Here is an 85,584-nt window from a genome sequence, read left to right as displayed (position 1 = left end):
GTGGGGATGGTCGGGGTGGCCGGGGTCGGGGTGGCCGGGGTCGGGGTGGCCGGGGTCGGGGTGGTTCATCCGTGGGTGGTTCCTTCCACCAGTTTCAGCAGGGCGGCCAGGTCGTCGGGCCGGGTGTCGGGGTTGAGCAGGGTGGTCTTGAGCCAGAGCCGGTCGTCGAGGCGGGCGCGGCCCAGGACGGCGCGGCCCTCGGTCAGCAGCCTGCGGCGTACGGCGGCGACGGCGTCGTCGGTGGCGTCGGCGGGCCGGAACAGGACGGTGCTGATGACGGGCCGGTCGTAGAGCTCGAAGCCGGGGTGGTCGTGCACGAGGTCGGCGAACTCGCTTGCGCGGGCGCAGACGTGGTCGACCAGGGCGCCGAGGCCGGTGCGGCCGAGGGTCTTGAGGGTGACGGCGGTCTTGAGGATGTCGGCGCGGCGGGTGGTGCGCAGCGAGCGGCCGAGGAGGTCGGGGAGGCCGGAGGCGGTGTCGTCGTCGGCGTTGAGGTAGTCGGCGTGCTGGTGCAGTACGTCGAGGTCGCGGGGGTGGCGGACGGCGAGGAGTCCGGCGGCGATGGGCTGCCAGCCGAGTTTGTGCAGGTCCAGGGTGACGGTGTGGGCGGCTTCGAGGCCGGTGAGTTTGGCGCGGTGGCGGTCGCTGAACAGGAGGCCGCCGCCGTGGGCGGCGTCGATGTGCAGGCGGGCGCCGTGGGCGGCGCACAGGCCGGCGATCTCGGGGAGGGGGTCGATGAGGCCGGCGTCGGTGGTGCCCGCGGTGGCGGCGACCAGGAGGGAGCCGCGGGGTCCGGCGACGTCGGTGAGGGCGCGGTGCAGGGCGGCGAGGTCGAGGGTGCCGGAGGGGGCGGGGACGACGACGGGTTCGGGCAGGCCGAGCAGCCAGGCGGCGCGGGGCAGGGAGTGGTGGGCGTTGGCGCCGTGGACGAGGCGGATGCCGCCGTGCGACTCGCGGGCCAGCAGCAGGGCGAGGTGGTTGGACTCGGTGCCGCCGGTGGTGACGACGGCGTCGGCGAGGCCGGCGCGGTGGGCGAGTTCGCGGGTGACGAGGGCTTCGAGTTCGGAGGCGGCGGGGGCCTGGTCCCAGGAGTCGAGGGAGGGGTTGAGGACGGTGGCGGCGAGGTCGGCGGCGGCGGCCACGGCGAGCGGCGGGCAGTGCAGGTGGGCGGCGCACAGCGGGTCGGCGGGGTCGGCGGCGCCTTCGGCGAGGGCGTGGACGAGGGTGCGCAGGGCCTGGGGGTCGCCGTGTTCGGGCAGGATCTCGCCGAGGGCGTCGCGCAGTCGGGCGGCGACGGCTTCGGGTCCGCCGGCGGGCAGCGGTCCGCCGCGGGCGCGCCGGCCGGTGTCGAGGGCGCCGAGCACGGTGTCGAGCAACGGCCGCAGGGCGCCGGGGCCTTCGGGGCCGGAGGCGAGGGCCCGTGGGGTGGGCGGGGGCGGAGTGCTCATGGGCTGTCCTCCGGGGCGCGGGGGCAGGGATGTCCAGCTTGGCCGCCTTGGGGGCGACGCGCCCGGAAAGCCCGGTGATCGAAACTCGAAAGGGGGTACTTCCTTGCGGGTGAGAGGTGTTGGGGTCCGGCGGAGGGCCGGGCTGGCGTCGGGTGGATGGATGACACTGTGCTGATCGACGTGCCCGGTGAGCGGGTGGTGGTGCGGGCGCCGGATCCTCGGGACGAGGGGGCGCTGCTGACCCTGTTCGAGGAGTGCGAGGACTGGTTCGTGGCGGCGACGGGACTGCCGTCGGGACCGGGCGATGTGCAGAGCCTGTTCTACGCGCTGCCCGAGGGGGCGGAGCCGGACGCCAAGTCGCTGTGGGTGGTGGAGCGGGACGGGGTGGTGACGGGGCTGGTGGACGCGGTGCGCGACCATCCCGCGCCGGGCTCGGTGGCGGTGGGGCTGTTCCTGCTGGCGCCGTGGGCGCGGGGCCGCGGGCTGGGCCGGGCGGTGGCCGAGGCGCTGCTGGCTCGCGCGGAGGGGGTGACGCGGGTGACGGCGACCGTGCCGCGCGGCTGGCGGCCCGGGGAGCGGTTCGCCGAGCGGCTGGGCTTCACGCTGCGGGAGGCGCCGGCCGCGCGGCCGGACGAGCGGCGGGCGGAACACCGCGCAGCGGTCCTGCTGCGGGCCGAGTTGCGGCTCGGCCCGCGCGAGTGAGGCGGCGCGGCGGGCGCTGGTACGGCGGTCGCGGTGCGGCGGGCGCGGTTCAGGCCCGGAAGTCGGCCCGGTGGTCCTCGGCCCAGCGGGCGAAGGTGCGGGCCGGGGCGCCGGTGACCTGCTCCACCGTGCCGGTGATCTCCGGGGGCGTGTCGACGGCGGTGCGGAAGGTGTTCAGCAGGCTCTCCAGCATGCCCGGCGGCACGTGCGGGAAGAGTTCGGGGCCGGCCTGCTCGGGCGGTAGCTCCACGAAGGTCAGTTCGCGGCCGAGGGCGCGGCCGATCGCGGCGGTCTGCTCGGCGTTGGTGGTGGCCCGCGGTCCGCTGAGGCGGTGCACGGCGCCTTCGTGACCGGGGTCGAGGAGGGCGCGTTCGGCCACGGCGGCGATGTCGTCCTCGTGGATGGGGGCGGTCCGGGCGTCGGCGAAGACGCCGCGGACGGTGTCCCCGGCGCGGATCTGCGGCGCCCACTGGAGGGCGTTGGCGGCGAAGGCGCCCGGCCGCAGGAAGGTCCACTCCAGTCCGCTGTCGCGGATCGCCCGTTCCACGGTGGCGTGCATGACGTGGATGGGGTGGGTCTCGTCGGCGCCCTCGGCGACGATCGCGGAGGAGAGCAGGACGACGTGCCGTACGCCGGCCTCGCGGGCCGCCCGCAGCAGGCGGTCCGGCCGCTCCCCCGCGGCCTGCGCGTACAGGAACACTCCGGTCGCCCCCGTGAACAGGGCGGCGGGGTCGTCCGGCTGGAAGCGGACGACCTCCGCCGGCGCGGGCAGGCCGGCCCGCAGCGGGTCGCGGGTCAGGGCGCGCACGGGCCGGCCGGCGGCGACGAGCCGGTCGACGAGGGCGCGGCCTACGTTGCCGGTGGCGCCGGTGACTACGAACACGGTTTCCTCCGTGGCTCGGGCTGATCGTCCTCCGTACGTTCCGAGCCTAGGACGGTCCGGCGGCCCGGCGCAGCGTGGCCGGGGAGCGGCCGGGGCTACGCCTCCCGTACCCGCAGTGCCCGTGCCAGGTCGTCGAGCTGGTCGACGAGGGTACGGCGCAGGGCCGGGACCGGGTCGCCGTCGCGCAGGCAGGTCTCGCCGAGGCTCAGGTGCGCGGCGTCGACGGCGTGGGCGGGGAAGGCCAGGCGGCCGGCGGCGCGGGCGATGGCGGGGCCGCGGCGGGCGGCGACGGCGAGCACGTCCGTGTAGTAGCGCGGCACGTACTCCCGTACCAGCTCGGCCTGTTCGGGCTGCCAGAAGCCCTGGGCGGTGGCGGTGAACAGGTAGTTGGACAGCTCGTCGCCGGTGAACATGGCCGCCCAGGCGGCGCGCTTGGCCTCGGGGTCGGGCAGGGCGGCGCGGCAGCGGGCGGCGCCCTCCTGGCCGCCGGCGGAGGGGTCGCGCTCCAGTTCGGCGACGATGGCCGCTTCGTCGGTGGCGCCGAGGACGGCGAGCCGGGCCAGGACGCGCCAGCGCAGTTCGGGGTCGAGTTCGGGGCCGCCGGGGACCATGCCGTCGGCGAGCCAGGCGGCGATGGCCTCGGGGTGGGCGGCGGCGTCCACGAACTGGCGGACCGCGATCAGCCGCAGGCCGGGGTGGTCGCCGTCCTCCGTGCGGCGCAGCAGGTCGCGGGCGAGGGCGGTGAGCGTGGTGAGGGCGGCGGGGCGGTCGTCGGGGTGCAGGTAGCGGTCGGTGATCTGCGGGCCGGCGAAGGCGAGGACGCCCTCGACGAGGGCGAGGTCGGTCTCCTCGGGCAGGTGGGCGGCGGCGGTGGCCAGGTAGTCGGCGGGGGCGAGGGCGCCGTCGCGGACCATGTCGCGCAGGGTGTTCCAGACGACGGCGCGGGTGAGCGCGTCGGGGATGCCCGACAGGCCGCGCAGGGCGGTCTGCAGGGAGGTCTCGTCCAGGCGGATCTTGGCGTAGGTGAGGTCGAGGTCGTTGGGCACGACGAGGGCGGGGCGGATGCCCGGGCGGGGGGCGGGGGCGCCGTCGTGGGGCACGTCGGTGTCGTAGCGTTCCCGCAGGGTGAGGGTGCGGCCGTCGGAGAGGTCGCGGTCGTAGACGCCGACGGTGACGCGGTGCGGGCGGGCGCCGTCGCGGTTGAGGGCGCAGGTCCACTGGCCGGGGCGGGCGTCGGTGGCCGCGGTGAGGGTGTCGACGCCGGTGGTGCGCAGCCATGCCTCGGCCCAGGCGGGTACGTCGCGGTCGGTGGCGGAGGCGAGGGAGTCGAGGAAGTCGGCGAGGGCGGCGTTGCCGAACCGGTAGCGCTCGAAGTGGGTGTTGATGCCGGCGAGGAAGTCCTTCTCGCCGAGCCAGGCGACCAGTTGGCGCAGGGCGGAGGCGCCCTTGGCGTAGGAGATGCCGTCGAAGTTGAGCAGGGCGGCGGCGGTGTCGTCGACCGCTTCGGGGGCGACGGGGTGGGTGGAGGGGCGCTGGTCGGCGTCGTAGCCCCAGGCCTTGCGGGAGACGCCGAACTCGGTCCAGGCGCCGGTGAAGCGGGTGGCCTCGGCGGTGATCCGGTAGCCCATGTACTCGGCGAAGGACTCGTTCAGCCAGATGTCGTCCCACCACCTGAGGGTGACGAGGTCGCCGAACCACATGTGGGCCATCTCGTGGGCGATGACGACGGCTCGGGTCTGGCGTTCGGTGTCGGTGACGGCGGAGCGGTAGACGAACTCGTCGCGGAAGGTGACCAGGCCGGGGTTCTCCATGGCGCCGGCGTTGAACTCGGGGACGAAGGCCTGGTCGTAGGAGTCGAAGGGGTAGGGCTCGGTGAACTTCTCGTGGTAGCGGTCGAAGCAGGCGCGGGTGAGGTCGAGGATCTCGTCGGCGTCGGCGTCGAGGTGGGGGGCCAGCGAGCGGCGGCAGTGGATGCCGAAGGGCAGGCCGCGGTGCTCGGTGCGCACGGAGTGCCAGGGGCCGGCGGCGACGGCGACGAGGTAGGTGGAGATGCGGGGGGTGGTGGCGGCGCGCCAGACGCCGTCGCCGGTGTGCTCGGTGATGCCGTTGGCCAGGACGGTCCAGTCCTCGGGGGCCTTGACGGTGAGGTCGAAGACGGCTTTGAGGTCGGGCTGGTCGAAGGCGGGGAAGACGCGCTGGACGTCGTCGAGGAAGAGCTGGGTGTAGACGTAGGTCTCGCCGTCGGCGGGGTCGGTGAAGCGGTGCATGCCCTCGCCGGTGCGGGAGTAGCGCATGCGGGCGTCGACGCGCAGTTCGTGTTCGCCGGGTGCGAGGTTCTTCAGGGGCAGCCGGTTCTCGTCGAGGGCGGCGGGGTCGAGGGGCTGTCCGTCGAGGGTGGCGGAGCGCAGTTCGGCGGGCTTCAGCTCGACGAAGGTGTCCGCCGTGTCCTGGTCCGCGCCGGCCCGTACGGTGAACCGGATGGCGGTGCGGGACGCGAAGGTGTCGTCGCCGCCGGTCAGGTCGAGGTCGACGGTGTAGCGGTGGACGTCGAGGAGCTGGGCACGGGTCTGCGCTTCGTCGCGCGTCAGTACGGACATGCGTGCCATGCTGCCTGATGCCCCCGGCGGGGCACGAGGGGGTTCGGCGGCGGGACCGGAGCCCGGCGGCCGCCCCCGCGCACCGCTCGGGGCGCACGCCCTCCGGGGCGCTCCCGTCCGCGCACCCTGGCGGGGGTGTGCGTCAGCCCGCCGGGGGCGGCTCCTGGGCGGAGCCGTCGGCGATGCGCTCGTGGTGGCGGATCACCTCGGCGATGATGAAGTTGAGGAATTTCTCGGCGAAGGCCGGGTCGAGCTTGGCGTCCTCGGCGAGGGCGCGCAGCCGGGCGATCTGGCGGGCCTCGCGGGCGGGGTCGGCGGGCGGCAGCTGGTGGGCGGCCTTGAGGTGCCCGACCTGCTGGGTGGCCTTGAACCGTTCGGCGAGCATGTGGACGACGGCCGCGTCGATGTTGTCGATGCTGTCGCGCAGCCGGGCGAGTTGCGCGCGGACGGCGGCGTCGACGTCACCGGTGCCGGTGTTGCTGGTGGTCATGGTGGGCAACTCTACGGGGGCGCGGGACGGGTTCGATCATGTCCGGCGGCGGGGCGGACGCCTATGGTGGGAAGGGGCCAGGGCGTCTTTGGGGGTGTGGACGTGGCGGACGACGGACCGGTCGAGCGCGGTTACCCGCATCTGGAGACGGTGCGCGCGGCGATCACGGCGCTCTACCGGCGGCTGTCGTACGTCGGCGTGCGGACGTTCGCGGCCGGCGTGGCCCCGGTGGACGTGGCGTTCTGCGACGCCGACGACCTGCATCTGGGCGCGCAGCGGGTGGCGCGGGAGCTGGTGCGGCACTACGGGCTGCCGGACGCCCGGCTGATCGTCGGCTTCCGGGAGATGCGGCACGCGGCGAACGTGGAGCTGACGGCGGGCCCCGAGTACTTCGTGGAGCTGAACGACCGCTTCCGCACCCACCGGCGGGACATCGGCGCGGCCCTCGCACACGAGGTGACGCACGTGTATCTGCACCGCCTCGACCTGTCCTTCCCGGGCACCCGGGACAACGAGATCCTCACCGACACGACGGCGGCGTACCTGGGCGCGGGCTGGCTGCTGCTGGACGCGTTCCGGCAGGACGGCGTCTCCTCGCAGAAGCTCGGCTATCTCACCCCGGAGGAGTTCGGCTATGTGCTGGCCAAGCGGGCGCTGGTCTTCGACGAGGATCCTTCGGTCTGGTTCACCAGTCCGCAGGGCTACGAGGCGTACGCCGAGGGGATGGACCGCGCCCGCCGGGACGCGCGGCAGCCGCCGCTGACGGCGGCGGGCTGGGCGGGCCGCCGCCGCTACGCCCGCGACCGCCGGCACGCCCAGGAGCACGGCCACGACCGGAGTCCGACGCCGACGGCCCCGTACTCCTTCACGGCCGCCGGCCCGGAGCCGCTGCGGGTGTCGTTCCCGTGCCCGACCTGCCATCAGCGGATCAGGGTGCCGGTGCGCGGCAGGGTACGGGCCCGCTGCGGACTGTGCCGGACGGTCCTGGAGTGCGACACGTGATCGCGGCGGGCGGCAGGGTGCGGACATGCGTCGGCGCCTGCCCGGGTGTCCGGTCGGGGACGGTGGGCAAGCGCCAACTCGGGGGGTCTGGGGGCAAGCCCCCAGATGACCCGCCCGTACGCCTTTGTACGGGACGTTCTGTGCCGTCAGACCATCAGTGAGCGGTCCGTCGGGCGGATGGGGGCCGGCAGGTCGCTGGCGCCCGTCAGGTAGCGGTCGGCGCCGCGGGCGGCGGAGCGGCCCTCGGCGATCGCCCACACGATGAGCGACTGGCCGCGGCCGGCGTCGCCGGCGACGAACACGCCGGGCACGTTGGTCTGGAACTCGGCGTCCCGGGCGATGTTACCGCGTTCGTCGAGGTCCAGGCCGAACTGCTCGACCAGGCCGTTGGCGCGGTCGGTGCCGGTGAAGCCCATGGCGAGGGTGACGAGCTGGGCGGGGATCTTGCGCTCGGTGCCCGGCTTCGGCGTGAGCTTGCCGTCGACGAACTCGATCTCGCTCATGTGCAGCCACTGCACGTTGCCGTCCGCATCGCCCTCGAAGTGGGTGGTGGAGACGGAGTAGACCCGCTCGCCGCCCTCCTCGTGCGCGGAGGTGACCTTGTAGAGCATGGGGAAGGTCGGCCACGGCTGGGAGAGCGGGTGACGGTCCTCGCCCGGCCGGGGCATGATCTCCAGCTGGGTCACCGAGGCCGCGCCCTGGCGGTGGGCGGTGCCCACGCAGTCCGCGCCGGTGTCGCCGCCGCCGATGACGACGACGTGCTTGCCCTCGGCCGAGATCGGCGGGCTGACGAAGTCGCCCTCCTGGACCTTGTTGGCCAGCGGCAGGTACTCCATCGCCTGGTACACGCCGGTGAGTTCGCGGCCGGGCACCGGCAGGTCGCGGGCGGTGGTGGCGCCGGCGGCGATGACGACGGCGTCGTAGCGCTTCTTCAGGTCGCCGGCCTTGATGTCGCGGCCGACCTCGACGCCGGTGCGGAACCGGGTGCCCTCCGCGCGCATCTGCTCGATACGGCGGTTGATGTGCCGCTTCTCCATCTTGAACTCGGGGATGCCGTAGCGCAGCAGGCCGCCGACGCGGTCGGCGCGCTCGTAGACGGCGACGGTGTGGCCGGCCCGGGTGAGCTGCTGGGCGGCGGCCAGGCCCGCGGGGCCCGAGCCGATGACGGCGACGGTCTTGCCGGACAGCCGCTCGGGGATCTGCGGGGCGACGTCACCGGTCTCCCACGCCTTGTCGATGATGGAGACCTCGACGTTCTTGATGGTGACCGGCTGCTGGTTGATGCCGAGCACGCACGCCGACTCGCAGGGGGCCGGGCACAGCCGCCCGGTGAACTCCGGGAAGTTGTTGGTGGCGTGCAGCCGCTCCTGGGCGGCGGCCCAGTCCTCGCGGTAGGCGTAGTCGTTCCACTCGGGGATGAGGTTTCCGAGCGGGCAGCCGTTGTGGCAGAACGGGATGCCGCAGTCCATGCACCGGCTGGCCTGCTTGCTGATGATGGGCAGCAGCGAGCCGGGGACGTAGACCTCGTTCCAGTCCTTGACGCGCTCGGGGACGGGGCGGGTCCTGGCGACCTCGCGGCCGTGGTTGAGGAAGCCCTTCGGGTCAGCCATGGGTCGCCGCCTCCATCATCTTCTCGGTGATCTCGGTCTCGGAGAGACCGGCTCGCTCGGCGGCGTCCTTGGCGGCGAGCACTGCCTTGTACGTGCTGGGGATGATCTTGCTGAAGCGGGCGGCGGCGGTGTCCCAGTCGGCCAGCAGCTTCTGGGCGACGGTGGAGCCGGTCTCCTCCTGGTGGCGGCGCACCACCTCGTGCAGCCACCGCTCGTCGGTCTCGTCCAGCGCTTCGACGGCGTCGAGGTTGCCGGCGTTGACGTGGTCGCGGTCCAGGTCGATGACGTAGGCGATGCCGCCGGACATGCCGGCCGCGAAGTTGCGGCCGGTCTCGCCGAGGACGACCGCGTGGCCGCCGGTCATGTACTCGCAGCCGTGGTCGCCCACGCCCTCGGAGACGACGGTGGCGCCGGAGTTGCGGACGCAGAACCGCTCGCCGGTGCGGCCGCGCAGGAACAGCTCGCCGCCGGTGGCGCCGTAGGCGATGGTGTTGCCGGCGATGGTCGAGTACTCGGCGAGGTGGTCGGCGCCGCGGTCGGGGCGGACGACGATCCGGCCGCCGGACAGGCCCTTGCCGACGTAGTCGTTGGCGTCGCCCTCCAGGCGCAGCGTCACGCCGTGCGGCACGAAGGCGCCGAAGGACTGGCCGGCGGAGCCGGTGAAGGTGATGTCGATGGTGTCGTCGGGCAGGCCGGCGCCGCCGAACTTCTTGGTCACCTCGTGGCCGAGCATGGTGCCGACGGTGCGGTTGATGTTGCGGATGGCGATCTGGGCGCGCACCGGCTGGGCGTCGGTGGCCAGGTCGGCGGAGAGGGCGTCGGCGGCGAGCTTGATCAGCTCGTTGTCGAGCGCCTTCTCCAGGCCGTGGTCCTGGGCGACGATCCGGTGGCGGACCGCGCCCTCGGGCAGGTCGGGGACGTGGAACAGCGGTTGCAGGTCCAGGCCCTGCGCCTTCCAGTGGTCGACGGCGCGGGTGACGTCGAGGGCCTCGGCGTGGCCGACGGCCTCCTCGATGGAGCGGAAGCCCAGCTCGGCGAGGATCTCGCGGACCTCTTCGGCGATGAAGGTGAAGAAGTTGACGACGTGCTCGGCCTGGCCGGCGTAGCGCTCGCGCAGCACCGGGTTCTGGGTGGCGATGCCGACCGGGCAGGTGTCCAGGTGGCACACGCGCATCATGACGCAGCCGGAGACGACGAGCGGGGCGGTGGCGAAGCCGAACTCCTCGGCGCCCAGCAGCGCGGCGATGACGACGTCGCGGCCGGTCTTGAGCTGGCCGTCGGTCTGCACGACGATGCGGTCGCGCAGGCCGTTGAGCAGCAGCGTCTGCTGGGTCTCGGCGAGGCCCAGTTCCCAGGGGCCGCCCGCGTGCTTGAGGGAGGTCAGCGGGGAGGCGCCGGTGCCGCCGTCGTGGCCGGAGATGAGCACGACGTCCGCGTGGGCCTTGGACACGCCGGCCGCGACCGTGCCGACGCCGACCTCGGAGACCAGCTTCACGTGGATGCGGGCGGCCGGGTTGGCGTTCTTGAGGTCGTGGATCAGCTGGGCCAGGTCCTCGATGGAGTAGATGTCGTGGTGCGGCGGCGGGGAGATGAGGCCGACGCCGGGGGTGGAGTGCCGGGTCCTGGCGACCCACGGGTACACCTTGTGGCCGGGCAGCTGGCCGCCCTCGCCGGGCTTGGCGCCCTGGGCCATCTTGATCTGGATGTCGTCGGCGTTGACGAGGTACTCGCTGGTGACGCCGAAGCGGCCGGAGGCGACCTGCTTGATGGCGGAGCGCCGGGCCGGGTCGTAGAGGCGGTCCGGGTCCTCGCCGCCCTCGCCGGTGTTGGACTTGCCGCCCAGCTGGTTCATGGCGATGGCGAGGGTCTCGTGCGCCTCCTTGGAGATGGAGCCGTACGACATGGCGCCGGTGGAGAAGCGCTTGACGATCTCGGAGACCGGCTCGACCTCGTCCACCGGGATCGGCGTCCGCCCGGAGGTGAAGCCGAACAGGCCGCGCAGCGTCATCAGGCGCTCGGACTGCTCGTTCACCCGGGAGGTGTACTGCTTGAAGATGTCGTAACGGCCGGAGCGCGTGGAGTGCTGGAGGCGGAAGACCGTCTCCGGGTCGAACAGGTGCGGTTCGCCCTCGCGGCGCCACTGGTACTCGCCGCCGATCTCCAGCGCGCGGTGCGCGGGGGCGATGCCGGAGGCGGGGTAGGCCTTGGCGTGGCGGGCGGCGACCTCCTTGGCGACGACGTCGATGCCGACGCCGCCGATCTTGGTGGCGGTGCCGTTGAAGTACTTCTCCACGAAGGCGTCGTCCAGGCCGACGGCCTCGAAGACCTGGGCGCCGCGGTAGGAGGCGACGGTGGAGATGCCCATCTTGGACATGACCTTCAGGACGCCCTTGCCGAGGGCGTAGATCAGGTTGCGGATGGCCTGCTCGGTCTCGATGCCGGGCAGGAAGGTGCCGGCGCGGACCAGGTCCTCGACGGACTCCATCGCCAGGTACGGGTTGACGGCGGCGGCGCCGTAGCCGATGAGCAGGGCGACGTGGTGGACCTCGCGGACGTCGCCGGCCTCGACCAGCAGGCCCACGTGGGTGCGCTGCTTGGTGCGGATGAGGTGGTGGTGGACGGCGGCGGTGAGCAGCAGCGAGGGGATCGGCGCGTGCTCGGCGTCGGAGTGCCGGTCGGACAGGACGATCAGGCGGGCGCCGTTGCCGATGGCGGCGTCGGCCTCGGCGCAGATCTCGTCGATGCGGGCGGCGAGCGCGTCGCCGCCGCCGGAGACCCGGTACAGGCCGGAGAGGGTGGCGGCCTTGAAGCCGGGCATGTCGCCGTCGGCGTTGATGTGGATGAGCTTGGCCAGCTCGTCGTTGTCGATGACCGGGAAGGGCAGGACGACGGAGCGGCAGGAGGCCGCGGTGGGCTCCAGCAGGTTGCCCTGCGGGCCGAGCGAGCTGCGCAGGGAGGTGACCAGTTCCTCGCGGATGGCGTCCAGCGGCGGGTTGGTGACCTGGGCGAACAGCTGGGTGAAGTAGTCGAAGAGCAGGCGGGGGCGCTCGGAGAGGGCGGCGATGGGCGAGTCGGTGCCCATGGAGCCGATCGGTTCGGCGCCTGCCTTGGCCATCGGGGCGAGCAGGACGCGCAGCTCCTCCTCGGTGTAGCCGAAGGTCTGCTGGCGGCGGGTGACCGAGGCGTGGGTGTGGACGATGTGCTCGCGCTCGGGCAGGTCGCCGAGCTCGATCTCGCCGGCCTCCAGCCACTCGGCGTAGGGCTGCTCGGCGGCGAGGGACGCCTTGATCTCGTCGTCCTCGATGATGCGGTGCTCGGCGGTGTCGACGAGGAACATCCGGCCGGGCTGGAGGCGGCCCTTGCGCACGACGCGGGCGGGGTCGATGTCCAGGACGCCGACCTCGGAGCCGAGGACGACGAGGCCCTCGTCGGTGACCCAGTAGCGGCCCGGGCGCAGGCCGTTGCGGTCGAGGACGGCGCCGACCTGGGTGCCGTCGGTGAAGGTGACGCAGGCCGGGCCGTCCCAGGGCTCCATCATCGTGGAGTGGTACTCGTAGAAGGCGCGGCGGGCCGGGTCCATGGAGGCGTGGTTCTCCCAGGCCTCCGGGATCATCATCAGCACCGAGTGCGGCAGCGAGCGGCCGCCGAGGTGGAGCAGTTCGAGGACCTCGTCGAAGGAGGCGGAGTCGGAGGCGTCCGGGGTGCAGATCGGGAAGATCCGCTCCAGGCCGTCCGTGCTGCCGCTGTCCGCGCTGCCGCTGTCCGCGCGGCCGGCGGAGCCGAACAGCTCGGAGGCGAGCTGCGACTCGCGGGCCACCATCCAGTTGCGGTTGCCCTTGACGGTGTTGATCTCGCCGTTGTGGGCGACGAACCGGTAGGGGTGGGCGAGCGGCCAGCTCGGGAAGGTGTTGGTGGAGAAGCGGGAGTGGACGAGTGCGATGGCCGAGGCGAAGCGGCGGTCGGACAGGTCCGGGAAGAACGGCTCCAGCTGGCCGGTGGTGAGCATGCCCTTGTAGACGAGGGTGCGGGCGGACAGCGAGGGGAAGTAGACGCCCGCCTCGCGCTCGGCGCGCTTGCGCAGCACGAACGCCCGCCGGTCCAGGGCGATGCCCTCGCTCGTGTGGTCGGTGACGAACAGCTGGCGGAAGGCCGGCATGGTGGAGCGGGCGGTGGCGCCGAGGAGTTCGGGGGCGACCGGGACCTCGCGCCAGCCGAGGACGGTGAGGCCCTCCTCGGCGGCGATCGTCTCGATGCGCGAGACGGCGTCCTCGGTGTCCTCGGTGGGCAGGAAGGCGATGCCGACCGCGTAACCGCCGGCGGCGGGCAGGTCGAATCCGGCCACCTCGCGCAGGAACGCGTCGGGCACCTGGGAGAGGATGCCCGCGCCGTCGCCGGAGTCGGGCTCCGAGCCGGTGGCGCCGCGGTGTTCGAGGTTGCGCAGCACGGTGAGGGCCTGCTCGACCAGCGCGTGGCTCGCCTCGCCGGTGAGGGTGGCCACGAAGCCGACGCCGCAGGCGTCGTGCTCGTTGCGGGGGTCGTACATACCCTGCGCAGCAGGGCGAGCATCCATGAAGGACCAGTGCTGGCCGTTCGTGGAGTGCTGGGACGGCTGGCGCGGCGTACGCATCGGCTCTCCCGTCGTCGTCATCTGGCATGTTCTGGTGCCGAGGGACGACGTTGGCCCTCTGCGGAGTGCGAAATTTCGTGCAGGTTACATGATGGGGCGGTTCTCGGGAACCGGATACCGCGTTCCATCATGCGGACACCGAAGGGGGTCGGCGGCGGGTGTTCCGCTGCCGGCGGCGGTGGTTTCGAGGGGTGGGCCGGTGACGAGGGGATCGGTCGGATCGGGGTCCGTCGGGGCCCGGTGGCGGGGTGGGCGGCGTGCTCGCCCGCGTCCGCGAGGGTGCGCGTCAGGCGTCGTTGCCCGCAGTGCTTACGGCTCATGCCCGGTGGCGCGTCGCTCGAAACCAGCCGGTAACGGGTACTTATACGGTCCGACGCATAGGTACCAGTCGCATCATCCTACGGCCGTTCCGAACAGGCTGCCCAGGGCGTACGTCACACCGGCGGCGGCGCCACCCAGGACAAGCTGCCGCAAACCGCTGTACCACCAGGTGCGCGCGGTCACCTTGGCCACCACCGCGCCACAGGCGAACAGCCCGATCAGGGCGAGCAGCACGGCCGGCCACAGCACGGTGGCGCCCAGCAGCCAGGGCAGCACCGGCAGCAGGGCGCCCAGCGCGAACGAGCCGAACGAGGACACCGCGGCCACCAGCGGGGAGGGCAGGTCGCCCGGGTCGACGCCCAGCTCCTCGCGGGCGTGGATCTCCAGGGCCTGCTCCGGGTCCCGGGACAGCTGCCGGGCCACCTCGCGGGCCAGGTGCGGCTCGACGCCGCGGGCCGCGTAGAGGGCGGCCAGCTCGTTCTCCTCGTCCTGCGGGTGCTTGCACAGCTCGCGCCGCTCGACGGCCAGCTCGGCCTCGACCAGCTCACGCTGGGAGGCGACGGAGGTGTACTCGCCGGCGGCCATGGAGAAGGCGCCGGCGGCCAGGCCGGCGAGTCCGGTCAGGACGATGGTGTGCTGACTGACGGCGCCGCCCGCGACACCAGTCATCAGGGCGAGGTTGGAGACCAGGCCGTCCATCGCGCCGAAGACCGCCGGGCGCAGCCAGCCGCCGTTCACATCGCGGTGCGTGTGGTTGTCGCGGTGCGCCTCGTGGAGCGGTGCTTCGGTGTCGAGGATGGCCACGGGTTCCCCCAGAGTACTTAGGCAAGGCTTGCTTTTGGACTGGTTCTACTTTTCGACAACACTCAATCTACGTCCGGAATTCCGTGCCCGCCAGCAAGGAAAGGCTGGGCTAACCTGCGCTTTTACCCCGTGGCGCTCATCCGAGTCCAGATGCGCACAGATGTCGTACGGGTGACGCTGCGGTCCGCGAGGCTGCGTCGGCCGCTCCACCGGGGACACCTTCCGGCAAGGGGCTGCGCGCCCGCCCGCCGGCGCCCCGGGAAGGAGGCCCGCGATGGCACCTAGCAGTGGCGCCCCCGCGCTCCGCCTCCGCGACCGGGCGCGCGGCGCGCTGCTCGGCCTCGCCGTGGGGGACGCCCTCGGGGCGCCCGCCGAGAACCTGCTGCCCTCCGAGATCCGCGCCCGCTGGGGCCGCATCACCGGCTACGTCGCCGAGCGCCCGGCCGGCACCGACGACACCGAGTACGCCCTCTTCTCCGGCCTGCTGCTGGCCCGGCACGGCTCCGCCCTCACCCCGGCCCATGTGGAGGCCGCCTGGCACGAGCACATCGCCGACCGCGCCGAGGGCCCCTTCCGCGGCGCCGGCTTCAGCGAGCGGGGCACCCTGGAGAACCTCCGCCGGGGCCTGGCCGCGCCCGTCTCCGCCCAGCACCGGCACGCCTGGAGCGACGGCCTGGCCATGCGGGCGGCGCCCTTCGGGGTGTTCGCCGCCGGGCGCCCCGCCGAGGCGGCCCGGCTGGTGGCCGTCGACGGCTCGGTCAGCCACGAGGGCGAGGGCATCCACGGCGGGCGGGCGGTGGCCGCCGGGGTCGCCGCGGCCATGGCGGGCGCCGCGCCGGTCGCGGTCGTGGCCGCCGCGCTCGCCGTCGTCCCCGACGACTCCTGGACCGCCCGCTCCCTGCGCCGGGCCACGGCCGCCGCCCACCGCGGCGAACGCGCGGTGCGCTCCGCCGTCGTCATCGGCGGCTACCCCTGGACCGACCTGGCCCCGGAGGCGGTCGCCCTGGCCTTCGGCGCGTACGCCGCCGCCGACGGCGACTTCCGCGCCGCCGTCCTGACCGCGGTGAACATGGGCCGCGACGCCGACACCACGGCCGCGGTCGCCGGCGCTCTGGCCGGCGCGACCCGCGGCGTCGCCGCGATCCCCGGGGAGTGGGCGGCCGCCATCGGCCCGGCCCGGGGCAGCTGCCTGCCCTCGATGGCCGGACAGCACGTGCTGGACGTGGCGGACCTGCTGGTCGACGCGGCCGAGACCGCCGCCCGTCGCCCCGCGCCCGAGCCCCGCCCGAAGGCCGTACGACCCACCTCCGACGCCCTGCGACCCGTCCCCGACGCCGTAGTACTGCCCACCCCCGACGACGTACGGCCCGTACCCGACGCCGTACTGCCCACCTCCGACGCCCTACCGCTCGTCTCCGACTCCGTACTGCCCGCCTCCGACGCCCTACGGCCCGGCCCCGACGACGTACGACCTGCGCCCGACGCCCTACGAACCGGCCCCGACGACGCACGGCCCGGCCCCGACGCCGTACGGCCCGTCCCTGACTCCGTACTGCCCACCCCCGACGCCGTACGACCTGCACCAGACGCCGTGCGCCCCACCCCCGACGCCGTGCGACCCGTACCCGACGTCCCACGGCCCGACGTTCCCGACGACTACGTCCTCACCGCCGACACCGACGCCGCCGAGGGCGAGGCGGGCGCGTGAGCGGGCCGCGGCGGATCGAGGGGCTGCTGCTGGGGCTGGCCGCCGGGGACGCCGCCGGCTGGCCGGCCGCCCGGCACCGGGCCGCGCGGATGCCCGAGTGGACCCGGCGCCTCACCCGCGAGCTGGACACCTTCGCCGAGCGGAACGCGACCACCACGCTGCCCGTCCCCACCGCGCTCAACCAGCCGCCCGGACCGCTGCGCCTGGGCCCCTCCGACGACGCCGAGTGGGCGGCGTTCGCCGCCGAGGCCGTCCTGCGGGCCGGCGACGACGACGTGCTCGGCGACCTCAGCCGGGAGCGCCGGATACGGGCCGCCATCGACCTCACCTGGAACACGGTGGCCGCCGAGGTCGCCGCGGCGGCCGACCGCGCCCCCGAGATCGAGTCCGCGGTGCTGCCGCTGCGCGCCCGCATCTCCGTGCGGGCTGGCCTCGGCAACCTCGCCACCGGACTGCGCCCGCCCGCCACCGGCCACGACAACCCGCACTACTTCGACGACGCGGCCTGCGTCCGGTCCTGCGTGCTGGCCGTCGCGCACCCGGGCGATCCGCGCCGCGCCGCCGAACTGGCCGAGTTCGACGCCCGCTACACCCAGGACGGCGACGGCGTGCACGGCGCCCGGGCGATGGCGGCGGCGCTCGCGCTCGCCCTGACCGGGGCCGAGGTCGAGCACTGCGTCACCGCCGCGCTGGCCGAACTGCCCGAGCCGACCGAGATCGGCCGCAACGCCCGGCACGCCCTCGCCCTCGCCCGCACCGGCGAGAGCGCGTTCGCGCTGGTCCCGCTGCTGGAGCACCAGATCGTCGACCACGTCTACAGCTACGGCGTCGCTGCCGCCGAGACCGTCCCGGTCGCCCTCGCCCTGGCGGTGGCGGCCGGCGGCCGGATCGCGGAGGCGCTGCCCGCCGCCGCCTGCCTGTCCCGCCTCGCCGACTCCGCCCCCGCCCTGACCGGCGCGCTGACCGGCGCGGTGGGCGGCGGCGCGGCCGTCCCGGCCTCCTGGCGGGAAGCCTGCCGCACCCTGTCCGGCTGCGTGCTGCCCCGGCTCACCGGCACCGACCTGGTGGAACTCGCCGGACTCCTGGAAGCCGCGCGACCGGCCCCACCGGGAGGATGATTCGGGCATGACGCCCCAAAAAGACTCGGGCAGGACGCCCCGAGAAGGAGAAGACCGGCGGGAGGACGACCCCGCCGCGGGCCCGCGCGGTCCCTCGCTGGAGGAACGGATCACCGCGGCACTGGTCGGCGCGGCCGTCGGCGACGCGCTCGGCGGACCCGTCGAGGGCTACTCCCCCGACCAGATCCTCCAGCGCCACGGCGGCCGCGTGCACGGCGTCGTCGGCCCCTGGAGCGGCGACGACTGGCGCACCGCCCGCCCGATCGCGCCGTACCACAAGGGCGACGGGCACGTCACCGACGACACCCTGATGACCCACGCGCTGGTCCGCGTGTACGCGCGGGTCCGCGACCACCTCGACGCCTACGCGGTCGCCGACCACCTGGTCCCCGACCTGATGACGCACCCGCGCTGGATCCCCGAGCTGGAGGCGGAGGCGCTGCCGCTGCACCGGATCTTCCTGGCGGAGAAGTGGCTGGTGGCCCGGCTGCACTACGGCCACGTGGACCCGCGCGAGGCCGGCGTCGGCAACATCGTCAACTGCGGCGCCGCGATGTACACGGCCCCCGTCGGCCTGGTCAACGCGGCCGACCCGCGGGCCGCCTACGCCGAGGCGCTGGACGTCGCGGGCGCCCACCAGTCGTCCTACGGGCGGGAGGCGGCGGGCGTGCTGGCGGCCGCGGTGGCCGCGGCCTGCACGCCGGGTGCCACCCCCGACTCGGTCGTGGCGGAGTGCCTGGCGCTGGCGAAGGACGGCACCCGCGCGGCCATCGAAGCGGTCTGCGACGTGGCCCGCGACCACACCCACTTCGAGTCGGCGCTCGGCCCGCTGCGGGCGGCCGTCGCCCCCTACGACACGGTCGGCCCCGACTACCGCGCCCCCTCGCTGGGCGCCCGCCGCCCGTCCCGGCTGCACGCGATCGAGGAACTGCCCGTCGCGCTCGGCATGCTGACGGTGGCGCGCGGCGACTTCCGGCACGCGGTGCTCGGCGCGGTGAACTACGGCCGCGACTGCGACTCCATCGCGACCATGGCCGGGGCGCTGGCGGGCGCGCTCGGCTCGCCGGCGCCCGAGGAGTGGGCGAAGACGGTGGCCGAGGCCAGCCGTCTCGACCTGTGGGAGCCGGCCCGCACCCTGGCCGCGGTGGCCCGGGAGGTCTTCGAGAAGGACGTACGACGCCGGCGCGCCCACGAGCGGGCGTTCGCCGGGATGGGAGGGTCGCGATGCTCCGACTGACCTGGGTCCAGCCGGAGGACCTGCTCGGCCACGAACTGCGCCAGGCGGCGCAGGACGGGCGGGAGCCGAAGGCGGTGGCCGCGCGGTGGCGGGCGGCCGGCGGCCCCGAGGCGCCGGCCCGGGCGGGCGCCTCGCCCGAGCCGTCCTCCCGCTATCTGCGCCTGCTCGCGGAGGACCTGCTGGACGAACTCGCCGAACTGCCCAGCAGTCTGGCGGAGGCCGAGCCGACGGAGCTGGCCGCGATCAAGGCGCTGTGCCCCGACTGGCCGGCGAGGCCCGCCGCTTCGGGCGCCGCTTCCACCGCCGCGCCGGACGTGGAGCGGCTGGAGGCCGCCTGGGTGGGGCGGGCCGCGGGGTGCCTGCTGGGCAAGCCGGTGGAGAAGCTCCCCCTGGACGGCATCCGCCAGCTCGCCCGCGCCGCCGGCAACTGGCCGCTGACCACCTGGTTCACCGCCCGGGGCGTCCCCGACGACCTGACCGCCCGCCACCCCTGGAACCGCCGCTCGGCGGCCACCTCGCTCGCCGAGAACATCGACGGCATGCCCGAGGACGACGACCTCGACTACCCGCTGCTCAACCTGCTCCTCCTCCAGCGCCACGGCAAGGACTTCAGCACCGCCGACGTGGCCCGGCTCTGGCTGGACGAACTCCCCGCCGGCCGCGCCTTCACCGCCGAGCGCGTCGCCTACCGCAACCTCCTGCTCGGCATCGAACCGCCGCGCACCGCCCGCCACCGCAATCCGTTCCGGGAGTGGATCGGCGCCCTGATCCGCGCCGACGTGCACGGCTGGACCCACCCGGGCGACCCGGCGGCGGCCGCCGAGCAGGCGCACCGGGACGCCGTCCTCACCCACACCGCGAACGGCGTGCACGCGGCCATGTTCGCCGCCGCCGTCATCGCCGCCGCGGCCGGCGGCGCCCACGACGTGCACGCCTGTCTGGCCGTCGGGCTGACCGTCGTGCCGCCCGGCTCCCGGCTCGCCCGCGCGGTCCGGCACGCCGTCGAACTGGCCGCCGTCCACGAGGACTTCGACACGGTCGTGGACGAGCTGCACGCCACGTACTCCGCCGCCTACCACTGGGTGCACGCCGTGCCCAACACCGCGCTGATCGCCGCCGCGCTCACCCACGCGGACGGCGACTTCTCCGCCTCGGTCTGCCGGGCGGTGTCCGGCGGCTGGGACACCGACTCCAACGGCGCCACCGCCGGTTCCGTCGCCGCGGCGCTGGCCGGCTCCCCGGCCGCGCTGCCCGAGCGCTGGACGGCCCCACTGAAGAACCGGCTGGCCACCTCCGTCGGCGACTTCGACGGCATCGGCTTCGACGCCCTGGCCCGCCTCACCCACCGGGAGGCGGCCCGCCGATGACACCGCCACCCCACGACCCGGGCACTCCCCAAGATCCGGGCACTCCCCACGCCCCGGGCGTCCGCTCCGACGATCCGGGCGCCGCCCCGCCCCTGACCGGTCTGCGCGTGCTCGATCTCGCCACCCTGTTCGCCGGGCCGATCGCCGCCATGATGCTCGGCGACTTCGGCGCCGAGGTGATCAAGGTGGAGCATCCCGCCAAGCCCGACCCGTCCCGCGGCCACGGCCCCGCCAAGAACGGCGTCGGCCTGTGGTGGAAGCTGCTGGGCCGCAACAAGCGCACCGTCACCCTGGACCTGTCCAAGCCGGGCGGCCGCGCCACCCTGCTGCGACTGGCCGCCACCGCGGACGTGATCGTGGAGAACTTCCGCCCCGGCACCCTGGAGCGGTGGGAGCTGGGCTGGCCGGAACTGTCGGCGGTCAACCCGCGCCTGGTGCTGGCCCGGGTCACCGGCTTCGGGCAGTTCGGCCCGTACGCGTCCCGGCCCGGCTTCGGCACCCTGGCCGAGGCGATGAGCGGCTTCGCCGCGATCACCGGCGAGCCGGACGCGCCGCCCACGCTCCCGCCGTTCGGGCTCGCCGACTCCATCGCCGGCCTGGCCACGGCGTACGCGGTGCTGACCGCGCTCGCGGCCCGGGAGCGCACCGGCACGGGGCAGATCGTCGACATGGCGATCATCGAGCCGATCCTGACCGTCCTCGGCCCGCAGCCCCTCTGGTACGACCAGCTCGGCTACGTCCAGCCGCGCACCGGCAACCGCACCCAGAACAACGCCCCGCGCAACACCTACCGCACCTCGGACGGCACCTGGGTCGCCGTCTCCACCTCGGCCCAGTCGGTGGCCGAACGGGTGCTGCGCCTGGTGGGCCGCCCGGAGCTGATCGACGAGCCGTGGTTCGCGACCGGGGCGCAGCGGGCCGCCCACGCGGACGTGCTGGACGAGGCGGTCGGCGGCTGGATCGCCCGGCATACCCGCACCGAGGTGATGGCCGCCTTCGAGAAGGCGGAGGCGGCGATCGCCCCGATCCAGGACGTCCGCGACGTGGTGGCCGACCCGCAGTACCAGGCCCTCGGCACCCTGACCACCCTGTACGACCCGGAGCTGGGGCGGCTGCGGATGCAGAACGTCCTGTTCCGGCTGTCGGCCACCCCCGGCGCGATCCGCTGGGCGGGCCGGCCGCACGGCGCGGACACGGACACGGTGCTGACCGAGCTGGGGCTCACGCCGAAGGAGCTGGCCGCGCTGCGCGCGGAGGGCGCCCTGTGACGCCCACCGCGCCGTTCCCGCTGACCTGGCTGTACGCGCCCGGCGACCGTCCGCACGTGGTCGCCAAGGCGCTGGCCTCGGGCGCCGACGTGGTGGTGATCGACCTGGAGGACGCGGTCGCCCCGGACCGCAAGGAGTACGCCCGCGCCGCCACGGCCGAGCTGCTGGCCGAGCCGCCGCCCGTCCCGGTCCATGTGCGCGTCAACGCGCTCGACGGCCCGCTGGCGTCGGCGGATCTCGCGGCGGTCGCCCCCCGGCCGGGTCTGGCCGGCCTGCGCCTGCCGAAGGTGACCTCGGCGGAGCAGGTGGTACGGGTCGCCCGGCAGACCGGGGCGGCGGGCCACTCGCCCCCCACCGGCCCCTGCCCGCGGCGGCCCGGGTCCGCGCGGGACCACGACGCGCAGGCCGTTGCCCAGGGAGACGACCCGGACCTCCCGCAGGACGGCGACGCGCGCCTTCCGCGGCTGGGCGGCACGAGCGCGCCGCCGGGCGACGGCTCCGCTCCCCCGCTCTACGCCCTCCTCGAGACCGCTCTCGCCATCGAGCACGCCTTCGCCATCGCCTCCGCGCACCCGGCGCTGCGGGGCGTCTCGATCGGGGAGGCGGATCTGCGGGCCGACCTCGGGGTGCGGCGGGACACCGGCCTGGACTGGTGCCGCGCCCGGGTCGTCGTCGCCGCGCGCGCGGCCGGTCTCGCCCCGCCCACCCAGTCCGTGCACCCGGACATCCGGGACCTGGAGGGGCTGGCGGCCTCCTGCGCCCGCGGGCGCTCCCTGGGGTTCCTCGGCCGCGCGGCCATCCACCCCCGCCAGCTGCCGATCATCGAACGCGCCTATCTGCCGACCGACCGCGAACTGGAGGAGGCCGAGACGATCATCAAGGCGGCCACCACGGACCGGGGCGCCCAGGCGCTCAGCGACGGCCGGTTCATCGACGCGGCGGTGGTCGCGGCGGCCCAGCGCACCCTGGCGCTGGCCCGCAGGTGCTGACCGCGCCCCGGGCACGGCCGCCGCACACGACGAGGGCGCCCCCGGACTTCCGGGGGCGCCCTCGGTGCCTACGATCCTGCGGCCTTCGTCAGCCCTGCTTGGCCGTCCCGGCACCGTCCTTGAGACCGACGCCGTCCTTCGGGTCGGCGTCCTGCGCGTCGCTGCTCTCGGTCCCGGCGCCCTCCGCGTCGGGGCGCGCCCCGTCGGGGTTCTTGGCGTCGGCGGCCGACGCCGGTGAGACGTCGGCCCCGGCGGCGCCGTCCGCCTCGCCGGCCCCGGCGTCCGCCCCGGCCCCGGTCCCGGTCGGCTCGCCGGCGGCGGCCGCGCCCGGCTCCACCTCGGCCTCCCGGCCCGGCCGCTTCTTCGACGACACCCAGATGTAGGCCACCGCGAGCAGGAAGACGAGCAGCGCGGTCCAGTCGTTCAGCCGCAGGCCGAGGATGTGGTGGGCGTCGTCCACCCGCATGTACTCGATCCAGCCGCGGCCCACGCAGTAGGCGGCGACGTAGAGCGCGAACGCCCGGCCGTGGCCCAGCTTGAAGCGGCGGTCGGCCCAGATGACCAGCAGCGCGACACCCACGCACCACAGCGACTCGTACAGGAACGTCGGGTGGTAGTACCCGGGCACCCGGCCGTCCGTCGAGGAGGTGATGTGCAGCGCCCACGGAACGTGCGTCTCCCGGCCGTACAGCTCCTGGTTGAACCAGTTGCCCCAGCGGCCGATCGCCTGGGCGAAGGCGATGCCCGGCGCGACGGCGTCGGCGTAGGCGGGCATCGGGACGCCCCGGCGCCGCGCGCCGATCCACGCGCCGAGCGCACCGAGCGCGATCGCGCCCCAGATGCCGAGGCCGCCCTGCCACACCTTGAAGGCGTCCACCCAGTCACGGCCGTCGCCGAAGTACAGCTCGTAGTCCGTGATCACGTGGTAGAGGCGGCCGCCGACCAGGCCGAACGGCACCGCCCAGACGGCGATGTCGGCGACCGTGCCGGCCCGTCCGCCCCGGGCGATCCAGCGCTTGTTGCCGAGCCAGACGGCGACGAAGACGCCGATGATGATGCAGAACGCGTAGCCGCGCAGCGGAATGGGTCCGAGGTACACCACTCCGTGCGACGGGCTGGGAATGTAGGCAAGTTCCATGGCAGGGTCGACGCTACCGCAGCCGGAGCGGGCCCACGGCGGGCAACCCGGCTACGGGTCCATAACAGGAGCATTCCGCACCCGTCCGCCGCCCGCCTCCCGGCCTGGTCACAGCCGGTCCGCCGCGCGTCCTCCGCCCGCCGCCGGCGCCGTGCCCGCCGCTCGTCGCCCGGTTCATCGCTTGTTCGCCGCCTCCACCGTCTGCTTCAGCTTGGCCGGGGTCATCGAGCGGTCCTCGATGATGTTCTTCCCGTCCAGCAGGACGGTCGGGGTGCCCGAGTAGTGGCCCGCCTGGAACGCCTTGTTGGACTTCTCCACCCAGCTGTCGTGCACGCCGTCCTTGACGCACTTCTGGAAGGCGGGCGTGTCCAGGCCGTTCACCTTGCCGGCCAGCTTGATCAGCTTGCCGTTGTCGGCGAAGGAGTCGTCGGTCTCCTCGGGCTGGTTGTCGTACAGCACGTCGTGGTAGGCGGGGAACTTGCCGGCGTCCTGCGCGCAGGCCGCCGCGTTGGCCGCGCGCAGCGAGCCGGTGCCGCCGAGGTTGCCGTCGATCAGCCGGACCAGGTGGTACTCGGTCTTGAGCCGGCCGGCGGCGGTCAGCTCGTGGAGCGTGGGGCGGTAGGCCGCCTCGAAGGCCTTGCAGGCCGGGCAGCGGAAGTCCTCCCACACGGTGAGCGTCGACTTGGCGCCGTCCGCGCCGACCGGGATGGCCAGGCCGTCCTTGCCCAGCGCGCCGGAGGGCGCCGCGACCGGTCCGGAGCCGCCGCCGCTCTTGCCGGCGTTCGCGGCGACCACGCCGATCACCGTGGCCAGGCCCAGCACACAGACCACGCCGGCGGCCACGATCAGCGTGCGCCGCCGCCGCTCCGAGGCCTTCTGCTTCTCCCGCTCGACCGCCAGCCGCTGCCGGGCGGTGCGCTTTGCGTCATGGTTCTTCTCGCTCACACCAGCAGAACGAACCGGGGAGGCGCATTGCGCCTCCCCGGTCCCAGGTCCACCCCTTCGGGTGATGCGATCTTGCGCTACGCCTGTCCGCTCCTGCCACGGACCCCGCGCGCCAGCTCGCCGGCGAGGGTGCGGACGGCCTCGACGCCGGCCGCGTGGTCGGGCGCGTCCAGCATCCGCTTGACGAACGCCGAGCCGACGATCACCCCGTCGGCGAAGCCGGCGACCTCCGCGGCCTGGGCCGGGTTGGAGACGCCGAGGCCGACGCAGACGGGCAGCTCCGCACCGGTGGCGCGGGTGCGCCGCACCAGGTCCTGGGCCTGCTCGCCGACCGATTCGCGGGTGCCGGTGACGCCCATCAGGGAGGCGGCGTAGACGAAGCCGGAGCCGGCCGCGGTGATCTCGGCCAGCCGGGCGTCCCTGCTGCTCGGGGCGACGACGAAGACGGTCGCCAGACCGTGCTTGTCGGCGTGCTCGCGCCACAGCGCGGACTCCTGCACCGGCAGGTCGGGCAGGATGCAGCCGGCGCCGCCCGCGTCGGCCAGCTCGGCGGTGAACCGCTCGACGCCGTAGCGGTCGATCGGGTTCCAGTAGGTCATGACGAGGACCGGCTTGCCGGTGGCCTCGTGGGCCTCGCGCACCGTCCGCATGACGTCGGCGATCCGGACGCCGCCGCGCAGGGCGATGTCGTCGGCGGTCTGGATGACCGGGCCGTCCAGGACCGGGTCGCTGTGCGGCAGGCCCACCTCGACGACGTCGGCGCCGCCGTCGAAGACGGCCTTGATCGCCTCGATGCCGCCGTCCACGGTCGGGAAGCCGGCCGGGAGGTAGGCGATGAGCGCGGAGCGGTCCTCGGCCCGGGCGGCGGCGAGGGTGTCGGTCAGCAGCTGGATGTTCCCGCTCACTTGGCGTCTCCCTCGATCTCGGCGGTGGCGGTCTCGTCGGCGGCGACCTCGGCGTCGGTGTCGTACAGGCCGAAGTAGCGGGCGGCGGTGTCCATGTCCTTGTCGCCGCGGCCGGAGAGGTTGACGACGATCAGTCCGTCCGGGCCCAGCTCCTTGCCGACGTCCAGGGCGCCGGCCAGGGCGTGGGCGCTCTCGATCGCCGGGATGATGCCCTCGGTGCGCGAGAGCAGGCGCAGCGCCCGCATGGCCGCGTCGTCGGTGACCGCGCGGTACTCGCCGCGGCCGGAGTCCTTGAGGTAGGCGTGCTCGGGGCCGATGCCCGGGTAGTCCAGGCCCGCCGAGATGGAGTACGGCTCGGTGATCTGGCCCTCGTCGTCCTGGAGGACGTAGGAGCGCGAGCCGTGCAGGATGCCGGGCTCGCCGGCGGTCAGGGTGGCCGCGTGCTCGCCGCTCTCCACGCCGTGCCCCGCGGGTTCGCAGCCGATCAGGCGGACGTCCGCGTCGGGGATGAAGGCGTGGAAGAGGCCGATGGCGTTGGAGCCGCCGCCGACGCAGGCGACCGCGGCGTCGGGCAGCCGGCCCGCCCGCTCCAGGAGCTGGCGGCGGGCCTCGACGCCGATCACCCGGTGGAAGTCGCGGACCATGGCCGGGAAGGGGTGGGGCCCCGCGACGGTGCCGAACAGGTAGTGGGTGCGGTCGACGTTGGCGACCCAGTCGCGGAACGCCTCGTTGATGGCGTCCTTCAGGGTGCGGCTGCCGGACTTCACGGCCACGACCTCGGCGCCGAGCATGCGCATCCGGGCGACGTTGAGGGCCTGCCGCTGGGTGTCGATCTCGCCCATGTAGATCGTGCAGTCCAGGCCGAACAGGGCGCAGGCGGTGGCGGTGGCGACGCCGTGCTGGCCGGCGCCGGTCTCGGCGATCACCCGGGTCTTGCCCATGCGCTTGGTGAGCAGCGCCTGGCCGAGCACGTTGTTGATCTTGTGCGAGCCGGTGTGGTTGAGGTCCTCGCGCTTGAGGAAGACGCGGGCGCCGCCGGCATGCTCGGCGAAGCGGGGCACCTCGGTCAGGGCGCTGGGACGGCCGGTGTAGTGGACGAGCAGGTCGTCCAGCTCGCGGGCGAACTCGGGGTCGGCCTTGGCCTTGTCGTACTCGACGGCGACCTCGTCCACGGCGGCGACCAGGGCCTCCGGGATGAACTTGCCGCCGTACGCCCCGAAGTAGCCTGCGGGGCTGGGCACCTGACCCTCCGGGTCGGGGTGGAAGTAGTTGCTGGGCATGCCAGTACCTCACGGTGAGTGCGTGTGAAAAGACACTGTTCGCCGTGGGGGCGGGGGGTCGGCCGTCGGCCGCGCGCCGTCAGCGGCCGGTCACGACCCCGCGGCCGAGCCGCGGGTCCGGGCACCGCCCCGCGCCCCTGTCGGGGCGCTGCCATCGGCGACCGTTCACCTGCCCGGGCTCGTCGCCGATGACGTACCTCACCCGGCGGCCGTGGACCCTGCGGGCCGGCGCGCGGCAGCCGCGGGGACGGCAGCCGCGCGCGAGGCGGGCGTACCGGTCCACGGGGGTCATGGTGAGCGTCATCGGGGACAAGCCTACCGGCAGGTCAGCCGCGGCCGTGCCGCAGCGCGGGGTGGGTGCCGGCCGCCACCAGGTCGGCGACCGCCGTCCGGGGGTCGCGGCCGGTGACCAGGGACTCGCCGACCAGGACCGCGTCGGCGCCGGCGTTGGCGTAGGCGATCAGGTCGTGCGGGCCGCGGACGCCGGACTCGGCGATCTTGACGAGGTGGTCCGGGATCTCCGGCGCGACGCGCTCGAAGGTGTCGCGGTCGACCTCCAGCGTCTTGAGGTTGCGCGCGTTGATTCCGATGACCTTGGCGCCCGCGTCCACCGCGCGCTCCACCTCGTCCTCGTCGTGCACCTCGACCAGCGGGGTGAGGCCGATGGACACCGCGCGTTCGATCAGCGACTCCAGGGCCGGCTGGTCGAGCGCGGCGACGATCAGCAGGGCGAGGTCGGCGCCGTAGGCCCGGGCCTCCCACAGCTGGTACGACGTGACGATGAAGTCCTTGCGCAGGACGGGGATGTCCACGCGGGCGCGGACCGCCTCCAGGTCGGCGAGCGAGCCGCCGAAGCGGCGCTGCTCGGTCAGCACCGAGATGACGGAGGCGCCTCCCGCCTCGTAGTCCGCGGCGAGGCCGGCCGGGTCGGCGATCGCGGCCAGCGCGCCCTTGGACGGGCTGGAGCGCTTGACCTCGCAGATCACCTTGACGCCGTCGCCGCGCAGCGCGGCCAGACCGTCCTTGGCGGCCGGAGCCTTCGCCGCGCGCTCCTTGAGCTCTTCGAGGCTGACGCGCGCCTGCCGCTCCGAAAGGTCGGCACGGACTCCGTCGATGATCTCGTCGAGCACACTCACGCGAGCGGCCCCCTTCCAGACGGTGGGATGTTCCAGCGGGTCGAACGGCCCCCGGCGTCCGCTTGGCGGTGAAACGGGCGGAACCGGCGGTCACTGCGATGGTATCCGCAGGAGGGCGTCGGCCCCGCATCCGGTGGAGCGCGGTCCCACGACCTGGACAGGGGCCGGCCCGGTCACCGGACGGCGGCTGCCCGGGTCAGGGATGGAGCGGGGCGCCGAGGGGCAGGTTGCGCACGACGGTGAAGGCCGCGAACAGGGCGAGCGCGCTCCACAGGTGCGCCGGCCGCGGATCCAGGCGCAGGCGCCGGCCGCGCGCCGCCTGGATCGCCCACGCGGTCCACACCGCGGCGAAGAGCAGGTAGCCGGCGACGGCCAGGGCGTTGTCGTGGAGGGCCGCGGCGAGGTCGCCGTGGACGACGGCGTGCGCGCTGCGCAGTCCGCCGCAGCCGGGGCAGTAGAGGCCGGCGTAGCGCAGCAGGGGGCAGGCCGGGTAGTGGCCGGGTTCGTTCGGGTCCACCGCGCCGACGTAGGCGAAGGCGGCGGCGACGGCGGTCAGCACCCCGGCGGGGACGGCGAGCCGTCGCGGGACGGACTCCGGTCCCGGCGGCGCCACTCGGCTCTCGGCGTTCACGCCTGGCATTCTGCCCGGCGCGGCGGGCGGGCGCGCGCCGGGGGCGGCCGGCCGGTCCGCGCGCGAGGGGCGACTGCGGGCCGCCCCTCCCGCGCGTTCCGTACGGGTCCGCCGTACGGGTGTCAGCTCTTGGCGCCGGCCGGCTCGCCCTGGCCCGCGATCTGGTGGACGGGGTGCTCGTTCTTCTGGCCGAGGCCCATCATGCGCATGATGGCGCCGACGACACCGCCGAGCAGCACCACGCCCATGCCGGCCCAGAAGCCGACCGGCTGGGCGGCCACCATGAAGGCGCCAGCGGCGCAGAAACCGATGAAGGCGATGATGACACCGGTCCAGGCGGCCGGGGTGTGACCGTGGCTGCTGCCCGCCATGACTTGCTCCTCGTTGCTTGTACGTGTCTGAGCCGGACGCTCGCGACCATTGTCCCGTACCCGTGCACGCGAGGTGATCGGGGGTGGCTCCTCGCGCACGTGTCGCGGCCGGCCGGCGCGCCGGGGCCGGGCGCCCGGGTCAGGCCGGTCCAGTGCCGGTGGGGTCCTCGCCGCGGTCGAGGGCCTTCCACAGGTCCTCGGGCCGGTCGGGGTCGACGGGGCGGGCCGCGCGGGGCCGGGGCGCGCCGGAGCGTTCGTAGCGGCCGGACATGGTGGGCCACAGCCGGCCGAAGCGCAGGGCGAGCAGTCCGGCCAGCAGGATCAGCGCGCCGCCGGCCGCGGCGACGTAGGGCCAGCCGGTGTGGCCGATCGCGGCGGCGGTCGCGGCGGTGTCGCCGGAGACCTGGGCGGCCCGGGCGTCCAGGGCGCCGTTGTCGGAGGCGCCGGAGACGGCCGCCGCGACGGTGCCGGCGCCGGAGAGCGCGAGCAGGGCGGATACCAGCAGGCGGCCGGAGCGGCGGACGGCGAAGACGGCGACGAGCGCGGCCAGGCCCACCACGGCGAGCGCCGCGGGCACGCCCGTCACGTCGCTGCCCTTGACGGTCAGCGGGAAGGCGCCGCCGGCCACCGTCGCGGTGCCCTCCGCCCAGCGCTGCCGGGACGCGAGCAGCGCCACGGCCACGCCGAGCGCGCCGCACAGCAGGGCGACGGCGAGGCTGCGGCGGCCGGACCGGGCGGGGGCGGCGGCTTCGGTACGGGGGTGAGGTACGGCAGTCACGTACTCCACTATCGCGTGCACCCGGGGCGGACCGTCACCCGGGGCTCGTCACGGGTACGTGAGATACGCCCCACCTCCCCCGTCCCACCTCTCCTAGCGGGCCAGCCGGTTGGCGGTGTGCACCGCCCTGAGCACGGCGGCGGCCTTGTTGCGGCATTCGGTGTCCTCGGCCACCGGGTCGGAGTCGGCGACGACGCCGGCGCCCGCCTGGACGTGGGCGGTGCCGTCGCGCAGCACGGCGGTGCGGATGGCGATGGCGGTGTCGGAGTCGCCGGCGAAGTCGAGGTAGCCGACGCAGCCGCCGTACAGGCCGCGCCGGGAGGGTTCGAGTTCGTCGATGATCTGCAGGGCGCGCGGCTTGGGCGCGCCGGACAGGGTGCCGGCCGGGAAGCAGGCGGTGAGCACGTCGAAGGCGGTGCGGTCCGGGGCGACCCGGCCGGTCACCGTCGAGACGATGTGCATGACGTGCGAGTAGCGCTCGATGGACATGAAGTCGACGACCTCCACGGAGCCCGGTTCGCAGACCCGGCCCAGGTCGTTGCGGCCGAGGTCGACGAGCATCAGGTGCTCGGCGCGTTCCTTGGGGTCGGCGAGGAGTTCGTCGGCGAGGGCCTGGTCCTGCTGGGGGGTGGCGCCGCGCGGGCGGGTGCCGGCGATGGGGTGGACCATGGCCCGGCCGTCCTCGACCTTGACCAGGGCCTCGGGCGAGGAGCCGACGACGTCGAAGCCGTCCAGGCGCAGCAGGTACATGTACGGCGAGGGGTTGGTGGCCCGCAGTACCCGGTAGACGTCCAGGGCGCTGGCGGTGCACGGCGTCTCGAAGCGCTGCGAGGGGACGACCTGGAAGGCCTCGCCGGCGCGGATGCGCTCCTTGACGTCCTCGACGGCGGCCCGGAAGTCGGCGCCGCCCCACCGGGCGGTGTACTCGGGCAGCGCGGAGGGCGGCAGGGCGGCGGGCGGCTGGGGCACCGCCCGGGACAGGTCGGCCTCCATCGCGTCGAGGCGGGCGACGGCGTCGGCGTACGCCTCGTCGACGCCGGTGTCGAGGTCGTTGTGGTTGATCGCGTTGGCGATCAGCAGCACGGTGCCGTCCCAGTGGTCGAGGACGGCGAGGTCGCTGGTGAGCAGCATGGTCAGCTCGGGCAGCCGGAGGTCGTCGCGCTCGCCGGGGCCGATCTTCTCCAGGCGGCGCACGATGTCGTAGCCGAGGTAGCCGACCATGCCGCCGGTGAAGGGCGGCAGGCCCAGGTCCTGGGCGAGGTCGCGGGGGGTGTGCAGCGCCTCGACGGTGGCTCGCAGGGCGGCCAGCGGGTCGCCCTCGACGGGGACGCCGACCGGCGGGGCGCCCTGCCAGTGGGCGCGGCCGTCCTTCTCGGTGAGGGTGGCGGAGCTGCGGACGCCGACGAAGGAGTAGCGGGACCAGGTGCGGCCGTTCTCCGCGGACTCCAGCAGGAAGGTGCCGGTGCGCTCGGCGGCGAGCTTGCGGTAGAGGGCGACGGGGGTGTCGCCGTCGGCGAGGAGCTTGCGGGTGACCGGGATGACGCGGCGGTCGGCGGCCAGCTTGCGGAACGTCTCGAGGTCCATGGCGGCCGACCCTACTGATCCGCGGCGGCCGCGGCGGAGCCGGTGCCGTCGTGCGGGAGCGCGGGGGCGCCGTCCTTGAGGAGGACGTCGGCGTCGAAGCAGGTGCGCTCGCCGGTGTGGCAGGCGGCGCCGACCTGGTCGACCTTGACCAGCAGGGTGTCCGCGTCGCAGTCCAGGGCGACGGAGCGCACGTGCTGGACGTGGCCGGAGGTGTCGCCCTTGACCCAGTACTCGCGGCGGCTGCGCGACCAGTAGGTGCAGCGGCCGGTGGTCAGGGTGCGGTGCAGCGCCTCGTCGTCCATCCAGCCCAGCATCAGCACCTCTCCGGTGTCGAACTGCTGGGCGATCGCGGGCAGGAGTCCGTCGGCGCCGCGCTTGAGCCGCGCGGCGATCTCGGGGTCGAGGCTGCTGGGCCGGGGGGTACCGGGCGTGCTGGTCATGGGTGCCATTGTGCCGCGCGGCCGGGGTGGCCGGGGGCCGCCGTCCACTCTGTGGGCGGGGCGGCCGGCGGCGGGCGCCGGCCTGGGGCGGTGGTCCGGGGGACGGGTGGGCGGACGGGGCGGGCGGTCGTAGGCTGACTCCATGTCGACCTTTGCCAAGCGTGAACGGCTCCTGCTCGCCGACCTCTTGGAGACCGCCGGTCCGGAGGCGCCGACCCTGTGCGAGGGGTGGCTCGCCCGTGACCTGGCCGCGCACGTGGTGGTGCGCGAGCGGCGTCCCGACGCGGCCGGGGGCGCGCTGATCAAGCCGCTGGCCGGGCGGTTGCAGAAGGTGCAGGACGAGTACGCCGCCAAGCCGTACGAGGAACTGATCCAGCTGATCCGCACCGGTCCGCCGCGGTTCTCGCCCTTCCAGCTCAAGCAGGTCGACGAGGCGGCCAACACCGTCGAGTTCTACGTCCACGCCGAGGACGTGCGGCGGGCGCAGCCGGGCTGGTCGCCGCGCGAGCTGGACCCGGTCTTCCAGGAGACGCTGTGGTCGCGTCTGGAGCGCACGGCCCGGCTGCTGGGCCGGGGCGTTCCGACCGGCCTGGTGCTGCGCCGCCCCAACGGCCAGACAGCGGTGGCGCACCGGGGCGCCCCGGTGGTGACGGCGACCGGCGAGCCGGCGGAGCTGCTGATGTTCGCCTTCGGCCGGCAGGGCGCGGCCCGGGTGGATCTGGAGGGCGAGCCGGCCGCGATCGAGCAGGTGTCGGGCTCCAAGCGGCTGGGCTTCTGAACGGGGCCCGTTCGCCGGCTCCGCCCCGGAACCCCCGGCGGGGCCGGCCCGGGCGCCTGGCGCGTACGGCCCGAGCACTCGGCGCGTACGGCCCGGGAGTCCGGCGCGTACGGAAGTCCGGCAGGCTCAGCTCGCGCGCCCGGGGTGTTCAGTTCGGGAGTTCTGCGCGGCGCAGGGCCGGGGCGGCCAGGGCTACGACGCCGCCGAGGGCGCAGACCGTCGCGCTCACGATGAAGACCGGTCCGGTGCCGTAGGCCCCGATCGCGGCGGCGGACAGCGGCATGCCGAGGGGGGCCAGGCCCAGGCTGACCAGGCCGGACACGGCGGTGACCCGTCCGAGGTAGGCCGGTTCGGCCTGAGTCTGGAGCAGCGCGCCGCACAGGGTGCCGCTGAGCCCCGCGAGGAGGCCGACGAGCAGGGCCACGCCGACGGCCGCGGTGACGCCCGGCGCGTAGGCGAGGGCGCCGATGGCCGCGGAGCCCGCGAAGATCGTGTACGCGGTCAGCCGGCCGGCGTGCGGGAGCCGGCCGCGTACGGCCAGCAGCAGGGAGGCGGCGCCGGCCCCGGTGCCGAAGCCGGCCAGCACCCAGCCCATGCCGGCGGCGCCCCAGCCGCGCTCGTCGGCGAGCAGGGTGAGGCCGACGTTGAGCGGGCCGGCGAAGCCGAGGTCGCCGAGGGCGATGGCGAGCATCAGCGGGAACAGCACCCGGTGCCCGCGGATGTAACGCAGTCCGGCCGCCAGGTCCTGCCGGGCGGTGGCGCCGCCGGCGCGCGCGGTCTCGTCCGGCGGCAGCCGCCGCACCCGCACCGAGGTGAGCAGCGGCACGGAGACGGCGATCAGCAGGCCGGCGATCCCGAAGGCGGCCGCCGCGCCGCCGGCCGCGATCGCGAGGCCGCCGAGCGGGGCGCCGACGACGCTCGCGCAGCGGACCGCGAGGCCGCGCATCCCGTGCACCCGGGCGAGCTGGTCGCGGCCGGTCACGCGGGCCGGGAGGGCGCCGACCGCGGGCATGAACACCGCGTCCACGACGCCGAAGAACAGGGCGAGGACGGTGAGCGGCCACAGGCCCGGGCCGGTGTGCCACAGCAGGGCCGCCACCGCGAGGACGGCGGCGCAGCGCACGGCGTCGCTGCCGATGACGACCCGGCGCGGTCCGAACCGGTCGGCGATCACTCCCCCGCCGAGCATCAGCAGCGCCCTGGGCAGCGCGCTCACCGCGGTGACGACGCCGGCCTGCGCGGGCGTGCCCGTCTGGACGGCCGCCCAGGACAGCGCGAGGTAGTAGACGTTGTCGCCGATCATCGACGCGAGGTAGGCGGTCAGCCAGCGCAGGACGTTGCCGTCGCGGTGGGCGGGGCGTTCGACGGGCGGGGCGGCGGCAGGGGTCACGGGCAGGACGGTCACGACGGCGGCCTCTCTCGGACGCGGGATCAGACGCGGATCAGACGCGGATCAGACGCGGATCAGACGCGGATCAGACGCGGATCAGACGTGGATCAGACGCGGAACGGGAACGCGTACACGTGCAGCGCGACGTGCTCGCGCCCTTCCGTGTCGCCGGCCGCCTCACGGGCGCGGCCGGCTTCGTCGTACTTCCTCAGCAGGTCGAGCAGGTCCTGCTGGAAGGCGGCCAGCTCGGAGGCCGTCAGCCGGGTCAGCGACTCGCTGTCGTGGGCGGCCTCGTTCCACTCGGGGCCCCAGTGGGCGCGCTCGTCGAGGTAGGCGCGGTACATGTCGGCGCGCTGCGCCATGAAGAGCCGGGAGGCGGCCAGGTGCGCCGCCACCTTCTCCGGCGCGTCCCGGAAGTCCTCGCCGCGGACGGAGACGCCGTCGGAGGCGGGCTGCCACCAGCGTTCGCGGGCGTCCTCGCTGCGCGGCTCGGCCGCCTCGATCAGACCGTGCTCGGCGAGCTTGCGCAGGTGGTAGCTGACCAGGGACACGGCCTCGTCCACCTTCTCGGCCAACTGGGAGGCGGTGGCGGTGCCGGCCACGAACAGCAGCCGGTACAGCTTCATCCGCAGCGGGTGAGCGAGCGCCTTGAGCGTGCCCACGTCGGTGACCTCGCGCTTCTTTCCTGACATGCCTGAACCGTAGACGCGAAAGAAAAACTGCGCAAGGTAATTTGCGCAACTTTCCTTTCTCTTCTGCGGAAGAGGAAGCCCCGGTCACCCGTGAGGGGCGGCCGGGGCGTGCTCCGCGCGGAGTGCGGGGGCTGTGGGGTCAGCGCACGGGGTGGCCCGCCGCGCGCAGGGTCTCCTTGACCTCACCGATGCGCAGGTCGCCGAAGTGGAAGACCGAGGCGGCCAGCACCGCGTCCGCGCCCGCGCCGACGGCCGGCGCGAAGTGGTCGAGGCGGCCGGCGCCGCCGGAGGCGATGACCGGGACGGTGACGTGCTCGCGCACGGCGGCGATCATCTCCAGGTCGTAGCCGTCCTTGGTGCCGTCCGCGTCCATGGAGTTGAGCAGGATCTCGCCCGCGCCCAGCTCGGCCGCGCGGTGCGCCCACTCCACCGCGTCGATCCCGGTGCCCTCGCGGCCGCCGTGGGTGGTCACCTCGAAGGAGCCGGACCCGGTGCGGCGCGCGTCGACGGACAGCACCAGCACCTGGCGGCCGAAGCGCTCGGCGATCTCCCGGATCAGGTCCGGGCGGGCGATCGCGGCGGTGTTGACGCCCACCTTGTCGGCGCCCGCCCGCAGCAGCTTGTCGACGTCCTCGGCGGTGCGCACGCCGCCGCCGACGGTGAGCGGGATGAACACCTGCTCGGCGGTGCGGCGCACCACGTCGTACGTCGTCTCGCGGTTGCCGGAGGAGGCGGTGATGTCCAGGAACGTCAGCTCGTCGGCGCCCTCGGCGTCGTACACCTTGGCCATCTCGACGGGGTCGCCCGCGTCGCGCAGGTTCTGGAAGTTGACGCCCTTGACGACCCGGCCGCCGTCCACGTCCAGGCAGGGGATGACTCGGACCGCCAGGGTCATGTGCTCTCGGCTCCTCTGAATGCCTCTAGTTCCACTTCGACCAGGATCCGCGGGTCGACGAAGCCCTCCACGACCAGCAGGGTCGCCACCGGACGCACGGAACCGAACAGCTCCTGGTGGGCCCGGCCCACCTCGTCGACGTCACGGGAGTGCGACAGGTACATCCTGGTCCGCACCACCGACTCGGGGCCGAGACCGAACGCGGCGATCGCCTCCAGCGCGCCGGCGAAGGCCACCTTCGCCTGTTCGTAGGGGTCGCCCTCGCCGTACAGCACGCTGCCCTTGAAGGACGTCGTGCCGCCGACCAGCACCCGGTCGCCGGCCGCGACGGCGCGCGCGAATCCGAAACTGTCCTCCCACGGACTTCCGCTCCGCACCCGCCGTACGGCTTCGGACGTCATGACGCCGTGTCCCTTGTCACGATGCAGCCTCCAGGGCCTCTTCGAGCGTGAACGCCTTCGCGTACAGGGCCTTCCCGACGATGGCGCCCTCGACACCGAGCGGCACGAGGTCGGCGATGGCCCGCAGGTCGGCGAGCGAGGAGACGCCGCCGGAGGCGACGACCGGGCGGTCGGTGGCCGCGCAGACGTTCTTCAGCAGCTCCAGGTTGGGGCCCTGGAGGGTGCCGTCCTTGGCGATGTCGGTGACGACGTAGCGGGCGCAGCCCTCCTTGTCCAGGCGCTCCAGCGTCTCGTAGAGGTCGCCGCCGTCGCGGGTCCAGCCGCGGCCGCGCAGCGTGGTGCCGCGCACGTCCAGGCCGACGGCGATCTTGTCGCCGTGCTCGGCGATGACCTTGGCGACCCACTCGGGGGTCTCCAGGGCGGCGGTGCCGAGGTTGACGCGGGTGCAGCCGGTGGCCAGGGCCGCGGCGAGGGTGTCGTCGTCGCGGATGCCGCCGGACAGCTCGACCTTGATGTCCATGGCGCCGGCGACCTCGGCGATCAGGGCGCGGTTGTCGCCGGTGCCGAACGCGGCGTCCAGGTCGACCAGGTGCAGCCACTCGGCCCCGGAGCGCTGCCAGGCCAGGGCCGCCTCCAGGGGGGAGCCGTAGGAGGTCTCGGTCCCGGACTCGCCGTGCACCAGGCGGACGGCCTGACCGTCGCGCACATCGACGGCGGGGAGGAGTTCGAGCTTCGAAGCCATCACAGGGTTCCGATCCAGTTGGTCAGCAGCTGCGCTCCGGCGTCGCCGGACTTCTCGGGGTGGAACTGGGTGGCCCACAGGGCGCCGTTCTCCACGGCGGCCACGAAGGGCTTGCCGTGGGTGGCCCAGGTGACCTTGGGGGCGAGCATCGCCGGGTTGTGCGACTCCAGCCGCCAGTCCTGGACGGCGTAGGAGTGCACGAAGTAGAAGCGGGCGTCGGAGTCGAGGCCGGCGAACAGCTGCGAGTCGGCGGGCGCCTCCACCGTGTTCCAGCCCATGTGGGGCACCACGTCGGCCTCCAGCGGGGCGACCGTGCCGGGCCACTCGTCCAGGCCCTCGGCCTCCACGCCGTGCTCGATGCCGCGGGCGAACAGGATCTGCATGCCGACGCAGATGCCCATGACCGGGCGGCCGCCGGCAAGCCGGCGGTCCACGATCCAGTCGCCGCGGGCCTCCTTGAGGCCGCGCATGCAGGCGGCGAACGCGCCGACGCCGGGCACGAGCAGCCCGTCGGCGTTCATCGCCCGGTCGAAGTCACGGGTGATCTCGACCTCGGCGCCGGCCCGGGCCAGCGCGCGCTCGGCGGAGCGGACGTTGCCGAAGCCGTAGTCGAAGACGACCACCTTGCGGGGCGACGCGCTCAATTCCACACCTCCAGCCGCATCACACCCGCCACCAGGCACATCGCGGCGGCGATGGACAGCAGCACGATCAGGCTGCGCGGCATCTCCTGCTTGACGAAGGAGATGATGCCGCCGACCAGGAACAGGCCGACGACGATCAGGATGGTCGACAGGCCGGTCACAGGGCGCCCTTCGTGGAGGGGAGGATGCCGGCCGCGCGCGGGTCGCGCTCGCTGGCGTAGCGCAGCGCCCGGGCGAGCGCCTTGAACTGGCACTCCACGATGTGGTGCGCGTTGCGCCCGTAGGGCACGTGGACGTGCAGGGCGACCTGGGCCTGGGCGACGAAGGACTCCAGGATGTGCCGGGTCATCGTGGTGTCGTACTCGCCGATCATCGGCGCCATCTTCTCGGGCTCGGTGTGCACGAGGTAGGGGCGGCCGGAGAGGTCGACGGTGACCTGGGCGAGGGACTCGTCCAGCGGGACCGTGCAGTTGCCGAAGCGGTAGATGCCCACCTTGTCGCCGAGCGCCTGCTTGAAGGCGGCGCCGAGCGCGAGGGCGGTGTCCTCGATGGTGTGGTGGGAGTCGATGTGCAGGTCGCCGTCGGTCTTGACGGTCAGGTCGAACAGCCCGTGCCGGCCGAGCTGGTCGAGCATGTGGTCGTAGAAGCCGACGCCGGTGGCGATGTCGGTCTTGCCGGTGCCGTCGAGGTCGATCTCGACCAGGACCGAGGTCTCCTTGGTGGTGCGCTCCACGCGCCCGACGCGGCTCATGCGTCCAACTCCTTCTGCAACTCTCGTACCGCGTCCAGGAACGCGTCGTTCTCCTCGGGGGTGCCGGCGGACACCCGCAGCCAGCCCGGTACGCCGTTGTCCCGGACCAGGACGCCCCGGTCGAGGATCTTCCGCCAGGCCTGGTGGGAGTCGGCGAACCGGCCGAACTGCACGAAGTTGGCGTCGGACTCGACCACGTCGTAGCCGGTGGCGCGCAGTTCGGCGACCAGCCGGTCCCGTTCGGCCTTCAGCTGCTCGACGTAGCCGAGCAGGGTGTCGGTGTGCTCCAGGGCGGCCAGGGCGGTCGCCTGGGTGATCGCCGAGAGGTGGTAGGGCAGCCGGACCAGCTGGACCGCGTCCACGACCGCGGGGTGCGCGGCGAGGTAGCCCAGGCGCAGTCCGGCCGCGCCGAACGCCTTCGACATGGTGCGCGAGATCACCAGGTGCGGGCGGCCCGCCAGCAGCGGCAGCAGCGAGGCGCCGTGGCTGAACTCGATGTAGGCCTCGTCCACGACCACCATGGACGGCTTCGCCGCCTGGGCCGCGTCGTACAGCGCGAGGACCGTCTCGGGCGGGACCGCGGTGCCGGTGGGGTTGTTGGGGGTGGTGACGAAGACGACGTCCGGCCGGTGCTCGGCGATCGCCTTCTGGGCGGCGGCGAGGTCGATGGTGAAGTCCTCGCCGCGCGGGCCGGAGATCCAGCGGGTGCCGGTGCCGCGGGCGATGAGCGCGTGCATCGAGTACGACGGCTCGAAGCCGATCGCGGTGCGGCCGGGCCCGCCGAAGGTCTGGAGCAGTTGCTGGATGACCTCGTTGGAGCCGTTGGCGGCCCACACGTTCTCGACGCCGAGGCGGTGGTGGCCGGTCTTCGTCAGGTACGCGGCCAGCCCGGTGCGCAGTTCGACCGCGTCCCGGTCGGGGTAGCGGTTGAGGTCGCGGGCGGCCGCGCGGACCCGCTCCGCGATCCGCTCGACGAGCGGTTCGGGCAGCGGGTAGGGGTTCTCGTTGGTGTTCAGCCGTACGGGGACGTCCAACTGGGGCGCTCCGTAGGGGGACTTGCCGCGCAGCTCGTCCCGTACGGGGAGATCGTCGATTCCGAAGCTCACTTGCTCTCCGGTTCCTTCCACCCACGCGACATCTGTTCGTTCCCAACAAAACGCGCCTTGATCGCCGCGCCGTGCGCGGGCAGGTCCTCCGCCTCGGCCAGCGTCACCACGTGGTGGGCGACCTCGGCGAGGGCGTCGCGCGTGTAGTCGACGATGTGGATGCCGCGCAGGAAGGACTGCACGGACAGTCCCGAGGAGTGGCAGGCGCAGCCGCCGGTCGGCAGGACGTGGTTGGAGCCGGCCGCGTAGTCGCCGAGCGAGACGGGCGCCCAGGGGCCGATGAAGATCGCGCCGGCGTTGCGCACCCGGTCGGCGACGGCGGCGGCGTCGGCGGTCTGGATCTCCAGGTGCTCGGCGCCGTAGGCGTCGACCACCCGCAGGCCCTCCTCCAGGCCGTCCACCAGGACGATCGCGGACTGCCGGCCCGCGAGCGCCGGGCGGATCCGGTCCTCGACGTGCTTGGTGGCCGCGACCTGCGGCGCCAGCTCCTTCTCCACCGCGTCCGCCAGCTCGACGGAGTCGGTGACCAGGACGGCGGCGGCCAGCGGGTCGTGCTCGGCCTGGCTGATCAGGTCGGAGGCGACGTGCACCGGGTCGGCGGTGTCGTCGGCGAGGACGGCGATCTCGGTCGGGCCGGCCTCGGCGTCGATGCCGATCTTGCCGGTGAAGTAGCGCTTGGCGGCGGCGACCCAGATGTTGCCGGGGCCGGTGACCATGTTGGCGGGCGGGCAGGACTCGGTGCCGTGGGCGAACATCGCCACGGCGGTGGCGCCGCCGGCGGCGTAGACCTCGTCCACGCCGAGCAGGGCGCAGGCGGCCAGGATCGTCGGGTGCGGCAGGCCGCCGAACTCGGCCTGGGCCGGGGAGGCGAGCGCGATGGACTCGACGCCGGCCTCCTGGGCGGGCACGACGTTCATGACCACGGAGGACGGGTAGACCGAGCGGCCGCCCGGCGCGTAGAGCCCGACGCGTTCGACGGGCACCCACTTCTCGGTGACCGAGCCGCCGGGGACGACCTGGGTGGTGTGCGCGCTCCGGCGCTGCGCGCGGTGGACCAGGCGGGCCCGGCGGATGGACTCCTCCAGCGCGGCGCGCACGGCGGGGTCGAGCCGCTCCAGCGCGTCCTTGATCGCCTCGACCGGGACCCGGACCGATTCCAGCCGTACGCCGTCGAACTTCTCGGCGAAGTCGATCAGTGCCGCGTCACCGCGATGATGCACGGCCTCGCAGATCGGCCGCACCTTCTCCAGGGCGGCCTGAACGTCGAAGTCGGCTCGGGGCAGCAGGTCACGCAGGGCGGGTCCCTCGGGAAGGGCGTCGCCGCGCAGATCGATTCGGGAGATCACGGTTCCAATTCTCTCAGACCGCGCGCGGACGCCGTTCGCCCGTATCAATGGCTGATACGGAACGTCCGTCACTCGGGTGTCGTCCCGTGACGGTGGCCTATATCAGATGCCTGCCCGTCGCGTCCGGCACTTTCGAGTGATCGTCGGAAGATCTTCTTCACGCTGTGCGTTCGAATCGTCACACACCGGGCATGACCGGTTGTACGAACCCACAGAACTCACGAGTAGCCGGGGAAGAAGGGGAGATCCGTGACCGAGGTGACCGGCCGCCGGGCCGGAGACCTGCCGGACGACCTGACCGACGTCGAGGCCGGGATGTGGCAGGCCTTCCGCAACGGCACTGTGTACGACCTGCGCGCCGGGGACGCGGCCGTGGACGATCCGCACGGCGACGCCCCCTGGGGAGCGGAGCGCTCGGTGCGGGCGCGAGTGGTGTGCTGGCTGCTGCTGGACGGGCCGCCCGCGCTCGCCGGGCGGGTGTCGTCGCTGAAGCTGACCGGACTGCGGATCACCGGCCCGTTCGATCTGGCCGGCGGCACGGTGGTGCCGTTCGTGGAGATGAAGGGCTGCCGGTTCGAGGAGGAGGTGCTGCTGCCGGAGGCCCGCTTCACGACCCTGCGGATGGTGGACTGCTCGGTGCCGCGCCTGGAGGCGGCCCGGGTGCAGACCGAGGGCGACCTGCACCTGCCGCGCTGCCGGTTCCTGCGCGGGATGCGGCTGACCGACGCGCAGATCGGCACGGACCTGCTGCTCAACGAGGCGATCGTGCACCGGGACCGGGCCGGCCGCTCGCTGGCCGCCGACGGGCTGGCCGTCGGCCAGGACCTCCAGGCCGAGCTGCTCCAGGCGTACGGCGAGGTGAGCCTGCGCAGCGCGAAGATCGGCGTGTCGCTGAGCCTGCGCGGCGCGAAGCTGTCCGGCCCCTACACCCGGTACGCGCTCAACGCGCCCCAGCTGACCGTCGAGCGCACCCTGTACCTGACCCCGGCCGGGCTCGGCAACCCGCTGATGAGCGGGGTGACCCCCGCGCGCGGCACCCGCATCCAGGACTTCGAGTGCCAGGGCGGGGTGCGGCTGGACGACGGGCGGTTCGGCGACGCGGTCGACCTGGAGCGGGCGCGCTTCGCCCTCGGCGACGACCAGGAGCTGTCGCTGCGCCGGGTGCAGGCGCCCGAGCTGCGCTTCCTCGGGCAGCGGCCGGGGCGCGGGAAGGTGGTGCTGTCCGGGGCGAAGGTCGAGACGCTGGTCGACCGCGCGGACAGCTGGCCCGGCCCCGGCCGGCTGCACATGAGCGGCTTCACCTACGAGAACCTGGTGCCGCAGGGCCCGTTCCCGCTGGCCGAGCGGCTCGCGTGGGTGTCGGCGGCGACCGCCGAGTTCAACCCGGAGCCGTACGAGCGGCTGGCGGCGGTGCTGAAGGGCTGCGGTGAGGACGAGGACGCCCGCGAGGTGCTCCTGGCCAAGCACCGCCGCCGCCGCGAGACGCTGCCGCCGGCCTCCAAGCTGTGGGGCTACCTCCAGGACGTCACGGTGGCCTACGGGTACCGGCCCGGCCGGGCGGCGGTGTGGATGGCGGTGCTGTGGGGCGCCGGTTCGCTCGCCTTCGCGCACGCGGGGCACCCGCCGGCCGCCTCCGCCGACCACCCGCACTGGAACCCGGCCCTGTACGCCCTGGACCTGCTGCTGCCGGTCGTCGACTTCGGCCAGGCCAGCCAGTGGCAGCTGAGCGGCGGCTGGCAGTGGCTCGCGGCGGCGCTGGTGCTGCTGGGCTGGGTGCTGGCCACGACGGTGGCGGCGGGGGCCACCCGGCTGCTGCGGAGGAGCTGAGACGCGGCCGACGGCGGCGCTGAGGCGCGGCTGACGGCTGGAGCCCAGGTGCGGCCGAGGCACGGCTGACGGCGGCGCTGAGGCGCGGCCGACGGCGGAGCGCGGGTCCGGCCGCGGCGCGGTTCCGGGTGCGGGGGCGGGTCGGTGGCGTGAGAACATAGTTGAAACCTCACCTTTTTACCGGACCTTGACCTGTCGGCGTACAACTTTCACCGGCTTGCCCACACCCTCTGGCGCCGTCGCCACCTGCGCACTTTCAATGGTCGACACCATGGCTCTGCTGCCCCCCTTCATCCGCCCCACCCGGATGACACGAAGCGCCCGGCGCCCCGTCGCCGTCCTCGCCGCCGACGGGCTGCCCGCCGACGACGAGGTGCTCCTCGACGTCCCCGACGACCGTCTCGGACCGGCGCTGGTCGCGGCCGCCCAGGGCGCCTACGGTCCCGCCGCCGTCCTGCTCGCCGCCACCCGCGAGCGGGCCGAGTGGGACGACCGCGACCGGTACGCGCTGCGGCTGGCCGCCTTCGCCCGCTCGCGCCCCGACTGGCTGCGCGACTGGCGCGCCGCCGCCCCGCACGACCCGGACGCGCTGCTGGTCGCCGCCCAGCTCGCCGTGGACCGCGCCTGGCCCTCGCCGGGCCGGGCCGAGCTGCTGCGCGAGGTCAGCCCGCTGATCACCGCCGCCGCTCGCGCCGACGGCCGGGACCCGGTGCCCTGGCGGGTCGCGCTGGACCACGCGCGCGGCAGCCGCGCCGGGCACACCTACTTCGGCGAGCTGTGGGAGGCCGCGGTCCGCCGCGACCCGCACCACTACGGCTGCCACGTGGCCGCCCTGCGCTACCTGGCCTCGTCCTGGCACGGCTCGCACCGCGAGTGCTTCGACTTCGCCGACCTCGCCGCGCAGGACGCCCCGGCCGGCTCGCCGGTGCAGGCGCTGCCGGCCCGCGCCGCCCTCGCCTGTCTGGCCGGCGACGGCGCCGGGGTGGAGCGGGCCCGGCTGGACGCGGCGGCGGACCGGGCGATCGCGCTGTCGGACCTGCTCCCGGCGGACCGGCCCTGGCCGGCGGCGGAGATCCGCAACCTGCTGGCGTACCTGCTGATCCGGCTCGGCCGCCGTGAGGAGGCGCTCGGGCAGTTCGCCCTGATCGGCCCCTACGCCACCTCCTTCCCCTGGGACCGGGTGTCCGACGACGCGCTGGGCCGGTTCCTCGAACTGCGCGCCGAGGTCCGCTCGGCGCACGGCGCGAAACCGGACGGCGGCCCGGAAAACGGGCGCGGCCGACGCGCCCGCGCCCGCGACCATTAGGCTTCTGGGCCGTGACCACCGTCCGGCTTCCCCTGTTCCCGCTGAACTCCGTGCTGTTCCCGGGGCTGGTGCTCCCGTTGAACGTCTTCGAGGAGCGCTACCGCGCGATGATGCGCGCCCTGCTGAAGACCCCGGAGGACGAACCGCGCCGGTTCGCCGTCGTGGCGATCCGCGACGGCCACGAGGTGGCCCCGAGCGCCCCGGGCCTGCCCGACGCGACGGCGGTGACCGACACCGGCCCCGCCGCCGGGTTCGGCGCCGCCCCGGTCCGGGCGTTCCACGGGGTGGGCTGCGTGGCGGACGCGGCGACCGTACGGGAGCGGGCCGACGGCACCTTCGAGGTGCTGGCGACCGGCACGACCCGGGTGCGGCTGCTGTCGGTGGACGCCTCGGGGCCGTATCTGACGGCGGAGCTGGAGGAGCTGCCCGACGAGTCCGGCGACGAGGCGGGCGCGCTGGCCGAGGGGGTGCTGCGGTCCTTCCGGCAGTACCAGAAGCGGCTGGCGGGCGCGCGGGAGCGGTCGCTGGCCACCGGAGCGGAGCTGCCCGACGAGCCGAACGTGGTGTCGTACCTGGTGGCGGCGGCGATGGTGCTGGACACGCCGACCAAGCAGCGGCTGCTCCAGGCGCCGGACACCGCCTCGCGGCTGCGTGACGAGCTGCGGCTGCTGCGGGCGGAGACGGCGATCATCCGCAATCTGCCGTCGCTGCCGTCGCCCGAGCTGACGCGCGCCCCCACCAGCCTGAACTGACGTACGAACGCGGAGGGAAGCCGGGCCGCCCATGGCGAAGAAGGCGAAGAAGCAGCAGCAGTCCGCGGGGACGCCGGCGACGGTGGCCCTGACCGCGGCGGGCGTGGACTTCACCGTCCACGCCTACGACCACGACCCCTCCCACCCCTCCTACGGCGAGGAGGCGGCCGAGGCGATGGGCGTCTCCCCGGACCGGGTGTTCAAGACCCTGGTCGCGGACGTGGACGGGAGCCTGACGGTGGCCGTGGTCCCGGTGGCGGGGTCGCTGGACCTGAAGGCGCTGGCGTCGGCGGTCGGCGGCAAGCGGGCGGCGATGGCGGACCCGGCGCTCGCCGAGCGCACCACCGGCTACGTCCGGGGCGGCATCTCCCCGCTGGGCCAGCGCAAGCGGCTCCGCACGGTCCTGGACGCCTCGGCCACGGGTCATCCCACGATCTGCGTCTCGGCCGGCCGCCGCGGCCTGGAGGTCGAGCTGTCCCCCGCTGACCTGGCCGCCCTGACCCACGCCACCCTGGCCCCCATCGGCCGGAGCTGACCCACCGCTACGTGCGCGGTGCGTGGTCGTAGCCGTACGGGTCCGGGTCGCGGGGGCCGAAGAGGGCGGTGAGGCCGAGGTGGATCACCAGGGCCGCCAGCGGCCACGCCAGCAGCGCGCCCTTCGCGCCCAGCTTCATCGGGGCGGAGAAGGTCACGCCCTTGCCCACCGCCTTGGCGTGCGCGATCACGTCGTGCTCGGGGCCGAGCCACAGCCCGAGCCGCCACGCCAGCAGCGACCCGAGCAGCCCGCCCACGCACAGCGCCACCACCAGCGGCACTCCCCCGCGCCTGCGCGGCAGGAAGACGGCGACCGCGCTCAGCGCGCCGAGGGCCAGCGCGAGCAGAGTGAACGTTCCGTCCACGCCGATCGCCTGCTCGCCCTCGGAGTCCTTGAGGTAGACCACCCAGCTGTTGTCCGACACCTCGCCGACCAGCGGCACCCTGGGCGCCAGCCAGAGCCACAGCAGCCCCAGCAGCACCCCGCCGAGCGCCACGGCCACCGTGATCACGGCGGCCTCCCGCAGCTCGGTCCGTATCCCGGGGCCGTCCTGCCCGTACGGCGATCCCGTCGCCCCGCCGCCCGCCACCGGCGCCTGCCAGTCGGGGCCCGGCGCGGCCTGGGCGCCGGGCGCCTCGGGCGCCTCGGGCGCGTGGTCCGCGGGCTCCGGCTGCGGCTGCGGGGTCTGCGCCGACTCGCCGGGCCGGGAGGGGTGGGACGGCCGCCCGTGCGGCGGCGGAGGTGGAGTCAACGGAGAGGTCACCCTGCCATCGTGCCAGTTGGCTCCGGAGGCCGCGTCACCGGACGGCCGCCCGGCGGTAGGCCCAGGTGGCCACGGCCAGCGAGATCACGCCCACCCCGGCGCACACGGCCATGTCCACGGCGACGTACGCCCAGTCGGGCCGCTCGGCGAAGGTCCGCGCGTACGCCTCCACGCCGTACGTCGACGGCAGCAGGTCCCGGGCCAGCCGTACGACCCCCGGCATCCGGTCCGGCGGCAGGACGCCCAGCAGCAGCGCCGCCGACATCCCCAACTGGCCCAGCAAGGTGGCCAGTTCCGGGCGCGGCGCGAGCAGCCCGCAGGCGGCCCCGAGACCGGAGAGCGCGGCCCCCGCGAGCGGGATCACCGCCACCAGCACCCACAGGTTGCCCAGCGGCAGCCCGAACAGCACGCAGCCGAGGACGGCGGTGACGAGCGTGCCCGGCACCGTGAAGGAGGCGTAGGCGGCCGCCGCGCCCAGCACCACGGCCGCCGGCGGCACGGGCAGCGTCGCGTAGTGGTCGAGGCCGCCGCTGAAGCGCAGCTGGCCGAAGTACTGCGAGAGCAGGTTGAGCGCGACGTAGGCGACGACGACGATCGAGGCGCCGGCCACCACGAAGTGCGCCTCGCCGCCGCCGCTGACCACGCCCCGCATCATGATCATGATGCCGACGGACTGGAAGGTCGCCACGAACAGCAGCGGGATCCGCGCCACCCGCGCCCGGGACAGCTGGGCCCGGTAGACGGCCGCCAGCGACGGCCACAGCCGCGCCCGCGGCCCCAGCTCGGCGGCCGCCGTCCGTCCGGCGCCGCCGCGCGGTCCGGTCACCGTGGGGGCCGGCGCCTCGGCGGCCGGCACGTCGGCGGGTACGACACTCACGTCGAACTGCTCCTCTTCCCCGCGTCCCACGTGACGCAGTCCGGCACGGCTCACGCCTTCACCAGCCCCTGCCGGGCGGCGCCGCCCAGCGCGAGGTACACGTCCTCCAGGCTGGGCGTGGCGAGGGTGAAGTCGTCCAGGGCGGTGAAGGCGGCCCCGCCGGTCACCGTCGCCACGGCGGCGCGGGCCTCCTCGGGCGCCAGGCGCAGCGTCCAGCGGCGCCCGGACTCCACCGCGCGCTCGCGCAGCGCGGCGACCTCCGGCACCTCCAGCGGCGCCCGCTCCCGCCACACCAGCTCGACCCGCACCTCGCCGGAGACCCGCTCCTTGAGGCCGGCCGGGGTGTCGCAGGCGATGACCCGGCCGCCGTCCAGGACGGCGACCCGGTCGAGGACCGTCTCGGCCTCGATGACGTTGTGGGTGACCAGCAGGACGGTCGTGCCGCGTTCGGCGCGCCGCCGGTCGACGGCGCCCCACACCGCCCGCCGGGCCACCGGGTCCATGCCGGTGGTGGGTTCGTCCAGCACCAGCAGCGGCCGTTCGCCGACCAGCGCGGCGGCGAAGCAGGCGAGCCGCCGCTGGCCGCCGGACAGCTTCTTCAGCGCGCGGCCGGCGAGCGCGGTCAGGCCCAGCTCCTCCAGGACGGCGTCCCGTTCGGCGCGGGCCCGGGCGGCGGGCAGGCCGCGCAGCCGTCCGGTGGTCTCGGCGGCCAGCGAGACGGTCAGCTCGTCCAGGGCCCCGGACTCCTGGCCGAGGTAGGCCAGCAGGCGGGCGGCGCGCTCGGGGTGCGCCACGATGTCGTGGCCGAGGATCTCGACGGCGCCCCGGTCGGGGCGCATCAGGCCGGTGAGCTGCCGTACGAGGGTGGACTTGCCGGCGCCGTTCGGGCCGAGCAGGCCGAAGATCTCGCCGCGCCGGACGTCGAGCGCGACGTCGTCGCTGGCGCGCACCTCGGGTGTGCCGGGCGCGCCGCGCCGGCCGCGGGCGGCGGGGTAGGTCTTGGTCAGTCCGCGCACCGCGCACACGACGTCGTCTCCGGGCCGAAGTGCCTGTGCCACGCGCGTACTCACAAGGGACGAGGGTACGGGGTCGGTGCGCTTTACTCGTCCTTGGGGCGTCCGCTCCTGGTTCTTCCCGGCCCGGCCGGTCGGCCGGGCCGTCGCCCACCTGGTGCTCAGTCGCCCGCCGGGGCGTGTTCGACGCCGGTGCGCACGTCGATCTCGCGCCAGAAGCCGGCCCGGATGGCGTAGCGGTCGTTCTCGTCGATCTGGTCGTCCTTGTGGGCGAGGAGGCCGAAGCGGGCGGCGTAGCGCAGCAGCTCGCCGTCGACGCGGTGCGGGACCCGCGGGTACATCGAGGACAGCTTCTCCAGGTGGCCCTGGTCGCCGAGCCGCTCCACCCAGCGCCGGGCGAACACCTGTCCCACTTCGTACGGGTCGCCGCCGACGGTCGTGATGTCCTCCTCCCGGTCGGCCCACCGCTGCTCGGCGCTGGTCAGCTGGGCGAGGGTGGGCATGGCGGCGGCCTCGGCGGGTTCGGCGGCCGTGCCGGGCCGTTCCACCCAGCCGCGGTCGGAGGACCAGCGCAGGGTGGCCGAGGGCGGGTGCGGCGGCGCGGACGCCGGGGCGCCCGGGGCGCGCAGGGCGGCGAGGTCCTTGGGCGTGGGCACGCCCTTGGCGGCCGGCAGCCGCTCCCCGGCGCCGTCCCGGGGGCCCGCGCCGTCGGCCGCCGGGTGCGGCCGCTCGCCGGCCGGGCGCTCCCCGGCCGACGAGAGCGAGGACTCGGGCAGCGGCGCGGAGAGGATGGCCGCGATCTCGGGGCGGGGCACGGGCGGCGGCGCGCAGATCCCGCCGTACTCCTTGGCGCGGACCGCCTTGGTGATCCAGGCGCGGTCCAGCACCCGGCGTTCGTCGGCCTCGGCGACCAGGTCCTCGGACTGGTTGTAGTCGCCGTCGGCGGCCTGCACGGCCCACAGGTGGACGGCGACGCCGTGCTCCTTGGCGGCCATCATGCCGGGCAGCAGGTCGCCGTCGCCGGTGACGAGGACGACGTCGGAGCAGGCGCGGTTGCGGGCGAGTTCGGTGAGTTCGGCGTGCATGGCCGCGTCCACGCCCTTCTGCGCCCAGCGTCCGTCGCTGCGGGTCAGCGCGCCGAGGCGGACGGTGACGCGGGGCATCACCCGCAGTCTGCGGTGCTCGGGCTGCGGTACGCGGTCGGGGGCGCCGTCGAACCAGTAGATGCGCAGCAGCGGCCGGCCGGTGTCGGACTCGGCCTGTTCGCGCAGTCGCTGGACGAGCGCGGCATGGTCGACGGTGATCCGGGAACGCGAGGGTTCCCCGGCGAGGAGGCTGGCGGCGGCGCCCAGCAGGTACCCGGCGTCCACCAGGACGATGCAGCGGTCCACGCGATCCACCCTCTTTCCGGGGAGGTTGTTTCGGGTTTTGTTGCTCGGGGTTTCGCTTCGGGCTTGTTTCGAGTCTGCCCGACCGCGCCGGGGTTAACGGCCCGAACTCGATCTTCGGCGTGGCGTTTCCGGGTCCGACGGCCCGATGACCCTTGTCACATACGGTAATTATCCGACATGCGTTCATTGTCGGCGTGTGTGAGTCTGGTCGCGGCCCTGGCCCCTAGATCCCCCGCAGGAGGTTGATCACCATGGCCAAGAACCGCAAGCAGGACCGCAGCCGGCAGAAGACGTCCGTGGCCGCGAACGGCCCTCGGGACACGGAGCACTCCGTGACGGAGCCGCAGCCCGAGCACCACGCGCCGCAGCTGAGTCCCACCGACGTGGCCCGCAAGGGACGTCAGAAGCGCTTCGGCCACAACTGATGTGAGGTGCGCGGGCCGTTGAGCGTGCTCTGAGCCCCGGTACCGAGAGGGGGCGTACCCGATGCGCACGGGTACGCCCCCTCCTTTTCGCTCCCGGTCTCAGCCGGCCAGGCAGGACGGGCCGAGGAGCACCTTCAGATCGCCGAAGAGGGCGGGGTCGGGCTTCACCCGGTGCCGGTCGAGACGCAGCACCGTCGTCCTGGTCGGGCCCTGGAGCTTGATGCGGACCTCGCTCTCGCCCCGGTGGTGGGTGAGGATCTCGCCGAGGCGGCTGATCATCGGCGGGGTGACGCGGGTGGCCGGGATGGTGAGGACCACGGGGGCGTTCGCGCCGGCGTGGGACAGGTCGGGGACCTGGAGTTCCATGGCGACCAGCCGCGGCACGTCCTCGCGCTTGTCGAGCCGGCCCTTGACGAACACCACGGCGTCCTCGACGAGTTGGGTGGACACCAGCTGGTAGGTCGCCGGGAAGAACATGCACTCGATGGAGCCGGCCAGGTCCTCGACGGTGGCGATCGCCCAGGCGTTGCCCTGCTTGGTCATCTTGCGCTGGAGGCCCGAGATGATGCCGCCGATGGTGACGACCGCGCCGTCGGCGTGCTCGCCGCCGGTGAGCTGGGAGATGCCGGCGTCGGCCTTGTCGGCGAGCACGTTCTCCAGGCCGAAGAGGGGGTGGTCGGAGACGTAGAGGCCGAGCATCTCCCGTTCCTGGGCGAGCAGGTAGGTCTTGTCCCACTCGTCCGGGGAGAACTCCACGTCGAGTCCGAAGCCGGGCTCGCCGCTGGTCTCCTCGCCCATCCCGCCGAAGAGGTCGAACTGGCCCTCGGCCTCCTTGCGCTTGACCGCGACCACGGTGTCGATCATCGGTTCGTACTGCGCGGTGAGGCCCTTGCGGGTGTGGCCCATGGTGTCGAAGGCGCCGGCCTTGATCAGCGACTCGGTGGTGCGCTTGTTGCAGACCACGGCCTCGACCTTGTCGAGGTAGTCGGGGAAGGAGGAGTACTTCCCCTTGGCCTTGCGGGACTTGATGATCGACTCGACGACGTTCGTGCCGACGTTGCGGACGGCGGAGAGGCCGAAGAGGATCACGTCGTCGCCCTGGGCGGCGAAGTTCGACTCGGACTCGTTGACGTTGGGCGGCAGCACCTTGATGCCCATGCGGCGGCACTCGTTGAGGTAGACCGCCGACTTGTCCTTGTCGTCCTTGACGGAGGTCAGCAGCGCGGCCATGTACTCGGCGGGGTGGTTGGCCTTGAGGTAGGCGGTCCAGTAGGACACCAGGCCGTAGGCGGCCGAGTGGGCCTTGTTGAAGGCGTAGCCGGCGAACGGGACCAGCACGTCCCACAGCGCCTGGACGGCCTCGTCGCTGTAGCCGTTCCTCTTGGCGCCGGCCTGGAAGATGGTGAAGTTCTTGGCCAGCTCGTCGGGCTTCTTCTTGCCCATCACGCGGCGCAGGATGTCGGCCTCGCCGAGCGAGTAGCCGGCGATGATCTGGGCGGCCTTCTGCACCTGCTCCTGGTAGACGATCAGGCCGTAGGTGACGGCCAGGACCTCTTCCAGGGGCTCCGCCAGCTCCTTGTGGATCGGGGTGATCTCCTGGAGGCCGTTCTTGCGCAGCGCGTAGTTGGTGTGCGAGTCCATGCCCATGGGGCCCGGGCGGTACAGCGCGGACACGGCGGAGATGTCCTCGAAGTTGTCCGGCTTCATCAGGCGCAGCAGGGAGCGCATGGGGCCGCCGTCGAACTGGAAGACGCCGAGGGTGTCGCCGCGCTGGAGCAGTTCGAAGGTGGTGGGGTCGTCCAGCGGGAGGCCGAGGAGATCGATGTCGATCCCCTTGTTGGACTTCACCATCTTGACGGCGTCGTCCATGATCGTCAGGTTGCGCAGGCCGAGGAAGTCCATCTTCAGCAGGCCGAGCGACTCGCAGCTCGGGTAGTCCCACTGGGTGATGGTCACGCCGTCGGTGTGCCGGACCCAGACCGGGACGTGCTCGGTGATGGTCTCGCTGGACATGATCACGCCGGCGGCGTGCACGCCCATCTGTCGCACCAGGCCCTCGACGCCCTTGGCGGTGTCGATGACCTTCTTCACGTCCGGCTCGTTCTCGTACATCGCGCGGATCTCGCCGGCCTCGCTGTAGCGCGGGTGCGCGGGATCGGTGATGCCGTTCAGGTCGATGCCCTTGCCGAGGACGTCGGCGGGCATGGCCTTGGTGAGGCGGTCGCCCATCGCGTACGGGTAGCCCAGCACGCGCGCGGAGTCCTTGATCGCGTTCTTGGCCTTGATCTTGCCGTAGGTGCCGATCATGGCGACCTTGTCGGCGCCGTACTTCTCCGTGACGTACCGGATCACCTCGACGCGCCTGCGCTCGTCGAAGTCGATGTCGACGTCGGGCATGGAGACGCGCTCGGGGTTGAGGAACCGCTCGAAGATCAGGCCGTGCGGGATCGGGTCGAGGTCGGTGATGCCCATGGCGTAGGCGACGATCGAGCCGGCCGCCGAGCCGCGGCCGGGGCCGACGGCGATGCCGTTGTTCTTGGCCCACATGATGAAGTCGGCGACGACGAGGAAGTAGCCCGGGAACCCCATCTGGATGATGACGTCCATCTCGTACTCGACCTGCTTCTGGCGGTCCTCGGGGATGCCGCCGGGGAAGCGGCGCTCCATGCCGCGGCGCACCTCCTCCTTGAACCAGGTGACCTCGGTGTAGCCCTCGGGGATGTCGAACCTGGGCATGAGGTCGCGCTTCTCGAACATGCCCGCGGTGTCGACCATCTCGGCCACCAGGAGCGTGTTGGCGCAGCCCTGCTGCCAGGCGTCCGAGGAGTCGATGGCGTACATCTCGTCGGTGGACTTCAGGTAGTAGCCGGTGCCGTCGAACCGGAAGCGGTCGGGGTCGGAGAGGTTCTTGCCGGTCTGGATGCACAGCAGCGCGTCGTGGGCGGTCGCCTCGTGCGCGTAGGTGTAGTGCGAGTCGTTGGTGACCAGCGGCGGGATGCCGAGCTTCCGGCCGATCTCCAGGAGGCCGTCGCGGACCCGGTGCTCGATGTCGATGCCGTGGTCCATCAGCTCCAGGAAGTAGCGGTCCTTGCCGAAGATGTCCTGGTAGTCGGCGGCCGCCTTCAGGGCCTCCTCGTCCTGGCCGAGGCGCAGCCGGGTCTGCACCTCGCCGGAGGGGCAGCCGGTGGAGGCGACGACGCCCTCGGACCACCGCGCGATGGTCTCCTTGTCCATGCGCGGCCACTTCTGGAGCCAGCCCTCGGCGTAGGCGTCGGAGGAGAGCCGGAAGATGTTGTGCAGGCCCGTGCTGTTGACCGCCCACATCGTCTTGTGGGTGTAGCCGCCGGAGCCGGAGACGTCGTCGCGCTTCTGGTGCGGCTGACCCCACTGGATCTTGCGCTTGTTGCGCCGGGACTCGGGGGCGACATACGCCTCGATGCCGATGATCGGGGTGATTCCGGCCTTCTTCGCGGTGTGGAAGAAGTCGTACGCCCCGTGCAGGTTGCCGTGGTCGGACATGGCGATGTGCGTCATGCCCATTTCATTGCAGGCGTCGAACATGTCCTTCAGCCGCGCGGCACCGTCCAGCAGCGAGTACTGGGTGTGGACGTGCAGGTGCGTGAACGGCGGCTTCGACACGGTTCGGCCTCCTCGGGAACGGCATGGCGGCGGGTCGGACAAGTCTGGGGGTCAGCGTCGAAGTCTATGCCCCGCCACTGACACCCGGGCCGCCCCGCCGCGTACCTTCATGCGCAGCGGAGGCGGGCACTCCCGGGCGGCGCCGGACGTTGGGCTCCCGGGGGAAGGTCCGTCCCCACCCGTCACGTACCACCTGTACCAGGAGGCATCCCGCGATGTCGGTCCCCCAGCTCAGCGACGAGCAGCGCGGCGAGGAGATCCTCGCCGTCTTCGACACCGCCTTCGGCGAGCTCCTGGCCGCCGACCCGGCCGCGTTCCGGGTGAAGTTCCGGAAGATGGCGGCCTCGGCGTTCGCGTTCTACCGGGGCACGGCCTGCCTCTTCTACCACGACCTGGCGGCCGGCAGCGGCGGGACGATAGCGGGCGGGCCCTACCTGGACGAGCGCACCTCGCGCGTGTGGATCCACGGCGACCTGCACGCGGAGAACTTCGGCACCTACATGGATTCGAACGGGCGTCTGGTCTTCAACGTCAACGACTTCGACGAGGCCTATGTCGGCCCGTTCACCTGGGACGTGCAGCGCCTGGCCGCCTCCCTCGCCCTGCTCGGCCACGCCAAGGCGCTCAGCGACGACCAGATCACCGAGCTGGTGACCGTCTGCGCCGCCGCCTACCGCGAGCGCGTCCACGCCCTGGCCGCCGGCGCCAAGGACGACGAGGTGCCGCCCTTCACCCTGGACACCGCCGAGGGCCCGCTGCTGGACGCGCTGCGCGACGCCCGGTCGCTGACCCGGTTCGGGCTGCTGGACTCGATGACGGAGATCCGCGACTTCGAGCGCCGCTTCGCGCCCGACGGCGGCTCCGTCGAGCTGGACGCCGCCACCCGCTACAAGGTGCTGGCCGCCTTCGACGGCTATCTGGAGACGCTGCCCGAGTCCTCGCTGGCCCGCCCGGACTCCTACCGCGTCAAGGACGTGGTCGGCCGCCGCGGGATCGGCATCGGCTCGGCCGGGCTGCCGTCGTACAACATCCTCCTGGAGGGCAACAGCGACGCCCTGGAGAACGACGTGGTGATCTACGTCAAGCAGGCCCAGACCCCGGCCGTCTCCCGGCACATCGCCGACCGGGCGATCCGCGACTACTTCCAGCACGAGGGGCACCGCACGGTGATCTCCCAGCGCGCCCTCCAGGCGCACGCCGACCCGTGGCTGGGCTGGACCGAGCTGGACGGCGCCGGCCAGCTGGTCGCCGAGGTCTCGCCGTACGCGGTGGACCTGGAATGGGGCGACGTCGACGACCCGGAGGAGATCGCGCAGGTCGTCGCCGACCTCGGCCGGGCCACCGCCACCATGCACGCGGCGGCGGACGACCAGTCCGGGGAGTCGCTGGTGCCGTTCTCCACCGAGCGGGCCATCGACGCGGCGATCGCGGCCGACGAGGAGGGCTTCGCCCCGCTCCTGGTGGACTTCGCGCACGCCTACGGGGCACGCGCGCGTGCCGACCACCAGATCTTCGTGGACCTGTTCCGCAACGGACGGATTCCGGGTCTGTGACGGAAGGGCCGCTCACAGGGTTCCTTTAGAGACCTCTTACCGGCCCGCATGACACACTCTCCTCTCGCTATGGACATATCCGGGACCCCCCTCAGAGCCGTACGCGCGGCGCTGTTCACGGCCGTGGTCGTGACGCTCAGCACCGCGTCGCACGTGCTGCTGTCGCGGGTCCCGCTGCCGCTGAACACGGTGGCCGCCGTCGCGGCCGCCGTCTTCGCGCTCGCCTACGCCCTGGCCGGGCGCGAACGCGGCTTCGGGCGGATCGCCGCCCTGCTGATCCCGCTGGAGCTGGCCGCCGACACGGTCTTCACCACCGGCCAGCAGCTCTGCTACGGCCCCGCCGGCGGCCCGGTCGCGGGGCCCCTGCGCTCGGTGGGCTGGGACGTGCTGTGCGGCGACCGCCACGACGTCGGCACCCCGCTGGCCCGGCTGAGCGGGGGCGGCGACCGACTGGTGCCGCTGCTCGCCCACGCCGACCCGGCCACCGCCTGGCTGCTGCTCGCCGCGCACCTCGGCGTCGGCCTCGTCGCCGCCGCCTGGCTGCGCCGCGGCGAACGCGCGCTCGCCCGGCTGCTGCGCTCGGCGGCGGCGCTCACCTTCCGGCCGCTGCTGCTCGCGGTGGCCGCCGTCACGGTCCGCCGCGAGCGCGCCGCGGCCCGGCCCGGCCGGCCCGCACCGCACCGCGGCAGGCCGCGCACCCTCCTCCTCGCGCACTCCCTGGGACGGCGCGGACCGCCGTGCCCGGCCGCCCTCGCCTGACTCCTCCGAGAGCCGGCTCCCACGGCTCCTCCGGGAACGGCTCCCTCCAGGAGCGGCGACGGCGCCCCGGGCACGACAGGTCCCCACCGAACCCCGCGCGGCCCGCCCGCGCGCCCTTGAGGAGAACACCACCATGAGCAAGCGCAACAGCCAGACGGCGAAGACGGCGGCCCGCGAGCGGCTGCGCGCCGAGCGCGAGCGCCAGGCCAAGCGCGACCGGACGAAGCGGCAGGTCATCGTCGCCGCCTCCGTCGTCGTCGTGCTGGCCGCGGCCGGCGGCATCGGATACGCCGTCGTCCAGGCCAACAAGCCCAGCGGCTGGGACGCGGCGAAGACCAAGCCGCTGGTGAAGCCGGCCCACACCACCGGCGAGAACGGCACGACCGTCGTCATAGGCAAGAGCACCGCCAAGAAGACCCTCACCGTCTACGAGGACCCGCGCTGCCCGGTCTGCGCCCAGTTCGAGCAGGCCGTCGGCTCGACGGTGAAGAAGGACGTCGACGACGGCAAGTTCAAGCTCCAGTACGTCGGCGCGACCTTCCTGGACAAGAACCTCCCGGGCGTGGGCTCCAAGAACGCGCTCAGCGCCCTCGGCGCCGCGCTGAACGTCAGCCCGGAGGCGTTCGTCGAGTTCAAGTCCGCGATGTACTCGACCAAGTGGCACCCCGAGGAGACCGACGACAAGTTCAAGGACGACGCCTACCTGCTCAAGATCGCGGACACGGTCCCCGCGCTCAAGGGCAACGCGGCCTTCCAGAAGGCCGTGAAGGAGGGCACCTACGACCGCTGGGCCCTGGAGGAGGCGAAAATCTTCGACAAGGACGGCATCAGCGGCACCCCGACCCTGAAGATGGACGGCAAGACGCTGACGGGCCCCGACGGCAAGAACGCGCCGTCCACCCCGGAGGACTTCAACAAGGCCATCGACGCGGCCCTGAAGGGCTGATCGGGCGCGCGGTCCCAACCCGGGCCGAAGAGCGGGCGAACTTTTGTCGGTTCGCCCGCTCATCGGGTGTACTGATCAGTAATCTGATCGGCCGTGACCAGTCGATACAGAGCAACCCAGGACGACGCCTCGCGAGCCGAGCTCGTCAACCCGCTTTCCCCGCGCCGCCGTACGGTCGTCAAGGCCGCGGCGGCCGGTGTGGTGCTGGCGGCGCCGCTCGCCGCCGCGCTGCCCGCGCGGGCCGCCGCGAGCGCGCCCGCCTTCCTGCACGGCGTCGCCTCCGGCGACCCGCTGCCCGACGGTGTCCTGCTGTGGACCCGGGTGACCCCGACCGAGGAGGCCGTGCCGGGCTCCGGGCTCGGTCCGGACACCGAGGTGAGCTGGGTGGTGGCCCGGGACAAGGCGTTCACGGACGTCGTCGCCCGGGGCTCCACCACCGCGACCGCCGCCTGCGATCACACCGTCAAGGCCGACATACGCGGCCTGGCGCCGGCCACCGACTACTGGTTCCGCTTCTCCGCCGGCGGCGCCGACTCCCCCGCCGCCCGCACCCGCACCGCGCCCGCCCACGACGCCGCCGTCACCGGGCTGCGCTTCGGCGTGGTCTCCTGCGCCAACTGGGAGGCCGGTTACTTCTCCCCGTACCGGCACCTCGCGGCCCGCGGTGACCTGGACGCCTGGCTGCACCTGGGCGACTACATCTACGAGTACAAGTCGGGCGAGTACGCGGCGCGCGGCAAGGTGGTGCGCCCGCACGCCCCGGCCAACGAGATCCTCACCCTGGCCGACTACCGGATCCGGCACGCGAAGTACAAGACCGACCCCGACCTCCAGGCGCTGCACCACCGGGCGCCGGTCGTCGCGATCTGGGACGACCACGAGTTCGCCGACAACGCCTGGTCGGGCGGCGCGGTCAACCACACCGAGGGCGCCGAGGGCGCCTGGAGCGACCGCAAGGCCGCCGCCCAGCAGGCGTACTTCGAGTGGATGCCGGTCCGCCCGGCGATCGCCGGCACCACCTACCGCCGGCTGCGCTTCGGCAAGCTCGCCGACCTGTCCCTGCTCGACCTGCGCTCCTTCCGCTCCCAGCAGGCGTCCACCGGCAGCGGCTCGGTCGACGACCCGGACCGCACCATCACCGGCCGCGCCCAGCTGGACTGGCTGAAGTCGGGTCTCGCGGCGTCCGACACCACCTGGCGGCTGGTCGGCAACTCGGTGATGATCTCCCCCTTCGTCGTCGGCTCCCTCTCCGCCGACCTGCTCAAGCCGCTGGCGAAGCTGCTCGGGCTGCCGCAGGAGGGCCTGGCGATCAACAGCGACCAGTGGGACGGCTACACCGACGACCGCCGCGAGCTGCTGGCCCACCTGCGCGCCAACGCCATCCGCAACACCGTCTTCCTGACCGGCGACATCCACATGGCGTGGGCCAACGACGTGCCGGTGGACGCCGGCACCTACCCGCTGTCCGCCTCGGCCGCCACGGAGTTCGTGGTCACCTCGATGACCTCGGACAACCTCGACGACATCGTCAAGGTGCCCGAGGGCGTGGTCTCGGCGGTGGCCGCACCGGTCATCCAGGCCGCCAACCGGCACGTGCACTGGGTGGACACGGACCGGCACGGCTACGGCGTCCTGGACATCACCGCGCAGCGCGCGCAGATGGACTACTACGTCGTCTCCGACCGCACGAAGCAGGACGCCACCTCGTCCTGGGCGCGGTCGTACCGCACCCGCAGCGGCACCCAGAAGGTCGAGCGGACCTACGACCCGGTGTAGCCGCGCCGGGCCGCCGCCCTACAGGCTGTCGAGGAAGCCGAGCGCCACCCGCCAGGTGGCCTCGGCCGCCTGCGCGTCGTGGTCCGGCAGGTCCGGGTCGGTGTAGAGGTGGCCGGCCCCCGGGTAGCGGTACACCTCCACGTCGGCGCCGGTGCGGCCCATCTGGAGGTACCAGGCGCTCAGCCAGTCGTCCGTCTCGAACGGGTCGGGCTCGGCCACGTGCAGCTGCACGGGCAGGGCGTCCACGGCCGCGTTCGGCGCGACGTCGGAGGTGCCGTGCAGGAGCAGCAGGCCGCGCGCCTTGTCGTCGCCGAGGGCGAGGGTCTGCGCGATCGCGGCGCCCAGCGAGAACCCGGCGTACACCAGGCCCCGTTCCGAGTACGGCGCCGCGGCCAGCACGGCGCGCCGGAGCAGCTCGTCCTTGCCGACGCCGTCCTTGAAGGCGACGCCCTCCTCGATCGAGTCGAACGTACGCCCCTCGAAGAGGTCCGGGGTCCACACCTCGTGCCCGGCGGCGCGCAGCCGGTCCGCGGCCTCGCGCACGGCGGGCCTGAGGCCCTGGGTGGAGTGGAAGAGCATGATGTTCATGAGGCCATGGTGCCAGCCGCCAGGGGCGCCGCCCGCCGCGGTTCGGCCACGCCGGGACGCGGGTTGACCTCGTCACATCGCCGGGGGCGCTACCCGCGATCCCGGCGAAGACACATGTTCATGCCCGGCCGGCTCCGGTTAGGAGCGCAGGCATGGAGAACGTACTCCGCCCGCTTGCCGTGATCGGCGGCTCGGTGTTCCTCACCCTGCTCATCGGCTGGGCCACCGACCTGCTGCTGCGCAAGGCCGACGAACGGCACCACGAGACACCTCTGTGGGGCCTGTTGCGCCGTGCCCGCGTGCCCTACCAACTCGTCCTGTGCGCCGCCCTGCTCAGAGGCTCCTACGACCAGGCCAAACTGCTCCTGGAGCACAAGGCCGGCATCGGCCGGACGCTGACCCTGGTGCTGATCGGGTCGGCCGCCTGGCTGACGATCCGGATCGCCGCGGCGATAGTCGAGACCTCGTACTCGCGCTACGCCAGTTCCCGCGCCCACCGCGACCCCGCCCGGGTGCGGCGGGTGCGCACCCAGGTCGAGCTGATCATGCGCGTGGTCTCGGCGGTCGTCATCGTCGTGGCCGCCGCCTCGATGCTGCTGACCTTCCCCGCGATGCGCGCGGCCGGCGCCTCGCTGCTGGCCTCGGCCGGCATCCTCGGCATCGTCGCGGGCGTCGCCGCCCAGTCCACGCTGAGCAACATGTTCGCCGGGCTGCAGATCGCCTTCGGCGACATGGTGCGCATCGGCGACACCGTGGTCGTCGACGGCGAGTGGGGCACGGTCGACGAGATCACCCTGACCTTCCTGACGGTGCGCACCTGGGACGAGCGCCGGATCACCATGCCGGTGTCGTACTTCACGGCCAACCCGTTCGAGAACTGGTCGCGCGGCACCCCGCAGATGACCGGCACCGTCTTCTGGCACCTGGACCACTCCGCGCCGCTGGAGGCGATGCGCAAGAAGCTGCGCGACATCGTGCGCGAGTGCCCGGCCTGGGACGGCCGCGCCTACAACCTGTACGTCACCGACACCACCCAGAACACCATCGAGGTGCGGGCGCTGGTCACCGCGAAGGACGCCGACGACATCTTCACGGTGCGCGTCGCGGTGCGCGAGGAGATGATCCGCTGGCTGTGCGAGGAGCACCCCTACGCACTGCCGCGCGTCAACACGGCGCAGGCGGTCGTGCCGCAGGACGAGGCCGAGGAGGGCGGGCCCGCCCACGACGGCGTGGTGCGGCCCCGGCCCTCGCTCGACAAGGACGCCGACGTCAGGCGCGAGGAGCGCGGCGCGCGGGGGGCGCGCGAGGCGTCAGCCGGCCGGCCGGGGCGCCGGTGAGGCGCCGCGGCGGCCTCAGTGGCCGCGTTCCGCGCCCCCGTTGACCTGGATGATCTGCGAGGTGACGTGGCCGGCGGCCGGGGAGGCCAGCCAGTGCAGGGTGGCGGCGACGTCGCCCGGCGCGCCGGCCCGGCCGTCGGCGGTCTCGGCGACCAGCCGCTCCCGGCGGGCGTCGTCCATCGCCTCGCCGAAGAACTCGGTGTCCTCGATGTAGCCGGGCGCCACCACGTTCACCGTGATCCCGCGCGGGCCCAACTGGCGGGCCAGGTCGTGGGCGTAGGGGTGCAGCGCCGCCTTGGAGGCGGCGTAGGCGCCGGTGCCCGAGCCCCGGTAGGCGGCGATCGAGCTGAGGAACAGCACGCGTCCGCCGGGCTCGGCGAGCCGGTCCTTCAGGGCCTCGGTGAGGAGCACCGCGGTCAGCGTGTTGAGACGGAAGTTGACGTTCCAGTTGTCGGCGACGAGGTCGAGCGGATCGTCCCGCTCCACCCGGGGCTCCAGCTGACCGGTGCCGCCGGCGCCGTGCACCAGCACGTCCACCGCGCCGAGTTCGCCGGCCACGAAGCGGGCCACCCGCCGCGCCCCGTCGACGTCGCCGACGTCGGCGGCGAAGGTGAGCGCGCCGGGCACGTCCGCCGCGCGCAGCACCTCCTCCCGCCGGCCGAGCAGCAGGACCCGGTCGCCTCCGGCCGCGAACGCCTGCGCCGCGGCCAGCCCGATCCCCGTACCGCCACCACTGATCACCACGTTGCGAGTCATGGTGGCGAGCCTAGGCCCGTCGCGGACCAGGGCAAGGGGATTCGGGGCGCGTCCGGCAGGTCGGCGGTCAGCGCAGGCTGCGGACGTCGAGGTGGCGCAGCACCCGGTCCACGATCTCCGGGTCGGCGCCGGGCTCGCTGCGGGCCGCCAGCACCTCGTGCCGGGCCGCGCTCAGCATCTCGTTCTGGATCCGGCGCACCCGCCTGATCCTGCGTACCCGGTTCTCCTGGGCCTCGCGGCGCTCCTCGTCGCCGATCTGCGGGTTGATGCGCAGCCCGATGTCGAAGGCCCGGCGCAGCATCTGCTCGGACAGCTCCTCCGGCAGGTCCTCGACCGACTCGATCTCGCGCAGCCGCCGCCTGGCCGCCTTGGCCGCGCGCACCGCGAGCTGCTTCTCGAACTCCTTCTCGCGCTCGGTGTCGGCGCGCACCCCCAGCTTCTTGACCAGCCAGGGCAGGGTGAGGCCCTGGACGACGAGGGTGACCATGATGACCCCGAAGGCGATGAAGATGATCTCGTCGCGGTCGGGGAAGGGGGCGCCGCTCTCCGTCTTGAGCGGGATGGCGAGGGCCAGCGCCACCGAGGCCACGCCGCGCATCCCGGACCACCACATGACGACGGTCTCCCGCCAGCTGGTCGGGATGTCCTCGTCGTAGTCGCGCAGCGCGTGCAGGCGTTTGGTGAGCCAGGTGGCCGGCAGCAGCCACAGCAGCCGTACGAAGACCACCACGGCCACGACCAGGCCGGCCCAGCCGAGCAGTTCGTGCCAGCGGCTGGAGGCCGTCCTGAGGGCGTTGTGGAGCTCCAGGCCGACCAGTCCGAAGGCGACGCCGGTGACCAGGGTGTCGACGACGTCCCAGACGGTGTGCCCGGCCAGCCGGGACAGCACGTCGTCGGCGTCGGCGGCGTGCTCGGCCAGGAACAGCGCGGTGGTGAGGACGGCCAGGACGCCGGAGCCGTGCAGTTCCTCGGCCAGGACGTAGGAGGCGTAGGGCACCAGCAGCGTCAGGCCGATCTGGAGGGTGGGGTCGCCGAGCCGGTCCAGCATCTTGTTGGCGCCCCAGCCGAGCGCCACGCCCACGATCAGCGCGACCACGGCGGACAGCACCAGGTCGAGCCCGGCCCGCCAGACCGAGAACTCGCCGCTGACGGCGGCGGCGATCGCCACGTGGTAGAGCACGATGGCCGTGACGTCGTTGAACAGCCCCTCGCCCTCCAGGATCGACACCAGGCGGCGGGGCAGTCCGAGCTGTCCGGCGACGGCGGTGGCGGCGACCGGGTCGGGCGGGGCGACCAGCGCGCCGAGCGCGAGGGCGGCGGCCACCGGCAGGCCCGGCACGACGGCGTGGGCGACGGCGGCGACACAGAGGGTGGTGACGAACACCAGCGCGACGGCCAGCAGGAAGATCGGCCGTTTGTTCGCCGCGAACTGGCGCCAGGAGGTGCGCCGCACGGCGGCGTAGAGCAGCGGCGGCAGCAGCGCGGGCAGGATCAGGTCGGGCGGGATGTCGACGTTCGGCACGAAGTCCAGGACCGCCAGCACGATCCCGAGCAGGGTCATCAGCACCGGCGCGGGCAGCCCGAGCCAGTCGCCGACCGGGACGCTGATCACGGCCCCGAGCAACACGATGAACAGCAGGGCCAACTGATCCACGGTCAGCGCTCCGGGAGGTCGAGGCGATCACACGGCAAGCCTCAAGCCTGCCATGCCACCCAGCTCACGGGCCTCTTCGGGGGCCGTGGGACGGTTCCTGTCGCGGCGGCCGGAGCGCCGCGACGGTCCGGAGACGGGCCCTACAGGGCGCGTCGCATCGCCCGGTGCGGAATGCCGGCGTCCGGGAACTCGGGGCCGTACGCCTCGTAGCCCAGCCGCTCGTAGAAGCCGAGGGCGTGCGTCTGCGCGTGCAGGTCGACGGCGGTGAGGCCGTGCGCGCGGGCCGCCTCCTCGACGGCGCGCACCAGGGCGACGCCGACGCCCAGCCCGCGGGCCTCCTTGGTGACGGCGAGCCGGCCGAGGGAGCCGACGCCCGCCGCCCCGCCGGTCCTGGCCGCGGCGGACGCGCCGTGCAGCAGCCGGCCGGTGCCCAGCGGCACGCCGTCGTCCCGGACGGCGAGCACGTGCACCGCGACGGCGTCGTACGCGTCGTACTCGATCTCCTCGGCGACGCCCTGCTCGGCGACGAAGACCTCCTTGCGGACCGCGAAGCACGCCTCGCGGTCGGCGGCGCTCCCGGCGAGCCGCACCTCGTACGTCACGGCGGACAGGCTCATGCGTAGGTCTCCTCGCGGACCTGGTCCAGGGCCTGCTGGAGGTCCTCGGGGTAGTCGCTGGCGAACTCGGCCCACCGGCCGTCCCCGGGGTGCTCGAAGCCGAGGCGCACGGCGTGCAGCCACTGCCGGGTCAGCTTCAGGCGCTTGGCGAGCGTGGGGTCGGCGCCGTAGGTCAGGTCGCCGACGCAGGGGTGGCGGTGGGCCGCCATGTGGACGCGGATCTGGTGGGTGCGGCCGGTCTCCAGCTTCACGTCGAGCAGGGACGCGGCGCGGAACGCCTCGATCAGGTCGTAGTGCGTCACGGAGGGCTTGCCCTCGGCGGTGACCGCCCACTTGTAGTCGTGGTTCGGGTGCCGGCCGATGGGCGCGTCGATGGTGCCGCTCGTCGGGTCGGGGTGGCCCTGGACCAGGGTGTGGTAGCGCTTGTCGACCGTGCGCTCCTTGAACTGGCGCTTGAGCGAGGTGTACGCGTACTCGGACTTGGCGACCACCATCAGACCGGAGGTGCCGACGTCGAGGCGGTGCACGATGCCCTGGCGCTCGGCGGCGCCGGAGGTGGAGATGCGGTACCCGGCGGCGGCCAGTCCGCCGATCACGGTGGGGCCGCTCCAGCCGGGGCTGGGGTGGGCCGCGACGCCGACCGGCTTGACGATCACCACGACGTCGTCGTCGTCGTGCACGATCTCCATGCCCTCGACCGGCTCGGCGACGATCCGCACGGGCGCGGGCGCCTGCGGCATCTCGACCTCCAGCCAGGCGCCGCCGCTCACCCGCTCGGACTTGCCGACCACCGTGCCGTCGACCAGCACCTTGCCCGCCGCGGCCAGCTCGGCCGCCTTCGTACGGGAGAAGCCGAACATGCGGGAGATGGCGGCGTCGACGCGCTCGCCCTCCAGGCCGTCGGGCACGGGCAGGGTACGGATCTCGGGAAGCGTGCTCACCCGTCGAGTATGCCGGACGGGTCCGGCACTCCCGTACGCCAGCCTGTGCGGCTCAGTCCTTGTGGACGCTTCCGTCGGGGTCCAGGCCGCGGAAGGAGAGCAGCACGATCAGGATGCCGCCGCACACGATCGCCGAGTCGGCGAGGTTGAAGACGGCGAAGTGCTTGGGCGAGATGAAGTCGACGACCGCGCCCTTGAAGACGCCCGGCGAGCGGAAGATCCGGTCGGTGAGGTTGCCGAGCGCGCCGCCGAGCAGCAGGCCGAGGGCGACCGCCCAGGGCAGGCTGTACAGCTTGCGGGCCAGCCGGACGATCACCACGATCACGGCGGCCGCGATCACCGTGAAGATCACCGTGTAGGCCTCGCCGAAGCTGAAGGCGGCGCCCGAGTTGCGGATCGCCTCCAGCTGGAGCCAGTCCCCGACGACCCGCACGGGCGCGTGGTGCTCCAGCTTGGCGACCACCAGCAGCTTGCTGACCAGGTCGAGGGCGTACGCGAACGCCGCGACCGAGAACAGCACGGCGATCCGGCGCCCGCGGCGGGGACGCTCCTCGCCGGCCGGGTCCGCCGTCCGCCGCGCGTCCGCTTCCCCGGACGCGCCGGGGGCCGCCGCCGGGCCGTCGGCGCCGGACGCCTCGCCCGGCGCCGACCGCGCGCCGGGCCGCTCCGTCTCCGGGGTGTCGTCCGGCGTACCGATGATGCGCTCCGCCTCTGCCACGTGAGTCCCTCGACCTAGGTACCTGACTGAGGAACGAGGGTACGGCACGCCCCGGACCCGGTTCAGTACCGGCGTTCCTGCTTCTGCTTGCACTCCACGCACAGGGTGGCGCGCGGGAAGGCCTGCATCCGGGCCTTGCCGATCGGCTCGCCGCAGTTCTCGCACCGGCCGTAGGTGCCGGCGTCCAGCCGCTCCAGGGCGCGCTCGGTCTGGGTGAGCATCTCGCGCGCGTTGGCGGCGAGCGCCATCTCGTGCTCGCGCGTGATGTTCTTGGTGCCGGTGTCCGCCTCGTCGTCGCCCGCGCCGTCGCCGGAGTCCCGCATCAGGCCCGCCAGGGCCTCCTCGGACGAGCTGATCTCGGTGCGCAGCCGCTCCGTCTCGGACTGGAGCTCCCCGCGGGCCTCGTCCACCTCGGCCGCGGTCCACGGGTCCTCGCCCGGCCGTACCGCGAGGTCGCCGGGCTCGGCCGCCGCGGCGAGCCGTGCCGCCGGAACGGCGGAGGTGTCCGCCGCGGCCGCCGTACCAGGGGTCTTCTTCGCAACCACCGTCGTGACCTCCGTCTGCTTGGCGGCACGCGCCGCACCCGCCTTGTTGCCCGTGCTCTTCCTGCCCACACGGACGCCGTCCGCACCCTTCGCACCCGACCCGTCCGGGGCCGCCCACTTTCTGGAGGAATCGCGCTGAGACGATAAGCTGGGACGATAAATCGACAGGGGTCCCGCGGCAACGGGGCACGCCGCCCGATCCGCCCGCCGCGCGGGTGCCGTCCGCCGGCGGACACCCATGCGTGGTGCCCAGCTCCCCGCCGGATAATCCGGCCGACCGGTAGTCCGGCGGCCGCCCCGATCCGCACCCGGCCCCGCGCGCCGTTCGGGTCACGCGCCGGATAACCGGTCGGCCGCCGCGTACGGCGCGCCGTACACTGGGCGCAGCGAGAAGCGTGGATGGGGACGAGTAGCGGCGTGAGCGGCCCAGAGCGACCCGGGGACGGTGTGAGCCCGGGGGCGAGCGCGACGTGAAGATCACCCCGGAGCCGCCGGAAGAACGCCCAGCGAAGCCGCCGGGCCACTAGACCCGGCATCGCGACCCCAATGAGGGGGCTTGTCGGGGCGTACGGCGCACCGGGGGGCCAAGGAGGGTGGTACCGCGGGAGCGCGCCGCACACGGCGTAGGAAGCACGAAGGCTCTCGTCCCTCCGACGGAAGGCAGCACGTCCGCCGGAGGAAGCTCGTTGAACACGCAGCCGCAGTACCGCCAGGTGCCCGCCCAGGTCGACCTGCCCGCGCTCGAACACGCGGTGCTCGACTTCTGGCGCGAGCAGAAGATCTTCGCCAAGAGCCTTCAGCAGTCCGAGGGCCGCCCCGAATGGGTGTTCTACGAGGGCCCGCCCACCGCCAACGGCATGCCGGGCGCCCACCACATCGAGGCGCGCGTCTTCAAGGACGTCTTCCCCCGGTTCCGCACCATGCGCGGCTACCACGTGGCCCGCAAGGCCGGCTGGGACTGCCACGGCCTGCCGGTGGAGCTGGCGGTGGAGAAGGAGCTGGGCTTCAGCGGCAAGCAGGACATCGAGGCGTACGGCATCGCCGAGTTCAACGCCAAGTGCCGCGCATCGGTGACCCGGCACACCGACGCCTTCGCCGAGCTGACGACCCGCATGGGCTACTGGGTCGACCTGGACGACGCCTACCGCACCATGGACCCCGAGTACGTCGAGTCGGTGTGGTGGTCGCTGAAGCAGATCTTCGACAAGGACCTGCTGGTCCAGGACCACCGCGTCGCCCCCTGGTGCCCCCGCTGCGGCACCGGCCTGTCCGACCACGAGCTGGCGCAGGGCTACGAGACGGTCGTGGACCCCTCGGTCTACGTCCGCTTCCCGCTGACCTCCGGCCCGCTGGCGGGCGAGGCCGCGCTGCTGGTGTGGACGACGACCCCGTGGACGCTGGTGTCCAACACGGCGGTCGCCGCGCACCCGGACGTGACGTACGTCGTCGCGACGAACGGCGCCGAGAAGCTGGTCGTGGCCGAGCCGCTGGTCGCCAAGGCGCTCGGCGAGGACTGGGAGGTGACCGGACAGTCCTTCACCGGCGCGGAGATGGAGCGCTGGACCTACCGGCGCCCCTTCGAGCTGATCGAGTTCCCGAGCGTCAGCGAGGGGACCGACCGGCACAGCCCGAGCGTCAGCGAGGGGACCGACGGGCACAGCCCGAGCGCCGGCGAGGGGACCGACGGGCACAGCCCGAGCGTCAGCGAGGGGACCGACGGGCACAGCCCGAGCGTCAGCGAGGGGACCGACGGGCACAGCCCGAGCGCCGGCGAGGGGACCGCTGGGCACCGCCCGGCGCCCGCGCACTTCGTGGTCAACGCCGAGTACGTCACCACCGAGGACGGCACCGGTCTGGTGCACCAGTCCCCCGCCTTCGGCGAGGACGACCTCAAGGTCTGCCGCGCCTACGGCCTGCCGGTCGTCAACCCGGTGCGCCCCGACGGCACCTTCGAGGAGGACGTCCCGCTGGTCGGCGGCGTCTTCTTCAAGAAGGCCGACGAGAAGCTCACCGAGGACCTCGCCGAGCGCGGCCTGCTCTTCCGGCACCTGCCCTACGAGCACAGCTACCCGCACTGCTGGCGCTGCCACACCGCGCTGCTGTACTACGCCCAGCCCTCCTGGTACATCCGCACCACGGCCGTCAAGGACCGGCTGCTCCAGGAGAACGAGAAGACCAACTGGTTCCCGGACACGGTCAAGCACGGCCGGTTCGGCGACTGGCTGACCAACAACATCGACTGGGCGCTGTCCCGCAACCGCTACTGGGGCACCCCGCTGCCCATCTGGCGCTGCGAGGAGGGCCACCTCACCTGTGTCGGCTCCCGCGCGGAGCTGACCGAGCTGACCGGCGCCGACCAGTCGGGCCTGGACCCGCACCGCCCGTTCATCGACGAGGTCGTCTTCGGCTGCCCGCAGGACGGGTGCGGGGCGACGGCCACGCGCGTGCCGGAGGTCATCGACGCCTGGTACGACTCGGGCTCGATGCCGTTCGCGCAGTGGGGTTACCCGTACAAGAACAAGGAGCTGTTCGAGAGCCGCTACCCGGCGCAGTTCATCTCCGAGGCGATCGACCAGACCCGCGGCTGGTTCTACACCCTGATGGCCATCGGCACCCTGGTGTTCGACGAGTCGTCGTACGAGAACGTCGTGTGCCTGGGCCACATCCTGGCCGAGGACGGCCGCAAGATGTCCAAGCACCTCGGCAACATCCTCCAGCCGATCCCGCTGATGGACCAGCACGGCGCGGACGCGGTGCGCTGGTTCATGGCGGCCGGCGGCTCCCCCTGGGCGGCCCGCCGGGTGGGCCACGGCACCATCCAGGAGGTCGTCCGCAAGACGCTGCTGACCTACTGGAACACGGTCGCCTTCCAGGCGCTGTACGCCCGTACGTCGAACTGGGCGCCCAGCGGGGCCGACCCGGCCCCGGCCGACCGCCCGGTGCTGGACCGCTGGCTGCTCAGCGAGCTGCACGCGCTGACCGACCAGGTCACCCAGGCCCTGGAGGCGTACGACACGCAGCGGGCCGGCAAGCTGCTGTCCGCGTTCGTCGACGACCTGTCCAACTGGTACGTCCGCCGCTCGCGCCGCCGCTTCTGGCAGGGCGACAAGGCGGCCCTGCGCACGCTGCACGAGGTCGTCGAGACGGTGACCCGGCTGATGGCGCCGCTGACCCCGTTCATCACCGAGCGGGTCTGGCAGGACCTGGTCGTGCCGGTGACGCCGGGCGCCCCGGAGTCGGTGCACCTCGCCTCCTGGCCCGAGGCCGACCTGTCGGCGATCGACCCGGAGCTGTCGCGGCAGATGGTGGTCGTGCGGCGGCTGGTGGAGCTGGGCCGGGCCACGCGCGCGGAGTCGGGCGTCAAGACCCGTCAGCCGCTGTCGCGGGCGCTGGTCGCGGTGGCCGGCTTCGAGTCCCTGGACACCGAGCTGCACGCGCAGATCACCGAGGAGCTGAACGTCTCCTCGCTGGCGTCGCTGTCCGAGGTCGGCGGGTCACTGGTGGACACCACCGCCAAGGCCAACTTCCGCGCGCTGGGCAAGCGGTTCGGCAAGCGGGTGCAGGACGTGGCCAAGGCGGTCGCCGCGGCCGACGCGGCGGCGCTGTCGCTGGCGCTGCGCGAGGGCACGGCGTCGGTGGAGGTCGACGGGGAGACCGTCGCGCTCACGCCGGACGAGGTGATCATCACGGAGACCCCGCGCGAGGGGTGGTCGGTGGCGTCCGACTCGGGTGCGACGGTGGCGCTGGACCTGGAGATCACCGAGGAGCTGCGGCAGGCGGGCCTGGCCCGGGACGCCATCCGGCTGATCCAGGAGGCGCGCAAGAACAGCGGCCTCGACGTGGCCGACCGGATCGCGCTGCGGTGGACGTCGACGGACGCGGCGGTGATCGCGGCGCTGTCGGAGCACGCCGGTCTGATCGCGGACGAGGTCCTCGCCACGGACTTCGCCCAGGGCGAGGCGGACGACGCCTACGGCGAGCCGTTCACGGACGAGGGCCTGAGCCTGACGTTCCGCCTCCGCAAGGCGTAGTCACTCCGGGAGGGGTGGGTGCGCGGGGGCGTCATTCGCCCCCGCCGCCCCTACCCGTCCCGTCCCTGGGGGCGGCGGCCCCCAGACCCCCGTTCGCGCAGTTCCCCGCGCCCCTCTCAGGGGCGCGGGGAACTGCGCGACCAGCCCCCACCGGCCCGCACCGGACGACGCGGCCCGCACACACGAGAACGGCCCCGGAGGAATCCTCCGGGGCCGTTTCGCAGGCTGCCGATGCCTAGTGGGTGCTGCCCGTCAGGGCCGCCGCCTCAGTTGTCGTCCTCGTCGATGAGGAAGCCCCGCATCGGGGACGGCGCCTGACCCATCGGCGACGGGCCCTGCGGCCGCACCGGCGCCATCGGCTGGGTCATCGCCGGCGACATCTGCTGCTGACCGCCGTAGGACGGTCCGGACGGGCTCGGCGCACCGCCCATGCCCTGGTTCCCGCCGTACGACGGAGCGCTCGCACCGGCCGGAGCCATCGACGGCGCCGGGGACGGCGGCAGCGACGCGGCGGCCGGAGTGCGCGGCGGGGCCAGCGAGTCGTCCGCCTGGGTCTCCAGCTGACGCAGCTGCGACTCCAGGTAGGACTTCAGACGCGTGCGGTACTCGCGCTCGAAGCCGCGCAGGTCCTCGACCTTGCGCTCCAGCGTGGCGCGGGCGGACTCCAGGGAGCCCATCGCGACGCGGTGCTTCTCCTGCGCGTCCCGCTCCAGGGCGTCCGCCTTGGCACGGGCGTCCCGCTCCAGGCCCTCGGCCCGCGACCGCGCCTCGCCGACGATCTTGTTGGCCTCGGAACGGGCCTCCGCGATCGCCTGGTCGGCGGTCTGCTGGGCCAGCGACAGCACGCGCGCGGCGCTGTCGCCACCGGGACCCTGACCCATCGGGCCGGGGCCGCCCATGGGACCGGGGCCGCCCATCGGGCCCGGACCCATCTGGCCCTGCATGGGACCCTGCCCCATTCCCTGGCCCATCGGACCGGGACCCTGACCCATCGGACCAGGACCCTGACCCATGGGGCCGGGACCCTGCGGGCCCTGTCCGCCGGGGCCGGCGGGCAGCTGCGGGGCGCCGCTCGGCAGCTGGGGCGGACCACCCATGGGGCCACCCATCTGCTGCTGCGGCGGGCCCGATATCCCGGCGGGCACCGGAGCCCCGGGACCTCGCATGCCCTGCTGCGGCATCCCGCCCTGCTGCATTCCGCCCTGCTGCATACCGCCCTGCTGCATTCCGCCCTGCTGCGGCATTCCGCCCTGCTGGGGCATCCCGCCGCCCTGCTGGGGCATGCCGCCCTGCTGCTGCGGGTGCTGCTGGTCCTGCTGCTCCGGGGGCTTGCGCATGTTCTGCTGGTTCTGGGCGGCGGCGCGGGTGGCCGCGGCCAGTTTGGCGCGCAGATCCTCGTTCTCACGGAGCAGACGGGTCAGCTCGGCTTCGACCTCGTCGAGGAAGGCATCGACCTCGTCCTCGTCATAGCCTTCTCGGAGGCGGACGGTCGTGAACTGCTTGTTCCGCACGTCCTCGGGGGTCAACGGCATCTCTTCACCTCAACGTAGTCATCGGCAGTCGGCAAGACCGTATCGTCCACACTCACGTCGCGAGGTTCCCCACGATGTAGATCAGGATGTAGACGATGATCATCAGAACGAAGAAGGACAGGTCGAGCGCCACGCCCCCGAGACGCAACGGCGGGATGAACCGCCGCAGAAGCTTCAACGGTGGATCGGTGACAGTGTAGGTGGCCTCGAGAACGACCACCATCGCCTTGCCGGGTTGCCACGAGCGGGCGAACTGGAACACGTAGTCCATGACCAATCGAAAGATCAGCACGATGAGGAACACCATCAGCGCGATGTAGAGAACCTCCATGGCCACGCCCATGATCGGTGCTTCCCTCTCCCCTGCTCCGTGCCTGTCTTCCAGCGGTGTGTCTCAGCTCTGGTTGAAGAACCCGCCCTCTGCGATGCGGGCCTTGTCCTCCGCCGTGACATCGACGTTAGCAGGCGACAACAGAAACACCTTCTGTGTCACCCGCTCGATGCTGCCGTGAAGACCGAACACCAAACCGGCCGCGAAGTCGACAAGTCGCTTCGCGTCCGTGTCGTCCATCTCGGTCAAGTTCATGATCACCGGGGTGCCTTCACGGAAGTGTTCCCCGATGGTACGGGCCTCGTTGTAGGTCCGGGGGTGAAGTGTGGTGATCCGGTACGGCTCACGTTCGGACACGACCTTGGGCATGATCACCGGTGCGTTCTTCTCCAGGCTTGCGCGTTCTTGTGTGATGGATGCCACGGGCGCGATGCGCGCCGGACGCCCGGATTCCGCCGGGAGCGAAGCGGAATGCGACACGGGTTCGCGGGGTGCCGGAGGCTGCACCACGCGTACCGGTTCGTCCCTTTGCGGCTGGTGTGTCCCGAGCGGCTGGTGCGGCGGCTCGTGCCGTCGGCGGTCCCGCTCGGGCTCCGGGTCCAGTTCGGGTTCGAAGTCGTCATCGGGGTCGAAACCCCGGCCGTCGTACCCATCGTCCTCCACGAGGCCGAGGTAGACCGCCATCTTGCGCATCGCGCCGGCCATGCTCTGAGTCCTCCGCTCTGTGGTGGATCCGCTGACGACCGCGAAGTCCCCGCGATCCACTAGGTCGTTGCGCCTTCTTCGGCGGTATTGACCATATTTTCTGCTGTGGTCCGACTTCCTGGCGACGTTACCCGAGCCCGGGGCGGACTCCGAGTACCGAGGTGCCGACGCGCACATGTGTCGCTCCGGCCGCCACGGCCTGTTCGAGGTCCCCGCTCATCCCTGCCGAGACCATGGTGGCAGCCGGATGGTTCCGGCGCAGGCGGGTCGACAAATCCATGAGCCGTTCGAACGCGGCCTGTTGACGGCCCGCGTACTCCCCGGTCAGCGGGGCGACGGTCATCAGTCCGCCGCACCGCAGCCCCGGCGCGAGCGCGAGCGCGTCGGCCAACTCCTCGATCCCGCCGGGCGCCACGCCGCCGCGCTCGCCGCGGCCGCCCTCGTCCGCGTCCAGGGCGACCTGGACCAGGCAGTCCAGCTCCCGCCCGGCCCGTACGGCCTCCTTCGACAGCGCCGTGACCAGCCGCGACCGGTCGACGGACTGCACGACGTCGGCGTATCCCACGACCGAGCGGACCTTGTTGGTCTGCAGTTGACCGACGAAGTGCCAACGGAGCGGCAGGTCGGCGCACTCGGCGGCCTTGGGCGCCGCCTCCTGGTCGCGGTTCTCGGCGACCTGGCGCACCCCGAGGTCCGCCAGGGTCCGCACGTCGGAGGCCGGGTAGGTCTTGGTGACCACGATGAGGGTCACGTCCTCGCGCCGGCGGCCGGCGGCGGCGCACGCGTCGGCGATGCGCTCCTCAACCCTCGCCAGGTTCCCGGCGAGTTCGTCCTTACGTTCCGTCATGCCCCATCAGTCCAGCCAGACGTAGCCCGCGAGCCGACCGGTGGTGCGGTCGCGGCGGTACGAGAAGTGATCGTCCGACTCGCGCGTGCACACCGGCGAGCGCTCCCGGTCGCGCACTCCGAGACGGGCGAGCTGCGCGTGCACTCCGGCGCTCACGTCGAGCGCCGGCGTGCCCCAGCTCGTCTCGGCGTGTGCCGCCGGCTCGACGGCGGCGACCTCGGCGCGCATCGCCTCCGGCACCTCGTAGCACCGGCCGCAGACGGCCGGTCCGGTGCGGGCGACGATCCGGGCCGGTTCGGCGCCGAGCGAGGCCATCGCCTCGACGGCGGCCGGGACGACCTGCGCGACCATGCCGGGCCGGCCCGCGTGCGCCGCGCCGACCACCCCGGCGACCGGGTCGGCCAGCAGCACCGGCACGCAGTCGGCGGTCAGCACGGCGAGCGCGAGCGAGCGGGTGGCGGTGACCAGGCCGTCGACCGCCGGGACGGGCTCCGTGGTCCACGGTCCGTCCACCTCGGCGACGTCGTTGCCGTGCACCTGGTTCATCCAGACCACCCGGGCCGGGTCGAGTCCCAGGGACTCGGCGGCGCGTTCCCGGTTGGCGCGCACGGCCCCGGGGTCGTCGCCGACCGCGCCGCCGAGGTTCAGCTCCTCGTACGGAACGGCGCTCACCCCGCCCCACCGGTCGGTGAAGGCGAAGTGCGCGCCGTCCACGGTGTCGCGCCGCCCTATCACTTCAGGAAGTCCGGGACGTCCAGTTCCTCGGCCGCGCTGTCGGTGTAGGTCCGCGGCGCCGGCGGGACCGCCGGGGTGGCCGGGATCTCGTGCACCGGCTCAGGGGCGACGGGCTCGGGCTCCTCCTTCGGCGTCACGCTGCCGAGCGAGCCGAAGGTCGGGCGGCTCTCGGGCTGGCGCGCCGGGGCGGGCTCCTCGCGGCGGGGCGCGGAGGAGGCGGTGCCGAGGACGTTGTCCCGGCGGGCCGGCGGCTGGCCGCCGTCGAAGCCGGCCGCGATCACGGTGACCCGCACCTCGTCGCCGAGGGCGTCGTCGATGACCGCGCCGAAGATGATGTTGGCCTCGGGGTGGGCGGCCTCGCTGACCAGTTGGGCCGCTTCGTTGATCTCGAACAGGCCGAGGTCGGAGCCGCCGGAGATGGAGAGCAGCACGCCGCGGGCGCCGTCGATGGACGCCTCCAGCAGCGGGGAGGAGATCGCCATCTCGGCCGCGGCCACCGCGCGGTCGTCGCCGCGGGCCGAGCCGATGCCCATGAGGGCCGAACCGGCCTCGGACATGACCGACTTGACGTCGGCGAAGTCGAGGTTGATCAGACCGGGGGTGGTGATGAGGTCGGTGATGCCCTGCACACCGGAGAGCAGCACCTGGTCGGCGGACTTGAACGCGTCGAGCACGCTGACCTGGCGGTCCGAGATGGACAGCAGCCGGTCGTTGGGGATCACGATGAGGGTGTCGACCTCTTCGCGCAGTTCGGCGATGCCGTCCTCGGCCTGGTTGGCCCGGCGCCGTCCCTCGAAGGTGAACGGGCGGGTGACCACGCCGATGGTGAGGGCGCCGAGCGAGCGCGCGATGTTGGCCACGACGGGCGCGCCGCCGGTGCCGGTGCCGCCGCCTTCACCGGCCGTCACGAAGACCATGTCGGCCCCCTTGAGGACCTCCTCGATCTCCTCGCGGTGGTCTTCGGCGGCCTTGCGGCCGACGGCCGGATTGGCTCCGGCGCCGAGTCCGCGGGTGAGTTCGCGGCCCACGTCGAGCTTGACGTCGGCGTCGCTCATCAACAGCGCCTGTGCGTCGGTGTTGATGGCGATGAACTCGACGCCCTTGAGGCCGACCTCGATCATCCGGTTGATGGCATTGACACCACCGCCGCCGACACCGATGACCTTGATGACTGCGAGGTAGTTCTGCGGTGCTGCCACGTCGAAGGCCTCTCGCCTCGAATTACGTTGCCGTCGCTGCGCGGTTGCCCGCGTCGCGGCGGCTGATGCCGAATGGGACGGTCCGTCACGCCGACCCGAACCCTAACCCTGAAGTTTAGGGTTACCAGTGTGCCTGTTCCTTGAAGTCTTCTGAACAGGACACTAAGTCGACAAGTGGCGCCCGTTCAACGAACACGCCGAACCTCCCGTTTTTCTTTTCACCCTATGTGATCAGCCATAGCGCTGCCCAACCAGGGTGCTGGCCTGCGCTGATGTGCGTCAACTCGCCGCTGACGCGGGCGCGCTGGGGACGCTGACGTCGAAGTGCCGTGCGTCCGGGGCCGCTTTCATCAGCGCGGTCAGCGCGCGGGCCTTCTCCCGGCTGCGGTCGCCGCTGCCCCAGGCGACGGTGCGGCCGTCGGTCAACTCCAGCGAGATGTCGTCGTAGGTGCGGACCTTGACGGCGCGGGTGCGGTGGGCGACCTGGGCCGGGAGGTGGCCGGAGACCGTCACCGCCGCGCGCACCAGCCGGTCCTCGCCGAAGCGGCGCAGGCTCGCGGCCGAGGAGGCGGACCGGGAGAGGGCCAGTTCCATGACCGGCACGCCCCGGGGCGACCGGGAGACCGTGGCGAAGCGGACCCCGGAGGCGTCCACTTCGACGAACTTCCCGCCCTTCTCCTCCACCATGACCGCTCTGCGCTCGACCACCTTCAGGTCGATCCCGTGCGGCCAGGAGCGCTCGACGCGCACCGAGTCGACCCGGGGCAGCCGGTGGCGCAGCCGGGCGGCGACGGCGCCGGTGTCCACGGAGACCAGCGGGTCGCCGAGGGGCACCGCGGCGGCCTCGCGCACCTCCTCGGGCGTCAACACCCGGGTGCCGGAGACGGATACCCGCTCCACCCGGGTCCACGGGGAGCCGTAGAGCACCCACAGGACGCCGGCGGCGAGGAGGACGGCGGCCAGCGCCGAGACGGCGAGGGCGCGCGGGCTCGGCCGCCGCAGCCCGCGGACCAGAGGCGGGCCGGACGGTTTCTGCTGGCGTTCACCGCGCTCGGCGGTGCTCGGTCCGGCCACGCTCTCAAGTCCCTTCGGTCATATGGTCCTAACGGTGCGCGGCGATCGCCTTGTACACCATGCCGACCAGCAGGTCGTCGGCGTCCCGGCGGCCGAACTCACCGGCGGCGCGGGACATCTGGTACAGCCGGTGCGGATCGCCCAGCACCGGCAGGACGTTGGCCTGCACCCACTCGGGCGTCAGATCCGCGTCGTCGACCAGCAGTCCGCCGCCGGCCTTCACCAGCGGCTGGGCGTTCAGCCGCTGTTCGCCGTTGCCGATGGGCAGCGGGACGTAGGCGGCCGGGAGTCCGACGGCGGAGAGTTCGGCGACGGTCATCGCGCCGGCCCGGCAGAGCATCATGTCGGCCGCGGCGTACGCGAGGTCCATCCGGTCCAGGTAACTTACCGGGATGTACGGGGGCATCCCCGGCATCTGCTGGACGCGCGGCAGTTCGTTCTTCGGGCCGACCGCGTGCAGGATCTGGATGCCGGCCTGCTGGAGCCAGGGGGCGACCTGCTGGACCACCTCGTTGAGCCGGCGGGCGCCCTGGGAGCCGCCGGAGACCAGCAGCGTGGGCAGGTTGGGGTCGAGGCCGAACAGCGCGCGCGCCTCCGGACGCATCGCGGCCCGGTCCAGGGTGGCGATGGCGCGGCGCAGCGGGATGCCGATGTACTGCGCGCCGCGCAGCTTGCTGTCCGGGGTGGAGACGGCGACCTGGGCGGCGTAGCGGGAGCCGATCTTGTTGGCCAGGCCGGGGCGGGCGTTGGCCTCGTGGACCACGATGGGCACGCCGAGCCGCTTGGCGGCGAGGTAGCCGGGCAGCGCCACGTAGCCGCCGAAGCCGACCACGGCGTCGGCCTTGGTGCGCTCCAGGATCTGCTCGGCCGCCTTGATGGTGCCGCGCAGCCGGCCCGGGACGGTGATCAGCTCGGGGGTGGGCTTGCGCGGCAGCGGCACCGCCGGGATCAGGCCCAGCTCGTAGCCCCGCTCGGGCACGAGCCGGGTCTCCAGACCGCGCTCCGTGCCCAGGGCCGTGATTCCCACGGTCGGGTCCTGCCTGCGCAGGGCGTCCGCGAGGGCGAGCGCGGGCTCGATGTGGCCCGCGGTACCTCCGCCGGCGAGTACGACATGCACCGAAATTCACCGCTCTCCGGACGGACGCGCCGCCGAGGCGCGCCGTCGCATCGTGTTCCATCTCCGGGGCCCCTGGCCGGACCCCTGACCCGAGCTTTGCCCGGATCCGCGGTCCGACGCCCGGCCGGCCGCCCCGCCGGCCTCCCGGCCGGGTGTGCGGCCGGGCGTCCGGGCGGGTTTCCGCTCGGGCCTGCGGCCGGTCTTGCGGCCGGCCGCGGAACCTGTCGCCCGCTTTCTACCAAAGCGAGGTTGCCGCATGGCAAGCGCCGCCCGCGCAGCGGGCTCGTCGCGTGCGAAGGCGATCATCAGCCCGATGGCGAACATGGTCGGCAGCAGGGCGGACCCGCCGTAGGAGAACAGCGGGAGCGGGACGCCGGCGATCGGCAGCAGGCCGAGCACCGCACCGATGTTGATCACCGCCTGCGCGACGATCCAGGTGGTCACGCCTCCCGCGGCATACCTCACGAAGGGGTCCTCCGTGCGTCCGGCCACGCGGATGCCCGCATAGCCTAGAGCCGCGAACAGGGCGAGCACCGACAGCGTCCCGGCCAGGCCCAGCTCCTCACCGGTGACGGCGAAGATGAAGTCGGTGTGGGCCTCGGGGAGTTGGCCCCATTTTTCCACACTCGCGCCGAGTCCCGAACCGAAGAATCCGCCGGAGGCCAGGGCGTAGATGCCGTGCACCGCCTGCCAGCACTTGGAGGCGTCGGTGGAGCCGACGCAGGCGAACCGGTCCAGCCGGTTGGAGCTGGTCTTGATGAGGACCAGGCCGATCAGGGCGGCCACCGACAGCACGCCGACGAACAGCCGGGTGGGCGCGCCGGCCAGCCACAGCAGGCCGAAGAGGATGGCGGTGAGGATGATCGCGGTGCCCATGTCGCCGCCGAGCATGATCAGTCCGAGCAGCATGAAGGCGACCGGGACCAGCGGCACCAGCATGTGCTTCCACTGGGTCAGCAGCCGCTTCTCCTGCTTGCGGGCGATCAGGTCGGAGCCCCACAGCACCAGGGCCAGCTTGCCGATCTCGCTGGGCTGGATCTGGAAGGAGCCGCCGAGCGAGATCCAGTTCTGGTTGCCGTTGACCGACATCCCTATCCCGGGCACCTGCACCAGCGCCATCAGGAACACCGCGCCCGCCAGGATCGGGTAGGCCAGGGCGCGGTGCAGCTTGACCGGCATCCGGGAGGCGGCCAGCAGCAGTCCGGCGCCGATCACCGCGGCCAGCAGCTGCTTGCGGAAGAAGTAGGAGCCGGGCAGCGCCATCTGCAGCGCGGTGACCTGGGAGGCCGAGTAGACCATCACCAGGCCGAGCACCGTGATCAGCGAGCTGCCGCCGAGGATCAGGTAGTAGGCGGTCAGCGGCCGGTCCCACGCCTTGCGGGCGCGGGTGACCAGGGTGCGGACCGGGTTGTCGCGGGCCGGCCGGGCGGCGGGCCTGGGGGCGGCGCGCTGCACGGGCGGGCGGCGGGTGCGGCCGCGGGGGCCTTCGGGCTCAGCGGGCATCTGCGCCTCCGCCGTACGCCGGCCGCGTCCGTCCGGCTCGCATCGCGGGTCCCACGCGTCCCTCCAAGGTCGCCCGGCGGCGGGGCGGCCGGGTTCAGCGGGCGCCGAGTTCGCGAACGGCCTCCGCGAACGCGTCACCACGCTGGTTGTAGTTGGCGAACATGTCCATCGAGGCGCAGGCCGGAGCCAGCAGCACCGTGTCGCCGGGCCGGGCGAGCCGCTGCGCCTCCCGGACGGCCTGGAGCATCGCCCCAGTGTCGGTCCGGTCGAGGTCGACCACGGGGACCTCGGGCGCGTGTCGCGCGAGGGCCTCGCGGATCAGCGCGCGGTCGGCGCCGATGAGGACCGCGCCGCGCAGCCGCTTTCCGGCCTTGGCGACCAGCTCGTCGAAGGTCGCGCCCTTCGCCAGACCGCCCGCAATCCATACGATCGACTCATATGACGCCAACGAGGCTTCGGTGGCGTGGGTGTTGGTGGCCTTGGAGTCGTCCACGTAGGCGACGCCGTCCACGTCGGCCACGTGCGCGATGCGGTGGGCGTCCGGGGTGAAGGACCTGAGGCCGTCCCGGACCGCCGTCGCGGGCACGCCGAAGGCGCGCGCCAGGGCCGCCGCGGCAAGGGCGTTGGCGATGTTGTGCGGGGCGGGCGGGTTCACGTCCAGGACCTCGGCCAGCTCCTGCGCGTTCTTCTGCCGGTCCACCACGAAGGCGCGGTCCACCAGGAGGCCGTCCACGACGCCGAGTTGGGAGGGGCCGGGGGTGCCGAGGGTGAAGCCGACGGCGCGGCAGCCCTCCTCCACGTCCGCCGCGCGCACCAGGTCCTCGGTGGCCTTGTCGGCCGCGTTGTAGACGCAGGCGACCCGATTGCCCTCGTAGACGCGGCCCTTGTCGGCGGCGTACGCCTCCATGGAGCCGTGCCAGTCGAGATGGTCGGGGGCGAGGTTGAGGACCGCGGCCGAGTGCGCCCGGAGGGAGGGCGCCCAGTGCAGCTGGTAGCTGGAGAGTTCGACGGCGAGCACGTCGTACTCCTGCTCGCCGAGGACGGCGTCCAGCAGCGAGACGCCGATGTTGCCGACGGCCGCGGTGCGCAGGCCCGCCGCCGTCAGGATGGCGGCGAGCATCCGCACGGTGGTGGTCTTGCCGTTGGTGCCCGTGACGGCCAGCCACGGGGCGGCGTCGGGGCCGCGCAGCCGCCAGGCGAGTTCCACGTCGCCCCAGACCGGGACGCCGGCCCGCTCGGCGGCCTGGAACAGCGGCTTGTCCGGCTTCCAGCCGGGCGCGGTGACGATCAGCTCGGCGCCCTCGGGCAGGGTGTCCCCGTCACCGAGGCGCACGGCGACGCCCAGCGCCTCCAGTTCGGCCGCCTGCGCCCGGGCGCGCTCGTCGTCGCCGTCGTTGACGACGGTGACGTGCGCGCCGAGCCCGGCCAGGACCCTGGCCGCCGGTACCCCGGAGACGCCGAGTCCGGCGACGGTGACGTTCTTCCCCTGCCAGTCGGTCACTTGTCCGCTGCCCATCCCGCGTAGAAGAGGCCGAGTCCGACGATCACACAGATGCCCTGGATGATCCAGAAGCGGACCACCACGAGGACCTCGGACCAGCCCTTGAGTTCGAAGTGGTGCTGGAGTGGCGCCATCCGGAAGACGCGCCGTCCGGTGAGCCGGAAGGAGCCGACCTGGATGACCACCGACATGGTGATGAGCACGAACAGGCCGCCGAGCAGCGCCATCAGCAGCTCGGTGCGCGAGCAGATCGCCAGGCCCGCGAGGACGCCGCCGAGCGCCAGCGAACCGGTGTCGCCCATGAAGATCTTGGCCGGCGAGGTGTTCCACCACAGGAAGCCGAGGCAGGCGCCCATCAGGGCGGAGGCGATGACCGCGAGGTCGAGCGGATCGCGCACCTCGTAGCAGGCGTTGGGGTTGGTCAGCGTCACCGCGTTGGCGCAGGACTCCTGGAACTGCCAGACGCCGATGAAGGTGTAGGCGCCGAAGACCAGCACGGAGGCGCCGGTGGCCAGACCGTCCAGACCGTCGGTGAGGTTCACGCCGTTCGACATCGCGAGGATCATGAACAGCGCCCAGATCACGAACAGCACCGGGCCGATGGTCCAGCCGAAGTCGGTGATGAACGACAGCTTCGTGGACGCCGGGGTGTTGCCGCGGTTGTCGGAGAACTGCAGCGCCAGCACCGCGAAGCCGATGCCGACGATCAGCTGGCCGGCCATCTTCGCCTTGGCGCGCAGACCCAGCGAGCGGCGCTTGACGATCTTGATGTAGTCGTCCAGGAAGCCGACCAGGCCCATGCCGACCATCAGGCCCAGCACCAGCAGCCCCGAGTAGGTCGGGGCGTAGCCGGTGATGACCTTGGACAGGAAGTACGCGGCGACGGTGGCCAGGATGAAGGCGATGCCGCCCATCGTCGGCGTACCGCGCTTGCTGGCGTGCTCGCGCGGGCCGTCGTCGCGGATGTACTGCCCGTAGCCCTTGCGGGCGAGGAGCTTGATCAGCAGCGGAGTGCCGACCAGCGTCAGGAACAGGCCGATGACTCCCGCGAACAGGATCTGCTTCATCATCGGCCGGCGACCTCGCCTTCGGCAGCGGTCTCCAGCAGCGCCGTCGCGACGGCCTCCAGACCGACCGAACGGGACGCCTTCACGAGGACCACGTCCCCCGGGCGCAACTCGCTGCGCAACAGGTCGATCGCCGCCTGTGCGTCGGACACGTGCACCGACTCCTCACCCCACGAACCCTCGTTATATGCGCCCAGTTGCAGCCAGGACGCTTCCCTGCCCCCGACCGCGACGAGCTTGCTGACGTTGAGCCGGACGGCGAGCCGTCCGACCGCGTCGTGCTCGGCGAGCGCCTCGTCCCCGAGCTCGGCCATCTCGCCGAGCACCGCCCAGGTCCGCCGCCCCTTGCCCATGGCCACGAGCGCGCGCAGGGCGGCCCGCATGGACTCCGGGTTGGCGTTGTAGGCGTCGTTGACGACGGTCACGCCGTCCGGGCGCTCGGTGACCTCCATCCGCCAGCGGGAGAGGGAGCCCGCCTCGGAGAGCGCGGTGGCGATCTCGGTTGCGGACATGCCCAGCTCATGGGCGACGGCGGCCGCGGCGAGCGCGTTCGACACGTGGTGCTCACCGTACAGGCGCATGGTCACATCGGATGCACCGGAGGGTGTGTGAAGCCTGAAGGCGGGCTGTCCGCTGTCCGTGAGTCTCACGTTCTCGGCGCGTACGTCCGCTTCGTCGGACTCACCGAAAAGAACCACCTTCGCCTTCGTACGGGAGGCCATGGCCCGGACCAAGGGGTCGTCGGCGTTGAGGATCGCCGCGCCGCCGTCCTCGGCCGCGGGCAGGCTCTCCACCATCTCGCCCTTGGCCTGGGCGATCTGCTCCCGGCCGCCGAACTCCCCGATGTGGGCGGAGCCGACGTTGAGCACCAGGCCCACCTTCGGCGGGGTCAGCCCGGTGAGGTAGCGGATGTGGCCGATGCCGCGGGCGCCCATCTCCAGCACCAGGAAACGGGTCTCCTCGGTGGCGCTGAGGGCGGTCAGCGGCAGCCCGATCTCGTTGTTGAGCGAGCCCGGCGTGAACACCGTCGGCGCCTTGGCGCCGAGCACCTGGGCGATCAGGTCCTTGGTGCTGGTCTTGCCGGCCGAGCCGGTCAGCGCGACCAGGGTCGCGCCGAGCCGGTCGACGACGTGGCGGGCGAGGGCGCCGAGGGCGGCCTGGACGTCCTCCACCACGATCGCGGGCACGCCGACGGGGCGGGACGCCAGGACGGCGACCGCGCCCGCCGCCACCACGGCGGCGGCGAAGTCGTGGCCGTCCACGCGCTCGCCGACGAAGGCGACGAAGAGGCTGCCGGGCACCGCCTCGCGGGAGTCCCGGACGACGGGTCCGGTGACCTGGACGGACGGATCCGGTATGTCGTGCGTCTGCCCGCCGACGACTGCTGCGATCTCGGCGAGGGAGAGGGCGATCACAAGTTCATCCCCTGGGTCTTCTGGATTTTCATCCCTGGGTGTTCTGGATGGCTTCGCGGAGCACCTGGCGGTCGTCGAACGGACGGACCACCCCGGCGATGTCCTGGCCCTGCTCGTGGCCCTTGCCCGCGACCAGCACGGTGTCCCCGGGCCGGGCCCGGGCGACGGCGGCGGCGATGGCGGCGGCGCGCTCCTCGAAGAGCAGCACCTCGCCGCGCTCGTGGGCGGGCACCGAGGCCGCGCCCCGGAGCATGGCCGCCAGGATCGCGAGGGGGTCCTCGGAGCGGGGGTTGTCGGAGGTCAGCACGGCCGTGTCGGACAGCCGGGCCACGGCGGCGCCCATCGGCTCCCGCTTGGTGCGGTCGCGGTCGCCGCCGCAGCCGAGCACGACGTGCACCCGGCCCTTGGTGACCTTGCGCAGGGCGCGCAGCACCGACTCGACGGCGTCGGTCTTGTGCGCGTAGTCGACCACCGCGAGGTAGGGCTGGCCGGCGTCCACCCGCTCCAGGCGGCCCGGCACGCCCGGCACGGCGGCGATGCCGTCGGCGGCGGACTGCGCGTCGAGCCCGGCGGCGGCCAGGGCGACGATCGCGGCGAGGGTGTTGGCCACGTTGAACGGACCCGGCAGCGGCGAGCGGGCGGTGGCCCGCAGCCCCTCGGGGCCGGTCACGGTGAAGGTGGAGTCCATCGGGCCGACCTGGACGTCCTCGGCCCGCCAGTCGGCGTCGGGGTGCCCCTCGGCCGAGTAGGTGACGACCGGGACGGTGGCCTCCTTGGCCAGCCGCCGGCCGTACTCGTCGTCGAGGTTGACGACGCCGAGCCGGCTGCGGGCCGGGGTGAACAGCTGCGCCTTGGCCTGGAAGTAGTCCTCCATGCCGGAGTGGAACTCCATGTGCTCCGGGCTGAGGTTGGTGAAGACGGCGACGTCGAAGACGCAGCCGTCGACCCGGCCCAGCACCAGGGCGTGGCTGGAGACCTCCATGGCGACCGCCTCGACGCCGCGCTCGCGCATGACGGCGAACAGGGCCTGGAGGTCGGTGGCTTCGGGGGTGGTGCGCTCGGACTTGATGCGCTCCTCGCCGATCCGCGTCTCCACCGTGCCGATCAGGCCGGTGGCCTTCGCGGTCTTCAGGCCGCCCTCGACGAGGTAGGCGGTGGTGGTCTTGCCGGAGGTGCCGGTGATGCCGATCTGGAGCAGGTCGCGGCCCGGCCGGCCGTAGATCGTGGCGGCCAGTTCGCCCATCCGCGCGCGCGGGTCCTCGACGCTCAGCACCGGCAGGCCGGTGGCGGCGGCGCGTTCGGCGCCGGCCGGGTCGGTGAGCACGGCGACCGCGCCCAGGCTCGCCGCCTGGGTGACGAAGTCGGCGCCGTGCGCGCGGGCGCCGGGCAGGGCCGCGTACAGGTCGCCGGGGCGCACGGCGCGCGAGTCGTGGGTGATGCCCGTGACGTCGGCGGTGCGGTCCGGCCGCGCGGCACCCAGCTGATCGGCGAGCTCCGCGAGGGGGGTGGCGGAGATCCGAGCCGGTCGCGGCGGTCCCGGGTAGGTCACGGAAGCGCCTTTCTGGGTGGTTGGGGACTGATCAGCGTGTGGCACGGCGGTGAGCGTACCGGGCGTACCCGCCCGGGAGCGAAGTGAGGGCTGGGGGCGGGGACGGTTCCCGGGATCGGGGGTGATCGTTGTCACGGGCTGGTTCCTGGTGGTTCCGTGCGGGTGGTTCGGGTCGTACGGGCCCCGGCGGCGGGGCGGTCCGCGCCGCGGTGAGCGGCGGCGGCGCGGACCGGCCCGGGCGGCGGGGTCAGGGCTTGAAGTCCACGGGCAGGCTCGCGGCCTTCGCCCCGGTGGGCGGCACCTGAAGGGTCTTCAGCGCGAACTCCATGACCTGCTTGTAGATGGGGCCGCAGATCTGGCCGCCGTAGTAGTTGCCGCTGGTGGCGTTCTGGATCGCGCAGTAGACGGTGACGCGGGGGTTGTCGGCGGGCGCGAAGCCGGCGAAGGACGACGTGTAGCCGCGGTATCTGCCGGTGGCCGGATCCACTCGGTTGGCGGTGCCCGTCTTGCCCGCGACCCGGTACCCGGGGATGCGCGCCTTCATGCCGGTGCCCTGTTCGTCGTCCACCACGGACTCCAGCATCTGGGCGAGTTCCTTGGCCGTCCCGGCGCTCACCACGCGGTTGGTCGCGGGCTTCCGGGCCGGGGTGAAGTGGCCGTCGGCGCTCTTGGTGCCGCGCACCAGGGTCGGCTGGATCCGGACCCCGCCGTTGGCGATCGTCGAGTAGACGGAGGCCGCCTGCACGGCGTTGATGGAGACGCCCTGGCCGAAGGGGATCGTGTACTGCTGCGAAGTGGACCACTTCTCGGGCGGCGCGAGGATGCCCTTGGTCTCGCCGGGGAAGTCGAGGCCGGTGTAGCTGCCGATGCCGAACTTGCGCAGGTAGGAGTAGAGGACCTTGTTGGCCTCGGCCTGGGTCTTGCCGAGCTGTCCGGTGGCCTCGATGGTGCCGATGTTGCTGGACTTGGCGAGGACGCCGTTGAGCGTGAGGTACCAGGTCTTGTGGTCGATGTCGTCGTGGAAGAGCCGGTCGCCGCGGTGCAGCCGGTTGGGCACGACGACATGGGTGAGCGGGGTGGCCGCGTTCTCCTGGAGGACGGCGGCCATCGACATGAGCTTGGCGGTGGAGCCGGGCTCGAAGGCGTCCTGGACGGCGGCGTTGCCGAGCGCGGCCGGGTCGGCGTGGGCGAGGTCGCCGGGGTCGAAGCCCGGGGAGTTCGCCATGGCGAGGATCTCGCCGGTGCGGGTGTCCTGGACGATCACGTAGCCGCGGTCCGCCTCGGACTTGCGCACCTGCTCGGTGATGGCGTTCTGGGCGGCCCACTGGATGTCGCGGTCGATGGTCAGCTCCACGTCGGAGCCGGGCACCGCCGGCGTCTGGGTGGAGCCGGCCGTGGGCACCTCGCGTCCGCCGGACTGGGCGTAGCGGATCTTGCCGGGCTTGCCGGACAGCTCCTTGTCGAGCTGCTGTTCGATACCGCCGCCGCCCTTGCCCTCGGAGTTGACCCAGCCGAGCAGGGCGGCGCCGAGGTCGCCGTTGGGGTAGACGCGCTTGCTGCTGGGGTCGGAGAAGACGCCGGCGAGGACGTTGACCGTGCTCTTGTCGCTCTGCGCCTTCTTGGTGAGGGCGGCCTTCAGGTCCTTGATCTGCTTCCACACCTGCGGGGTCTGCCGGCGGGCCAGCAGGACGTAGCGGGTGTTGCGCGTCTTCAGCTTCCTGACCAGGCCGGCCTGGTCCTGCCCGAGGATCGGGGCGAGCAGGGCAGCGGCCTGCTCGGGACCGTCGCCGGTCTTCAGCGTCTCCCGGGTGAACATGGTGGGGTCGGCGGTGATGTCGTCGGCGTCCACGCTGGCCGCGAGGGCCACGCCGTCGCGGTCGGTGATGCCGCCCCGCTCGGCGGCGATGGTGTGGACGACGTAGCGGTTCTCGTCGGCCTTGGCGGCGTAGGCGGCGGCGTCCACGGCCTGCACCTGGAGCAGCCGGACGACGAAGACCAGCAGCACCAGGGTGAGCGCCACGGCGATCAGGCGCAGCCGCGGGCGGGGGCTGCCGAGCCTGAGGACCCGTACGGGCGGCGGCCGCCAGGTGGAGTGGGGGCGGCGGGCCGGGCGGGCGCCGGGGCCGGGGCGGCGGC

Annotated in this window: 74 protein-coding genes; 20 read left to right on the top strand and 54 right to left on the bottom strand. The window is 73.3% G+C overall.

What is annotated here, in order from left to right; all coding sequences use genetic code 11:
* Window positions 1-65: 65 nt before the first annotated feature.
* On the bottom strand, window positions 66-1,448 hold the full coding sequence (locus ABEB07_RS23230; protein WP_345670116.1) for a pyridoxal phosphate-dependent decarboxylase family protein: 1,383 nt from the start codon (window positions 1,446-1,448) through the stop codon (window positions 66-68).
* A 156-nt stretch (window positions 1,449-1,604) separates the two neighbouring features.
* Between ABEB07_RS23230 and ABEB07_RS23225 the strand changes: the two genes are divergently transcribed.
* A complete protein-coding gene (locus ABEB07_RS23225) occupies window positions 1,605-2,150 on the top strand; it encodes a GNAT family N-acetyltransferase (RefSeq protein WP_345670114.1) in 546 nt (181 codons plus the stop codon).
* A 49-nt stretch (window positions 2,151-2,199) separates the two neighbouring features.
* Here the strand turns inward: ABEB07_RS23225 and ABEB07_RS23220 are convergent, their stop codons facing one another.
* The 3 genes from ABEB07_RS23220 to ABEB07_RS23210 all read right to left on the bottom strand — a co-directional run bounded on the left by ABEB07_RS23220 (window position 2,200) and on the right by ABEB07_RS23210 (window position 6,120).
* Window positions 2,200-3,033, bottom strand: coding sequence for an NmrA family NAD(P)-binding protein (locus ABEB07_RS23220; RefSeq protein ID WP_345670113.1), 834 nt, complete (start codon window positions 3,031-3,033; stop codon window positions 2,200-2,202).
* 95 nt (window positions 3,034-3,128) lie between these two features.
* Window positions 3,129-5,639 (bottom strand): aminopeptidase N, encoded by a 2,511-nt coding sequence (pepN, locus tag ABEB07_RS23215; protein ID WP_345670112.1) that lies wholly within the window; start codon window positions 5,637-5,639, stop codon window positions 3,129-3,131.
* A gap of 133 nt (window positions 5,640-5,772) precedes the next feature.
* Window positions 5,773-6,120 (bottom strand): chorismate mutase, encoded by a 348-nt coding sequence (locus ABEB07_RS23210; RefSeq protein ID WP_345670110.1) that lies wholly within the window; start codon window positions 6,118-6,120, stop codon window positions 5,773-5,775.
* 102 nt (window positions 6,121-6,222) lie between these two features.
* On the opposite strand from ABEB07_RS23210, the gene ABEB07_RS23205 reads away from it, so the two are divergent.
* A complete protein-coding gene (locus ABEB07_RS23205) occupies window positions 6,223-7,122 on the top strand; it encodes a hypothetical protein (RefSeq protein ID WP_345670108.1) in 900 nt (299 codons plus the stop codon).
* 146 nt (window positions 7,123-7,268) lie between these two features.
* Here ABEB07_RS23205 and ABEB07_RS23200 read toward each other — a convergent pair whose 3' ends face one another.
* The 3 genes from ABEB07_RS23200 to ABEB07_RS23190 all read right to left on the bottom strand — a co-directional run bounded on the left by ABEB07_RS23200 (window position 7,269) and on the right by ABEB07_RS23190 (window position 14,484).
* Window positions 7,269-8,732 carry a glutamate synthase subunit beta gene (locus ABEB07_RS23200; RefSeq protein WP_345670106.1) on the bottom strand — a complete coding sequence of 488 codons (1,464 nt, stop codon included), beginning with the start codon at window positions 8,730-8,732 and terminating at the stop codon, window positions 7,269-7,271.
* Window positions 8,725-13,275 (bottom strand): glutamate synthase large subunit, encoded by a 4,551-nt coding sequence (gene gltB / locus ABEB07_RS23195; RefSeq protein WP_345670167.1) that lies wholly within the window; start codon window positions 13,273-13,275, stop codon window positions 8,725-8,727. Before gltB ends, ABEB07_RS23200 begins: the two co-directional genes overlap by 8 nt.
* A gap of 477 nt (window positions 13,276-13,752) precedes the next feature.
* Window positions 13,753-14,484: a VIT1/CCC1 transporter family protein gene (locus ABEB07_RS23190; RefSeq protein WP_345670105.1), complete on the bottom strand. Its 732-nt coding sequence runs from the start codon at window positions 14,482-14,484 to the stop codon at window positions 13,753-13,755.
* 274 nt (window positions 14,485-14,758) lie between these two features.
* On the opposite strand from ABEB07_RS23190, the gene ABEB07_RS23185 reads away from it, so the two are divergent.
* The 6 genes from ABEB07_RS23185 to ABEB07_RS23160 are packed head-to-tail and all read left to right on the top strand — an operon-like array spanning window position 14,759 to window position 22,171.
* Window positions 14,759-16,192, top strand: a complete 1,434-nt coding sequence (locus ABEB07_RS23185) for an ADP-ribosylglycohydrolase family protein (protein ID WP_425589062.1) — start codon at window positions 14,759-14,761, stop codon at window positions 16,190-16,192.
* On the top strand, window positions 16,189-17,310 hold the full coding sequence (locus ABEB07_RS23180) for an ADP-ribosylglycohydrolase family protein (protein ID WP_176148559.1): 1,122 nt from the start codon (window positions 16,189-16,191) through the stop codon (window positions 17,308-17,310). The genes ABEB07_RS23185 and ABEB07_RS23180 overlap by 4 nt, the downstream gene beginning before the upstream one ends.
* A 7-nt stretch (window positions 17,311-17,317) precedes the next feature.
* Complete coding sequence (locus ABEB07_RS23175; protein WP_345670103.1) at window positions 17,318-18,547, top strand: ADP-ribosylglycohydrolase family protein; 1,230 nt, start codon at window positions 17,318-17,320, stop codon at window positions 18,545-18,547.
* The gene (locus tag ABEB07_RS23170) at window positions 18,535-19,914 is read left to right on the top strand and encodes an ADP-ribosylglycohydrolase family protein (protein WP_345670102.1); all 1,380 of its coding nucleotides are present in this window, start codon (window positions 18,535-18,537) and stop codon (window positions 19,912-19,914) included. The genes ABEB07_RS23175 and ABEB07_RS23170 overlap by 13 nt, the downstream gene beginning before the upstream one ends.
* Entirely contained in the window at window positions 19,911-21,182 is a 1,272-nt protein-coding gene (locus ABEB07_RS23165; RefSeq protein WP_345670101.1) for a CaiB/BaiF CoA transferase family protein, read from the top strand. The genes ABEB07_RS23170 and ABEB07_RS23165 overlap by 4 nt, the downstream gene beginning before the upstream one ends.
* Window positions 21,179-22,171, top strand: coding sequence for an HpcH/HpaI aldolase/citrate lyase family protein (locus tag ABEB07_RS23160; RefSeq protein WP_345670100.1), 993 nt, complete (start codon window positions 21,179-21,181; stop codon window positions 22,169-22,171). The genes ABEB07_RS23165 and ABEB07_RS23160 overlap by 4 nt, the downstream gene beginning before the upstream one ends.
* Before the next feature lie 88 nt (window positions 22,172-22,259).
* Here the strand turns inward: ABEB07_RS23160 and lgt are convergent, their stop codons facing one another.
* The 11 genes from lgt to hisI all read right to left on the bottom strand — a co-directional run bounded on the left by lgt (window position 22,260) and on the right by hisI (window position 31,379).
* On the bottom strand, window positions 22,260-23,309 hold the full coding sequence (gene lgt / locus ABEB07_RS23155; RefSeq protein ID WP_345670099.1) for a prolipoprotein diacylglyceryl transferase: 1,050 nt from the start codon (window positions 23,307-23,309) through the stop codon (window positions 22,260-22,262).
* Between the two features lie 174 nt (window positions 23,310-23,483).
* A complete protein-coding gene (locus ABEB07_RS23150) occupies window positions 23,484-24,254 on the bottom strand; it encodes a DsbA family protein (RefSeq protein ID WP_345670098.1) in 771 nt (256 codons plus the stop codon).
* Between the two features lie 77 nt (window positions 24,255-24,331).
* Entirely contained in the window at window positions 24,332-25,159 is an 828-nt protein-coding gene (trpA, locus tag ABEB07_RS23145; protein ID WP_176148564.1) for a tryptophan synthase subunit alpha, read from the bottom strand.
* A complete protein-coding gene (gene trpB / locus ABEB07_RS23140; protein ID WP_176148565.1) occupies window positions 25,156-26,439 on the bottom strand; it encodes a tryptophan synthase subunit beta in 1,284 nt (427 codons plus the stop codon). The genes trpA and trpB overlap by 4 nt, the downstream gene beginning before the upstream one ends.
* A 79-nt stretch (window positions 26,440-26,518) precedes the next feature.
* Complete coding sequence (gene trpM / locus ABEB07_RS39270) at window positions 26,519-26,731, bottom strand: tryptophan biosynthesis modulator TrpM (protein WP_425589065.1); 213 nt, start codon at window positions 26,729-26,731, stop codon at window positions 26,519-26,521.
* 34 nt (window positions 26,732-26,765) lie between these two features.
* Window positions 26,766-27,575, bottom strand: coding sequence for an indole-3-glycerol phosphate synthase TrpC (gene trpC, locus ABEB07_RS23135; RefSeq protein WP_164589907.1), 810 nt, complete (start codon window positions 27,573-27,575; stop codon window positions 26,766-26,768).
* A 196-nt stretch (window positions 27,576-27,771) separates the two neighbouring features.
* The gene (locus ABEB07_RS23130; protein ID WP_345670096.1) at window positions 27,772-28,215 is read right to left on the bottom strand and encodes a DUF2752 domain-containing protein; all 444 of its coding nucleotides are present in this window, start codon (window positions 28,213-28,215) and stop codon (window positions 27,772-27,774) included.
* A 113-nt stretch (window positions 28,216-28,328) separates the two neighbouring features.
* A complete protein-coding gene (locus ABEB07_RS23125; protein WP_164582863.1) occupies window positions 28,329-28,577 on the bottom strand; it encodes an HGxxPAAW family protein in 249 nt (82 codons plus the stop codon).
* Window positions 28,578-28,716: 139 nt separating this feature from the next.
* Window positions 28,717-29,364, bottom strand: a complete 648-nt coding sequence (locus tag ABEB07_RS23120; protein WP_345670094.1) for a TIGR02234 family membrane protein — start codon at window positions 29,362-29,364, stop codon at window positions 28,717-28,719.
* An 84-nt stretch (window positions 29,365-29,448) separates the two neighbouring features.
* Complete coding sequence (locus ABEB07_RS23115; protein ID WP_176148568.1) at window positions 29,449-30,939, bottom strand: anthranilate synthase component I; 1,491 nt, start codon at window positions 30,937-30,939, stop codon at window positions 29,449-29,451.
* An 11-nt stretch (window positions 30,940-30,950) separates the two neighbouring features.
* Window positions 30,951-31,379: a phosphoribosyl-AMP cyclohydrolase gene (gene hisI / locus ABEB07_RS23110; RefSeq protein ID WP_345670093.1), complete on the bottom strand. Its 429-nt coding sequence runs from the start codon at window positions 31,377-31,379 to the stop codon at window positions 30,951-30,953.
* Window positions 31,380-31,521: 142 nt separating this feature from the next.
* Between hisI and ABEB07_RS23105 the strand changes: the two genes are divergently transcribed.
* On the top strand, window positions 31,522-32,157 hold the full coding sequence (locus ABEB07_RS23105; protein ID WP_164587188.1) for a TIGR03085 family metal-binding protein: 636 nt from the start codon (window positions 31,522-31,524) through the stop codon (window positions 32,155-32,157).
* Window positions 32,158-32,305: 148 nt separating this feature from the next.
* Here ABEB07_RS23105 and ABEB07_RS23100 read toward each other — a convergent pair whose 3' ends face one another.
* The 10 genes from ABEB07_RS23100 to hisD form a co-directional block, all read right to left on the bottom strand.
* Window positions 32,306-33,547, bottom strand: a complete 1,242-nt coding sequence (locus ABEB07_RS23100) for an MFS transporter (protein ID WP_345670092.1) — start codon at window positions 33,545-33,547, stop codon at window positions 32,306-32,308.
* A gap of 107 nt (window positions 33,548-33,654) precedes the next feature.
* Window positions 33,655-34,239, bottom strand: a complete 585-nt coding sequence (locus tag ABEB07_RS23095; protein ID WP_345670091.1) for an ArsR/SmtB family transcription factor — start codon at window positions 34,237-34,239, stop codon at window positions 33,655-33,657.
* A 139-nt stretch (window positions 34,240-34,378) separates the two neighbouring features.
* Window positions 34,379-35,134 carry an imidazole glycerol phosphate synthase subunit HisF gene (gene hisF / locus ABEB07_RS23090; protein WP_164585036.1) on the bottom strand — a complete coding sequence of 252 codons (756 nt, stop codon included), beginning with the start codon at window positions 35,132-35,134 and terminating at the stop codon, window positions 34,379-34,381.
* Window positions 35,131-35,535, bottom strand: a complete 405-nt coding sequence (locus ABEB07_RS23085) for a RidA family protein (protein ID WP_164585035.1) — start codon at window positions 35,533-35,535, stop codon at window positions 35,131-35,133. The genes hisF and ABEB07_RS23085 overlap by 4 nt, the downstream gene beginning before the upstream one ends.
* A gap of 16 nt (window positions 35,536-35,551) precedes the next feature.
* Window positions 35,552-36,277, bottom strand: a complete 726-nt coding sequence (priA, locus tag ABEB07_RS23080) for a bifunctional 1-(5-phosphoribosyl)-5-((5-phosphoribosylamino)methylideneamino)imidazole-4-carboxamide isomerase/phosphoribosylanthranilate isomerase PriA (RefSeq protein WP_345670090.1) — start codon at window positions 36,275-36,277, stop codon at window positions 35,552-35,554.
* Complete coding sequence (gene hisH / locus ABEB07_RS23075) at window positions 36,277-36,927, bottom strand: imidazole glycerol phosphate synthase subunit HisH (protein ID WP_425589061.1); 651 nt, start codon at window positions 36,925-36,927, stop codon at window positions 36,277-36,279. The genes priA and hisH overlap by 1 nt, the downstream gene beginning before the upstream one ends.
* Entirely contained in the window at window positions 36,918-37,082 is a 165-nt protein-coding gene (locus tag ABEB07_RS23070; RefSeq protein ID WP_176148575.1) for a hypothetical protein, read from the bottom strand. Before ABEB07_RS23070 ends, hisH begins: the two co-directional genes overlap by 10 nt.
* Window positions 37,079-37,672 (bottom strand): imidazoleglycerol-phosphate dehydratase HisB, encoded by a 594-nt coding sequence (hisB, locus tag ABEB07_RS23065; RefSeq protein WP_055416452.1) that lies wholly within the window; start codon window positions 37,670-37,672, stop codon window positions 37,079-37,081. Before hisB ends, ABEB07_RS23070 begins: the two co-directional genes overlap by 4 nt.
* Window positions 37,669-38,778 carry a histidinol-phosphate transaminase gene (locus ABEB07_RS23060; RefSeq protein WP_345670088.1) on the bottom strand — a complete coding sequence of 370 codons (1,110 nt, stop codon included), beginning with the start codon at window positions 38,776-38,778 and terminating at the stop codon, window positions 37,669-37,671. The genes hisB and ABEB07_RS23060 overlap by 4 nt, the downstream gene beginning before the upstream one ends.
* Window positions 38,775-40,124, bottom strand: coding sequence for a histidinol dehydrogenase (gene hisD / locus ABEB07_RS23055; RefSeq protein WP_345670087.1), 1,350 nt, complete (start codon window positions 40,122-40,124; stop codon window positions 38,775-38,777). The genes ABEB07_RS23060 and hisD overlap by 4 nt, the downstream gene beginning before the upstream one ends.
* A gap of 249 nt (window positions 40,125-40,373) precedes the next feature.
* Between hisD and ABEB07_RS23050 the strand changes: the two genes are divergently transcribed.
* The 4 genes from ABEB07_RS23050 (at window position 40,374) to ybaK (ending at window position 44,544) form a co-directional block, all read left to right on the top strand.
* Window positions 40,374-41,951, top strand: coding sequence for an oxidoreductase (locus ABEB07_RS23050; RefSeq protein WP_176148578.1), 1,578 nt, complete (start codon window positions 40,374-40,376; stop codon window positions 41,949-41,951).
* 259 nt (window positions 41,952-42,210) lie between these two features.
* Window positions 42,211-43,257, top strand: a complete 1,047-nt coding sequence (locus ABEB07_RS23045; RefSeq protein WP_176148579.1) for a hypothetical protein — start codon at window positions 42,211-42,213, stop codon at window positions 43,255-43,257.
* 11 nt (window positions 43,258-43,268) lie between these two features.
* Window positions 43,269-44,009, top strand: a complete 741-nt coding sequence (locus ABEB07_RS23040; RefSeq protein ID WP_345670085.1) for an LON peptidase substrate-binding domain-containing protein — start codon at window positions 43,269-43,271, stop codon at window positions 44,007-44,009.
* A gap of 31 nt (window positions 44,010-44,040) precedes the next feature.
* Entirely contained in the window at window positions 44,041-44,544 is a 504-nt protein-coding gene (gene ybaK / locus ABEB07_RS23035; protein ID WP_345670084.1) for a Cys-tRNA(Pro) deacylase, read from the top strand.
* Between the two features lie 7 nt (window positions 44,545-44,551).
* On the opposite strand, the gene ABEB07_RS23030 is transcribed toward ybaK, so the two are convergent.
* The 4 genes from ABEB07_RS23030 to ABEB07_RS23015 form a co-directional block, all read right to left on the bottom strand.
* On the bottom strand, window positions 44,552-45,307 hold the full coding sequence (locus tag ABEB07_RS23030; protein WP_425589060.1) for a CrcB family protein: 756 nt from the start codon (window positions 45,305-45,307) through the stop codon (window positions 44,552-44,554).
* Window positions 45,308-45,341: 34 nt separating this feature from the next.
* Window positions 45,342-46,184 (bottom strand): ABC transporter permease, encoded by an 843-nt coding sequence (locus tag ABEB07_RS23025; RefSeq protein WP_176148583.1) that lies wholly within the window; start codon window positions 46,182-46,184, stop codon window positions 45,342-45,344.
* Between the two features lie 50 nt (window positions 46,185-46,234).
* On the bottom strand, window positions 46,235-47,209 hold the full coding sequence (locus tag ABEB07_RS23020; protein WP_176151909.1) for an ABC transporter ATP-binding protein: 975 nt from the start codon (window positions 47,207-47,209) through the stop codon (window positions 46,235-46,237).
* A 149-nt stretch (window positions 47,210-47,358) separates the two neighbouring features.
* Window positions 47,359-48,588, bottom strand: coding sequence for an NYN domain-containing protein (locus ABEB07_RS23015; RefSeq protein ID WP_176148584.1), 1,230 nt, complete (start codon window positions 48,586-48,588; stop codon window positions 47,359-47,361).
* Between the two features lie 251 nt (window positions 48,589-48,839).
* Between ABEB07_RS23015 and ABEB07_RS23010 the strand changes: the two genes are divergently transcribed.
* Entirely contained in the window at window positions 48,840-49,013 is a 174-nt protein-coding gene (locus tag ABEB07_RS23010; RefSeq protein WP_176148585.1) for a hypothetical protein, read from the top strand.
* Window positions 49,014-49,112: 99 nt separating this feature from the next.
* Here ABEB07_RS23010 and dnaE read toward each other — a convergent pair whose 3' ends face one another.
* The gene (dnaE, locus tag ABEB07_RS23005) at window positions 49,113-52,652 is read right to left on the bottom strand and encodes a DNA polymerase III subunit alpha (RefSeq protein ID WP_176148586.1); all 3,540 of its coding nucleotides are present in this window, start codon (window positions 52,650-52,652) and stop codon (window positions 49,113-49,115) included.
* 215 nt (window positions 52,653-52,867) lie between these two features.
* On the opposite strand from dnaE, the gene ABEB07_RS23000 reads away from it, so the two are divergent.
* The 4 genes from ABEB07_RS23000 to ABEB07_RS22985 all read left to right on the top strand — a co-directional run bounded on the left by ABEB07_RS23000 (window position 52,868) and on the right by ABEB07_RS22985 (window position 57,686).
* The gene (locus tag ABEB07_RS23000) at window positions 52,868-54,205 is read left to right on the top strand and encodes a DUF2252 domain-containing protein (protein WP_176148587.1); all 1,338 of its coding nucleotides are present in this window, start codon (window positions 52,868-52,870) and stop codon (window positions 54,203-54,205) included.
* A 69-nt stretch (window positions 54,206-54,274) separates the two neighbouring features.
* The gene (locus tag ABEB07_RS22995; RefSeq protein ID WP_176148588.1) at window positions 54,275-54,964 is read left to right on the top strand and encodes a hypothetical protein; all 690 of its coding nucleotides are present in this window, start codon (window positions 54,275-54,277) and stop codon (window positions 54,962-54,964) included.
* Between the two features lie 133 nt (window positions 54,965-55,097).
* Window positions 55,098-55,910: a DsbA family protein gene (locus tag ABEB07_RS22990; protein WP_176148589.1), complete on the top strand. Its 813-nt coding sequence runs from the start codon at window positions 55,098-55,100 to the stop codon at window positions 55,908-55,910.
* A gap of 93 nt (window positions 55,911-56,003) precedes the next feature.
* On the top strand, window positions 56,004-57,686 hold the full coding sequence (locus tag ABEB07_RS22985; RefSeq protein WP_345670080.1) for an alkaline phosphatase D family protein: 1,683 nt from the start codon (window positions 56,004-56,006) through the stop codon (window positions 57,684-57,686).
* Window positions 57,687-57,704: 18 nt separating this feature from the next.
* Here ABEB07_RS22985 and ABEB07_RS22980 read toward each other — a convergent pair whose 3' ends face one another.
* Entirely contained in the window at window positions 57,705-58,274 is a 570-nt protein-coding gene (locus ABEB07_RS22980; protein WP_176148591.1) for a dienelactone hydrolase family protein, read from the bottom strand.
* Between the two features lie 152 nt (window positions 58,275-58,426).
* Here ABEB07_RS22980 and ABEB07_RS22975 point away from each other — a divergent pair, with 152 nt between their 5' ends.
* A complete protein-coding gene (locus ABEB07_RS22975; protein WP_345670079.1) occupies window positions 58,427-59,611 on the top strand; it encodes a mechanosensitive ion channel family protein in 1,185 nt (394 codons plus the stop codon).
* A 15-nt stretch (window positions 59,612-59,626) separates the two neighbouring features.
* Here the strand turns inward: ABEB07_RS22975 and ABEB07_RS22970 are convergent, their stop codons facing one another.
* The 6 genes from ABEB07_RS22970 to ABEB07_RS22945 form a co-directional block, all read right to left on the bottom strand.
* Entirely contained in the window at window positions 59,627-60,367 is a 741-nt protein-coding gene (locus ABEB07_RS22970) for an SDR family NAD(P)-dependent oxidoreductase (protein WP_345670078.1), read from the bottom strand.
* A 67-nt stretch (window positions 60,368-60,434) separates the two neighbouring features.
* Entirely contained in the window at window positions 60,435-62,021 is a 1,587-nt protein-coding gene (locus ABEB07_RS22965) for a Na+/H+ antiporter (RefSeq protein WP_345670077.1), read from the bottom strand.
* Window positions 62,022-62,161: 140 nt separating this feature from the next.
* A complete protein-coding gene (locus ABEB07_RS22960) occupies window positions 62,162-62,638 on the bottom strand; it encodes a GNAT family N-acetyltransferase (RefSeq protein ID WP_345670076.1) in 477 nt (158 codons plus the stop codon).
* Window positions 62,635-63,579 carry an RluA family pseudouridine synthase gene (locus tag ABEB07_RS22955; protein ID WP_164586720.1) on the bottom strand — a complete coding sequence of 315 codons (945 nt, stop codon included), beginning with the start codon at window positions 63,577-63,579 and terminating at the stop codon, window positions 62,635-62,637. The genes ABEB07_RS22960 and ABEB07_RS22955 overlap by 4 nt, the downstream gene beginning before the upstream one ends.
* Before the next feature lie 52 nt (window positions 63,580-63,631).
* Entirely contained in the window at window positions 63,632-64,297 is a 666-nt protein-coding gene (gene lspA / locus ABEB07_RS22950; protein ID WP_176148595.1) for a signal peptidase II, read from the bottom strand.
* 62 nt (window positions 64,298-64,359) lie between these two features.
* On the bottom strand, window positions 64,360-65,082 hold the full coding sequence (locus tag ABEB07_RS22945) for a TraR/DksA family transcriptional regulator (RefSeq protein WP_345670075.1): 723 nt from the start codon (window positions 65,080-65,082) through the stop codon (window positions 64,360-64,362).
* 446 nt (window positions 65,083-65,528) lie between these two features.
* Between ABEB07_RS22945 and ileS the strand changes: the two genes are divergently transcribed.
* A complete protein-coding gene (ileS, locus tag ABEB07_RS22940) occupies window positions 65,529-68,873 on the top strand; it encodes an isoleucine--tRNA ligase (RefSeq protein ID WP_345670074.1) in 3,345 nt (1,114 codons plus the stop codon).
* Window positions 68,874-69,139: 266 nt separating this feature from the next.
* On the opposite strand, the gene ABEB07_RS22935 is transcribed toward ileS, so the two are convergent.
* From ABEB07_RS22935 to ABEB07_RS22870, 14 genes are all read right to left on the bottom strand, one after another.
* Window positions 69,140-70,405: a DivIVA domain-containing protein gene (locus ABEB07_RS22935; protein WP_345670072.1), complete on the bottom strand. Its 1,266-nt coding sequence runs from the start codon at window positions 70,403-70,405 to the stop codon at window positions 69,140-69,142.
* A gap of 52 nt (window positions 70,406-70,457) precedes the next feature.
* Complete coding sequence (locus tag ABEB07_RS22930) at window positions 70,458-70,748, bottom strand: YggT family protein (RefSeq protein WP_009188102.1); 291 nt, start codon at window positions 70,746-70,748, stop codon at window positions 70,458-70,460.
* A 51-nt stretch (window positions 70,749-70,799) separates the two neighbouring features.
* Window positions 70,800-71,441, bottom strand: coding sequence for a cell division protein SepF (locus ABEB07_RS22925; RefSeq protein WP_164581617.1), 642 nt, complete (start codon window positions 71,439-71,441; stop codon window positions 70,800-70,802).
* A gap of 127 nt (window positions 71,442-71,568) precedes the next feature.
* Complete coding sequence (locus ABEB07_RS22920) at window positions 71,569-72,288, bottom strand: YggS family pyridoxal phosphate-dependent enzyme (RefSeq protein ID WP_345670070.1); 720 nt, start codon at window positions 72,286-72,288, stop codon at window positions 71,569-71,571.
* A gap of 6 nt (window positions 72,289-72,294) precedes the next feature.
* The gene (gene pgeF, locus ABEB07_RS22915) at window positions 72,295-73,023 is read right to left on the bottom strand and encodes a peptidoglycan editing factor PgeF (RefSeq protein ID WP_345670069.1); all 729 of its coding nucleotides are present in this window, start codon (window positions 73,021-73,023) and stop codon (window positions 72,295-72,297) included.
* Window positions 73,020-74,222 carry a cell division protein FtsZ gene (gene ftsZ, locus ABEB07_RS22910; RefSeq protein WP_176148600.1) on the bottom strand — a complete coding sequence of 401 codons (1,203 nt, stop codon included), beginning with the start codon at window positions 74,220-74,222 and terminating at the stop codon, window positions 73,020-73,022. Before ftsZ ends, pgeF begins: the two co-directional genes overlap by 4 nt.
* 279 nt (window positions 74,223-74,501) lie before the next feature.
* The gene (locus ABEB07_RS22905; RefSeq protein ID WP_176148601.1) at window positions 74,502-75,296 is read right to left on the bottom strand and encodes a cell division protein FtsQ/DivIB; all 795 of its coding nucleotides are present in this window, start codon (window positions 75,294-75,296) and stop codon (window positions 74,502-74,504) included.
* 28 nt (window positions 75,297-75,324) lie between these two features.
* Window positions 75,325-76,413, bottom strand: coding sequence for an undecaprenyldiphospho-muramoylpentapeptide beta-N-acetylglucosaminyltransferase (gene murG / locus ABEB07_RS22900; RefSeq protein WP_164581628.1), 1,089 nt, complete (start codon window positions 76,411-76,413; stop codon window positions 75,325-75,327).
* A gap of 6 nt (window positions 76,414-76,419) precedes the next feature.
* The gene (ftsW, locus tag ABEB07_RS22895) at window positions 76,420-77,916 is read right to left on the bottom strand and encodes a putative lipid II flippase FtsW (protein ID WP_176148602.1); all 1,497 of its coding nucleotides are present in this window, start codon (window positions 77,914-77,916) and stop codon (window positions 76,420-76,422) included.
* Between the two features lie 94 nt (window positions 77,917-78,010).
* Window positions 78,011-79,432: a UDP-N-acetylmuramoyl-L-alanine--D-glutamate ligase gene (gene murD / locus ABEB07_RS22890; protein WP_345670068.1), complete on the bottom strand. Its 1,422-nt coding sequence runs from the start codon at window positions 79,430-79,432 to the stop codon at window positions 78,011-78,013.
* Complete coding sequence (mraY, locus tag ABEB07_RS22885; RefSeq protein ID WP_164581639.1) at window positions 79,414-80,484, bottom strand: phospho-N-acetylmuramoyl-pentapeptide-transferase; 1,071 nt, start codon at window positions 80,482-80,484, stop codon at window positions 79,414-79,416. Before mraY ends, murD begins: the two co-directional genes overlap by 19 nt.
* On the bottom strand, window positions 80,484-81,899 hold the full coding sequence (locus ABEB07_RS22880; RefSeq protein ID WP_176148604.1) for a UDP-N-acetylmuramoyl-tripeptide--D-alanyl-D-alanine ligase: 1,416 nt from the start codon (window positions 81,897-81,899) through the stop codon (window positions 80,484-80,486). Before ABEB07_RS22880 ends, mraY begins: the two co-directional genes overlap by 1 nt.
* Before the next feature lie 28 nt (window positions 81,900-81,927).
* Window positions 81,928-83,583 (bottom strand): UDP-N-acetylmuramoyl-L-alanyl-D-glutamate--2,6-diaminopimelate ligase, encoded by a 1,656-nt coding sequence (locus ABEB07_RS22875; protein ID WP_345670067.1) that lies wholly within the window; start codon window positions 83,581-83,583, stop codon window positions 81,928-81,930.
* A gap of 112 nt (window positions 83,584-83,695) precedes the next feature.
* Window positions 83,696-85,584: peptidoglycan D,D-transpeptidase FtsI family protein (locus ABEB07_RS22870; protein ID WP_345670066.1), on the bottom strand; the 1,889-nt coding region annotated here is incomplete at its 5' end.

This window comes from Streptomyces similanensis, from assembly GCF_039543625.1.
Lineage (GTDB): Bacteria > Actinomycetota > Actinomycetes > Streptomycetales > Streptomycetaceae > Streptomyces > Streptomyces similanensis.
This window is presented reverse-complemented; position numbering and strand designations above follow the sequence as displayed.

Coding starts and splice junctions, on each gene's coding strand:
- ABEB07_RS23230 (WP_345670116.1), bottom strand. CDS start 1,448: ATGAGCACTCCGCCCCCGCCCACCCCACGGGCCCTCGCCTCCGGCCCC.
- ABEB07_RS23225 (WP_345670114.1), top strand. CDS start 1,605: ATGGATGACACTGTGCTGATCGACGTGCCCGGTGAGCGGGTGGTGGTG.
- pepN (WP_345670112.1), bottom strand. CDS start 5,639: ATGGCACGCATGTCCGTACTGACGCGCGACGAAGCGCAGACCCGTGCC.
- ABEB07_RS23210 (WP_345670110.1), bottom strand. CDS start 6,120: ATGACCACCAGCAACACCGGCACCGGTGACGTCGACGCCGCCGTCCGC.
- ABEB07_RS23200 (WP_345670106.1), bottom strand. CDS start 8,732: ATGGCTGACCCGAAGGGCTTCCTCAACCACGGCCGCGAGGTCGCCAGG.
- gltB (WP_345670167.1), bottom strand. CDS start 13,275: ATGTACGACCCCCGCAACGAGCACGACGCCTGCGGCGTCGGCTTCGTG.
- ABEB07_RS23185 (WP_425589062.1), top strand. CDS start 14,759: ATGGCACCTAGCAGTGGCGCCCCCGCGCTCCGCCTCCGCGACCGGGCG.
- ABEB07_RS23175 (WP_345670103.1), top strand. CDS start 17,318: ATGACGCCCCAAAAAGACTCGGGCAGGACGCCCCGAGAAGGAGAAGAC.
- ABEB07_RS23170 (WP_345670102.1), top strand. CDS start 18,535: ATGCTCCGACTGACCTGGGTCCAGCCGGAGGACCTGCTCGGCCACGAA.
- ABEB07_RS23165 (WP_345670101.1), top strand. CDS start 19,911: ATGACACCGCCACCCCACGACCCGGGCACTCCCCAAGATCCGGGCACT.
- lgt (WP_345670099.1), bottom strand. CDS start 23,309: ATGGAACTTGCCTACATTCCCAGCCCGTCGCACGGAGTGGTGTACCTC.
- trpB (WP_176148565.1), bottom strand. CDS start 26,439: ATGCCCAGCAACTACTTCCACCCCGACCCGGAGGGTCAGGTGCCCAGC.
- trpM (WP_425589065.1), bottom strand. CDS start 26,731: ATGACCCCCGTGGACCGGTACGCCCGCCTCGCGCGCGGCTGCCGTCCC.
- ABEB07_RS23130 (WP_345670096.1), bottom strand. CDS start 28,215: ATGCCAGGCGTGAACGCCGAGAGCCGAGTGGCGCCGCCGGGACCGGAG.
- ABEB07_RS23125 (WP_164582863.1), bottom strand. CDS start 28,577: ATGGCGGGCAGCAGCCACGGTCACACCCCGGCCGCCTGGACCGGTGTC.
- ABEB07_RS23115 (WP_176148568.1), bottom strand. CDS start 30,939: ATGGACCTCGAGACGTTCCGCAAGCTGGCCGCCGACCGCCGCGTCATC.
- hisI (WP_345670093.1), bottom strand. CDS start 31,379: ATGACCAGCACGCCCGGTACCCCCCGGCCCAGCAGCCTCGACCCCGAG.
- ABEB07_RS23105 (WP_164587188.1), top strand. CDS start 31,522: ATGTCGACCTTTGCCAAGCGTGAACGGCTCCTGCTCGCCGACCTCTTG.
- ABEB07_RS23095 (WP_345670091.1), bottom strand. CDS start 34,239: ATGTCAGGAAAGAAGCGCGAGGTCACCGACGTGGGCACGCTCAAGGCG.
- hisF (WP_164585036.1), bottom strand. CDS start 35,134: ATGACCCTGGCGGTCCGAGTCATCCCCTGCCTGGACGTGGACGGCGGC.
- ABEB07_RS23085 (WP_164585035.1), bottom strand. CDS start 35,535: ATGACGTCCGAAGCCGTACGGCGGGTGCGGAGCGGAAGTCCGTGGGAG.
- priA (WP_345670090.1), bottom strand. CDS start 36,277: ATGGCTTCGAAGCTCGAACTCCTCCCCGCCGTCGATGTGCGCGACGGT.
- hisB (WP_055416452.1), bottom strand. CDS start 37,672: ATGAGCCGCGTCGGGCGCGTGGAGCGCACCACCAAGGAGACCTCGGTC.
- ABEB07_RS23045 (WP_176148579.1), top strand. CDS start 42,211: ATGGTCGACACCATGGCTCTGCTGCCCCCCTTCATCCGCCCCACCCGG.
- ybaK (WP_345670084.1), top strand. CDS start 44,041: ATGGCGAAGAAGGCGAAGAAGCAGCAGCAGTCCGCGGGGACGCCGGCG.
- ABEB07_RS23010 (WP_176148585.1), top strand. CDS start 48,840: ATGGCCAAGAACCGCAAGCAGGACCGCAGCCGGCAGAAGACGTCCGTG.
- ABEB07_RS23000 (WP_176148587.1), top strand. CDS start 52,868: ATGTCGGTCCCCCAGCTCAGCGACGAGCAGCGCGGCGAGGAGATCCTC.
- ABEB07_RS22995 (WP_176148588.1), top strand. CDS start 54,275: ATGGACATATCCGGGACCCCCCTCAGAGCCGTACGCGCGGCGCTGTTC.
- ABEB07_RS22990 (WP_176148589.1), top strand. CDS start 55,098: ATGAGCAAGCGCAACAGCCAGACGGCGAAGACGGCGGCCCGCGAGCGG.
- ABEB07_RS22980 (WP_176148591.1), bottom strand. CDS start 58,274: ATGAACATCATGCTCTTCCACTCCACCCAGGGCCTCAGGCCCGCCGTG.
- ABEB07_RS22975 (WP_345670079.1), top strand. CDS start 58,427: ATGGAGAACGTACTCCGCCCGCTTGCCGTGATCGGCGGCTCGGTGTTC.
- ABEB07_RS22970 (WP_345670078.1), bottom strand. CDS start 60,367: ATGACTCGCAACGTGGTGATCAGTGGTGGCGGTACGGGGATCGGGCTG.
- ABEB07_RS22960 (WP_345670076.1), bottom strand. CDS start 62,638: ATGAGCCTGTCCGCCGTGACGTACGAGGTGCGGCTCGCCGGGAGCGCC.
- ABEB07_RS22945 (WP_345670075.1), bottom strand. CDS start 65,082: ATGGGTGTCCGCCGGCGGACGGCACCCGCGCGGCGGGCGGATCGGGCG.
- ABEB07_RS22935 (WP_345670072.1), bottom strand. CDS start 70,405: ATGCCGTTGACCCCCGAGGACGTGCGGAACAAGCAGTTCACGACCGTC.
- ABEB07_RS22930 (WP_009188102.1), bottom strand. CDS start 70,748: ATGGGCGTGGCCATGGAGGTTCTCTACATCGCGCTGATGGTGTTCCTC.
- ABEB07_RS22925 (WP_164581617.1), bottom strand. CDS start 71,441: ATGGCCGGCGCGATGCGCAAGATGGCGGTCTACCTCGGCCTCGTGGAG.
- ABEB07_RS22920 (WP_345670070.1), bottom strand. CDS start 72,288: ATGACGGAACGTAAGGACGAACTCGCCGGGAACCTGGCGAGGGTTGAG.
- ftsW (WP_176148602.1), bottom strand. CDS start 77,916: ATGCCCGCTGAGCCCGAAGGCCCCCGCGGCCGCACCCGCCGCCCGCCC.
- murD (WP_345670068.1), bottom strand. CDS start 79,432: ATGGGCAGCGGACAAGTGACCGACTGGCAGGGGAAGAACGTCACCGTC.
- mraY (WP_164581639.1), bottom strand. CDS start 80,484: ATGAAGCAGATCCTGTTCGCGGGAGTCATCGGCCTGTTCCTGACGCTG.